Here is a 111,173-nt window from a genome sequence, read left to right as displayed (position 1 = left end):
GCCCGGATGAGGACTTCGGCATCAAGTACAACATCGCCAATGGCGGTCCTGCACCGGAGGGCGTGACGGACGCGATCCTGGCGCGGACCAAGGAAATCAGCCTCTGGCTGACCGTCGACACGCCGGACATCGATCTCGACACGCCGGGCGAAGTCACGATTGGCGATATGGTGGTGCAGGTGATCGACCCGGTCGCCGACTATGCCGACCTGATGGAAGAGCTGTTCGACTTCGACGCGATCCGAAAGGCGGTCGCCAGCGGCTTCACGATGCGCTTCGACGCCATGAGCGCGGTCACCGGTCCTTACGCGGTCGAGATCCTCGAAAACCGGCTGGGCTTCGCTGCGGGCACCGTGGTCAACGGCACGCCGCTGGAAGATTTCGGCGGCCATCATCCCGACCCCAACCTGATCCACGCCAAGGAACTCTACGACCTCATGATGGGGCCGGATGCGCCGGACTTGGGCGCCGCGTCGGACGGGGACGGGGATCGCAACCTGATCATCGGGCGCGGGCGCTTCGTTACGCCTTCCGATTCGCTCGCCATGCTGGCCGCCAATATCGAAATCGCACCGGCCTATCGCGGCCGTCTCTCGGGCATTGCCCGTTCGATGCCGACCAGTGGCGCCGCGGATCGCGTGGCGGAAGCTCTCGGCATCCCGTGCTTCGAAACGCCAACGGGCTGGAAATTCTTCGGCAACCTGCTCGATGCCGGAATGGTCACGATCTGCGGCGAGGAAAGCGCGGGCACGGGATCGGACCACGTGCGCGAGAAGGACGGGCTCTGGGCCGTGCTGCTCTGGCTGAACATCCTGGCCGTTCGCGACATCAGCGTGGACCAACTCGCCCGCACCCATTGGGCGCGCTTCGGCCGCAACTACTACGCCCGCCACGATTACGAGGCCGTCGATAGCCAGGCTGCCGCTGGCCTGATGTCCGAGCTGAAGGGCGCGCTTGCGGACTTGCCGGGCAAGAGGTTCGGATCGCTCACCGTGTCCCATGCGGACAGCTTTGCCTATACCGACCCCGTGGATCAGTCGGTCAGCGAGAACCAGGGCGTGCGCGTGCTGTTCGAGGACGGCAGCCGCGTGGTCTTCCGCCTCTCAGGCACCGGCACACAAGGCGCCACCTTGCGGGTCTATCTGGAGCGTTACGAGCCGGCGTCCGGCCAGATCGATGCGGATACCGGCGTCATGCTGGAAGCCCAGATCGCCGCCGCGCAGGAAATCGCCGGTATCGCCCGCCACACCGGGCGGATGGCGCCCGACGTGGTGACCTGAGCGTCAGAAGTCGATCCGCGCAATCACGTCTTCGCCGAACTTCAGGGCCTGGTCACAATACTCGGCCCGGGTTTCGGCGTAGACGGAGGCGCCCGCACCGTGGATGCCGAGTGATTTCAGGTGCGCGAAATGGTCCAGCGCTTCCTGCGCGTTCCACCCCGGCTTGATCGAATACGTCGATGAGGCGATGACTTTAGGCGGCTCGGCGCGGCCGATCTTTTCCGCATGGGCGTTCATGTAGGCGATCGCTTCGCTGATGTCCTCGTCGCCCTCCAGATTGGCCGTGCGCGCCGTGTCGGTGACCGACTTGGGCACGAAGAAGGGGTGCCAGGCGTCGCCCATCTCGGCAGCACGGCGCAAGGCGCGCTTTGAATTGCCGCCGACCAGCAGCGGCGGATTGGGCTTTTGCGCCGGGGTAGGCAGGACGCGGTTGCCCAGCGCCGTGTAGCCCGTGCCTTCGAACGTGAATTCGTCGCCGGTCCAGGCCAGCTTCATGGCGGTGATGTACTCATCCATGAGATCGTTGCGCGCATCGAAATCGACGCCGAGCGCCTTGTACTCGGCTTTCATGTAACCTGCGCCGAGGCCCAGGATCACGCGGCCTTGCGTGAAGTGATCCAGCGTCGAGACCCCCCGCGCCACCACGAAAGGGTTGCGATAGGGCAGGACGAGGATGTTGGTCTGCAGGCGCAGCCTGGTCGTCACAGCGCCCAGCATCGAAAGCATGACGAACGGGTCCTGCGCATAGTGTCCGCCGGCATCCAGCCAGCGCGCGGAAGGCACCGGATGGTCAGTGACCGTTCCGGCGTAGAAGCCGGCCCGTTCCACCGTGCGCGCGATTTCCTGCAGGGCTTCGAGCGTGCCGTATTCCTCGGGCCTGTCGATGCGATCGAAGGGCAGGCTGGTGCTGAGCGTGAAGGTCATGGCTGGCTTTCTCTCGTTCGCGATGCGGCTTCGGGGGGCAGGACCCAGTCGTCCTGATCGTTGCGGACCCAGCCTCCGGAGGCCCATGTGCCGCCATCGACGGGGATGATCGTGCCCGTGACGTAGCTTGCGAGTTCGGAGGCGAGAAACACCGCGACGCGGCCGCATTCCTCGTCGATTCCGGCTCGGCCCAGCGGGATGCGGCGGCGGATCGCTTCCTCCTGCTGCGGCGTCGGCCGGTGCCAGAGCGCCGGATCGACCGGCCCCGCGAACTGGCCTCGCGTGCCCGGCGTCTCGGTGAAGTCCGGCGCGATGGCATTCACGCGGATGCCGTGATGGGCAAGTTCCACGGCCAGGGTGCGGGTCAGGTTGTTCAGCCCGGCCTTGCAGGCGGCATAGACCGCATATCCCGGCGCGGCGCGCGAGCCTTCGATACTGGTGACATTGATGATCGAGCCGCCGTTGCCGCCTTCGATCATGATCGACACGGCAGCCTGCGTCGCGGCGAGGTTGGACACCAGGTTGAGATCGATGTGCCGGCGCCAGTTCTTCTCGGCGAGGTCTACGAAAGGCCGCCGCGAGACGCCGCCGACATTGTTCGCCAGCACGTCGAGCCGGCCGAACACGCGTGCGGCCTCTGCCACGGCGTTCTGGACGACATCCGCGTCCATGGCATTGCCTGCGATGCAGAGCGCCCGCCGCCCGCGCGCTTCCACCAGTTCGGCCACCTGGTCGCAGCGTTCGGGAATGGCTTCCAGAATGGCGACGTCCGCGCCCATGTCTGCCATGCAGAGCGCAATCGAGCGCCCTATGCCGCCGCCGCCGCCGGTGACGAACACGACTTTACCTGTCAGGTCGATGACCGTGCCATCCACACCGCTTCTCCCATCATGCCGGCCGTTTTCGGCGCTCCATGCGTGGTCGGCGGCCTGGTCCGGCGTTGAACACGCGTCTTAGCAGGCGGACAGCATCCGCGAGATCGAGGGGGTGGTCTATATCTTTCTCCAACCCGCACGAGACGATCGTCTCCACGGTAAGTCCGCGATTTATGGCGTGATTGCAGTGGGTTGGAAAACTGTTCTGGCCGAAGGAAAAGGGAAACCAGATACCGTCAGGCAACGGCAGGGACAGGCCGTTGGTGCCGGTGTGATGGCGGTCGGGGGCGATGCCGACGGTGCCTGCGGGAAGGCGCGCCAGTCGCTCCACGTCGGCGAGGCTCAGGCAGGGTAGGTCGGCCGGGAGGATGACGATGCGTTCCGGCCCGGCGGCGGTGATGGCGGCCATGGTGCTTTCCAGCGCGCCATTGAGATCGGGGCCGGGATCGTCGAAGCGCAGGATGCCGGTGCCGAGATTGGGCCGGGCCGGGCCCAACACGCAGACGCGCTGGATCGCAGGGCAGGCACTCACCGTGTCGAGGACGTGGCGCAGCATCCCGGAAACCAGCGCCTCGCGCGCCTCTGGGTCCAAGGCAGAGGCCAATCGGGTCTTGCCCAGACGCGGCGCCTTGACCGGGATGAGTGCCCAGCAGCTCACGGCACTTGCGGCGCTGCGGTGAGGTTGGTGAAGCGTATCCCGGCGCCGTCGGCCTTGTAGGTCTTGTTCATGTAGATGAGGATCGAGGTCAACGCTTCCGCCGCCGCGGAATTGGCCAGAGCACCGCCGGAAAGCCCGCGCAGGCCCATGCCGGGGCAGAGGTCCACCACTGTCTGGCGCGCCTCCACGTCGTCCGAGAAGACCAGCACGTCGCAGTCGATCGCATGGTCGCTGTCGAGGTGGTGGGCGGAGACGTTATGGAAGGCGGTGACGAGCCGTGCGTCCGGTCCCAGATGCGCGCGCGCCTGCATGGCGGCGCTGCCCTCGGCCGGTAGCTGCACGCGCATGACCTTGGGCGGCACCAGCGGCACGGTGGTATCGACGACCACGGCATTGCCCACCACGCCCGCGATCTGCTGCAGCGTTTCACCTTGCGAGGCGTGGGGCACGGCGACGATCACCACATCCTTGCCCTTTGCGGCATCCCCGTTCTCGGCATGGCCGGCCGCGCCCAGTTCCTCGGCCACCGCACGGGCCTTGTCCGCTGTGCGTGAGCCGATGGTCACCTGATGCCCCGCCTTGACGAGCCTTCGCGCGATACCCTTGCCGAGCGCTCCGGTTCCGCCGATCACCGCGATTGCTGCCATCAGATTATCTCTCCCGCGAATTCTTGGTTGTTGTCATTGTCGTTCCCGGCATTTTCGTTTCCGATAGGGCGGTTTTTAGAAAGGCGTTCGGGAAGACCGATGAAGCGAAATCCAGAACTGACCGTGCGACCGCTCGCCGGATTGCCCATGTTCGCTACCGGAATGTCGATTGCGCAAGCGATATGCGCGAGCCTTGCGGCCGAAGGTGACCGGTTCCGCGATGGCGATATCTTGGTGGTCGCGCAGAAGATCGTCTCCAAGGTGGAGGGCCGCGCCCGCGATCTCGCGGATTTCTCCGCTTCTGAGGAAGCACTTGAACTTGCAGGCGCAACCGGACGGGAGCCGGAGATGATGCAGGCGATACTGGAGGAAAGCTCTCGGATCCTGCGCCGCACGCCCGCTGCCGTGATCGCAGCGCACCGGACGGGCCACGTACTGGCCAACGCGGGGATCGATGCGTCCAATGTCGAGGGCGGGGAGAGTGGCCGTGTGCTGCTCTGGCCGCTCGACCCGGACGCCTCTGCCCGTGCCTTACGGGCCGAAGTTCAAAACGCGTGTGAAGTCAGGGTTGGCGTCGTGATCGCGGATTCGATGGGTCGGGCCTGGCGGATCGGGACGCTCGGTACTGCGATCGGGTGCGCGGGGCTGATCGTACTGGAAGACCGTCGGGGCCGTGCGCAGGACTTATATGGCCGCACCTTGCAGGCAACCGTGATCGGTGTTGCCGACTCCATTGCGGTCATGGCGGCGCTGGCCATGGGAGAGGGAGCGGAAGGAACCCCGGCTGCTCTTGTGCGCGGCTGCGAACGCTGGGTAACCGAGGAAGACGGGCCGGGCGCGGTCAGCGGGCTACGGCCCATTGAGCAGGATATGTTTCGATGAGCGGCAAGCACATTCTCGCGCTGTCCGGCGGGGTCGGAGGCGCGAAACTGGCGGCGGGACTGGCTGCCGTCATGGCGCCCGACGATCTCACCTTGGTCGTCAACACCGGAGACGATTTCGAGCATCTTGGTCTAACTATCTGCCCTGACCTGGATTCCGTAACTTATGCGTTGGCCGGGCTTAACGATGCCGTGCGCGGTTGGGGCGTGAAGGACGAAACATGGCAGACCATGGCCATGCTGCGTGCATTGGGTGAAGAGGGCTGGTTCAACCTTGGCGACCGCGACATGGGCATGCACATCGCGCGGTCCTGGCGGCTGCGCGCAGGTGAGACGCTTTCCGAGGTGACGGCGCGGCTGACGCGGGAACTCGGCATTGCCCATGCAGTGGTGCCGATGAGCGACGATCCGGTGCGTACGCAAGTTCTCACCGATGCAGGATGGACCGATTTCCAGAGATGGTTCGTGGAAAATCAATGTGTTGATCCGGTACTTGATGTGCGGTTCGAGGGAGTGCCGGGTGCGAGGCCGTCGCCCTGTCTGGCGAAGACATTGGCGCGGGACGACCTCGCCGCCGTCATCATCTGCCCTTCCAACCCCTTTCTCAGCGTCGATCCGATTCTTGCGCTCGATGGCGTGCGGGACGCGCTGGCGGCGCTGCGGGTGCCGGTGATCGCGGTCTCGCCGCTGGTGGGAGGGGCTGCAATCAAAGGGCCGCTGGCCAAGATGCTCGCCGAGCGCGGGCACGGCGTCAGCAACGAGGCCATTGCCTGTCACTACCAAGATCATTGGGGCGATCTTCTCGACCACCTCTTGATCGACGAGGCCGATGAGGCCGATGTCTCATGCTTGCAGGCACGGGGCCTTCGGGTCACCGTGACGAAGACAATGATGCGCGAAGCCGCCGATCGGGAAAGGCTCGCGAAGGAGGTGCTTGCCATCGCAGGCATCTGAAGGGTGAGCAGATGCAGGATGAGACCCGCCAGTTGAAGGCATGGTTGCTGGCCGCTCCGCTGGAGGAGGTCACCGCCCGGGCAAGAGCCCGCCGCGATGCGAAGGGCCCGGCGCGGATGACTTATTCGCCCAAGGTCTTCATTCCGCTGACGCGCCTTTGCGCCGACGTTTGCCACTACTGCACTTTCGCGACCACGCCCTCGCGGCTCGAGGCGCCCTACCTGACGCTTGAAGAGGTGCTGGAAATCGCCAGCGCCGGCGCCGGTGCGGGGTGCCGCGAGGCGCTGTTCACGCTGGGGGATGCGCCGGAGCGCCGCTATGCCGTCGCGCGCGAATGGTTGGCGGAGCGTGGTTTCACGCGCACCATCGATTACGTCCGCCACTGCGCCGATCGGGTGCTGAAGGAGACCGGCCTGCTGCCGCACGTCAATGCCGGCGTGCTGGAGGAGGACGACTACCGGATGCTCCGCCCGGTTTCGGCGTCGGCGGGGCTGATGCTGGAAAGCACCTCGGAGCGGCTGCTGGAAAAGGGCATGTGCCACCACGGCTCGCCCGACAAGGAGCCGGCCCTGCGTCTTGCCTCGCTGGCCGCTGCGGGCAGAGCGAAGGTGCCGATGACGAGCGGGGTGCTGATCGGCATCGGCGAGACGGCGGACGAGCGGATCGATGCCCTGCTGGCCCTGCGCGACCTGCATCTTGAGCACGGCCACTTGCAGGAAGTGATCGTCCAGAACTTCTGCCCCAAGCCGGGCACGAAGATGGCGAAAGCGCCCGAGGCGAGCGAGGCCGATTTCCTGCGCATTGTCGCGGCCGCGCGCATCCTGCTGCCGGACGGGGTTTCCGTGCAGGCTCCGCCCAATCTCAATGACGAGCGCCTGGTTGAGCTGATCGACGCGGGCATCGATGATTGGGGCGGCATTTCGCCGGTCACGCTCGATCATGTGAACCCGGAAGCGCCGTGGCCTGAAGTGGAACGGCTGCGCGCCATCTGCGCCGCGAAGGGCCTGCCACTGGTCGAGCGCCTGACCGTCTATCCGCGCTTCGTCATGAGCGAGGACCGATCATGGCTCGATCCGGCGATCCGTCCGGCGGTGCTACGCCACGCCGATGCCGAAGGGCTGGCGCGTGACAGTGCCTGGAGCCCGGGGCTGGCCGATCAGCATGCGCCGGGCAGTGTGCGGGCGCCGCTGGGGCGGTATCACGAAGGCCCGGTTGCGGCCTCGCTCCACCGTATCCTCGACCGCGCGGCGAGCGGGGCGACATTGAGCGAGGACGAGATCGTCGCGCTGTTCGCGACGCGCGGTGCTGCGGCGCAAGCGGTGGTTGCGGCGGCGGACGCGCTGCGGGCGGAAGTCAGCGGCGATACCGTGACTTACGTGGTCAACCGCAATATCAACTATACCAATATCTGCACGCACACCTGCTCGTTCTGCGCGTTTTCCAAGACGAGCAGCAAGGCGGGCTTCCGCGACAAGCCGTATAATCTGGACCTGTCCGAGGTCGCCGGCCGCGCCCGCGAGGCGGTGGAGCGTGGGGCGACCGAGGTCTGCCTGCAGGGCGGCATTCACCCGAGCTATACCGGCGAAACCTATCTTGCGATCCTACGCGAGGTGAAGGAGGCTTGTCCCAGCCTGCACGTCCATGCCTTCTCGCCGCTCGAAGTCAGTCAGGGCGCGCGGACGCTGGGCATGCCGGTGCGGGACTATCTGGCGATGCTGAAGGACGCGGGGCTGGGCTCGCTGCCCGGCACGGCGGCCGAGATCCTCTGCGACGACATTCGCGAACAGATATGTCCCGGCAAGCTGACGACGCAGGAATGGCTCGACGTGGTCGGCACCGCTCACCGGGTCGGCCTGCCGACGACTTCGACAGTGATGTTCGGCCATCTCGAAGGTACCGAGCACTGGGCGCGGCATTTGCTGGCCTTGCGCCATCTCCAACTCGACACCGGCGGCATCACGGAGTTCGTGCCGCTGCCGCTGGTCCACATGGAAGCGCCGTTCTACCGGCGCGGACAGTGCCGCAAGGGGCCGACCTGGCGTGAGGCGGTGATGATGCACGCGGTGGCGCGCCTGGCGCTGAACGGGGCGATCAACTCGATCCAGTGCTCGTGGGTGAAGCTGGGCATGGACGGCGCGGCCGCCGTGCTGGCAGCGGGGGCCAACGACCTCGGCGGCGTGCTGATGGACGAAAGCATCAGCCGCGCGGCGGGCGCAGCGCACGGACAAGGCGTGACCATCGCTGAACTGCGCGCGGCGGCGGAGAGTGTGGGGCGCACACTGAAACAGCGGACCACGCTTTATGGGGAAGTGGTGCTGGAAACGGCTTAAAGCTGCGCCGCAGACTTTTCCTGGTCCCTAACTCGACATGAGCGCGGGACGTAGACTGCAAGCCCAAGGCGTGCGGTTCTGGGGTGCAGGGGCGATGGCCCCTGCTTTTCCGTTGTCTTACATGGCCTTGATCTGCTGCCACATGGCGTCAGGCATCCAGGTATATTCGATGTAGTGCCCAAGGATTTTGCGCGCATCGAGGTAGAGGAACTTCAGCGCGTTCGGATCGTCGCCTTCCGGCCGCTCCATGGCGAGCGGGAATTCCTGAGCGTCCACGCGCTTGCGGAAATCGGCCCAGTCGTCGACGCCGAAGCAGATGTGGTGGAAGCGCAGCGGGCCGCCGTTGGACTGGCAGCCTGCATAGATGCCCGCTTCATCGATCTCGTTTTCGATCAGTTCGATCTGGAGTTCGCCGATCCAGATGAAGCAGATCCGGCCCTTCTGGCGCTTCAGCCCCTGCGGGGTGAGCACTTGCTGATCCACCGGAATGATCATCGGTTCGCGGGTCAGCCCGCGCCCGCGGAACAAGTCGATCCCGGCTTCCAGATTGTCGCAGACATAGGCGTTCTGGTAGTGACGGCCTTCGAGCATCAGTCTCTCCTAAAGTTTCTAGCGCCCGGCCTTAATTGCCATCGCCCGCGAAAGCGGGGGCGATGGGCTCAGGTAGGCGGATGGGCGATCAGCCTTCGCGGGCCACGTCGTAGCGCGACAGATAGCGTTCGAAGAGCGGATCAAGCTCGGCCTTCTCGATGCCGTACTGGGCCAGCTTGTATTCGTGCTTGCCGAACTTGTCCTGCGGGTTGTCGTCCACCCATTGCTGGATGCCGGCCTCGGCCTCGGCGGTCCATTCGTCGCCGAGCTGCCGGTAGACCTTCTTCATCGTGCCGATGGGATCGGCGGTCATGTCCGCATAGTGGACGTCGATCACCTTGTCCTCGCCGTGCTTGTCGCGGAAATCCATGATCCGGTTGGCGTGTTCGGCTGCCTGCCAGGTGTAGTTCTCCTTGAGCCACGCGGTGTCCGGCTTGCCCATGTGCGCCATGTGGCTGAGCGAGATGACGGAGCACAGCGAGCCGGTGGCGGCGAAGGGATCGCGGTGGGCCCAGAGCACGCGGGCATCGGGATAGACCTTGAAGATCGTCTCCAGCCAGAGCGCGTGGCTCGGCTTCTTCACGTTCCAGACGCCGCCGGCATTCTGCTGCAGCAGCTGAAGGAACTTCTTGTGGTACTCATAGGCGCTGGTCATGTCGCAGGAGAAGATGAACTCCTTGTATTCCGGCAGCTTGCCCTTGGAATCGATCATCAGCGTCTTGAAGTCATGCGCCATGAAGAACACGCATTCGTTCGGGTAGACAGCCGATCCGCGATAGTACTTGCCCATGGCCGGATTGGCTTCCAGCATGGCCTTTTCCTGCGCCAGACGAGCCTGCGCGCGCGGATCGGTGGTGAGCAGGTCCTTCGAGGCGACCGGCGGCACCGGATCGTCGATTTCCCAGGTCAGCGGCGAACGGCGCGCCGGATCGGCGGCGAGCAGGTTGGACAGCAGCGTGGTGCCGGTGCGCGGCACGCCCATCACGAAGACGGGACGCTCGACCGGGCGGGTGAGCAGTTCCGGGTTCTGGCGCAGGTAGTCCGAGATTTTCAGGCGGCCGCGAAGGTAGTGGAGGGTATCGGCGGTGGCGCGGGCGATGCCGCCTTCGGTGTACTGGCCGCGCGCGATTCCGGCGTTGAAGTCGTTCACGAAGACGTCGAAGCCCTCGCGCCAGGTGTCGTTGTCGAAGGCATCGATGCCGGTGTCCTTCATTGCCTGTTCGACGAGGGCGTCGCCGACGATCTGGTCCGCCGTAAGTTGCTCGGCCATTGCGTGATCCTCTTTCCCGTGTCTCTGTGCGGGCCGCTGCGGCGGCCTCATGGATACGAGATAGCCTGCGCGCGGGGCCGATTGGCAATGCGGCAGGCGCGTCAGATCGGGCCGTTATGTCGAATCCGGGTCAAGACCGGCAGCAGCCTCACGCCGCGACCGACGTCGAGGCCAGGGCGCGTCCCTGCCGCTGGCGGAAGGTGCTGGGGCTGGCGCCGACCGCGCGGCGGAAGGCGAAAGTGAAGCTGGATGGCGAGGCGAAGCCCATCGAAAAGGCGATCGTCTTCACGCTCTCCCCCTCCATCAGCAGGCGCTTGGCGGCTTCCATGCGGCGCTGCTCGATATAGTCGCCGATCGAGCAGGCGCGGCTGACGCGGAACCCGCGCGTGAGCTGGCGCACCGAAAGGCCGCACAAGTCTGCCAGTTCCTTGAGTGGCGGCGCACTCAGGTCCCCGGCAAGGCGTTCCTCGATCACGCGCAGGCGCCAGCCGGACAGGCCGCCGGTCATCGGCCTTTCGGAGACCTCCAGGCCATAGCGCCCCAGTTCGATGGCCAGTTCGCCGCCCAGCAGTTCCAGCATTCGGCGTGACGCAAGGCCGGGGTGGCGCACTTCGGCGGTGATGCGGAACAGCAGCGCGCGCACTTGCGCGCTGCCGATATCCAGCGCGGCGGCCAGGTGTGCGTCGTCCCACGGCAGTTCGCGGCCGAGCAGTTCATGCACCAGCGATGCGTCGATCGTGCAGACCAGCGATGCCTGCCGCCCGCTCCCGCCCCGGATGTAGAGCGACTCGCCCGGCGGGATCACGAAGACGTCGCCCAGCCGCTCGAACCGGTGCGGCCCCCAACGCTCGCGATAGCCGCCGCGCGATTGCAGCGGGCGGGGCGTAAGACACAAGTTCACATGGTATCCGGCGCCCACCGCGTGGCGGGTGTCGGTGGGTTCGGGAATGTCGAAACGGACGATTTCGGCATGGATTCCCGGCGCGGAAAGCGCGGCGTCGACAGTCATGGTCGGCAGCGGGGCGGCCGTGCTGGCGGGCATCTCTCATTCTCCCGGACGCTTCAGGTCTCTATCGGGTCTCCGGCCCGAATTCGTGTCCCTGACGCTTGGATAAGGCCTGATTTCTATTCCCCCCACGCTTGCGGGACAAGGCCGCTGTCGGGAAACATCGCGCCAACGAAAGTGCCGGCAGGAAGGCCGGTAACGGGATCGAGGAGAGAATGATGGCCAAGGGCCTTTTCGACTGCACGGGCAAGGTGACGGTGGTGACCGGCGGCAACGGCGGCATCGGCTTCGGCTTTGCCATGGGCGTCGCCAAGATGGGGGGCGACGTGGCGATCTGGGCCCGCAATGCCGAGAAGAGCGCCAAGGCCAAGGCCGAACTGGAAGCGGCCGGTGCGGGCAAGGTGATCGCCTATCAGGTGGACGTTTCGCAGGAAGCGAACATCGTCGAAGGCTACAAGCAGGTCATGGCGGATTTCGGCCGGGTGGACTGCGTTTTCGCCAATTCAGGCGCTTCGCCGCGCTATAACTCGGTGTTCGAAATGCCGACCGAGCACTGGCACGAATTCCAGAACACCGCGCTCCACGGCGCTTTCTTCACCCTGCGCGAAGGTGCGCGGCTGATGAAGGAGCGGGTCGAGGCGGGTGACGAAAGCGGTGGCAGCCTGGTCGCTTGCGGTTCGCTCTCGTTGTTCCAGGGCCTGCCGGGCAAGATGGAATATGCCTCTTCGAAGGCCGCGATTGCGGCGGCGGTGCGCTGCCTTGCCATCGAACTGGCACCGTTGGGCATTCGCGCCAACGTCGTCGCGCCGGGCCTGATCATGACGCCGATGATGGGCGATGGCCCGCGTGCCGACGCAGTTGCCGCGCACTTCGCCCCGACGATCCCGATGAAGCGCACCGGCTATCCGGCGGACTTCGAAGGCATCGGCGCCTATCTGTGTTCGGACGCCAGCTCGTTCATGACGGGTGAGACCGTGACCATCGACGGCGGCTACATGGTCCGCCCCTGAGCGGCCGGATGAGGAGAGAAGCTATGGAACTGCTCAAGATCCACGGCGTCGGCGATGTCCGCGTCGATGCTTACGAACGTCCGGCGGCGGGGCCGAAGGATGTGGTCGTCAAGATGAAGTCGGTCGGCATCTGCGGATCGGACCTGTCCTACATCAAGATGGGCGGCATTCCGCCGGGTGTGGAGACCGCGCTGGGCCATGAAGGCGCCGGCGAAGTGATGGAAGTGGGCGCGGAAGTCTCCGGCATTGCCGTCGGCGATGCGGTGATCGTCAATCCGATGATGACGCCCAGCAACATCGGTTCGGGCGGACCGGAGGGCGCGTTCACGCAGGAATTGCTGGTGCGGGAGGCGCGCCTGGGCGATTCGATCCTGCCGATCCCCGAAGGCATCTCCTACGACGTTGCCGCCATGTGCGAGCCGCTGGCCGTCGCCATGCACGGCGTCAACCGGGCGGACGTGAAGCCCGGCGACAAGGTCGTGGTGTTCGGTTGCGGGCCGATCGGCCTTGGCATGCTGCTCTGGCTGATCGATCGCGGCGTGACCGACGTGGTTGCGCTCGACCTTTCGGAAGAGCGGCTGGAGCGGGCGCGCGCGCTGGGCGTGCAGGCCGCCCTCGATCCCAGCAAGATCGATCTGCGCGCGGAACTGGCGAAGCTTCACGGCGAAGTGCCGAGCTATGGCCGCGTGGGCGTGGGCACCGATGCCTTCATCGACGCGGCGGGCGCGCCGAATATCCTGACCGAAGTGATCATGATGGCCAAGTTCCATGCGAAACTGGTCATCACGGCGGCCTATATGCGGCCCATCGAGTTTCCGGTCGGGCGCATGCTCACCAGCGAGATGACCATCACCACGGCGGTCGGCTATCCCACCGAGATGCCCGAAGTGATCGCCGCCATGCCACGCCTGAAGGACAAGATCGCGGCGATGATCAGCCACAAGCTGCCGTTCAGCGAGATCATGAAGGGCCTGGAAATCGCCGCAACGCCGCAGTCCGCCAAAGTCATGATCGGCATCGAGGAGGCTTGAGATGAGCGAAGTGAAAGACGCCGGACCGAAGCTGGCCGGTCTCGTCCGCTCGGGCGACGAACAGGCGGAAGCCATCGCGATCACCGATTTCGTGTTCCAGGCGAATGATATCTCGAACGCCTACCTCGTGACGACGTCGGAGGGCGACGTCATGGTCAACACCGGCTTCATGGACAATGCGGAGCGCACCAAGCGCCTGCTGACGCCGCCGCGCACCGGGCCGCTGGCCTTCATCATCCTCACCCAGAGCCATGCCGATCACTACGGCGGCGTGCCGGAATTCCTGGAAGACGGCACGCAAGTCGTCGGTGGGCCGGGCTTCAACGAGGCGCTGGGCGACATGATGGGCCTCCAGTCCTTCTTCGGGCCGAGGAGCGGCAAGCTCTGGGGATCGACCCTGAAGCGCGGCGGCACACCCAAGCCGGCGCCGAACGTGGTTCCTGACATTTTGGTCGACCGCAAGCTGACCATCGAACTGGGCGGCCGAACCTTCGAGTTGATCTCCACGCCAGAGGGTGAGACGGTCGACTCGCTGACGGTATGGATGCCCAAGGAGAGGATCGCCTTCACCGGCAATGTCTTCGGCCCGGTCTGGCTGTCGATGCCGTTCCTCAACACCTTGCGCGGTGACAAGCCGCGTCTGGTGCGGAACTACCTGAAGTCGCTGGAGACGATCCGCGACCTTGGGGCCGAAATCATCGTCACCGGTCACGGTGAGGCCATTCGCGGTGCGGAGCGCATTCGTGCGGATCTCGACAAGATGCACGCGGCCGTGAGCTTCGTGCGCGACTACACGCTTGACGGCATGAAAGCGGGCAAGGACGTCCACACGCTGATGCGCGAATTCGCCTGGCCGGAAGGGCTGGAGATCGGTGAGTTCCACGGCAAGGCGTCCTGGGCGGTCAAGTCGATCTGGCGCGAGTATTCGGGCTGGCTTCACTACGAGGATGGCACCACCGCGCTCTACGGCGTGCCGCGTTCGAGCGTGGATGCCGATCTTGTCGAATTGGCGGGCGGCGCGGCGAAACTGGCGGAGCGGGCGCAGGCCAAGCTGGATGCGGGGGCTCCGCTGGAGGCCGTGCATCTGACCGATATTGCGCTCAGTGCCGAGCCGGACAATGCGGCGGTGCTCACCGTGCGCAAGGCGGCACACGAGGCGCTGCTGGCGGCGTCCGGCGGCAAGAACCTGTCCGAGACGATGTGGCTGCGGTCCGAGATTGCGGCGATGGAGGCCAAGCTCAGCGATTGATGGTTTGGGTAAGGGCCATCGGCCCATCACCTCCGACCAGACAATCTAAAACCCCGTCGTCCCCACGAAGGCGGGGACGACGGAGGGTGGTTGCGATAGCTTGTGACGTACTATTCAGGTGGTAGTCGCCTTAGGTGTAGTCAGGGCGTGAATGATATTGCGGCACTACCCCATCACCGCACTGCTCTCGTAAACCAGCCGCACCAATTCCGCCTGTCCGCGCACGCCCAGCTTAGCATAGAGCCGTTTGGAGTAGTTTCGCGCCGTTTCCAAAGTCAGCCCCATGCGCTCGGCGGCTTCGGTGATGGAGTGGCCGTCCGCCAGCGCCATCGCCAGTTCCGCCTCGCGCCGGGGCAAGTCGAATACTTCGGCCAATCGGTCCGCGCCATCACCGGAAAGTGCGCGAGGAAGGGTGCAGAGCGCGAGCAGGGCCGGCGCGGCGAGGGCCTGTTCCGCTGCATCCTCGGCCGGCATCAAAAGTGCCTCGACATGCGGCTTCTCCCGCAGCAACAGCGGCCGTGCCGTCAACGAGCGATCCTGCGCCATTTCCGCCGCCACGCCCGCTAGCTTGCGCTCTGCCATGAGATCGAGCCCCAGCACGCGCTCGCCGGGGCGCAGGGCGGCGCCGCAGTGCTCCTGCCAGAACTGCGATAGCGCCGGATCGGCCGCCACCACGCGCGCCTCGGCGTCGAGCAGCATCCAGCCTTTGCCCGTGCGTTCCAGTCCCATGGCGTTGATCCGCGCCGCCATCCGCTCGCGGTCCATCGAAACGAGGTTTTCGACCGCGATGGCGACATAGGGTGTCAGGCTGGAGAGCAGGGCGCTGTCGGACGCCGTGCACTCGCGCGTGCGGGCCATCATCAGCCACGCGCTGTAACGCTCGCCCCCCGCGATCCGCACCACACGCTCATCGCCGATGCCGAGCTTCGCCATGCGCCGGTTGCGATCCGCGCGCGCCACGGGGTCGTGATCGATCATCTCCCCGATCGAATAGACGCGGCCCGGTCGCAGCCCATCGTAGAGGTAACGGTCGAGGTCGAACGGGCCTTGCGTTTCCGACTCGCGGGCGCGTTTTCTGAGGTCGATTCCGGCGTAGCTTTCCACGATTACGGCATGTGGCCCATCGCCCATGCGAAGGATCAGGCTGACGTAATCGGCTTGGGTGCGACGGCGCAATCTTTCCAGAAATGTCGAAAAGCGCGGATTTTCGGCACTTCCCTGAAAGAGCGGGATCAGGAGATCAGTCTCGTCGTTGCTGGTGAGAGCCATACCCTCCCATATGGGAGGTTCGCGCAAATGTCATCCCTGCGATTCGGTTTGAGACAGAGCCAGAGGAAACAGCCAACGGGCACGCGCCCCGGCAGAGGAAACCTGATGAAGACACTCACGCACCTGGAGCGCCTCGAAGCCGAGAGCATCCACATTATCCGCGAAGTCGTCGCCGAGGCCGAGAAGCCGGTGATGCTCTATTCGGTCGGCAAGGACAGCGCCGTGATGCTGCACCTTGCCCGCAAGGCCTTCTATCCCTCGCCGCCGCCGTTCCCGCTGCTCCACGTCGACACGACCTGGAAGTTCAAGGCGATGTACGAGTTGCGCGACAAGATGGCGCGTGAGAGCGGCATGGAACTGCTGGTCTATCAAAACCCGGAAGCCATCGAGAAGGGCATCAATCCCTTCGACCACGGCGCGCTCCACACCGACATGTGGAAGACCGAAGGCCTGAAGCAGGCGCTCGACAAGTACGGCTTCGACGCGGCCTTCGGCGGCGCCCGCCGCGACGAGGAGAAGAGCCGCGCCAAGGAACGCATCTTCTCGTTCCGCACCTCCTCGCACGGCTGGGACCCGAAGAACCAGCGCCCGGAACTGTGGAACCTCTACAATGCCCGCAAGGCGCGCGGAGAATCGATCCGCGTCTTCCCGATCTCCAACTGGACCGAGCTGGATATCTGGCAGTACATCCACCTGAACGACATCCCGATCGTGCCGCTCTACTTCGCCGAAAAGCGCCCCACCGTGGAGCGTGACGGCATGCTGCTGATGGTCGACGATGAACGCTTCCCGCTCCAGCCGGGCGAGGTTCCCGTGGAGCGCTCGATCCGCTTCCGCACGCTCGGCTGCTACCCGCTGACCGGCGCGGTGGAGAGCGAGGCGAAGACGCTTCCCGAAGTGATCCAGGAAACGCTCCTCACCACTACATCGGAGCGGCAGGGCCGCGCCATCGACAAGGACGCCGGCGGTGCCGGCATGGAAGTCAAGAAGCAGCAGGGGTACTTCTGATGGCCGATATCGAAACCAAGGAAGCGGTCTACGTCACCGACCAGCTGATCGCCGACGACATCGACGCTTATCTCGTCCAGCACGAGCACAAGACGATGCTGCGCTTCATCACCTGTGGCAGCGTCGATGACGGCAAGTCCACCCTGATCGGGCGCCTGCTCTACGATTCGAAGATGATCTTCGAGGACCAGCTGGACGCGCTCCAGTCGGATTCCAAGAAGGTCGGCACGCAGGGCCAGGAAATCGACTTCGCACTGCTGGTCGACGGTCTCGCCGCCGAGCGTGAGCAGGGCATCACCATCGACGTGGCCTACCGCTTCTTCAACACCGAGAAGCGCAAGTTCATCGTCGCCGACTGCCCGGGCCACGAACAGTACACCCGCAACATGGTGACCGGCGCCTCCACCGCCGACCTGGCGGTGATCCTGATCGATGCGCGCAAGGGCGTGCTGGTGCAGACGCGCCGCCACTCGTACTTGTGCCATCTCATCGGCATCAAGAACATCGTCCTGGCCGTCAACAAGATGGACCTTGTGGATTACAGCCAGGAAGTCTTCGACAAGATCGTCGAGGAATATGGCGAGTTCGCGCGGGAAATCGGGATCGAGAGCTTCACCGCTCTGCCGATCTCGGGCTTCAAGGGCGACAACATCACCACGCTTTCGGACAAGACCCCGTGGTATAAGGCGCCGCAGTACGCGGGCATCACGCTGGTCGAGCATCTGGAAACGGTGGAGGTCCTGTCCTCGGTCGATGCCGACAAGCCGCTGCGCCTGCCGGTGCAGTGGGTGAACCGTCCGAACCTCGATTTCCGCGGTTTCTCAGGGCTCATTGCCACCGGTTCGGTGAAGGCGGGCGACAAGATCCGCGTCCTGCCCTCGGGCAAGACCAGCACGATCACCCGCGTCGTCACTTATGACGGCGATCTGGAAGAAGCGGTTGCGGGCCAGTCGGTCACCGTCTGCTTCGCCGACGAGATCGATTGTTCGCGCGGTTCGGTGATCTCGGTCGCGGACAATCCGCCGCAGACTGCCGACCAGTTCGAAGCGACTTTCGTGTGGATGGCCGATGAGGCCATGGTGCCCGGCCGCGCCTACTGGCTGAAGGTCGGCACGCAGATGGTTTCGGCGACGGTTCAGGAGCCGAAGTACGAAGTCAACGTCAACACGATGGAGAAGCTGGCGGCCAAGACGCTGGAGCTGAACTCGATCGGCGTGGCGGAACTGACCACCGACAAGCAGATCGTGTTCGAGGCTTATGCCGACAACCGGACGCTGGGCGGCTTCATCCTGATCGACAAGATGACCAATGCCACGGTGGCGGCGGGCATGATCCACTTCTCGCTGCGCCGTTCGCAGAACGTGCACTGGCAGGCCGTGGACATCGACCGCAAGCAGCACGCTGGCCTCAAGAACCAGCGCCCGGCGGTGCTGTGGTTCACCGGCCTGTCGGGTTCCGGCAAGTCGACCATCGCCAACCTTGTCGAGAAGAAGCTGCACCGGATGAACCGGCACACCTTCCTGCTCGATGGCGACAACGTGCGTCATGGCCTCAACAAGGACCTGGGCTTCACCGAGGCCGACCGCATCGAGAACATCCGCCGCGTGGGCGAAGTCTCGAAGCTGATGACCGACGCGGGCCTCATCGTCATCACCGCCTTCATCTCGCCCTTCCAGGCAGACCGCGAGATGGTGCGCTCGATGCTGCCTGAGGGCGAGTTCTTCGAAGTGTTCATCGACACGCCGCTGAAGGTGGCCGAGGCGCGCGACGTCAAGGGCCTCTACAAGAAGGCGCGTGCGGGTGAGCTGAAGAACTTCACGGGTATCGACAGCCCGTACGAAGCGCCGCGCAATCCGGAAATCCGCGTGGATACCACGCTGATCTCGCCGGAAGACGCTGCGAACCTGATCGTCGATACGCTGCTGGGAGACGCCTGATGAGCCTGAACGGTAGCCTGACCGATGGGGATCTCGCGGCCCATCTGGCCGAAGTGGCGGGGAAGATCCTGCTCGACGTGCGGGCCTCCGGCCTGTTCTCGGGCAAGTCGCTGGGCAAGGCGGGGGACCAGACCGCCAACCAGTTCCTCTGCCATGCCCTTCGCGAGCAGCGGCCCGAAGACGGGCTGCTCTCCGAAGAGGAGAAGGACAATGCCGAGCGTCTGGCCAAGGAGCGGGTATGGATCGTCGATCCGGTCGACGGCACCCGCGAATATGGCGAGGAGCGCGCGGACTGGGCCGTCCATGTCGGCATGGCGGTGGACGGCGCGCCGGTGCTGGGGGCGGTCGCGCTTCCCGGTGCGGGTGTGGTCCTGCGCTCCGACCAGCCGGGCGAAGTGCCGCCCGCACCTGAGCGGCTGCGCATGGTCGTCAGCCGCACGCGTCCCGCCAAGGAAGCGACCGGCGTGGCCGAAGCCATCGGCGCCGAACTCGTTCCGATGGGATCGGCCGGGGCCAAGGCCATGGCGATCCTGCGCGGGGAGGCGGATATCTACCTCCATTCCGGCGGCCAGTACGAGTGGGACAGCTGCGCGCCTGCCGCCGTCGCCCAGGGCTGGGGCCTCCACGTCTCACGCATCGACGGCAGCCCGCTGGTCTACAATCGGGAAGACGTCTATATGCCGGACTTGCTGATCTGCCGGCAGGAGCACGCAGAACTGGTGCTGGAAAAGGTCAAAGCCTTCCTCTGAGGTCAAGCTGATCAACATTGTCGATTAGTAAGCCTGCCGCTATGCTCGCCCTTTGATAATGAGAGGGGCGAGCATGGAGGCGAAAATCAGGCGCAGGACGCGCGACCCGGTCGCGACGCGCGCGGTGATCCTCGATGCCGCTGCCAACCTGCTGGCCAAGGACGGGCCTGAGGGCGTCAGCCTCTCCGCCGTCGCCCATCTCGCCGCCGTCAATCGCGGCACCGCCTACCAGCATTTCGAAACGCGTGAAAAGCTTATCGAGGCGACCATGCAGTGGGTCTCCGACAAGCTGTTCCACGCCGTTTTCGGTGATCCCGAAACTGTCGGAGAGCGCCGCGTCGAGGACGTCGACGTGGTCGCGCTGACCGAGCGGCTATGCGATTTCGCGATGGAAAATCCGGACATCTGCCGCGTCTGGCTCCAGCAGGTGCTGGCCTCGCCCAACCCGGCGCAGGATCCGTTCTGGCGGGAGTATTGCGGCTCGCTCGGCCGCTTTGCGGGCACCGATCTGGCGGAGCCGGGTATCGATTTCGAGGTCTATTCGGTGATGAACCTGGCCGGGGTGTTCTTCTGGCCGATCCTCGCCCGCGCGCATGCCGCTGACGAGAGCGAGCGCCAGGAACTGTCGCGCCGCTACTCGCGCGAGATTCTGCGGCTTTCGATGTACGGTACGATGCGGGCCAAGGCGTTCCCCAAGGTGGCGGATTTGCTCGCCGCGCACGGGGTTTCGCCGGGCGGCTGAGGCGACGTCGCTCTCATGCGGCCCGTCTTTTCTTCTCCTCGTCATTGCGAGCGCAGCGAAGCAATCCAGGGCGGTTTAAGCGACTCTGGATTGCTTCGCTGCGCTCGCAATGACGAATGAACAGGTTCGAGCAAAATCGCGAAAAGACGGCTTTCCTGTCAGCTTCGGATACCCTGCCCATGATGCCGCTTCGCCTAGGCGATGCCGTGGCGCGCCGGCATTGACGCAGCGGCGCATATTCCCTTTCAGCTAGGGCCTGCATCGTCGGGCCGGAAAGGGCCCCTGAGGGAGTATGCCATGTTTTCCGCTATCGTGATCGACAAGACCGATGAGGGCCAGACGGTCGCTCTCCAGCAGCTCGACGAAAGCGCGCTGCCCGAAGGTGATGTCGCCATCGACGTCGCGTTCTCGACGCTCAACTTCAAGGACGGCCTGGCCGTTACCGGCGCTTCGCCGGTCGTGCGCAAGTTCCCGATGGTGCCCGGCATCGACCTCGTCGGCACCGTTACCGAAAGCAGCCATGGCGACTGGAAGGCCGGCGATACCGTCGTGCTCAACGGCTGGGGCGTGGGTGAGGGGCACTGGGGCGGCCTGTCGCAGAAAGCCAGGCTCAAGGGCGAGTGGCTGGTGCCGCTGCCCTCCGCCTTCACGCCGAAGCAGGCCATGGCGATCGGCACGGCCGGCTATACCGCCGCACTCTGCGTCGATGCGCTGGTGGACTGGGGCGTGACCCCCGATCAGGGCGAAATCCTCGTCACCGGTGCCACTGGCGGCGTCGGCTCGGTCGCCATCGCGATCCTCAAGAAGCTGGGCTACTCGGTCGCCGCGCTCACCGGCAAGCCGGGCGAGGCGGACTACCTGAAGTCGCTGGGCGCAGAGACGATCATCGACCGCGCCGAACTTTCCGAGAAGGGCAAGCCGCTCCAGAAGGAGCGCTGGGCCGGTGTCGTCGATACGGCCGGCAGCCACACGCTGGCCAATGCCATCGCCCAGACCAAGTACGGCGGCGCGGTTGCCGCTTGCGGTCTGGCGCAGGGCTTCGATCTGCCTTCGACCGTCATGCCCTTCATCCTGCGCGGCGTTTCGCTGCTGGGGATCGACAGCGTCATGGCCCCCAAGGCGAAGCGCCTGAAGGCCTGGGACCGTCTCGCCAAGGATCTGGACCCTGCCGCACTCGAAACCATCGGCCAGACCATTGGGCTGGGCGATGCCATCGAGGCTGCTCGCAAGTTCATGTCCGGTGAGGTCACCGGCCGTTACATCGTTGACGTGAACGCCTGATGCAGCCGGCGCGGCAGGCGGCTTGAGGGAGCCGCCCGCCGCGCCTGTACTTTGATGCGACAAGCGGGCCGCAGGCGCGCAAGGACGATGAGGAACGCATGGTCGAGGTAACCGCAGGCTTGTCCATCGCAAACGGCATTCCGCTGGCGGAAGAGCAAGGCATCGGCCCGCTTACGCTGGGCGGCTTCGTCCGCGAGGTATCGCGTCGTTATGGCCCGTCCGAAGCGGCGGTGATCCACCTTGGCGACAAGATCGAGCGCTGGACGTACGACGAGCTTTGGGCCCGCTCAATGGAAGTTGCCCGCGCGCTCACGGCCTGCGGCGTCGGCAAGGGCACGCGTGTCGGCGTGCTGGCGACGAACCGGCTCGAATTCCTCTCCGGCGTCTTCGGCACCGCACTCGCGGGCGGCGTCGCCATGACGGTGAGCACCTTCTTCACGCCGGCGGAACTCGAAACCGTCTTGCAGATGGGCGGCTGCTCGGTGCTGCTGCTCGAACGCCGCGTCCTCAAGAAGGATTTCGCGCAGACCCTCGTCGATCTCGAACCGCAGATCGGCACGGCCAAGCCGGGCGAGGTCGCTTCCACCAAGTTCCCGTTCCTGCGCCATCTCGCGGTGATCGACAGCGACGAAGGCCTCGGCGCGATCGAAGGCTGGAGCACGTTCCTCGCGCGCGGCAACAGTGTCGATCCGGCGCTCGTCGATGCCGCCGCAGCCTCGGTGCAGCCCAGCGATCCCGGCGTGCTGTTCTTCTCCTCCGGCTCGACCGGCAAGGCCAAGGGCATTCTGTCGGCGCATCGCGGTGTTTGCCTGCAACTCTGGCGCTGGCCGCAGTGGTATGACGTCAAAGTGCCACCGCGCACCTGGTCGGCCAACGGCTTCTTCTGGTCGGGCAATTTCTCGATGGCGCTGGGCGGTACGCTTGGATGTGGCGGGTCGCTGGTGCTCCAGCGCTGGTTCGATGCCGAGGAAGCGCTGGCGCTGATGGAGGCCGAGAAGGCGTCGATGATGCTCGCCTGGCCACACCAATGGGCGCAGCTCATGGCAGCGTCGAATTACGACAGCGTCGACCTTTCGGCGATGCACTATATCGACGCGCTGACGCCCTGCGCACAGCACCAGACGATCGATACCGACTGGCGCGAGCCAGCACAGGCCTTCGGCAATACCGAGACGTTCACGCTGATCTCTGTCTTCGCCTCAGGCACGGCGGAAGCGATCGCCGGCAAGTCGCACGGGGTGCCGACCGCCGGCTCCACGATCAAGATCGTCGATCCGATGACCGGCGCGACGATGCCCTTGGGCGAGCGCGGCGAGATCGCCGTCAAGGGCCCGACGCTGATGCTCGGCTATCTCGGCGTGCCGCTGGACGAATCGCTCGACGGCGAAGGTTTCCTGCGCACCGCGGACGGCGGCTACATCGACGAGCAGGGCCGCCTGTTCTGGGAAGGCCGCCTGAACGACATCATAAAGACCGGCGGTGCCAACGTCTCTCCGATCGAGATCGACGAAGTGATCCGTGCCCATCCCGAAGTGAAGATGGTGCAGACCGTCGGCGTGCCGGACGATCTTCTGGGGGAACTGGTGGTTTCCTGCGTCGTCGCAGTCGATGGGTCGCGCCCGGATGCCGGTGCGATCCGCGATTTCGCGAAGGAAAAGCTGGCGAGCTACAAAGTGCCGCGCCGCGTGCTCTTCGTGGCCGAGGGCGACCTCAAGACCACGGGCAGCGCCAAGATCAAGACCGCGGACTTGCGCAAGCTGGCCGCCGAACGATTGGAAGCGGAAGTGAGTCCAGGCTGACCGGGCCTGGATAACAGGGCCAAGCTGACGCCAGAGGGGAGAAGCGCATGACACAGGCACTCGATTTCGGGGACTGGCTGGATATCTGCAATCTCAAGGCCCGTTACTGCCGCCTGCTCGACACCAAGGACTGGGACGGCTGGGCAGCGCTCTTTACCGAGGATTGCGAGATCGACACGCGCCCGGCCGGCGGCACATTGGAAAAGGGGCGGGACAGGTTCGTCTCCATGGTCCGCCAGTCGCTGGCGGACGCGAAGACCGCGCATCAGATCCATTCGCCGGAAATGAAGCTGGACGACGGGAAGGTCGAAGTGATCTGGGCCATGCAGGACCGCGTCATCAAGGACAGTTTCGCGCTCACCGGCTACGGGCACTATCACGAGACCTGCGTGCGGACGGCCGAAGGCTGGAAGATCGCCAGGCAGACGTTGTCCCGGCTGATCGTGGACATGTCCCGGCCCTCCTGACCACTGCTGTTTCGAAGAGCGGCGCCCGGCGGGCGCGCCGGGTGTGGGAAGGCTCCTCAAGACCGGGAAGCGATGCCGGTTTGAAGCCCGCCGATCCGGGCGGTGAGGGGGCGGTATCGGCGCGTTTCTTCGCGGCCAAGGTATCGCGGGGACGCTCCCGTCGAACCATCGTCGCCGCGATAGGCGGCGGCTTGCGGAGAGGCTAGTGTGTGCGAAATCGTGTCGGCAAGCACCGGCACTCGATAGCCGTAAAAGCGGGAGGATGCGTGGGTAAGACGATCGTGATCACTGGCGCCGGGGCCGGCCTCGGACGTGCGCTGGCAAGGCGCTTCGCCGGTGAGGGGGAAACCGTGATCCTGCTGGGGCGCACGCTGTCCAAGGTGCAGGAACTCGCGAGCGAAATCGGCGGCGCGGCCATGGCCGTGGAATGCGATGTCGCCTCTGCCGAATCCGTGCGCAAGGCCTTCGCGGCGATCGCTGAAAAGCACCCGAAGATCGACGTGCTGATCAACAATGCCGCAATCTACGAGCCGTTCACGGTGGCCGAGGCTACCGACGCGCAGATCAACGACATCATCGCCACCAACCTCAACGGACCGATCTACTGCTGCCGTGCGGCCATTCCGATGATGGAGACGGGGGCTCAGATCATCAACGTGGGCAGCGAATCCATCGCCGTGCCTTTCGTGATGCTCTCGCTCTATCAGGCCACCAAGGCAGGCCTCGAGCGGTTTACGGAGGCCCTGGTGGAGGAACTGGAGCCCGCGGGCATCCGCGTCACCACCGTGCGCGCCGGGCCGATGTACGAACCGGGCAAGACCGCGCCGGGCTGGGATCAGGACGCGGCCATGCGCTTCCACGGCGGTTGCGCCGCAAAGGGCATCGACCTGCGCACGCGGCCGATCTCGCAGACCGAAAACGTCACCGGCGTGTTCCGCTCAGTGCTCGACCTGCCGCCAGACGTGCGCGTGCTGCACGTCTCGGTCGGGGCGCGCCGCCCATGAACGCTCCCGATCTCGTGCAAGAACCCGTTTCCGCCAAGGACCCGAACATGACCACTCTTCCCGAAGCCAAGCTCTATATCGACGGCCAACTGCGCGGCGCCAGCAACGGCGCCACGTTCGATGTGATCAGTCCCTGGACGGGCGAGCCGGTGGGCAAGGCCGCGGATGCCACTGCCGATGACGTGAACGCCGCGATTGCCGCGGCCCGCCGCGCCTTCGACGAAACCGACTGGGCCACCAATGTCGAAAAGCGCGTGGCGCTGGTCAAGAAATACCGCGAGCTCTTCGAAGCCGCGCGCCCGCGTCTTGGCGAACTGGCGATGTACGAGGCCGGCGCGGCGCAAGGCGCGGTGAACCGCGCGCATGTCGACATGGCGCTTGACGGTTGGGACGATTACATGCGCGTCTTCGACCAGCTGGAGTGGGAAAAGGACTACGGCGAGAAGCCGGCCTTCGGCATGATCCACAAGCGCGTCGGCGTACGCGAGGCGGTGGGTGTGGTCGGTGCGATCACGCCTTGGAACGTGCCGCTCTATGTGAACATCGGCAAGATGGTCGCCGCGCTGCTGGCCGGCTGCACCGTGATCCTGAAGCCCGCGCCGGATACCCCGGGCATGGGCGCGATCTTCGGCGAACTGGCCAAGGAAGCCGGTTTCCCGGATGGCGTCATCAATGTTGTCTTCGGCGCCGATCCGGCTCTGGCGGGCGAAATGCTGGTCACCGATCCGCGCGTGGACCTGATCTCCTTCACCGGCTCCACCGGCGTCGGCAAGCGCATCATGGAGCAGGGCGCGCCCACGCTGAAGCGCGTGTTCCTCGAACTCGGCGGAAAGTCGGCCAAGATCGTGCTCGACGACGCGCCGAATTTCGCGATGGAAGTGGGCATGGCGATGCTGGTGTTCCACGCCGGGCAGGGCTGCGCCGTGCAGTCGCGTCTGCTGGTGCCTAGGAGCCGCTACGACGAAGCCAAGGCCATCCTCAAGGGCGCCTATGGCAACTTCGGCGACAACTGGGGCGATATCGCCAATCCGGCGCATATCATGGGCCCGGTGATCTCCAGGCGTCAGATGGAGCGTGTGAAGAGCTACATCGACCTTGGCCAGGAAGAAGGCGCAACCCTGCTGGCGGGCGGCAATATCCGTTCCGACAAGGGAGGCGGTTATTTCGTGGAGCCTACCTGCTTCGTGGACGTTACCAATGACATGCGGATCGCCCAGGAAGAGATTTTCGGCCCGGTGCTTGTCGTCATTCCCTACCAGGACGACGAGGACGCCGTGCGGATTGCCAACCAGAGTTCCTATGGCCTATCGGGCGGTGTCAGCTCGGGCGACCTGAACCGGGCCATCAATATCGCCAAGCGCGTGCGCACGGGTTCGATGAGCGTCAACAACGGCATGTGCATTGCCGGCGACATTCCGTTCGGCGGATACAAGGCGAGCGGCATGGGCCGCGAATGGGGCGTTGAAGGCATTGAAGAGTTCACCGACGTCAAGATCCTCGCCTGGCCGGTCGGCCAGGTCCAGGCAGCCTGACGGCGAACGGCCCGGCCCGGTGGAATCCACGTCGCAGGATGCCGGGCCAGAAGCTGCCGGGAATCAGAAGATAGCGTCCGAAGAGACTGGCAAGAACGAGACTGGCAGGGACGAGGCGGCGATCGGGCTTTCCGCTTTGCCGCCCTTGCTGGCTGCGGCCGTCACGGACGCCAGTGCGGGGATCAGCCACAACCTTCACGGACAGCGGCTGGGCAAGAAAGGTCGGATCACGCGCGAGCGCATTCTCGCGGCTGCGATCGAACTGGTCGAGAAGACCGACGAACCCGTCACGCTGGGCGCGGTTGCGCGTGCAGCGGGGCTGGGGATGACCTCGCTCTACAACTACTTCACCGATTTCACGGAATTGCTGCTGGCGATCCTCGAGCCGGTCATGGGCACCGCTCAGGAGGAATATTTCGCGCAAGTCCGCGACTATTGGCCTGACGACGACTTGTCCTCGCGCGCCATGTCCTTCGTGCGATCGTACCACCAGTTCTGGGCCCGCCACACCGGACTGCTCCACTTGCGCAATGCCATGGCGGACCAGTTCGACGTTCGCATCATGCATCAGCGCGTCAACTCCACCCGGCCGTTGATCGGTCTGTTCGTGGCGCAGATGGACCAGCGCGGAATCCTGGGCGATACTGCCGTGCTCATGGCCACGACGCTGATGACCGGGATCGAGCGTTCGATCACGCTGGCGACCGACCGCAGGCTGCGGCGCATCCTGGGCACGCTGCCCGGGCGGCGGGACGAAAGCCTGCTCGAGATCAACGCCCGGCTGATGGAGCTGGCCATCCGCGACACGCGTGAGCGCGCGGCCGCAGAAGAGGCGCAGTCCCGTTAAGGGACTGGCCAGGCTTCAGCCGCGGTAGGCTTGAGCCGCGAACTTGCCTGAATTCTGCCTCACTGGCCCGATGCAGGCGTGGCCTGATCGCCGCCGAGCACGCGGTAAAGCGTGATGCGATTGCTCGCCGCAGCAAGACGTACCGCGATTTCCTGCTGCCTGGCGCTGTAGAGGCTGCGCTGCGCGTCCAGGTTTTCAAGCGAACTGGTGATGCCCTGCCGGTAGCTGGCCTCGGTCAGCCGGGCGGTATCGGAGGCGGCCTCGGTGAAACGGGAGGCAGCGCGCATCCGCTCGTTCAGCGTGCCCTGGTCCGCCAAAGCGTCGGCCACTTCGCGGAAGGCGGTCTGGATGGCCTTTTCGTAAGTTGCCAGTGCGGCGTCGCGCTGGGCCTTGGCGACGTCGACATTGGCCACTCGGCCACCGGCGTTGAAGATCGACCAGCTGGCATTGGCGCCCAGGCTTGCCGTGAAGGCGCCCTTGTCGAACAGGGCGGACAGTGCATTGCTGGCGAAGCCGAGCAGGCCGGTCAGCGAGATCGAGGGGAACAGCTCAGCCCGCGCCGTGCCGATATCGGCATTGGCCGCGCGCAGCGAATATTCGGCTTCCACCACGTCGGGGCGGCGAAGCAGGACTTGCGAACTGGTGCCCGCTGGCAGGACGGCGAGCGACTGGTTCACTTCGTCGACGCTGGCGGGAAGCAGGCTCTGGTCGAAATCCGCGCCGACCAGGAGGCGGATCGCGTTCACATCCTGCGCCAGTGCCGTTCTCTGCGACGCGACATCGCCGCGCGCGGTTTCCAGCACTTGTTCAGCCTGCCGCAGATCGGTGCGCGGGGCAACGCCGCCCTTGAGGCGGGCGCTGGTGAGCGTAACGCTACGCTCGGCATTGGCGGCCGTGGCCTGGGCAATGCGGAGCAGGTCGTTGTCGGCGGCGTAATTGGCCCATGCCTGCGCGAGGTCTGCGACGAGGCCGAGGCGAACCGTGCGCGCTGCCGCCTCGGTGGAGAGGGCGGTGTCGCGCTGGGCCTGGGTGGCGCTGGCATATTTGCCGAAGAAGTCGAGTTCGAAGCTCGAGATACCGCCCTGCACGGAATAGGAGGTGCGGTCTCCCGTCCCGTTGGTGCCTGATCCGTTCGTCGTGCTGCCGCTGCCCGCTTCGGTGCGCGTGACCGATCCGGTGACACCCACGGCCGGGAACTGGTTCGCGCGGACCACCCTGACTTGCGCGCGGGCGGCGGCCAGGTTGGCCGCGGCGACCCGCAAGTCACGGTTGTTGGTGAGCGCCTGTTCTACCAGCGACTGCAAGCGGCGGTCGCGGAAGATCTCGGCGTAGGACACCAGTGGCAGCGCCGCCTCGCTCTGCGCGAGATAGGCGTCTCCGACCGGCCAGGAGACCGGGACGGGCGGGGCCGGCGCGACATATTTCGGGGCCATAGAGCAGGCGCCGAGCGCGAGGGTAAGCGCGGAAAGACCCGTGAAACGAGAGCGGATCATGCGGCGCCTCCCTTGCGCGCGCGGCGCTCCTGCATGCGGCGGCGGACCGAGGCGATGCCATCGCGTACGCCGCGGCGAACGAGCACGAAGAAGAGCGGGATGAAGAAGATCGCCAGCAGGGTTGCGGTCAGCATGCCGCCGACCACGGCGGTGCCGATGGCGATGCGGCTGTTGGCGCCGGCACCGCTGGCGATGGCCAGAGGAACCACGCCGAAGATGAAGGCGAAGCTGGTCATCAGGATCGGCCGCAGGCGGATGCGGGCGGCTTCGAGGGCAGCGTCGATCACGCGCTTGCCCTGTCGCTCGGCCTGTTCGGCGAACTCGATCATGAGGATCGCGTTCTTGGCGGCCAGACCCATCGTCGTAAGCAGGCCGATCTGCAGGTAGACGTCGTTTTCCAGCCCGCGCAAGGTGACGGCGAGGATGGCGCCGAGCAGACCCAGCGGAATGACCAGGATCACCGCGATCGGGATCGACCAGCTCTCGTAGAGCGCGGCGAGGCAGAGGAACACGACCAGGAGCGAGAGTGCATAGAGCAGCGGCGCTTGGCCCGAGGAGAGCCGCTCCTGATAGGACGATCCGGCCCAGGCGACGGCGGTGCCGGGGATCTGGCTGGCCAGTTCCTCCATCACGTCCATGGCCGTGCCGGAGCTGACGCCGTCCCCGGGGCTGCCTGAGAATTCGTAGGCCTGAAGGCCATTGAAGCGCGAGGACGTGCTGGGCGCCGTGGACCAGCTGATCGTCGAGAAGGCCGAGAAGGGCACCATCTGGCCGCTCGTGCCGCGCACGAACCAGTTGGCGAGATCCTCCGGCCGGGACCGGAACTGGGCGTCACCCTGGACGTAGACACGCTTGACGCGGCCCTTGTCGATGAAATCGTTGACGTAAGTGCCGCCCCAGGCCGTTTGCAGCGTGGAATTGGCATTCGCCGCCGTCACGCCGTAAGTCGTCAGCGCGCGGGTGTTGGAATTGACCTTCAGGGTCGACACGTCGGGAAGGTCGCTCAGGCGCACGTTGGTGAGGCGGTCGTCGGCGCCGGCCTTGGCCAGCAGTTCGTCACGCGCCTTCTGGAAATCGGCGCGGGCCATGCCGTTGCGGTTCTGCAGTTCCATCGTGAAGCCCGAAGACGAGCCGAGACCCCGGATCGCGCCCGGAACCAGTGTGAATACTTGCGCATCGCGAATGCCGCGGAACGCGCCATTGGCCCGCTGGACGATGGCATCGGCGGTGTTCTTGCTGCCCGGGCGTTGCTCCCAGTCCACCAGCGTGACGAAGGCCTGACCGGTGTTCTGGCCTGCCGCACCCTGGCCGCCGCCCGAAAGCGTGAACATGCTGGCGATGTTCGCCTTTTCGTATTTGGTGAAATATTGCTCGACCTGGCGCTGCACGTCTTCGGTGCGGGTGCGCGGGGATCCGGCCGGCAGGCGCCACTGAACGATGATCGTGCCCTGGTCCTCGTTCGGCAGGAAGCCGGTGGGCAGGCGCTGGAACAGGCCGTACGTGGCGACGCAGGCAATGGCGAAGAGCAGCAGCCAGCGCCACTTGTGCTCGACCACGCGGCCGACGCGGTGGGCATAGGCCTCGGTCAGATTCTCGAAGCTGCGGTTGAACCAGGTGTGGAAGCGCTCCCAGGGCCTCACGACCCAGGGCATCCGGCGCTGGACCCAGCTGGGGACTTCCTCGCCCTCGATGTCCTTGGGCTTGAGCAGGGTGGCCGTCAGCGCCGGGCTGAGGATCAGCGCGACCAGCACGGACAGCACCATGGCGACCACGATGGTCAGCGAGAACTGGCGGTAGATCACGCCCGTCGAACCGCCGAAGAAGGCCATCGGCAGGAACACCGCCGAGAGCACCAGCGCGATCGCCACGAGCGCCGTCTGGATTTCCTCCATCGACTTGATCGTGGCCTCGCGCGCGGACATGCCCGGGTTTTCCTCAAGCAGCCGCTCGACGTTCTCCACCACGACGATCGCATCGTCCACCAGCAGGCCGATGGCGAGGACGAGGCCGAACAGGGTCAGCGTGTTGATCGAGAACCCGGCCACGTAGAACACCGCGAACGTGCCCAGCAGCACGACCGGCACCGCGATCGCCGGGATCAGCGTGGCGCGCCAGCTTTGCAGGAACACGAACATGACGATGACGACCAGCACGATCGCCTCGAACAGCGCCTTTTCCACTTCCGCGACGGAGAGCTTGATGAAAGCGGTGGAATCGTTGCCGTACGTATAGGCGAGGCCGTCGGGCATGCCCTTGGCCAGCTCGGTCATTTCCGTCTTCACCAGCTCCGCCGTGGCCAGCGCGTCGGCGCCCGGCGAGAGCGAGATCGAGATACCGGCGCCGGGGTGGCCGTTGATGCGGCTGATCGAGCTGTAGTTCTCGGCGCCGATCTCGACGCGGGCGACATCGGCAATGGTGACGACGGAGCCGTCGCTGTTGGTCTTGAGCACGATGTTGCGGAACTGCTCGGCCGTCTGGAGGCGCGAGCCGGCCGTGACGATCGCGTCGATCGCCTGGTCCTTGGGCGAGGGCAGGCCGCCGATCTCGCCGGCGGCGACTTCGGTATTCTGGGCGGTGATCGCCGAGGTGACGTCGCTGGGCATCAGCGCGACGGCGGCAAGGCGCGTCGGATCGAGCCAGATGCGCATCGCGTGGGGCGCGCCGAAGACGTTGACGTCGCCCACTCCGGAAATACGCGAAAGCGGGTCCTGGATGTTCGAAGCCAGATAGTCCGACACGTCCTGGTTGGAGCGGGTGTCGGTCTCGTCATAGACGGCCACGAGGAGGAGCTGGTCGGGGTTGGACTTGGTGACCGTGACGCCCTGGTTCTGCACCGCCTGCGGCAGGCGGGAGAGCGCGGACTGGACCTTGTTCTGGACCTGGACCTGCGCGATGTCCGGGTCCGTGCCCTTGGTGAACACGGCGCTGATCGAGGCCTGCCCGCGGTTGGAGGACTGCGAGCTGAAATAGAGCAGGCCGTCGATGCCGGTGAGCTGCTGCTCGATCACCTGGGTGACGCTGTTCTCGATCGTTTCGGCCGAGGCGCCATTGTAGGTGGCGCGGATGTTCACCTGCGTCGGCGCGATGTCCGGGTATTGCTCGTTCGGCAGGTAGGCCAGCGCGCCGAGGCCCGCCAGCATGACGATGATGGCCAGAACCCAGGCAAAGATCGGTCGGTCGATGAAGATGCGCGACATGGGGTGGCTCAGTTCCCCTTGGCGGCGGGCCGGCCGCCGGCATTCGCCCCGCCGGATTTGCCTTCACCGGGCTTGCCGGAAGGCGGGGCGATAGTCTGCGCGCTCGACGCCGCGACCGTCGTGATATCCGCGCCCTGCTTGAGGCCGTTGAGGCCCTGAACGATGACCTTGTCGCCCTTCTTCAGGCCGGCTGTGACCACGGCGTTCACGCCCTGCGTGCGATCGGCGGTGACCTTGCGGCGCGCGGCCTTGTTGTCGGCGCCGACGACCATGACATAGGCCGAACCGTCGAAATCGCGCTGGACCGAATTCTGGGGGATGAGGAATGCGTTGGGATCGGTGGCCTGATCGAACACCGAGGAAACGAACATGCCGGGCAGCAGCAGGCCGTCCGGATTGGGGAAGCTGGCGCGCAGGGTGACGGTGCCGGTGTCGGGATCGACGGTCACTTCCGAGAACTGGACGGTGCCCGGCAGGGCATATTGCGATCCGTCGTCGAACTTGAGGTGGACTTGCGTGCTGCCGGGATTGACGCCGCCGGCCGCCAGCTTCCGCCGCAGTGCGGTGAGATCGGAGGCGGACTGCTGCATGTCGACGTAGATCGGGTCCATGCGCTGGATGACGGCCAGGGGGTCGGTCTGGCTGGCGCTGGCAAGCGCGCCGACGGTCGAGAGCGAGCGGCCGATGCGGCCACTGATCGGCGCGGGCACCGTGGTGAAGCGCAAGTTGATCTTGGCCGTATCCAGCGTGGCCGCGTTCTGGGCGATCGAGGCCTTGGCCGAGCGCGCGGTGGCCAGCGCGTCGATATAATCCTGGCGGGCGACGGCTTCCATGTCGGCCAGCGGCTTGTAGCGCTGGGCCTTGGCGGATGCCGCTTCGGCGGTGGCGCGGGCGCTGGTCAGGTCGGCCTCGGCCTGGTTGACGGCGGCGCGGTAGAGGCTGGGGTCGATCTGATAGAGCGGTTGCCCGGCCCGGACCATCGACCCTTCGGTGAAGAGGCGCTTGACGACGACACCGGTGACCTGCGGGCGGACTTCGCTGGTCTCGAAAGCGACGGTGCGGCCACTCAGCGTGACGGCCAGGGCGACCGAGGACGGCTCCACGACGACGAAGCCCACTTGCGGGGCTGCGCGCTTGTCATCCTTCTTCTCCCCCCCGGAACAGGCCGCGAGCAGCGCGGCGGAAAGCATGGCAAATGCCACCCGGCTCGCAGAGAGACGCAGGGAAAGGCGCGGCAGCGAAGCCGCCACAGGGGAAGAAGACGTGATTTTCAAGTCGCGCACCGTCAAAAGTCGTGTCGGCGCAGCTATTCAGCCTATTGTTGCCGCCCGCAAGCGGGCTTTTCGCAAGTGCGACAATTTGCGACCAAATACGAAGATTCTGGTGCGTTTTCGGCTCACCTATACGTCAAACACCCCCGTTTCCGGGGGTGTCCGAGATGTCCAGCCGATCGGGACGTCCTATTGGCGCGAAACGCCCTACTGGTACCGCGCGAGCATCTGGAGCGAGGCGGCGTAATAGTCGTTGGTCAGCTGCGAAGGCTGGGCGCTGCCAAGCAGTTTGCCCACGACAGCGGCGCCGCCTGCCGAAAGGGCGTAGTTCGCCTCCTCGCCGGTGACCACGTCCACCCAGGCCGGGATCGGCTTGTTGGCGGCAAGGCAGGAGCGCCAGTAGCCGGCAATGTCCGGAACCAGCGACTGCCGGCCGCTGAGCGCGGCATAGAGGGGCACGCGGATGGCGTCGTAGCCGAAGCGGGGGGGCTTGTCCCGCGCCGGGGCGACCTGGTTGGGCGCGCTGATGACCACCCAGTCGCTGGGCAGATGGTGGGTTCCGAAGCGGGAAAGGCGAGTGATGGCCTCGCAATCGCTGATGATCGGACCCCAGACCTGCTGGCCGTCGAGCTTGGTAAAGGCGTCCATCGCGGGCCAGGCGAAATAGGACAGGTTCAGCGTGACTTCCTCGCCCTTCACGAAGCCCTGGACACCGGGCAGCAGCAGGCGGCGGCCGTGGCGTTCGACGACGCAGTGGCTGCGGATCGAGGAGCGGATCTGCGCGGCTCGGGCGGTGTAGTCGCCCCGGTTCCAGCGCTGCCCGGCCATGCCGAGGGCCCAGGCGATGACGAGATCGCCATCGGTGGCGTTGTTCTGGTCGGCCACCGGGTTGGGCGAGGCGGGATCGTAGCGCCAGGCATGGAGCGCCATGTCGGTGCGCGAGAGGTGGCTCTGCGTCCAGCCGGCGATCCGTTCGAATGCCTCGGTATCGCCTGCCTTGTAGGCGAAAAGCAGGCCGTAGCTCTGGCCTTCGCTATGGCTGATGCCGTTGTTGCCGGTATCGACGATACGGCCTTCGGGATTGACGTAGAGGTCGCGCCAGGTGCGCCAGCTGGCGTCGCGCACGGGTGCGCGGCTTTGCGCGTCGGTGTTGCAGGCAGCCGTCATCGCCAGCATCAGCCCCAGTGAGAAGTTGCGGCGGTTGATGCCGGTGTCGAGAAGGAAATTCATGCCGATGCTCTTTCGTTGATCGACGGAAAGGCTCAGCGGCCGTGGCGCAGTTCGATCACGTCGCCCTGCCATTGGGCGACCGTGTGCAGCGCCGGGCCGCTTCCGAGCACGCGGAACCACGCATCGTAGGCGCCTTGCAGCAAGCCCAGCAGCATCGTGTTCCAACTGCCCTGCTGGTCGGAGGCAAGGGCCTTGGGCAGGTTGCGGTGGTGGACGACGATGGCATCGTCACCCACGGCCAGTTCGATCTCGCCCCAGCCCAGGTCCTGCCAGAAGCCGTTGATGCGGGCGCAGAGCACGGCTGCATCGCTGACGCCTTCCAGCGGCTCCAGCGTGGCCATGCGCCGGCCTATGGCCGCGAAGAAACCCTGCGCCTGCGCGGAAGGTGCGCCTTCGCAGACTTCGGCTGCGGCCATCATCGCGAAGAGCGCAAGGCCCCCTGCGCCGCTCTGTTCGCCCTCGGAACGAGGGGAGGGAAATGCGTGAAGTTTCATCGGCCGGTGCTCCCGAAATTCTGTCTCACGCCCAATAAGCTCCGGAACTCGTCATAAGATCCGAAGGTGTTGTAGCTGGCCTCGCCGCCGATGCGGGTGGTGGGGCTCAGCTTGTAGTAGATCGACAGGTCGCTCGACACGGCGAAGCCGGTCTTGCTGATGCTGTCGTAGTAGGAACGCACGTCGTTGTTCGCCGCCTTCAGCACGTCGAGCGCAGCCTGCAACTCGTCGTTGATCGGATAGAGGTTGGTCTGATCCTGCTTGTAGCTTTGGAAACCGGGCGTGAACGAGGCGCGGATATCGAAGAGTTCGTCTTCCATGGTGTAATTCACCGGGAAGCCGACGCTGATGAAGTTCTGCGGGCTGAAGTAGCCGCCGTTGCCCCAGGTGAAGTAGTTCTGGCTCTTGTCGTAGCCCTGGTAGTTCACGTTGAGGCCCACGGTGAGGTTGGCATGCGTGCCGTGGTAGGCGCGCAGGTAGCCGCCGACATTGGCCTCGAAACCGTCGTTGCGGGCGACGTTGGTGCCGCGGAAGCGGTAGTAGCGGCCTTCCGCGTAGACGCCGCTGCCATCCTCGTCATAGGAAAGCCCGGCGCCGCCTGCCGAGCGCATGACCTGGCCCCAGCGCATGCCCGTCACCGGATCGCGGGTGCCGGCGTAGGACAACACGCTGTCGGTCACGGGCTGGCGCTCCGCGAAGACCTTGGCGCGCACGGTTTCGGACAGCTTGGGCGAGGCTTCTGCGTGGAAGGTGGCCTTGGTCTTGCCCATGCCGACCGGGGTGGTGCCGCCTTCGAGCTTGACGGTGTCGCTCTCGTAACCCGCCGTGAAGGCGACGCCCGAGGCGTTCTGGGTCTGGGCCGAGGGGAAGACCGAGGGCTGTTCCAGGACGATGGCCGCCGCCTCGATCAGGCCGTTGAGGCCGAACCGTGCCTGACCGGACTGGTTGGCCCGTCCGGCATCGATCACCGAGGCTTCCGCCTTGGCATAGACCCGGCCGCCCGGCGCATCGGTGGAGAAGCGGGCCGAACCCTTGATCTCGTCCAGCTGGCTGAGGCCCGCTTCGCCCGAGCGGCGGCGGTATCCGGTGACGATGTCGGCGCGGGGGCCGCTGTCCTGGGAAAGGTCGGCGATCTGCGACTGGATCTGCGCCATGACCGGATCGGCCGAGTAAGCGGTGGCCGAGCCTGCATCCATGCCCGCGTCGGCCAGTCCGCTTCCGTAGCTGCCGCCACCATACGTGTTGCCGCCATAGCTGCCGTTGCCGGCCGCCGGGTAGGGTGCTGCGGTCATGGCGGGGGCGCCGTAGCCCGAGGGCGCGCCATAGGCGGGTGCCGCGCCATAGTTCGAAGGCGCGTCGTAGCTTGCGGCCGAGCCATAGCTGGCGGCGGGCGCGCTCGGGACGCGGGTGCCGCCGCCCAGAGCGAAGGGGTTGACCGGCTGAGGCGCGGCGACGGCGCGGCCCCGGAACGGGTTGGAGCCGCCGGCCGGGGTCATGGCCGCGAAAGGATTGCCGCCGGCAAGACCCTCGATCGAGGTGCCGCCCTGGCCGCGCGCATAAAGGTTCTGCGCATCCTTGAGCAGGTTCATGGCTGCCCGGTCATTGCCGCGCGCGCGCTCCACATTGGCGAGCGAGAGGCGGACCTGGTAGTCCTGCGGGAAGGCACGGAGCACGTCGTTCTGGGCGCGGCGGGACAGATCGTTGTCCCCGGCCGCCTGCGCGGTTTCGGCCAGGCCGAGCAGGGCGTCCTTGTCGCCGGGCTTGCGCGCCAGCACGAGCTGCCAGGTCTGGGCCGCGCGCGCGGGCATCTGGCCGCCCTGGTAGAGGCGGGCGAGACCGGCAAGGATGTCCATGTTCTGCGGAGAGGCGCTCCAGGCGCTCTGCAGGATGTCGAAGGCCTCGGCGAAGCGGCCTGCCTGGCGCGAACGGTCGGCCTGGCTGACGAGCAGGGCGGCGTTCATGCGGGCATAGGCCTGTTGGCCCTCGGCCGAAGTGCCGGCCATGGCGCTGGCGCGCTGGAGTGCCTGCTGCGCGAGATCGTCGCGGCCGACGCGGGCGAGGACGCTGATCAGGCCCTCGTAGTCGGCAATGCCCGTGACCTGGCCCTGCATGGCGTTTTCCGCCACCGCGGCGGCGCCCTGGGCATCGCCAAGGTCGTAAAGGGCATTGGCGACGGCGGCCTGCTTGCCGACCGGAATGGCCGACATGGCGCCCAGCTGGCGGAGCGAGGCGAGGGCCTGGGCCTGTTGGCCGCTGGCGGCCATGGCCTTGGCGCGGGCGATCGCGGCGTCGCTCTTCACGCCGATGGCGAAAGTGCGCATCGGTGCGGTGCGCTGTGCCTCTGGGATCATGTCGATCAGGCGAGCGGCTTCGGGCGCGCGGCCGAGATCGTTGTTGAGCAGGGCGGCGGCGTAGAGCGCGTCGGGCTGGCCCATCGAGGTCAGCGAGCGCAGCAGCGATTCCGCTTCGGGAATGCGGCCGCGGCGGATCTGGAACTCGGCGAATTCGTAGCGGATCCACGGGTCGGTCGGATCGAGCACGAGGCCGTTCTGGAACTCGCGCATGGCGCCCATGTCATCGCCATTGGCGGCCGCGGCCAGGGCCCGGCCGCGGGCGGCGCGCATCTGCAGGCGCTTGTCGTCGGAACCGCCGCCCTGGCCAGCCTGGCGGTAGAGATCGGCGGCGTCGGCGTAGCGGCCCTGCTTCTCGTAGATGTCGGCCAGGATTTCGAGCGCGGGCGCCGGTTCCTTGTAGCCCGAGCGGATCAGGCCCTCGGTCACCGACTGTGCATCGGCAAGGCGGCCCTGGGCCACGAAATTGCGGGCATCGGCCAGCCCGGCAAAGAAGCGCGCGGAGGCGAGGCCTTCGGCCCATTGGCTGGCCTTGCCGTAACGCGAGGCCTGTTCGAGGTAATTGGCCGCCTCGGCGAAATTGCTCTCGCGCAGGCGCACGAGGCCCAGGCCGCCCAGGGCGTCGGGGTCGCGGGAATTGACCGAAAGCGCGCGCTGGAACTGGCTGGAAGCCGAAGCGAGATTGCCGTCCTCCAACGCGTCGAAGCCCGCGACGCGGGCCTGACCGGCGCGATTGGCCGAAGAGGTCGGTGCAGGCGTGCTGCGCGTCGGCACCGCGGCAACGCGCGCGGGCTGTTGCTGCACCGGCTGCGGGGCCGGCGTGCGCGCCGGCGCAGGCTTCGGGGCGGCTGCCTGCCTCGGTGCGGGCGCGGCCTTGGGAGCGGGCTGCGGCGCCGGCTTCGGCGCTGCGGGCCGGGCATTGAGGGCCTGGTTCACCGCGGCACTGTTTGGATCGAGCGCCTTGGCGCGTCGCAGCGCCTGCTGGGCCAGATCCTCACGCCCCTTGGAGCGCCAGTACTTCGCCTGCTGCAACAGGGCGTCTACCCCGGCCGCCTGGGCATGAACCGATACCGGGCTTACGCCGGCGGCCGCGGTGGAGAGCAGCAGGGCCAGGCCGACGAGGCGCAGGCGGGTCTTCGCGGAACTCATGCGTTGTCGTCCTGGTGGCCGAGGCGGCGCTGCGCCTGGCGACGGAAGTAGAGGTAGGTCGGGCCGGCAAGGATCGCGGCCAGGAACAGCGAGAACAGGCCCATCAGCATCGGACGCTGGCTGAACCAGTAAGCCAGCTTCATCCAGACCGGCAGCGAGCCGACCCAGTAGCGGTCTCCGATGGCGAAGCTGGTCATGCCGTCGCCCTTGGTCACCGCGAGGTCGCCCTGGATGGCGGCGTTGATCTTCACGTCGGACATGCCGTCGACCAGGGTGGGCAGCGCGCCGGCGTTGTCGGCCAGCATCGCGACCACGGTGCGGTCGGACGAGTAGGGCGAGCGGAAGCTGACGATCCCGGAGAAGCCCCGCGCATTGTAGACGAGCGGTGCAGCGGCCATCGGGTCGTTGCGCTCGGTGCCGCCGAAGAACGAGGTGGCATATTGCAGAGGCGAGCGTTCGGTCACTTCCAGGTGGCCGCCGACGTAGCGCACCGGCGCCTTGTCGAACAGCGAGCCGGCCGAGGCCAGTTCCACGCCGCCCACGACCAGCACGTCCTGGTCCTGCAGCTCGCTGGCGCTGGCCGAGGAGCTGACGGTGATCCCGGTCACCGGAACGCCGGTGGAGTCACCGAAGCGGCCCATCAGCGCGAGGAAGGCCTCGACCGAGGAGGGCGAGGGATTGGCAGCCATCACCACCGTGGTTTCGGCAAGGTCGGGCGCCGCGGTGAAGGGGAAGCCGGCGCCGGCGAACGTCGCCAGGTCGGGCATGAGGATCGCGTGGTAGGCCGAAGTGAGGTCGATCGTGCTGGTGGGGTCGATCGACGTGCGCACGTTTTCTGGAAGAGTGCCGGTGCACTTCTTCTTGTCGGCGATGATGAGGTTGTAGTCGAGCGCCAGCTCGTTCTGTCCGAACAGGTTGTAGCGCGGCAGCACGACCGTGGCCGAGGAGTCCTCGCTCTTGGCGCCGCGCGCGCCGAACAGGTTGGTCCACCAGGTGGAGCTGAGCGGCAGCGTCTTGAGGTACTGGCCATTGAGCGAGGCATCGAGGCGCGAGGCGCGCTGGTCGAGCCAGTCGGCCGTGGGATAGCGGTAGGTCAGGTTCAGGCGGCCGCCTTCGCGGGGCCAGAAGAACAAGTCCGGCGCGACGCGGAAGCTGGCGGTGAGCGGACCGGGACGGAAGCCCATGCCCTGCAGTGCGTAAGCGGGCATGATCTTGCCCAGCTGCACCGGCTTGTCGGTCGAGATCCAGCGCAAGGCGCCGTAACGCGGCCAGGCGGGGATGCGCACACCGTCGAAGGACATGCGCTGTCCGCCGAACACGCCGCGGCCCAGGGCCACGGCACCGGCAGCGATGCGAAGGTCGGCGTCGCCCCGGCCCATCAGCACCAGCAGGGTGCCGGTGGGATCGACCGGGTTGCGCACGGCCGCGGCGCTGGGACCGGTCGCGGGTGCGATGTCCAGGCCGGGGATCGACTGGCCTGCCTTGAGGAAGACCACGGCATTGCCCTTGGGCAGCGAGCCGTAGACCGGCTTGAACGAGAAGCCGCGATAGGAGGCCAGCGAGCCGAGCCAGGATGCCGTGGCGGCTGCGGCCTCAAGCTCGCCCTTGTGCGGCTGTCCGGCAAAGACGAAGGGCATGCGCAGCGGCACGTTCTGGCCCTTGTCGAAGAACGGCAGCGGCAGGCGCGAGAGGTCGGGCTGGAAGGTCAGCGCCTGGTATTCGACCTCGAGGAACGAGCGAGTATTGCTGATGTTCGCCCAGAGCGAGCTGTGGAACGGATCCTCGCAATCTCGCGCGTAGTGCCCCAGGAAGCGGATGTTGAGCTGGTTGTCGCCCGGCAGGAGCAGGGCGGCGTTGATCGGGATGCGCAGGACGTGGCCGGCGGCCTCGCCGCGGGTCAGCGGCACGGCCTGGACCACTTCGCCGTTCACGATCACCACAAGCTGGCTGATGTCGTCCAGCATCTGGGCGGACCACGAGAGCTGCAGCGTGAGCACGGCTGAGGTCACGACGCGGTCCTGGCGCATGCCGAAGGGAATGCCGATTTCGCCCTGGGTGCCCTGGAGGCGGATCGGACTCGTGACGCGCATGTCCTTGAAGGTCAGGCGCTCGCCAAGCCCGCTGCGCGGCGGGGCGGCGGCGTCGGCCGGTCCGTTCGCGGCGGTTTCCTGGGCAGGCGTCGCTGCGGACCGGGCCGGCGCGGCGTGGACTTCCTGGCTGCCGAACAGCACGGTGGCCACGCCCAGCGCAAGCGCGGCGGCCACGCCGGCCGCCTTGGCCAGCGGCAGCAGCGAACGCATGCCCTTGGCTTCCTTCGTCACCTCGGGGGCGGGCAGGGCCGGCATACGGGCAGCGATCTCGGCCATTTGCCGACGTTCGGAGAAATTGAGACGCAGCATGCGCTTGATCGTTACCATGTCGACAAGAATGATATCTGCCAGCGAGCGAAGCGCGCTGACTTGCGGGTTGGGGCCGGTGGGCTGCCAGGCGTCGGCACGGCCCATGACGGCGCGCACGAGATGGCGGTTCGCCAGCATGTCCAGCTGTTCGAAGCGGACGTAGGCATTGCTGGAGCGGGTGCGCATGGTCTTGACCGGGATCGAGAGCACTTCGTCGCCCATGGCCATGGTGATGTGCGTCACCTCGACATCGCGCAGCGGCAGTTCCGGCGGCAGCGAGAGCGCGGCGCCGCCCATCGAGATGTCGATGGTGGTCGCGCTGACGACATGGCCGGAAGCGAGGTAGGCCGTGACCGGCAGCGAGACCGGAATACGAATGTCCTGCCGCGCCTGCCGGGTCTCACGCGCCACCGAGACGGCGGCGAGCAGGATGATGAGGCTGAAGGTCGCCCAGGCGCAGTTCAGCACCAGCGTATCGGTCTGGATGTTGAACATGTAGGGGAAGAAGGCCCATTTCACGACGGCGAGCAGGATGCCGCCCACCAGCAGGCCGATGCAGACGAGATGCGGCCGCACGATCGCCCAGTCGAAATAGGTCTTGTCGAGCAGCGAGCCCTTGTCGGTCACGTTGAACTTGCCCTTGCGGGGCTGCAGCCAGGTCATGACCGTGGGCTTCACGAGGTGGAAGGCCAGGATCGTTTCGTAGACTTCGCCCCAGTAGGGGCGGCGGTCTCCGCCCTGCGTGCGCTCGTTGGCGATCGAGGAGCAGAACAGGTGCGGCATGGCATAGGCGAAGATCAGCGAGGCCGAAGCCTGGATGATGTTCTGGCCGAAGATCAGGTAGGCGAGCGGGCTGGTCAGGAAGGCGATGCGGGGCAGCGGATACTGGAAGTGCAGCATCGCGTTGAGGTAGCAAAGCCGCTGCTGCCAGGTGAGGCCCTTGCCGGTCAGCGGGAAGTCGATACGCAGGATCTGCGTCATGCCGCGGGCCCAGCGGATGCGCTGGCCGACGTGGAGCACGAGGCGCTCCGTGGCCAGGCCGGCCGAAAGGCGGGCGCTGATATAGGCGGTGTTCCAGCCGGTGCGCTGCAGCTTGAGCGCTGTATGGGCGTCCTCGGTCACGGTCTCGCCCGCGAAGCCGTTGGTTTCCATCAGCGCCTCGCGGCGGATGATCGCGCAGGAGCCGCAGAAGAAGGTGGCGTTCCACAAGTCGTTGCCGCCCTGGACCGCGCCGTAGAACAGATCGCCCTCGCCGGGCATGTCGCCCATGGTCGAGGCCAGGTTGCGCTGCACGGGGTCGGGCGAATACATGTGGTGCGGCGTCTGCAGCAGCGCGAGCCGCGGGTCGGTCTGGAACCAGCCCACGGTCAGCTGCAGGAAGGCGCGGGTGGGAACGTGGTCGCAGTCGAAGATGGCGATCAGTTCGCCGTCGGTCTTCTTCATCGCCGCGTTGAGATTGCCCGCCTTGGCGTGAAGGTTATTGTCGCGCGTCAGGTAGCCGCAGCCGGCTTCCTTGGCGAAAGCGCGGAATTCGGGACGCTTGCCATCATCGAGGATGAAGATGCGGTAGCGGTCGACCGGATAGTCGAGGTCCATCGCCGCGAAGACCGTGTTGCGCACGATCTCCAGGCTTTCGTTGTAGGTGGGGATGTAGATGTCGACGGTGGGCCAGGTCTCGGGATCGCCCTTGGGCTCGATCACCGGGCGGTCCAGCGGCCAGCTCGTCTGGATGAAGCCCAGGATGAGGATTACCCAGGCGTAGAGTTCGGCCAGGTAGAGCCCGGTGCCGAACAGGAATTCGGGCAGGGTGCCGAAAGCCAGCGTCTGCGTCGTGCGCCAGAACATGTAGCGCGTGGACATGAGCACGGCCAGCAGCCCGAGCGCGAGCGCGCCCTTGCGGCCGGGCCAGCGCTTCATCACCAGCGTTCCCAGGATCGTCACGCCCGCGAACATCCACTGGGCATTGGTGTCGAGAGGGACCCCGATCACCATGGCCGCGATCAGGGCGATCGGAACGATCGCCAGAAGTCTGACGGCGCGGTGCGAAACGAGATTTCGGATCATGCGGCGAGGCTCACCGGCGCGACCCAGCTGTTGGTGGTGGAATCGAGGGTGGGCGCGATGGCCTCCGCGATCTGCTTCACGTCCGCCAGGGCCACGCTGGCCGGCGCGTAGCGGCCGAGCATCTGCAAGGTGGCGATGGCTTCGGGCACGGCTTCGTCCATGCGGATGCGGCCGATCAGGCGCTGTCCGGCCAGTTCGCGGATGAAGGCGGCACCGTGGCGGCCAAGGCGGCGCGTTTCGTCGAGCGCATTGATCACGAAAGCGGTGCGCGCCAGGCCCTCGGGGCCGGCTTCGCCGAAGACCTGCGGCAGCAGGGCCAGGGTGTCGGGCTGGGCATTGATGGTGCAGACGTGCGCGCAGGCGTGCTCGATCAGGCGGCGCGCCAGGCGGGTGTCGCCGGAGGGCACGTCGACGACCAGGACGCGTTCCTTGCCGGGCTGGAAGTAACCCAGCTCGTTCAGCATCGGCACGAAGTCGAGATCTTCGGCCGCGCGGCGCCAGCTACGCAAGTTGATGCCGCCCACCAGCACCGCCTCGTCGGCCGGCGCGGTGATCGCGGGAAGCGACGTGGCGGGAGAAAGGCCGAAGTGAAGCGGCAGGGAATCGCGCGCGGCGACGCTCACCACGGTCACGTCCGCGCCCTGCGCCGACAGACCCATCGCCAGATGAGCGGCAACGAAAGTGTTCCCGGTCCCCCCCTTGGGACCGTGACAGACGATCATCGGCATCAGATTTCCCCCCGGGCGCCAAGGTCCGACAAATGGCGCAACATCGCTCGTACATCGCGAACGGGCTCTTCAACAACTGATTTTGCAATCGATGGTGAAACAGAATGTTGCTCATAGCGGCTGAAGAGGTTCTTCAGCGGCTCCGCAGCGAGTTCCGGGTCGGAATTTTCCGTCTCGACAGGCGGCGCTTCGGCAGCCGTCTGGTCGAGCGTCTGAAGGCGTGGATCGCGCAGCAGGGCTTCGAGGATCGGCCAGAGTTCGAGGTCGGAAAAGCGATCCTCGAATTCTTTGTACGCGAATTCGTTGCGGCCCAAGCGGTCCAGCAAATTCCTGGCATCAATGCGCATGACAATCCCCGTTGTTGCCCGAACAGGACTGACAACTAATGGTTAACATCGTATTTATACGTGAAATCCCGGTCCGAAAATCCTGCAATCGCAGTTTATTTTTCGATTCGGCCCGCAATTCTGTCACCGCGAGGATACATATGTTCACTTTGGAACACGCGCGCGGGTACGCCCCTCACTAATGCGAGAAAGCTAACGGAGATGTCCAGAGGCTATGTGAGGGGAGGCCCAAAAGGAAAAAGCACCACCCTCCGAAGAGAGTGGTGCCCGGGGACGGGATCGAACCGCCGACACCATGATTTTCAGTCATGTGCTCTACCAACTGAGCTACCCGGGCTTACCAAACCGAGTTTGGTCATCGTGCGAGACCAAGCTTTTCAGCGAATTTTTCGGCTGCCGAGGCGGCCGTTCGCTGCTGGTGGCGGGCCTATGAAGAACATGAACCGGCTTGGCAACCCTAAAATGACACGATCATTTCAATCGTCCTGTGGATAAAGGTCCGAGTCCGGATTTTGAGGCGCGGGCGGGCCGGGAAGGGCATAGCCGTCTTCCAGCCACTGCAGCAGATCGCGGTCGCGGCAGCGCTTGGAGCAGAAGGGCGTATGTTCGACCGCGCGCGGCTTTCCGCAGATCGGGCACTTGCGATTGGGCCTGCCGCCAGCGCCTTGGCCCGCGGTTTTGGCCGTGCTTGGATTTGTATCGTCGCTCATGAGGTGATCGCCTGCGCGAAACCGCCCGCCAGTGCAAGGCCCGGCTCTTCGCGCCAGGCCAGCACGCGTCCGGTGCGCCGTGCCAGTTCGGTTTCCCATTCCGGCCGCACTTTGGCGCGGATGCGGGGATGGGCGGTCAGCAGAAGCGTTCCGGGCTCCTGGACGCCTTCGGCCTGCCGCAGGAGCAGCCGCGCACAGGCGCCGGCCGGCTCGTGGCGCAGGCGGTGAAGCAGCGAGGGCCGTTCCAGCCGCGCCACCAGCTGGACGAAACCGAACCCGTTCATCGCCGTGTGCTGGTGCGGCCAGTGGTCCAGCGCCGCGGCCAGCGCCTCGTCCACCGCACGCCGGTCTTCCTTGCGCTCCAGCGAGGGGAAATCGATGCCGATCGAGCCGCCAAGGTCCAGCAGGCCCACGGCGCGCGCAATCGCGGGGATCGCCGCCAGCGCCAGGGCCCGCGGGGGGAGGGTGCCGTCGATGTCGATCAGGGTCATCGCCGGAGTAGGGATCACCAGGATCGCGCCGCCGTCGAAGGCCAGTTCGCCGTCCAGCGCTTCGGCGAAAAGCTCCGGCCAGGGGTCTTGCGGAAAGGCGCGGAGCGTGCGGACCGGGAGGCCACCGCCGCGCAGCGATTCCGCGAGTGTCGGCGCGGGACGGATCGGCGCGGCGCTGGGCCGCGCCTGCGCGCGCTTCAATCGGCCGGTTTCCGCCATGGCCGCGCGTGTCACTTCGACACGCAGCGTGGCGCCTTCGCTGGCTTCCGGCGGCAGGCCGTCGACCAGCGCTTCTTCGCCGGAAGCGAAGCGGAGCGTGCCGCGACGCGCGCCCTTCGTGCGGGAGAGCAGCACCGCGTCGGCCACTTCACCGGGGGTGAGGCGGCCGTGCCATTGCAGCCGGGCAGCCAGGACCTCGCCATTCTCGACCAGGATCGCGCGGCTCTCGCCGATCCCGTCCTCGACGAGCCACTCAGCCAATCGGGAAGCCCGCTGCCTGCAGCAGTGCACGGGTTTCGAACAAGGGCAGGCCGACGACCCCGGAATGGCTGCCGGTGATCGCGGCGATCAGGCCTTCGGCGCTGCCCTGGATGGCATAGCCGCCCGCCTTGCCGTCCCACTCGCCGCCGGCGATGTAGGCGTCGATTTCCTGCTTCGTGAGCGGTTTGAAGCGCACGATCGTTTCCGACAGCCTTTCGCGAAGCGTGCCGTCGGGCGATTTGAGGGCGATGGCGGAGAGCACGCGGTGGCGGCGGCCGGAGAGGAGGGCCAGGCAGGCGCGCGCGGTCGCCTCGTCCTCTGCCTTGGGCAGGATACGGCGGCCGCAGGCGACGACGGTGTCGCCCGCCAGGACATGAACATCGCCGGCTTCGGCCGGAAGCACCACGGCGAGTGCCTTCTCCCGCGCCATGCGGCGTGCATATTCGCGGGGAACCTCGCGGTCTCCGTGCGCTTCGTCGATATCGGCAGCGATGATGGCGTGAGGAACGATGCCCAGCCGCGCGATCAACTCGCGGCGGCGCGGGCTGGCCGAGGCGAGGACCAGTTGCGGGTCGTGCCGGGCTGCGGAGGCGTTTTCGGCAGGGGTCACGATCAGTACTGACCGGGGCCAGCGCGACCCGGCATAAAGCGGTAGGTGATACGGCCCTTGGTAAGGTCGTAAGGGGTCAGCTCGACGAGCACCTCGTCGCCGACCAGCACGCGGATGCGGTTCTTGCGCATCTTGCCGGCGGTATGCCCGAGGATCTCGTGGCCGTTTTCCAGCTCAACGCGGAACATCGCATTCGGCAGGAGTTCGATGACCCGGCCACGCATTTCAAGGAGTTCTTCTTTCGCCATTGGCGATCAATACCCGTAAGCCTGCTGCATGATTGGGGCGCGCCATAACCACGACTCGTCGAAAATGGAAGCCTTGCTTGGCGAACTCTTGAACGGGGCCAGCAGATAGCCCGTTTTCGCCGGTTGTCGTTTCAAAAATGCCGCACACGACATGTCGCTTGGGCGGATGCGCCTGCGAATAGTTGGCCGAACGCTTCCGGAACTGTCCTGCGACAAATGCATATTCTGTTGCGACAAAAAGTTACCCGCCCCGACCTTGCGGCATGTTCGCAGTCGCGGCATCAGCGCAGCGGGCCGAGAACAAGGCTCATTGGCGGGAAATATCTTTTTCAATCGGAGGTTTGATTTGCGGTGCGTGCATCTGGTCCCATGGGTTGGGCCACTGTTTGCCGGCGTGTGCCTGCCGGCGCTGGCCCAGGCGCAGGTCGTCCCGGCTTCGCCGGTAGGTGCAGAGGCCGCGATGATGACCAGCGCCGCCACCAGCACGGCCGTTGCCGGCGCCGGGATCGCCGCGGCTGTGAACCCCAGTGACGCATCGGTGCCGCCGGACGAGGACAACGACGACGATCCGCTGGAAGTGACCGGGGGGGATATCGTTGTCGTCGCCCCGCGCATCCTGGGCCAGCTGGACGTTCCCAACCAGCCGATCGCCACGTTCGACGAGGACGACATCGCCGCCTACGGCGTGGATTCGATCGGAGACCTGATCGATGCGATCTCGCCGCAGACGGGCAGCGGGCGAGGGCGCGGCAGCGGTACGCCGGTCATTCTCGTCAACGGCCAGCGCATCACCAGCTTCCGCGAGATGCGCAACATCCCGCCGGAGGCGATCCGCAAGCTGGAAGTGCTGCCCGAGGAAGTGGCGCTGCGCTTCGGCTATCCGGCGAACCAGCGCGTCGTCAATCTCATCCTCAAGGACAAGTTCTCGGCCACGACCGTCGCCGGAGAGTTCAACAATCCCACGCGCGGCGGCTACGACAATTACGAGCTGGAAAGCGGCATCGTGAAGATCGCCGGGCCGCGGCGGTACAACTTCAACGCGAAGTATACCGACACGTCGATGCTCACCGAGGACGAGCGCAATGTGCGGCAGGAGGACGGATCGCAGCCCACGGTGGCCGGCGATCCCGAGCCGGCGCGCTATCGCAGTCTTGCAGCCGCCGATTCCGAGTTCACGGTGGGCGGCAACATGACGCAGAACCTTGGCGACAAGGGCATGGCCGGATCGATCACCGCGAACGGCGCCTTCACGCACGAAGTATCGACCTCGCTTTCGGGGCTCGACACGGTGACGCTGACGTCGCCTGCCGGCAGCCAGGAAGTGCGCACGCTGCCCGATCCGCTGACCTCGCGCGTCGTTACCGACACGTTCGAGGCCGGGCTGGGCTACAACACCATGGTCGGCCGCTGGATGTTCAACGTCACCGGTGACGGCAGCTATACCGATGCCGGCACGCGCACCGATCGCAAGCGCGACCTTACGGGGCTTCAGGATGCGGCCGCGGCCGGTACGCTCGACATTGCCGGCGCGCTGCCCGTGGTTGCCGGGGCGGGCGTGGACACCGCGCGGAGCCGCACGCTCTCGCTCAGTTCCCTGGCCACTCTCTCCGGCACGCCCTTCATCATGCCGGCAGGCGATGCCAACCTGACCTTCAAGGGCGGCTACGATTTCAGCCGGGTGCAGAGCGAGACCCATTCGGATACCTCCGCCGCCAGCACGTTGGCGCGCGGCGATGTCTCGGGCGGCGTCAACCTGGCGATCCCGCTGACCAGCCGCGGCGATTTCCTGGGCGGCATCGGCGATCTCGCGCTCAACGTCAGTGCTGGGCTGAACCACTTGTCGGACTTCGGCACGCTGACCGACTGGAGCGCCGGACTCACCTGGTCTCCCACCGAGAAGCTGACTTTCCAGGCAAGCTACCTGGTGGACCAGGAAGCGCCGACCCTGGCGCAGCTGGGCGCACCGAGCGTGCTGACCTACAATGTCTCGGTCTACGATTTCACCACGAATTCCACCGCGCTCGTGACCGTGCTGACCGGCGGCAACCAAGATCTGCGCAAGGAAACCCAGCGCGACATCAAGCTCTCGGCGACCTGGGAACTGCCCTTCATGGAGCGCTCCAACCTCATCCTGGAATACTTCCACAACCGCTCCTCGAACGTCAGCGAATCCTTCCCGATGCTGACTTCGGCGGTGGAGGCGGCGTTCCCGGATCGGGTGCAGCGCGATGCTTCCGGAAACCTCGTCTACGTCGACCGGCGCGCGGTGACCTTCGACGAGGAGACGAGTTCGCGTATCCGCTGGGGGCTCAATCTCTCGGGCAATCTCGGCAAGAAGGAGACCGGCGGCGGGCAGGGTGCATTCGGCGGTCCTCCGCCTCCGGGCGCAGCGCGCGGTGGTGACGGCGGCGCTCGTCCCTCGGGCGCTTCCGGTAGCGGCGCTTCCGGTGGTGGCCACCAGGCAGGCGGCGGCGGGCCCGGTCCCGGCGGTGGCGGTCCACCGCCGGGCGGTCCCGGCGGCCCTGGCGGCAAGGGCGGCCGCTGGAATCTGTCGGTCTATCATACCTGGCGCTTCACCGACCGCGTCAAGATCGCCGACGGCGTGCCGGAACTGGACCAGCTCAACGGCGAGGCCCTGACGGCGGGCGGCGTCCCGCGCCATGCGATCGAGGCCGAAGGTGGCATGTTCAAGAACGGCTACGGCTTCCGCCTCAAGGCCGAATGGGACGCGCCGACGCGGGTGGACGGCACCGGCCTGCCGGGCAGCTCGGACTTGCGCTTCGGCAGCACGTTCGACGTCAAGCTCCGCATTTTCGCGGATCTGGGAAAGAATGCCGATCTCGTGGCCAGAGTGCCGTTCCTCAAGGGCACGCGCTTGTCGCTCGTGGCGGACAACCTGCTGGATTCGCGGCAGAAGGTTACAGACCAGAACGGCGAAGTGCCGATCGCCTACCAGGCGGCCTATCGTGAGCCGCAGGGCAGGGTGCTGGGCATCGATTTCCGCAAGATGTTCTGATCACGCCGTCGTCCCGGACTGGCCTGCCGGCCATTGGCCAGCGGCGAACGCCGCCCATCGGCCCAGCGGCGGGAGATCCGGGACGACGGTGAAATCCCCTTCGCAGACCGCTTCCCCTTCGGCCGTTCAATCTCTATCTGGCCCTGATGGCGCGAACACCTGCCGGCACTCCCGAACACCCCCAAGGCACCGAACGCTTCAACGAGGAGCGGGCGACTTTCACCCTGCGCGGCTCCGAACAGCCCGATCTCCAGCAGGGGGTCGAGGCGATCCGGGAAACCTTGCGGACTCTGCCCGCCAAGCCCGGGGTCTACCGCATGCAGGATGCGCGCGGGGATGTGCTCTATGTCGGCAAGGCGCGGGTGCTGAGGAACCGCGTCGCCAACTATACCCAGTGGGAGCGGCTGCCCGGCCGCCTGCAGCGCATGGTCAGCCAGACGCGCAGCATGACCATCGTCACCACCAATTCCGAGGCCGAGGCGCTGCTGCTGGAAGCGCAGCTCATCAAGCGCTTTCGCCCCGCCTACAACGTGCTGCTGCGCGACGACAAGTCGTTCCCCTTCATCCTGCTGCGGTCCGAACATGAGTTCCCGCGCATCATGAAGCACCGCGGCGCGCGCAAGATGAAGGGCAATTATTACGGCCCCTTCGCCAGCGCCGGTTCGGTGAACACCACGATCAACGCCCTGCAGAAGCTGTTCCTGCTGCGCAGCTGCACCGACAGCTTCTTCTCCCGGCGCGACCGGCCCTGCCTGCTCTACCAGATCAAGCGCTGCTCCGCGCCTTGTGTCGGCCGGATCGACGAGGCGGGGTACGGAGAACTCGTGAAGGAAGCCAAGGACTTCCTTGGCGGCAAGTCCAACGCGGTACAGAGGAAGATCGAGAGCCAGATGGCCGAAGCCGCGGCCTCGCTGGACTTCGAGCGCGCGGCCATGCTGCGCGACCGCTTGCGCGCGGCCACATTCATCCAGGGTAGCCAGGCCATCAACGCCGAAGGCATGGACAGCGCCGACATCTTCGCCATGGCCTGCAAGAACGGCCAGATCGGCGTGCAGGCCTTCTTCATTCGCGGCGGCCAGAATTGGGGCCACCGCGCCTTCTTCCCGACGCATACCGAAGGCCTGTCCGAGGAAGAAGTGTTCCAGAGCTTCCTTGCCCAGTTCTACGAGGAAGTGCCGCCCTCGCGCACCATCCTGGTCGACCGCGAACTGCCCGAGGCCGAACTCATGGCCGAGGCCTTCCGCGAACTGGCGGGCGGCAAAGTCGAGATATCGGTGCCCCAGCGCGGCAGCCGCCGCCGCCTGATGGATCAGGCCGTGCGCAATGCCGTGGAGGCGCTGGACCGCCGCATGGCCGAGCGCGGCTCGCAGGCCAAGATCTGGCGCGAGATGACGGAATTCCTCGAACTGCCGGACCTGCCGCAGCGCGTGGAAGTCTACGACAACTCGCATATCCAGGGCAGCAAGGCGGTCGGCGCGATGGTGGTGGCCGGGCCGGAGGGTTTCCTCACCAGCCAGTACCGCAAGTTCAACATCCGCGAGGCGCAGAGCAACGACGATTTCGCGATGATGCGCGAAGTCATGACCCGTCGTTTCGGGCGCGTGCAGGAAGAGGACCCCGAACGCGAGAGCGGTATGTGGCCCGACCTCGTGCTGATCGACGGCGGCAAGGGCCAGATGAGCGCCGTGAAGGACGCGCTGGAGGAACTCGGCATCGAGGACGTGAACCTCATCGCCATCGCCAAGGGGCCGAACCACGGCCGCGAGGGGCGGGAGATATTCCACTTCCCCGACGGGCGCGAAAAGATGCTGCCGGTCAACTCGCCGCTGCTGTTCCATCTCCAGCGCCTGCGCGACGAGGTCCACCGCTTCGTCATCGGCGCGCATCGCGCCAAGCGCAGCCGCGCGATCACCGCCAGCCCGCTCGACGAAATTCCCGGCATCGGCCCGGCCCGCAAGCGCGCGCTGCTGCTGCACTTCGGCACGGCAGGCAAAGTGCGCGCCGCCAGCCTGGACGACCTTCAACGCGCGCCCGGCGTCAGTGCGGCGGTGGCACAGACGATCTACGATTTCTATCATCCGAACGGCTGACGGGGCGCGGCGAAGGAGGCCGATAGCCGCGGCTCCACCCTCCGCGCCGAAGGACCAACAGCCGACTCCCATCGACGAACGACATGAGCCTCGCGTGACACTGCGGCGAAGTTCGCGCTAGGACGCGCGCATCCGCTGGCGCGCGGGGGCAGCCCTGCGCATCCGCAACAAAGCCGATTTCCGGAGCTTCAGCCCCTCATGCGTTCTTCCTTGCGTAATCTCGCCACGGCCGGCGCCGTGATTGCCCTTGTCGTTTCCGCGCAGGCCTTCGCCGCAGCACCTGCCGCCGTTCCTCCCGCCGCCTCGGGCGAGGCCGTGCCGCTGGCCGAAACCGTCCCCAGCGACCTGCCGCGCAACGCCCGGCCCAGCCACTACCGCATCGAAGTGACCCCCGATGCCAAGGCACTGACCTTCAGCGGCATCGCCTCGATCGACCTCACCGTCTTCACCGCCACCGACGCACTCACGCTGCACGGCAATGGCCTGGCGGTCTCGTCCGCCAGCCTGGTCGCCGCCAACGGCGTCACCCTTCCGCTCCAGACGAGCGCCGACGAGAACGCGCAGACCTTGCGCTTCGCCGCCGGCAAGACGCTCGCGCCGGGCAAATACCGCCTCGATGTGACTTATGCCGGCAAGATCGGCACTCAGCCCTCCGGCTTCTTCGCGCTCGACTATCCCGACAAGCGGACCGGCGCGGGCAACCGCGGCGAAGTGCGCGGGCTGTTCACCCAGTTCGAAGCGCCTGACGCGCGCCGGTTCGTGCCCAGCTTCGACGAGCCGAGCTACAAGGCGACCTTCGACCTTTCCGCCGTCGTCCCCGCAGACCGCATGGCGATCAGCAACATGCCGGTGAAGGGGCAGGAAATGCTGGCGGGCGGGCTCAAGCGCGTCACGTTCGGCACGACTCCGAAAATGAGTTCCTACCTGCTGTTCTTCGGTGTCGGCGATTTCGAGCGGACCGCGAAAAAGGCGGCGGACGGCGTGGACGTGGGCATCATTTCGCCCGCGGGCAGCGGCGCTCAGGCCGACTACGCGCGTGACGGCCTCGCCCAGATCCTTCCCTGGTTCGACGACTATTTCGGCGTGAAGTTCCCGCTGCCCAAGCTGGACAACATTGCCGCGCCCGGCTCCTCGCAGTTCTTCGGCGCCATGGAGAACTGGGGCGCGATCATGACATTCGAGCGTATCCTGCTGCTCGATCCCGCCGTCACCAGCCCTTCCGGCAAGCAGAGCATCTACAGCGTGCAGGCGCACGAAACCGCGCATCAGTGGTTCGGCGATCTCGTGACGATGGCCTGGTGGGACGACATCTGGCTGAACGAAGGCTTCGCCAGCTGGATGGCCGACAAGGTCACCGATCACTTCAACCCGGAATGGAACTGGAAGCTGGGCGGCATCGACGGCCGCGAAGGCGCCATGGCGCTCGACGCGCTGCCAACCACGCACCCCGTCGTGCAGAAGGTCCGCACGGTTTCCGAGATGGAGCAGGCCTTCGATTCGATCACCTACCAGAAGGGGCAGGCGGTCATCTCGATGCTGGAGGACTATGTCGGCGCCGATACCTGGCGCACCGGCATGCAGACCTACATGCGCAGCCATGCCTATTCGAACACGGTCAGCAAGGACCTCTGGGCGGCCATGGAATCGGCGGGCGGCAAGGACGTGGACCTGATCGCCGAGGCGTTCACCCATACCCCGGGCGTACCGCTGCTGCGCGTCAAGGTATCCGCCTGCGCGGCCGGCAAGACGCGCCTCGACCTGACGCAGGACGCCTTCTCGCTCGATCCCTCGACCCGCGGCGGCAAGACGCCGACCTGGCCCATGCCGCTGCTGATCCGCGCCGGAAACGGGGAGCCCACGCGTCATCTCATGACCGGCAGGACCGACAGCGTCACGCTGGACAGCTGCGATGCCGTGCTCGTGAATGCGGGCCAGCTCGGCTATTACCGGACGCTCTACGATGGCAAGGCGCTCGATGCGCTGGTTTCCGGTTTCGCGTCGCTGGCGCCGATCGACCAGTACGGCCTCCTGCGCGACAACCTTTCGCTGTCGCTGGCGGGTTATCAGGACATGTCGGCGGGCCTGCGCCTGCTGTCGGCCGTACCCGCGACGGCCGATGCCACGCTTTCGGGCAAAGTCGTCGGCCAGTGGGAAGGCGTCTACGGTCTGCTCGACGATGCCAAGGTCAAGTCCAGGCTCGCCGCGCGGATTTCGAAGACCTGGGCGCCGCGTCTGGACAAGCTGGGCTTCGACCCGGTCGCAGGCGAGCCGCTGACCGACACCAAGCTGCGCTCGCAGCTGATAGACACGCTCGGCACGATCGGCGACGCCCGTGTCGTTGCCGAGGCGCGCCGCCGGCTCCAGGGGCTCGCCGCCGATCCCAAGTCGCTTGACGGTCCGATGAAGGCCACCTGGCTGAGCGTGGCTGCGGCCAATGCCAATCGTGCCGACTGGGATCTCCTGCGCCAGCAGGCCGCCAAGGCCACCGGCTTCGTGGAACGCCAGCTCTACTATACGGACCTCGGCATGGCCGGGGACGAAGCGATCGCCAAGGACGCTCTCGCGCTTGCCATTTCCGGCACGCCCGATGCGACCAGCGCCTCGCAGATCATCACCACGGTCGGCCGCGCCCATCCGGAGATGACGTTCGACTTCGTTCGCGCGCACCAGCAGGCGATCGACGGGCTGATCGAGCACTCCGGCCGCGCCCGCTTCTTCGCGCGCATCGTCGCGTCGAGCACGAACCCGGACATGGTCGGCAAGATCGAGGCCTATGCCGCAACGCTTCCTGCGGATGAGGCCAAGCCGGTGGTGCAGGCTCTGACCGGACTCAAGGAGCGTCTGGCCAATCGTCCCCGCCAGCGCGTCGAGGTCGCGGCCTGGGTGAAGAAGACGAAGTAAGGGGGCGCAATTCCGGGGGGTGACCCCCGGGCCCTCGGAATGGCGACATCCCGCATTGCCGGGCAGGGCGGAGAACAGGAGAGGCAGGGGGGCCTGGATCCCCTGCCTCTTCCTTATTTGCCGAACCTGCGAAGCACGCGCCACCCGAAAGCCTTTATCCGGTTCCGCGCGGGCCAGCGCTTCGTTCGTCCCGGCGAGAGGCCGAACCCTCGCAGCCAGCCATTGAAGGCCCGCGCATCGGCCTCCGCAAAGCTCCATTCGGAACGCCAGGTGATCGACAGGGAAACCGATGGCGCGCCGCCGTTGCGCACGAAATGGGGCGCCATGACCGGGACATAGACCGCCTCGCCCGCGCTCAGGGCGAACTCCGTGCCTCCGGGCAGGAGGTCGTCGTGCCACTTGAGTTCGCGGCCGCCGCCCGTGTGGTAGGTCTCGTGGACCCGGTCCGGCGCGAAGCGGGGATCGCCGGCGGGGAACTGGGTCATGACCTTGGTGCCGCGCACTTGCAGCAGGATGTTGTGTTCGGGGTCGAAGTGATAGGGCGTGACGCCGCCCGCCGAAGTGACGAAGGCAAAGGCCTGAAGCTTCATCATGCGGCCGGTTTTCGCCTCGATGGCGGGGCGCAGCTCATCCAGCAGCTCGCCCAGAAGGCGGGCGTAGCCAGGGTCCTGTTCGATGTTCTTGATGACGGCCCACGAGTTGGTCGTCTCGATCTCGCGGATCGTGCGGCCGATGGGGATGCCGGTGGGCGCGGGCTTGCCGTCGATGCCAAGCGGCTGGTTGCCGAAATTGTACTCCGCCGACCCCGCCGGCAGCGATTCCGCAAGGGCGGCAAGCGCTTCCAGCGTCATCAGCGGATGCTCGCCAAGGGCATGGGTCAATTTGTGCGGCACTTCGGGGTAATTGGCGGAAAAGCGGGCGCGCGCCTCTTCGGAGAAGACGGCAGCGCCTCCGGTCTTGGAAAACAGGTTCACAGGTTTCCTCCTGCGGGACGGCGCGCGATTTCCGCGCGGACGAAGTGGCGGAACAGGCGGCGGCGGAGCGGACCGCCGATGGCGATCGAAATTCGCGCGACCGTGCGGCGCTGGCGCCAGAGATGGTCGATCATCGGGTGGTCGGCCGCGGCGCAGCTGTCGGTCCAGGCGATGTCGTCGCGCTCCAGCACGCGCAGGTTCTCCCGCTGGAGCAGGACCCCCGGCGAGTATCGGGAGTAGCCTTCGTCGAAAGCGGTCTTGAAGGAATAGGCGCCCGGCGGGGTCAGGAAGCTGGCCAGCATGGCGATGGGCCGGCCGTCGAGCATGAGCGAGAGACGTTCGAGACGGCCCCGCCGGGCCGCGCCTTCCAGGCTTTCACGCAGCAGGGCGGTCGTTTCCGGCTGGTTGGCCAGCGCCGATCCGGCCTTGCCCTTCCAGCCAGAAGCCTCCAGCGCGAGGAAGGCGTCGCACCATGCGGCCAGGCCGTCCTCACCGGAGTGTCGCTCGACATCCACGGTTCCCAGTTCCGCCAGGCGGCTGGCCTGTCGGCGCAGTTCCTTGCGTTTCTTGCCCGATAGCGAGGCCTCCAGATAGGCGTCGCCGGTCAGGTCCGAGGCGAGCAGGGCGCGCTCCTCGCGGTGCACCACTTCGGACTGGCGCGGTTCTGCGGCAAGCAGCGCCGAAAGGGCGGCGTGAACGGGGCCGTCGACGGGAATGCCGCGCAAGTGGAGGAACAGCGCCTGTCCCGCGTGACCATCCGCCCAGTCCAGCACCGCGCGCCAGAACGCGGCCTCCGCGCCCCGTGCCACCAGCGGGACGCCGCAGAAGCAGTTGTCGTGAAGCCAGCTTGTCAGGTTCGGCACCGGCCAGCGATAGTAGCGGGGTGTTCGCAGGATCGGCAGAAGCCCGGCCAGCTCTCCGGCCCGCTCGAACCGCAGGATCATCACGTCCTGTCCGCGCGCGAGGTGACGCAGCGAGGGCAGGAGATACCAGCTTTCGAAAAAGGGATTGGGCTCGCTCGCATCCAGCGCGAGCCGGTCCCAGGCGGCGATGTCGGCCTCCAGCGCACGCCACGGGACGCAGCGCAGCGAATCGGGCGCCGCCGCCGGAGCGGCGTCCCTGCGAACCGAATGGGCCTGGCGGTCGAACATGGTGCTTGCGAGCCTGCTTATCCTTCAGCAGCCTCTAGCGCCCCGGCATCAAGGAAGTGCTAACGCCGCCTTCCATGCCAAAGCCCCGGCGGATCGCTCCGCCGGGGCCGGCCATCATGGTCTTGTCGTTTCAGCCTGCTGCCAGCGCGGCAAGCAGGAGCAGGGCGACGATATTGGTGATCTTGATCATCGGGTTCACCGCCGGTCCGGCCGTGTCCTTGTAGGGATCGCCGACCGTATCGCCCGTCACCGCGGCTTTGTGAGCTTCGGAGCCCTTGCCGCCGTGATGGCCGTCCTCGATGTATTTCTTCGCATTGTCCCAGGCGCCGCCGCCCGAGGTCATCGAGAGCGCCACGAACAGGCCGCCCACGATCACGCCCAGCAGCAAGGCGCCGAGCGCGGCGAAGCCGTTTTCGGTGCCCGCGACCGCCGAGATCACGAAGTAGACCACGATCGGCGCCAGCACCGGCAGCAGCGAGGGCACGATCATCTCCTTGATCGCGGCCTTGGTCACGAGGTCCACGGTCCGGGCGTAATCGGGCTTGGACTCGTAAGTCATGATGCCGGGATTGGCCTTGAACTGTTCGCGCACGTCCACCACCACATCGCCGGCCGCGCGGCCCACGGCGGTCATGCCCATGGCCCCGAACAGATAGGGCAGCAGCGCGCCGAGCAGCAGCCCGACGATGACGTAGGGATTCTCCAGGCTGAAATCGACATTCAGGCCGGGGAAGAACTCCCTAAGATCGTTGGTATAGGCCGCGAAGAGCACCAACGCGGCAAGGCCCGCCGAGCCGATGGCATAGCCCTTGGTCACGGCCTTGGTGGTGTTGCCCACCGCATCCAGCGCGTCGGTCTTCTCGCGCACGGCGTCGTCCAGACCGGCCATTTCGGCGATGCCGCCGGCATTGTCGGTGACGGGGCCATAGGCGTCCAGGGCGACGACCATGCCTGCCAGCGCCAGCATGGCGGTAGCCGCATAGGCGATGCCGAGCAGTCCCGCGAGCTGGTAGGCCACGATGATGCCGGTGACGATCACCAGGGTGGGCAGTGCGGTGGCCTCAAGACTGATCGCAAGTCCCTGGATGACGTTGGTGCCGTGGCCGGTCTCCGAGGCCTTGGCGATGGAGCGGACCGGCCGGTAGCCGGTGCCGGTGTAATATTCGGTGATCCAGATGATGAGGCCGGTAATGACCAGCCCGACCAGCGAGCAGTAGAACAGCGTGCGGCCGGAGAAGTCCGTTTCGCCGATGAGGGCGTTCATATCTCCGAGCGAATAGCCGATCGCCCACCAGATGGCCGGCACCGAGAGCACGGCAGTGACAAGGAAGCCCTTGTACATGGCGCCCATGATGTTCTGCGATCCGCCGAGGCGGACGAAGTATGTGCCGATGATCGAGGTGACGATGCAGACGCCGCCGATCAGCAGGGGCAGGGCCATCAGGCCGGAAAAATTGTCGATGCCCTTCATGAGGAGGGCGGTCAGCACCATGGTAGCGCCGACAGTGACGACGTAAGTCTCGAACAGGTCGGCAGCCATGCCGGCGCAGTCGCCCACGTTGTCTCCCACGTTGTCGGCGATGACGGCGGGATTGCGGGGATCGTCTTCCGGGATGCCGGCTTCGACTTTGCCGACAAGGTCGGCGCCGACATCGGCCGCCTTGGTGAAGATGCCGCCGCCGAGGCGGGCGAATATCGAGATCAGGGAAGCGCCGAAGGCGAGGGCGGTGAGACCCTGGACCACGGTGCGGTCTTCTCCGCCCACGGTATGTCCGCCCGGCCCGGTGAGGTACCAGTAGAACACGGCGATGGCGAGCAGCGCGAGGCCGGCCACCAGCATGCCGGTGATCGCACCGGCACGGAAAGCCAGGGTCAGGCCCTGTTGCAGGCCGGTCTGCGCGGCGGCCGCGGTGCGCACGTTGGAGCGGACCGAGATGTTCATGCCGATGAAACCGGCAAAACCGGAAAGGATCGCGCCGATCACGAAGCCCACGGCCGAAACGGTCCCGAGCGTGACGACGATAATCAGTGCAACGACGATCCCGACAACCGCGATCGTCGAATACTGCCGTTTCAGGTAGGCTTGTGCGCCTTCCTGAATGGCGGCGGCGATTTCCTGCATCTTTTCGTTGCCGGCTGGAGAGCCGAGCACTTGGCGGCTGGTGACGAAGCCATAGAGAATGGCCAGAAGCCCCAGGACAATTGCGATCGTGACTGGATTCACAAAACGCCCCCTTTTCCCAATATGTAACGACGGGTTTTCCCGCTCGATACGACTAGGGCTATAGGGAAGCTCGACTAGTGGCAAGCGCCTTGATAAGCCGGGTTAGTAAGGTTTCCGTCGCAAGGTACGACGAGGCGCTCAATGCTGGTAACCCAAGCGCTCGGGCAGGGGTGCGGGCTGGCCCTGCCACTCCAGCGCAATATCCGCGCCTTCTGCCACGGCGCCGATCGGCCGGACATGCGAGCCCGCCGCTGCGGCCGCCGCACGCACATAGGCGCTGTTCACGGCAGGCGCGGTGAACAGCAGCACGTAGTCGTCGCCCGCCGTCATGGCCTGGAGCCTCTGTTCCAGACCATCGCCGACAGTGGCGACCAGCGCTCTGGACAGCGGCACGTCGTCGGCAGTGATGACGATCGAGACGTCGCTGGCCTTGGCCATGCGCCGCGCATCCACCAGCAGGCCGTCGGAAACGTCCATCATGGCGGTCGCCAGGGGGGCCAGCGCCACGCCCAGCGCCGGCTCGGGCATGGGGCGGTGGTACCGGTCGATCAGCCAGCCCGCTTCGGGCGTCTGGACCCGGCCTCCCGACGTCAGCAGCTCCAGGCCGAGCCCGGAATCGCCGATCGTGCCGCTGACCCACAGCAGATCGCCCGCCTGCGCCCCGCTGCGCGAGGGCACGGGGCAATCTTCCGGCCCGCGGCCGAGCGCAGTGAGCGAAAAACTGCGCGCCGAACCCTTGGGCATGCGTACGGTGTCGCCGCCGAGCAGCGGCAGCCGGAAATGCCGGCAGGCGAGTTCCAGCCCGGCCAGAAACGCGCGGTCCCAGTCCTCTTCGCCCAGAGCGTGCGACTTGAGGCAGCCGAGCGGTTCGGCGCCTTTCGCGGTCAGGTCCGAGGCGTTGACCGCCACCAGTTTCCACGCGACATCTTCGGGCGGATCGCCGGGCAGGAAATGCACGGCCTCCACCAGGGTGTCCATGGTCAGGACCAGCTTCTGTCCGCCGAGTTCGAGGACGGCGGCATCGTCCGCCAGCCCGCGCGCGGCGGGGCTGACGGCAATGGCGCGCAAGGCGTCGATGAAGGCGAATTCGCGGCTCACGCTGAGACCATGGGCCGCGCCGGGCCCCTTGTCGAGATCAGGCCTTGAGGATCATGCCGCGCGAAACACGCAGCGCGGCGCGTCAGCGGACCGACTTCGCCACGGCATCGAGCACGCCGTTCACGAACTTCGCCTCGCGCGCGTCGAAGAAGGCATGGGCCACGTCGAGATATTCGCTGATCGCAGCCGCGGTGGGCACGTCCGGGCGGGCCATCAGTTCGTAGGCGCCGGCGCGCAGGATCTGCAGCATGGTCTTGTCGAGGCGGGGCAGCGCCCAGCCTTCGGCCAGCTTGCCGGTGATCAGTTCGTCGATCTCGTCGCGGCGGGCGATCACGCCCTTCACCACGTCGTCGAAGAACGCGACTTCGGCCTTGGCGTACTGGTCTTCGTCGATTTCCGCACCCAGGCGGTGACGGTGGAACTCGTCCAGCAGCGTGGGAAGCAGGGTCGCTTCCATCTCGAACTGGTAGAGCGCCTGAACGGCCGCGAGGCGGGCGGCCGCACGGGCCTGCTTGGAATAATTCGTCATTGGCCGAGCCTTATGGAAATGGAGCGCGCATGCGCAGGAAGCCCTTCCGCATCGGCAAGGGCGACGGCGGCGGGGCCAATGGCCTCAAGCGCCGCCTGATCGAGCTGGATGAAGCTGGTGCGCTTCATGAAATCGAGGACCGAGAGGCCCGAGGCGAAGCGCGCGCGCCGCCCGGTGGGCAGGACGTGGTTCGGGCCGGCCACATAGTCGCCCACGGCTTCGGGGGTCATGCGGCCGAGGAATACCGATCCGGCATGGCGGATCTTGCGGAACAGGCTTTCGGGATCGTCGGTCGCGATCTCGACATGCTCGGCGGCAAGCGCATCGGCCAGGATCGGCGCCTGTTCCAGGCTCTCGACGACGACGATGACGCCGTATTCGTTCCAGGACTGGCGGGCGGTCGCCTGGGTGGCGAGCGCGGAAAGTTCCAGCTCCACGGCCTCGGCCACGGCATCGGCAAAGGCCGCGTCGTCGGTGATGAGGATCGATTGCGAAGTCGGGTCGTGCTCGGCCTGGCTCAGCAGGTCGGCGGCAATGCGGCGCGGTTCGTTCTTCGCATCGGCAATCACCAGGATTTCGCTGGGGCCGGCTACCATGTCGATGCCGACTACGCCGTAGAGCTGGCGCTTGGCCTCGGCCACCCAGGCATTGCCGGGGCCGGTGATGACATCGACCGGGGCGATCCGCTCGGTACCATAGGCCAGTGCGCCGACGGCATGGGCACCGCCCACGCGCCAGACCTCGTCCACGCCCGCGAGATGCGCGGCGGCGAGCACCAGGGCATTGACCTCGCCCTTCGGCGTCGGGGTGACGACGACGAGACGCTCCACGCCGGCCACTTTCGCGGGGATCGCGTTCATCAGCATCGAGGAAGGATAGGCCGCGCGGCCGCCCGGCACATAGAGCCCGGCGGCATCGACCGCGCGCCAGATCGCGCCGAGGCGCACGCCGGCTTCGTCGGTATAGTCGCGGTTTTCCGGGAGCTGGGCGGCGTGATAGGTGCGGATGCGGTTGGCAGCCAGTTCGAGCGCATCGCGCAGGGTCGGCTCCAGGCCATCGAAAGCGGCGCGGCAGGTCTCGGCATCGATCTGCCAGCCGCTCTCGTCAAGGTCGTGGCCATCGAAACGTTCGGTATATTCGGCCAGGGCGGCATCGCCGTTCTCACGCACGGCGGAGAGGATCTCGGCCACATCGCGCGCGACATCGACAGCACTTTCGCGGCGGTCGGCGACGACACGCTGGAACGCCTCGGCAAAGCCTGCGTCCTTGCTGGAAAGCCGCAGCATCAGGCGGCCGCCTCGCGCGTCCGGGCATTTTCGGCCACCAGCGCGCGGAAACGCTCGACCAGTGCGGCCACGCGCTCGTCAGTCTTGAGCGCTGCGCGATTGACGATCAGGCGGGCCGAAATGTCGAGGATGCGGCTGGTCTCGACAAGGCCGTTTTCCTTCAGGGTGCGCCCGGTGGAAACGAGATCGACGATGCGGCTCGATAGTCCCAGCGTCGGCGCCAGTTCCATGGCGCCGTTCAGCTTCACGACTTCGGCCTGCACGCCCAGCTTTTCGTAATGGCGGCGCGTGAGGTTCGGGTACTTGCTGGCGACGCGCAAGTGCGACGGCAGGGCGCCCCCGACTTCGCCTTCGCGCTCCGCCACGGAGAGGCGGCAGTGTCCGACATCGAGGTCAACCGGCGCGTAGAGGTCCGGGTAGGCGAATTCCTCGACCACGTCGGAGCCGACGATCCCGACTTGCGCCGCGCCATGGGCCACGAACGTCGCCACGTCGAAAGCGCGCACGCGGATCAGGCGCGTGTCGCTGTTCTCGCAGGCGAAAGAGAGCGCGCGAGACTTCTTGTCGTGGAATTCCGCCTCGGGCACCACGCCGGCGCGCGCCATCAGCGGCAGCGCCTCGTCGAGGATTCGGCCCTTGGGCACGGCGAATGTCAGGGTTGTCGGCATGGTGCGCGCATTTAGGCTGCCATTGCGCAAAGGGCAACCGGGGATAACGGGCGTCTGACGACCCGGCCTGTTATTCGCCTGGGGCGCGGGCCTTGATGGCAAGGGCATGGACGCGCGTTCCGGGAATGTCGCCGAGCGCGGCATTGACGAGACGCTGGCGTTGGAGGCGGGAAACGCCGGTGAAAGCAGGGGTCTCGATCTCGATGGTGAAATGCGATTCGCCGGTGCCATCGTCGCCCATATGGCCGGCGTGGCTGGCGGAATCATTGATTACCGCGAGGTGGGTGGGGGCGAAGGCGGCTTCGAGAAGCTGCCGCATTTCCTGTGCGATCGGTCCGGTCATGTCTTCCATTTAGACGCAGCTTATCCCATCTGGAAGCCGGTGAGACATTCTAGATTTCATGGCAGGGTCGAATCCGGCGGACGCGAATGCAACTGGCCGGGATGTGAGGAAGCGGGCGAGTTTCGCGCGCCGGGCGTTCGTTTGCCGGGTTTCGACGGGCCGGGCGACTATCGCTGGTTCTGCCTCGACCACGTTCGCGAGTTCAATTCGGGATACGACTATTTCGACGGCATGAGCGCGGAGGAAATCTTCCGTGCCCAGTCGCCGCTTCATGGCTGGGAAGCGCAGAGCCGTGCCTTCCGGCCGGACGCCGGCGTGGACGGAACGCCGCGGTGGGCCGATTTCGCGGACCCGCTGGAGGCGATCAGCGGGCGGGCGAGGGCCCATGTCCGGCAGCGCCAGGCCGACATGAAGCCGCAGAACATCCGCTTCACGCCGGAAGAGCGCCGCGCCCTGGAATTCCTGGGCCTGGACGGTGACATCGACAGCAAGACCCTGCGCCTGCGCTATACCCGGTTGCTCCGGCAGTATCACCCCGATCACAACGGCGGAGACCACAGCCACGCCGAGCGGCTTCAGGGCGTGGTGGAGGCCTACCAACTGCTGCGAAAGTCTTCGGCAATGGCTTCGGCCGGATAGGCGTTCAGCCGGGGGATCGAGAACTTGCGGCGGATGTGAGCCTGCTCAGGCCCCCTCCGCCTCGCAGATTTCGGCGAGTTGATCGGCGCAGGCAGACCAGCCGTCCACGAAGCCCATCTCTTCGTGCTGCTTCTTCGTTTCGCTGCTCCAGTGACGAGCCGAGGCGGTGTAGCGAGTGCCGTTGCCTTCGCTTGCCACTTCCCAGATGCCGATCATGAAGGGGCCGGAGGGCTGGAAATCGGCAGTGACGGCATCGGTTGTCACGAAGCGGCGGCCTTCCTCGTAGGCGATATAGATGCCGTTCTGCGGCGCTTCCTCACCGTCGGGGCCATACATCGTCATCCGGCAGGCGCCGCCGGCGCGCTTGTCCTGCTCATCAATCTCGACCCGCCAGGGGCGAGGGCACCACCATTCCTCCTGGCGATTGGCCATGACGTCCCAGACTTTCTCCACGGGGGCGTCGATGAAGCGCGTGATCGAGAGTTCGTTGCTGGCATCGTTCACGGACAATCTCCTCAATCGCGAATCATTCAGTCGCGGTCCGGCGCGCCGAGCGGGAAGTAGGCGCGGAAGGGTCGGGCATCCTCGACGCAGCGCGCGACAGAGGGCAGGGACAGCAGATGCGCGCGCCATTGTCGCAGGCGCGGCCTGTCTTCCGGGATGGGGTGGACCCAGTCGGCATAGAACAGCGATGGCGCCGCCGCGCATTCGATCAAGGTGACCTGATCCATCGGCGGATAGAACTGCAGCCAGCCTTCCAGCCAGGCATAGACCCTGTCGAGTTGGGCGCGCGCTTCCGCGCAGCGGGCAAGGTCGGGGTTCTTGCTGTCGCGGATATATTCGTTCACGACGATCTGCATCACGTTCATGACGTAGTTGTCGAACACGCGGTCAAGCATCCGGATCGCCGTGGCCGCATCGGGATCCTCGGGAACCAGCGTGCCGGGCGCGATGAGATGCCGGTCGATATATTCGACGATCGTCGTCGCTTCGAACAGAAGGTTCTCGCCATCGCGCAGCACCGGGAACTTGCCGAGCGGGCCGGCGGTCTGGACGACTTCGGCATGTTCGGGGTGCTCGGCATCGATAATGCGGAACGCGAAAGGCACGTCATAGGCGTAAAGCGGGATTAGCGCCTTCCAGGTGTAGGACGAGAACGGATGGCCGAAAAGTTCCAGGCTCGGTTCCGGATTCATGCGCCGGTTCCTTGCCCGTCATGACCGGCGACGGCGGCCTCGATCGCCGCGATGTCGATCTTGCGCATCGTCATCATCGCCTCCATCCCCCGCTTCGCTGCCGCGCGGTCCGGGTTGGTAAGGGAATCGCTGAGCGCCTTGGGGGTTATCTGCCAGGAAAGGCCCCACTTGTCCTTGCACCAGCCGCACATGCTTTCGGCCCCGCCATTGCCGACGATCGCATCCCAGTAACGGTCGGTTTCCTCCTGGTTCAGAGTTTCGACCTGGAAGGAGAAGGCTTCCGAATGCTGGAAAGTCGGGCCGCCGTTGAGGCCGATGCATTCGATACCCATGACCGTGAATTCCACGGTGATGACGTCGCCCTGTTTCCCGTCCGGATAGTCCGTGGGAGACTGGACGACGCGGGTGACGTGGGTGTCGGGGAAGACCGAGGCATAGAAATTCGCCGCTTCTTCCGCCGCGCCGTCGTACCAGAGGCAGACGCGGTTCTTTGCAGGGCGATCGGCGGTCATTTCTTCATCTCCCCGATCAGGGTGTTGTCCACGGCCTTGGCGGCCTTGTAGCCTTCCCGCGCCTGGAAACGCTCGGCGTAGGCGACGAAAGCGCGGCGCGGCGGCATCGTGCCGAACGTGAGCCCCCAGTCGACCGCGCTGCCGACGTAGACGTCCGCCATGGTGAAGCGTCCGCCGCAGACATAGTCGGCCTGGTCGAAATGGCTCTCCAGCGCGTTAATCGTGCGCTCGAAGTTCCCCCAGCCAGCCATCGGCTCCTGCTCGGGCGTGGGTTCGCACTTGAGGTGGCGGGAGGTGATCGCCTGTTCGACCGGGCCGGAGGCAAAGAAGGTCCAGCGGTAATAGTCCGCCATTTCGGCATCGTTCGGCAGCAGCCCGGCCTCGGGATGCATCTCCGCCAGGTAGAGGCAGATCGCCGCCGCTTCAGTGACGACCCGGTCTCCGTCTTCGGCATGGTGGACGATGGTGGGCACTTTGCCCATCGGATTGACCGCCAGGAAACTCTCCGGCTTGTCTTTCCAGTCGATCAGGATCTGCCGATAATCGGCCCCGACTTCGTGCAGCGCCCAGCGCGCGATCTGCCCGCGCGACATGGGATTGGTATAGAAGGTGTAGTCGGCCATGATCCTACTCCATCGTCCTGCTTGAAGGCGGAACAATCATGGAACATCGTTCCGCCGTCAATGGCCTTTCGTTCCTGTCGCGCCCCGGTCTTTTTTCGGGGGCCGATCGTTCGGAGACCAGAGGTTTCGGGGATCAGTCGCCTTTCGGCCCGACCAGTCCGAAGCCGGCGCCCTGAGGATCGAGCGCGACGATGATCCACTCACCGCCCGGCACTTCGTGCGGTCCCATCAGGACCTTGCCGCCATTTGCCTCCACCGCCGATTTTGCCTGTGCGATGGAGGGCACGCCGAAGTAGAACATCCAGACCGACGGCTGGCTTTCTTCCTGCCGCTGCATGATCGCGCCCAGCGTCTGGCCGTGGTGCCCGATGAAGCAATAGTCGCCCATCTCGCCCATCGACATCTTCTCGTCGAACGTGAAGCCGAAGTGCTTGCCGTAGAAGGCCATGGACCCGGCCTGGTCGGGGCTGGCGAGTTCGTTCCAGCGCACCCGCTGGTTCTCCGTGACGGAGAAGACGTCACTGGCAGCATCCGGCTTGTCGGCAGGTGGGACCGGCTTCATCAGATAGATCGGCACGCCCTGCGGATCGGCGACCATGGCGATGCGGCCGACGGGCAGGTCCGTGGCCGGCATCTGCACTTTTCCGCCCTCGGAAGTGATCGCCTCCACCGCGGCATCCACGTTCTCCACGTAGAAATAGGGGAGCCAGATCGGCCTTGCGCCGCCTTGCGCCATGTCCTCGGTAATGGCCATCGCGCCCCCGGCCATGCCGCCGTCGTCGCGAACGATCATGCGGTAGTCGAGGCCTCCTGCCTCGGGATCGGCATGAGTGGCGATCGTCCAGCCAACGACCTCGCGATAGAAGGCGGCGGCGCCCTCGATGTCGCTGGTGAGCAGTTCGTACCAGATGAAGCTTCCGACGGGATTGGCCACGGTCATTCTCCCTGTTCGGTCTGGGGCAGCACGACGACGGACTGGAAGCCGCCGAAGATCATGCGGGCGCCGTCGAACGGCATGGGGTTCTTCTCGGGGTCGAAGCGCGGGTCGGTCTTCATCAGTTCCATGAGCAGGCCCATCTGGCGATCGCGGGTGCCCTTGTCAGGCCATTCGATCCAGCTGAAGCAGACCACTTCGTCCTCCTTCGCCGCGACGGCGCGGAAGAAGTCGGTCTGCTTGCCGTGCTCGACATCGTCTCCCCAGCATTCGACGATGCGCGTGGCGCCGTACTCCATGAAGTAAGTGTCGAATTCCCGGGCGTGGGCGATGAATTTATCCTTGTTGGCGGCAGGGACGGCAATCACGAAACCATCTACGTAAGGCATGGCTATTCTCCTAAGTGGCGGGAGAGGCGTAGCTTTCGAGTTGTTCGGCAAGGGCCCGGCGGAAGGCCGGACGGTTTTCGCCGCGCGCCTTGTAGGCGGCGAGCGCGGGAAACTCTGCGAGGATCGCGGTATGGTCCAGGCTGCGCAGCACGGTGACCAGCAGGATATCGGCGATGGAGAAATCTCCGGCGATCCAGTCCTTGTCGCCGAGCGCGGTCTGGGTGGCGGCGAGGCGCGACTGCGCCAGCTTCACCGCGCTTGGCCGCGCTTCGGCTGCCCAGGGTTTGCCTGCGTGGAAGATATCGAGCGCGCCGATCTGCGCGACGAAGGGCTCCACGCTGTTGAGGGCGGCGAACAGCCAGGTGATCGCCAGCCAGCGTGCGCCGGGGTCGGCGGGCAGCAGGCGTTCGTCCTGCTCGCCCAGGTAGAGCAGGATGGCGCCGCTTTCGAACAGCTTGCGCGTGCCGTCGTCGAAGGCGGGGACCTGGCCGAAGGGTTGCCATTCCCGGTAGGCATCGGGGCGCGGGTGATAGACGTCGAGTTCCTCTACCCGGTAGTCCCGGCCCAGCTCTTCGTGCGCCCAGCGCAGGCGAAGATCGCGGACCTGCCCGCGAACCGGCGGCGGAACGTCGGCATAGGCCGTGAAGACGGTGGAAGCGGTCTCGCTTCGAGGCATCGACACTCTCCTGTTCGCATGACCACGGCCTGTGCGGCACGGCCATGAACGGCGCCCGTTGCGGGCTCCGATCGGTGTCGCCCTGGACCGGGCGATTCGTTATTGCAGGAGCCTGGGCAATCAGGTTACAAAAAGCAACTATGAAGTTGAAAAAGGAAACCGGCTCCGGGTCGAAGCGGCCGGGCGGCGCGGTGAACGAACCGGAAGATACCAGCACGCAGGCCGCATTGCACGGACGCTGGTATCGCGACGCCTGCGGCGCGGCTTTCGCCATGGAACTCGTGGGCGAGCGCTGGACCCTGCCGATCGTGCGCGAGATGATGCTCGGGCCGCGGCGCTTCAACGGGTTGCGCGCCTCGCTGCCCGGAATCAGCGCCAAAATATTGACCGAGCGACTGGGCAGTCTGGAGGCTTCGGGCATCGTGCGGCGCGCGGAACTTCCGCCGCCGGCTTCGATCAAGGTCTATGCGCTGACGGAGTGGGGACTGGCGCTGGAGCCGGTCATGCAGGAGCTGGGCCGCTGGGCGGTGCGCTCGCCGGGACACGACCCCTTCCTGCCGCTGACGCCGGTGGCCTTCATGCTTTCCCTGCGCACGATGATCGAGCCGGCGCGGATCGGTGCACTTGCCTTGCGGGTGGTGTTCGATGTGGCCGGCCAGGCTTTCGTCGGCACTTTGGGGCAGGGTGAACTGGGCATCGCCCCGGCCGGGGAAGAGGTCGGGGCTGTCGATCTGCGCTTCGCTGCGGAAACCGCGACCGATTTTCTCCCGGTGTTCTACGGCAAGCGCTCGGCCGAAGAGGCGGGGGGGCGATTGTCGATAGAGGGCGACCCGGCACTCGCTGCGCGTTTCATCGATCTGTTCGCGCTGCCGCGGAAACTCGGGCGCGCCGACGATGCAGGGGATTGAGGCCCGTCGCCCATCACAAGCGTGACCAATGCTCTTGGCGGCGGACGACCCCGACCTTTCACGGAAGCAGCGCCTGTCGGCATCGCGCCCTGGTTTTACCCATAAGCCGCAAAGCCTGTTGCGGTGCAGCGCTCGCTTGTCTACGCGAGTGCAACGATGACTGAGACCGAGACCATGAAAGCCGAGAACCGAGACGCCACTGTGCTGGCTGCTCCCGACATCGAACTCGACGTGCGCGAGACTTTCGGAATCGATATCGACTGGAAGGTGCCCGCCTTCTCCGTCGCCGACGAGCGCGTTCCGGATCTGGACGAAACTTACGTCTTCGACCCGGACACCACGCTCGCGATCCTGGCCGGCTTCGCCTACAATCGCCGCGTCATGGTGCAGGGCTATCACGGCACCGGCAAGTCGACTCACATCGAACAGGTTGCCGCGCGCCTCAAGTGGCCGTGCATCCGCATCAACCTCGACGCGCACATCAGCCGCATCGACCTGATCGGCCGCGACGCCATCGTCCTGCGCGACGGTCTGCAGGTCACCGAATTCCGCGAAGGCCTGCTGCCCTGGGCGCTCCAGCACCCGGTGGCGCTGGTGTTCGACGAATACGACGCGGGCCGCCCGGACGTGATGTTCGTCATTCAGCGCATCCTCGAAACCGAGGGCAAGCTGACCTTGCTCGACCAGAACCGCGTGATCCGCCCGGACCGCAATTTCCGCCTGTTCGCCACCGCCAACACGGTCGGCCTCGGCGATACTTCGGGGCTCTATCACGGCACCCAGCAGATCAACCAGGGCCAGATGGACCGTTGGAACCTGGTGGTCGGCCTCAATTACCTGCCCGAGCCGGTAGAAACCGACATCGTCACCAAGAAGGTGCCGCAGGTGGATGCCAAGGTCGTCGCCAACATGGTCAAGGTTGCGGACTTCACGCGCCAGGGCTTCATGAACGGCGATATCTCGACGGTGATGAGCCCGCGTACGGTGATCACCTGGGCGCAGAACTCGGCCATCTTCAACGACGTGGGCTTCGCCTTCCGCCTCTCGTTCCTCAACAAGTGCGACGAGACCGAGCGCGTGATGGTGGCCGAATACTACCAGCGCGTCTTCGGCAAGGACTTGCCCGAGAGCGTGGTCGGCAAAGTCTGACCTTCGAATTGCGAAACAGGAAAAAGGGAGGCTGCGGCCTCCCTTTTTTATGCTCGCCTAGGATCGCGACGCCTCAAGGCTTCGTCAGCTGTCCGGGTAGATGGCCTTGACGAAATAGAGCCCGTCCGGCGGCGAATTCAGGCCCAGCGCCTGCCGGTCGCGCGCTTCCAGCGCCTCGGCAACGCGCGCTTCCGTCCAGCGGCCCATGCCCACCAGCGCCAGGCAGCCGACCATCGAGCGGACCTGGTGATGCAGGAAACTGCGCGCCTCGGCCTCGATCAGCACCATCTCGCCTTCGCGCCGCACATCGAGCCGGTCGAGCGTCTTGAGCGGGCTTTGTGCCTGGCAATGGGCCGAGCGGAAGGTCGTGAAGTCATGCAGCCCGACCAGCGTCTGCGCCGCGCGGTGCATGGCGGCCGCGTCGAGCGGCTTGGGCACCTGCCAGGCCTTGCCGCGCTCCAGCGTGAGCGGCGCCCGGCGGTTGGCGATACGATAGACATAGGCGCGGCCGATGCAGGCGAATCGCGCATGCCAGTCGTCCGGCACGATCTGGCAGGCGACCACCGCGATCGGATGAGGCCGCAGCCGCGCATTCATGCCCTCCATGAACTGGAAGGGCGTGAAGGGTTTGGCGATGTCGATATGGGCTCTCATGCCCAGGGCATGAACCCCCGCGTCAGTGCGCCCGGCGGCATGCATGCTCGTGGTCTCGCCGGTAAGGGCGAAAGCCGCTTCCTCGACGCTCTGCTGCACCGAAGGACCGTGCGCCTGGCGCTGAAGGCCCATGTAGGGGGCGCCGTCGAATTCGAGAGTGAGGGCAAAGCGGGTCATCGCGCCGCCGATACAGGACTGTGCGCGGACTGCAAACGCCTTGGCTCACGGCCGCAAGCGGCGCATCCTCACGGGCGCTTCATGGGAGAAGGCAGGATGAGCGACGAAAGGACTATCGCCGAGCGGCCCCGCTTCGAGACGTTTCGCGGCGGCGCGGCGCTTTCGCTGGACGAATGCGGCTGCATGACCCTGGCAGGTGAGGCGCCGAACATGCTCGCGGCGCTGCCGCTCTTCGCGAGCGCCGGGCCGGAAACCGGGGAACGGGTGGACGTGCCCTATCGCCGGCCGGGCATGAGCCTGGCGCGGCTCCAGTTGAAGAGCGGCTTCGCCTTGCCGCTGCACAGCCATGACTGCGATTGCCTGTACTATATCGTCGCGGGCAGCGTCGAACTCGGCACCGAAACGCTGTCGGCAGGCGACGGCTTCTTCGTGGGCAGCGAGGTGCCCTATGCCTATGTGGCCGGACCGGAGGGCGCGGAAGTCCTGGAGTTTCGCGCTACCGACAGTTTCGACATCCGGGTGCGCGACAAGTCGCCGGCAGGCTGGGCCCGCGCCGCCGAACGGGTCCGCGACGCGCAAGCCAGATGGGCGAACGAGCCGCCGCCCGCTCCCCGTCTCTCTGGCGGCCAGTTGCCCGAGCGCCAGGCGCCCGAGCCGTCGTGACGATCAGCCGAGGCGCGTGCCTGCCGGTATCGGCCGGCCGCGCAGCAGGTCGGCCGTGTCCATAGCAGGCTTCCCGGCGCGCTGGATGCGGGTCACGCGGATGGCGCTGTCGGCACCGCACGCCACGGTGAGCGCTTCGTCGAGCGTCAGGCCAGGCTCGCCCGAACCTTCGGCGACGTCGGCCGCCAGCACTTTGTAGCGCTCACCCTCCAGTTCGAAGAACGCGCCGGGCGCGGGCATGAAGGCGCGAACCTGACGCTCGACCTGCTCGGCGGTCTGCGTGAAGTCGAGCCGGGCATCGGCCTTGTCGATCTTTTTTGCGTAAGTGACGCCGTCTTCCGGCTGGGAAACGTGGCGATGGACGGCCAGGTCGCGCAGCGTGCCGACCATCAATTGCGCCCCTTTTTCCGCCAGTTCGCTTGTCAGCTCGCCCGCCGTCTTGCGCTCGATCGTGGTGCGCAGGGTGGACAGCATCGGCCCGGTGTCCAGCCCGGCCTCCATCTGCATGATGGTGACGCCGGTGGTGGGATCGCCGGCGAGGATCGCCCGCTGGATCGGCGCCGCCCCGCGCCAGCGCGGCAGGATCGAGGCGTGGATGTTCAGGCACCCCAGGCGCGGCGCGTCCAGCACCGCCTGCGGCAGTAACAATCCGTAAGCGGCGACCACGGCAATGTCCGCCTCCAGCGCGGCGAATCGGTCCTGTTCCTCTGCGCTGCGCAGCGAGACGGGGTGCCGCACTTCGATCCCGCGCATCTCCGCTTCCTTGTGCACGGGCGAGGGCGTCAGCTCCTTGCCGCGCCGGCCACCGGGGCGGGGGGGCTGGCTGTAGGCCGCGACGATCTCGTGCCCGGCCTCCACCAGCGCGACCAGCGCGGGCACTGCGAAGTCGGGCGTTCCCATGAAGACGATACGCATGGTGTGGGGAAATCTCCGAAACACTTCCTCTAAGGCTCCGGAGGCCCTATCCCCGGCGCCATGGCATCGCAAGAGATCGAGACGCTTACGGCCGCGCTGTCGCGCCTTCCCGGACTTGGCCCCCGTTCCGCGCGGCGGGCCGTGCTCTGGCTCATCAAGCGGCGCGAGACCTCGCTGGTGCAACTGGTGGAGGCACTCGGCGCCGTGAAGGAAGCGCTGGTAGAGTGCGCGACCTGCGGCAATATCGACACGACCAACCCTTGCGGCATCTGCGCCGATCCGCGCCGCGACGCCGGCTCGCTCTGCGTGGTGGAGGAAGTGGCGGACCTCTGGGCGCTCGACCGGGCGCGGCTCTTCACCGGGCGTTATCACGTCCTCGGCGGTCGTCTTTCCGCGCTTGACGGCGTGCGCCCGGAAGATTTGACGATCGACCGGCTGCTCGTGCGGGTGGAGGCCGGCGGCATCGACGAAGTGGTGCTGGCCATGAATGCGACGCTCGAAGGGCAGACCACGGCGCATTACATTGCCGAGCGTCTTGAAGGGCTTCCGGTGCGCATTACCCAGCTTGCCCACGGCCTGCCGGTGGGCGGTGAACTCGACTATCTGGACGAGGGTACGCTGGCCCAGGCGATCCGTGCACGGCGGCCTGTGAGCTAGCCGATCACTGTCATCGAAGCGTCCATCTTGCGAAAAACCGCCATCGCGACTATCTGCGCCCCATGGCTATCCGTGAAATCCTCGAAGTTCCCGATCCGCGTCTCAAGCAGGTTTCGGTCCCCGTCGAAAAGTTCGACGACGAGCTCAATACGCTCGTCGAGGACATGTTCGAGACCATGTATGACGCACCGGGCATCGGCCTGGCCGCCATCCAGGTGGGCGTTCCCCTGCGCGTTCTGGTGATCGACCTTCAGCCGGACGACGAGGATGCCGAGCCGGAAGTGTGCACCGCTCACGGTGATCATCACCACACGCACCAGCCGACCAGGAACGAGCCCCGGATCTTCATCAATCCGGAAATCCTCGATCCTTCGGAAGAGCATACCGTCTACCAGGAAGGCTGTCTCTCGGTCCCAGAGATCTATGCCGACGTGGAGCGCCCCTCGCGCATCCGTGCCCGCTGGCAGGACCTCGACGGCACCGTGCACGAGGAAGACATGGAAGGCCTGATGGCCACCTGCCTTCAGCACGAGATGGACCATCTCGAAGGCATCCTCTTCATCGACCACCTCTCGCGCCTGAAGCGCCAGATGGCGCTCAAGAAGCTGGACAAGCTGCGCAAGGCGGCGTGATTTCCGCTTCGGTGGAAAATCCCCGATAAGGGCTGGCGTTCCTGAAACGTTCCGGATAGGCTTCCGGAATGGAAATCGCTGTCGCCGCACTTTTCGCGCTCGTTGTCGGTCTTGGTGCCGGCTGGTTCTTCGGGTCCCGACCTGCCGCCGAATGGCGGCAGCGGCATGAGACGCGCGACCGTGAGGCGCGCGATCTCGACGAGCGCTTCCGGGCAGCGATTCGCGACCTGGCAGGCGCCACGGAGCGCGCCAGCCGGGCCGATGACCTTGCGGCATCGCTGGAACGCACCCGGGCCGAACATGGCCTGGCGGTGGACCAGCTGCGCAAGGACCATGGGGAGACGGTTGAGCGCCTGCGCTTCGAGCATGTCGAGATTCTGGACCGCACGCGCGGCGAATTGACCCAGGTTCTGGAACGCACGCGGTCCGAGCATGCCGGTCTGGTCGATGGCTTGCGCCGCGAGCAGCGCGAACTGGCTTCCGAACTCGCGACGCTGCGCGAAAAATCCGCCAATTTCGACGAACAGAAGCGGCTTCTGCTGCAAGCGCAGGAAGCGCTGCGCAAGGAATTCGAGAATGCGGGTGCGAAGGTGCTCGCAGGGGCGCAGGATGCTTTCCTGCGCCGCGCCGGGGCGCGGTTCGAGGAGAGCGAGAAAGCCAATGCCGAGCGCATCGCCACGCTGCTGGCGCCGGTCGGCGAGCGCCTCAAGTCCTACGAACTGCAGGTATCCGCGCTCGAGGCCAAGCGGGTCGATTCGTTCGGCCAGCTCACCGGCCTGATCCAGTCGATGCGCGAAGGGCAGGAAAAGGTGCGCGAGGAGGCGCAGCGGCTCGGCAATTCTCTGCGCAATGCCCCCAAGGCGCGAGGGCGCTGGGGCGAGCAGCAGCTTCGCAATGTGCTGGAGCAATGCGGTCTTGCCGAGCACACGGACTTCGTCACCGAGCATTCGATCGACACCGAGGAAGGCCGACTGCGGCCGGACGCGATCGTCAACATCCCGGGTCAGAAGCGCCTGGTGATCGATGCCAAGGTCTCGCTCAATGCCTATCAGGAGGCCTTCGAGGCGCAGGACGAAACGACTCGTGACGCCGCGCTGCGCCAGCATGTCGCCTCGATGCGCAATCACGTCCAGACCCTGGGCGCCAAGAGCTATCAGAGCCAGTTCGAGGACGCGCCGGATTACGTGGTCATGTTCGTGCCGGGCGAGCACTTCGTGGCCGCTGCACTGGAGCAGGATCCCGAACTCTGGGACTTCGCCTTCCGCAACCGCGTGCTGCTGGCCACGCCGACCAATCTCGTCGCCATCGCCCGCACCGTGGCACAAGTCTGGCGACAGGACGGCCTGGCGCGCGAGGCGCGCGAGATCGGCCGGATGGGCGGCGAACTCTACGACCGGTTGGCCACGGCCAGCGAGCACATGAAGCGCGTGGGCGCGGGTCTCGAATCGGCGGTGAACAATTACAACAAGTTCGTAGGCAGCTTCGAACGCAACGTACTCAGTTCGGGCCGGCGCCTGCGCGACAAGCACATCGAGATCGGCAAGCGTGAGATCGACGACGTGCCGCAGATCGAATCAATGCCGCGCTATGGTGCCGAAGCCGTGGCCGAGGAGATCGAGGCCATTGCCGAGACCAGGCCCGCCGTAGAGGATAATCCCCTGTCGGAAGCGGCCGAATAGGCCTCAGCTGCCGTCAGCGGTGCGTGTCGGTCGTTCGATGGGGCCGCCTTCGCGAACCAGTTCGGCCGTGTGCCCGCTCGATTGCAGGATCATGTGATTGCCCTCGACGGCGAAGCGGGGCGTTGCGACGAGCAGGGCGTTCACGGCCTTTTCCTGGTCCCAGGCGGGAACGGTGCAGGTCATTTCGGTAAGGGCGAGGGGCCCGGCGATCAGGCGCTCCTCGTCGATGCGCCAAGGGCCGTCCATGCGGTTGCAACCGACCTGAACGCCCACCTTGCGTCCTTCGAAGGTCAGGCGCGCATCCGTGGACTCGGGGCGTTGCCCGTCGATCAGGGCAAAGCGCCAGGTCGTGCGGGCCAGGGGCGAATCGTCGCCCTGTATGGAACAGGCAGCGAGGGGCGACAGGAGGCAGAGAGATAGCAGAGCGGCACGCATGATGCGGCGCACTCTACACGTCCCAGATGATGCCCGGATGAACGCCCTTTTCAGTTACCGTCCTGACGATGGGGTCCGTTAAGGTGTGCCAGGGCTTCGTAGGCCAGCACGGCACCCGCCACGGCGGCGTTCAGGCTGTCCGCCCGCCCGCGCATGGGAATGGTGACGCGCAAGTCACAGGCTTCCTCATAAGCTTGCGGCAGGCCCTGCGATTCGTTGCCGACCATCAGGAAGCACGGCGCGGCGTAAGGCGCCTGGCGATAATCCGTGGGATCCCGCAGCGAGGCCGCGACGAGCTGGCCATCGCCGGCCCGCAACCAGTCCTGGAATTCGTCCCACCGGGCGATCGCGATCTTTTGCGTGAAGATCGCCCCCATGCTGGCGCGCACCGCTTCGACCGAAAAAGGATCGGCGCAGTCGTCAAGCAGGATCAGCCCGCCGGCACCGACGGCATCGCCCGTTCGCAGCATCGTTCCGAGGTTGCCCGGGTCGCGCAGGGCCTGTGCCACCAGCCAGATCGGGGCCGAAGCGCGGTCTAGATTGGCAATGCGCGTGTCGAACTCGGCGAAGACGCCAGCGACGGCCTGCGGATTGTCCTTGCCGGTGACCTTGGCGAGAATTTCCTCGTCCATTTCGACGATATCGCCGCCAGCCTCCGCGACAGCCTGTTCGAGCGCATCGAGAAGAGGGTGTGGTTCGCGGCCGATAGCCATGACGAGCATCTCCGGCACGATGCCGCATTCGCGGGCATCGGTCAGAAGGCGCAGGCCCTCGGCCAGGAAGCGCTGCTCCCGCTTGCGGTGCTTCTTCTCGCGCAGAGAGCGCAGGAATTTGACCAGCGGGTTGGAGAATCCGGTAATGGTGCGGCGGTAGACCGCGCGGTCGGAAGGCGTCATTCTTCGCCGAAACCGTCACGCACGAGCGTGGCGAGGACCGCAAGCGCATCCTGCGCGCCTTCGCCCTGGCAGGCGATCTCGATGCTGTCGCCCTTGGCGGCACCGAGCATCATCAGCCCGAGAATGGAATTGCCGGCCGCTTCGGTCCCGTCCTTGCCGACGGTGACCAGCACGGATTCCGGCAGTTCGGCGACGTGGTTGACGAACTTGGCACTGGCGCGGGCATGAAGGCCGCGCTTGTTGACGATCAGCACCGTCTCACGCGCAGCGCTCATGCGGCGTCCTGCCCGAGGTATTCGCTGGCGATCGTGATGTAGTTACGCCCGGCATCGCGCGCGGCTGCGGCAGCGTCGCGCACGGACATGCAGGCACGCGCCTTGGCGAGGCGAATCAGCATGGGCAGGTTGATTCCGGCGATCACTTCGACTTTGCCGGCCTGCATCAGCGAGATCGCGAGATTCGAGGGCGTGCCGCCGAACAGGTCGGTGAGGATGATGACGCCTTCGCCGCTGTCGACGGCTGTGATCGCTTCGGCAATCTCGCTGCGACGGCGCTCCATGTCGTCGTTGGGACCGATGCAGACGGTGGCGACCGCGGACTGGTCACCGACGACGTGCTCCATCGCGTGTACGAATTCCTCGGCAAGATTGCCGTGAGTGACCAGGATCATGCCGATCATGCTGGGGTTAGGCTCCGAATTTCCTGCGAATGCGACCGGGTTATATAATCTTCTTTCACGCCACCGGACCCCTTCGAGAATTTCCCCCCTCGAGCAGATCAGCAGCCCGCGAGCCCAGGTTGCGATGCAACAATGTGGGCGAAAAACCCGCTTCGCGCAAGGCCGCTGCCATCTGCTCGGCGGTAAAAACGGAGCGGTGTCGCCCTCCGGTACACCCGAAGGCAATGTGGAGATAGGCCTTGCCCTGGGCGCGATACCGCGGAAGCAGGAGCAGCAGAAGGTCGCGAATCCGCGCAAATGCTTCGTCGAAAGCAGGGTCTTTGCGGATATAGTCGCCCACCGGGGCGTCCTGTCCGGTCATCGGGCGTAACTCCGAATCCCAGTGCGGGTTCTCCACGAAGCGCATGTCGAAGACGAAGTCGGCCAGCGGGGGCATTCCGCGTGAGAAGCCGAAGCTGGACACCGTGATCGTCAGGTCTTCCGGCTCGTCAGTGGCGAACCGCTCGCGAATCGCGCGTTGCAGGTCGTTAGACGTGAACTCCGTGGTTTCTATCAGGATGTCGGCCCAGCGGCGCAGCGGCGCCAGCAGTTCGCGCTCGGCCCGAATGCCGCTGTCCACCGGTGCGTCGGCCGCCAGGACATGGCGCCGGCGGGTCTCGTTGAAGCGGCGCTCCAGCTCCTTGCTCGAACAGTCGAGGAACAGCGTGGTGACTTCCAGATCCGCGCGTTCGCCCAGCGCTTTGACCTGTGCGATGACCCGCTCCGGATTGAAACCGCGGGTACGGCAATCGAAGCCGATCGCGAGCGGCGATGGGTCGTCCGAGGGTTTGCCCTCGATCATGCGCTCCAGCAGACGGACCGGGAAATTGTCGATGATTTCCCAGCCGAGATCCTCCAGCACCCGCAGGACCGTGGTCTTGCCGGCACCGAGCATGCCGGTCACCAGCAACACTTTCTGTCGGCGGGCGGGCTGAGTCGGGTCGAGAGGGGCCGGGGAAGCCGCTCCGGGGGGGAGATCGTCCTGCATCCGGGGCTGTTTGCGCCCCGGCGCGGGGAAAGAAAAGGGGCGATCTTACAGGTTTGTCACCCGGTGAGACCATAATGCAACAACGCCAGCTCAACCTTCAGCGCCAGGGGCCCGGCATCGGGCCAAAGGCGCAGCGCAGGTATGGCGATGCCGCCGAGGTCGATGGTATCCGCTGCTTCGATGAAACGCGGCGCGGCGGGGTCGAGCGTGACCAGCAGGGCCACCGGCGCCTCGTCGGCGCAGGGGAAGGGCAGAATGCCGAGATTGCGCACTTCCACCAGGCCCCGCGTGTGGGGGTGCGGCCGCGCCCAGAGGCGGCCGCTTGCCGCTTGCAGCAGAATGCCGTCGTCCCCCACCAGACGGGCGCCGCGGTCGATGAGCGCGAGGGCCAGGCCAGACTTGCCCGTGCCCGATGGCCCTTCGATCAGCACTGCGCGGTCCCCGATGGCGACGCAGGTGGACTGCCGGGCGAAAGGCGCGGTCATCTTCATTCCCCCTGCCACGCGGGCAGCGAAAGGAGCAGCCGTGCGCCATGCGTGCCGTCCGTGCGGTCCGTGGCGCGCAGCTTGCCGTAATGCGCCTCCACGATGGTGCGGGCGATGGCCAGGCCCAGGCCCGAATGCTTGCCGAACTCCTCGCTGTTCGGCCGCAGCGAATGGAAGCGTTCGAAGATGCGCTCGCGGGCGGCTTCCGGGATGCCGGGGCCGTGGTCGGACACGGAGAGAGTGACGCGGCCCTCGCTGCGGCCCACCGCGACTTCGATCGGCGTGCCGCCCGGCGAAAAGGAGATGGCGTTGTCGAGCAGGTTCTGGAGCACGCGTTCCAGCCGCGACGCGTCGCCGGGAACCAGGAGGTCGCCGTCGGCCTCGCGGATGATGCGGACCGGGCAGGCGCCGTTGACGCCGCGCTGCTCACGCTCCGCGACGAGCGCGCGGACGAGGCGGAGCATGTCGACCGGCTCGAACGTCGTGCGGCTGAGCTCCGCATCGATGCGGCTGGCATCGGCGATTTCGGTGACGAGGAAATCGATCCGCCGCACGTCGTCCTTGGCGATGCCGATCAACTGGCGCCGCAAGGAAGGCTCATCGACGCGGTCGAGATTCTCGAGCGCGCTGCGCAGGCTGGTGAGGGGGTTTTTCAGTTCGTGGGCGACATCGGCCGCGAAGCTCTCCACCGCGTCGATGCGCTGGCGCAGGGCGCCGCTCATGTCCGAGATCGCGCGGGCCAGCAGGCCGATCTCGTCGCGGCGGTCGGGCAGGCGCGGCACGATCACGCTGCGGTCGCGGCCGAGCCGCACGCGCACGGCGGAGCGGACCAGCTTGCGGAGCGGCTCGACGATGGTGCGCGCCAGGAACAGCGAGAGCAGGATCGAAACGGTGAGCGCAGCGCCGACGATGATGGCGAGCGTCTGGCGGGCCATGCGCACGTTTTCGGTAATGTCGCGCGCGTTGCGGGTGACGAGCAGCGCCTCTCCGCGGTGCCCGACCGGGGTTGCGGCGATGATCACCGGTGTACGGTCTGGCGCGGCCTTGTGGCTGACTTCGGTGCGTCCGCTGGCAAGAGCAGCAGCCACTTCCGGCCAGGCGGAGGCGCCGGCGCCGGGCGCATCGTGGTAATCGGCGACCGGCGGTGAGCCGAGGACCCAGTCCATGCCCTTGTCCAGCGCGCGGGCGGCATCCTGGAACCAGGGCTCCGTGGCGGGATCGATGAGGGTGTAGGAGGGCCTGGCCAGCGTGAAGCTGTCTGCCGCGAGCTTGCCGTTGCGGTCGAACAGGCGCAGGCGCAAGGCCTGGCCGGAGCCGATGCGGGCGATCAGGTCGCGGCGGCGTTCGGCCTGTTCGCCGTTCAGCGTGATGGCGACGACTTCGGCTTCCGCGCGGGCCAGGCGGAAGCGTTCGTCCAGCAATTCGCGGCGGTAGCTGTCGATGTAGAACAGGCTGCCCGCCAGCAGGGCCAGGGCGATCACGTTCACGGCGAGGATGCGCGCCGTCAGGGAGACGCGCCAGGACAGGCCGAGCCTGACCGGCAGAGGGGCCTTGCGCCGCTTGCGGGTGGGGCTGGACATCACGGCCGGGCGGAGGGGTGCAGAGGCGCGGGCGGGTTGGCGAGGGGCCGGAGGCGGCGGTGCGGTTCAGCCATCGGTGAACGAATAGCCGGCGCCGTAGAGCGTATCGATGGCCGAGAATTCGGGGTCGACCCCGCGGAACTTGCGGCGCAGGCGCTTGATATGGCTGTCGATCGTGCGGTCGTCGACGTAGACGTCCTCGCTATAGGCGGCATCCATCAGCTGGTTGCGGCTTTTCACGACGCCGGGCCGCAAGGCGAGCGCTTCCAGGATCAGGAACTCGGTAACGGTCAGCGAGACCGGTTCGCCATTCCAGGTCACCTGATGGCGCGCGGGGTCGAGGCTGAGGCGGCCGCGTGTCACCGGGTCGGGCAGGTTTTCCTGCACGGTCTCCTCGCTGGACGTCTTCGCCAGTTCGCTGCGGCGAAGGATCGCGCGAATGCGGGCGATCAGCAGGCGCTGGCTGAACGGCTTGGTGATGTAGTCGTCCGCGCCCATCGCCAGGCCGAGCGCCTCGTCGGGTTCCTCGTCCTTGGAGGTCAGGAAGATCACCGGCAGGCTGGACTGTTCGCGCAGCGCCTGGAGCAAGTGCAGCCCGTCCATGCGCGGCATCTTGATGTCGAAGATGGCCAGGTCCGGCGGATTCTCCAGCAGTGCCTTCAGCGCCGTTTCGCCATCGGTATAGAGGCGCGTGGCGAAGCCTTCGGCCTGGAGACCTATCGACACGGTGGTCAGGATGTTGCGGTCGTCGTCCACCAGCGCGATCGATTGCTGGCGGACGGGCGCCGGCAGGGTCTCTTCGGGGGAAGGGCTGCCCGTGGCGGGGGAGCCGGCCGGGCCTGGCGTGGAAGATGCCGTGGATTCAACCATGGATTGCGCTGCGTTCCTTCCGTGCAATCGAACGCCGTGACTAGCGGCTGCCGGCCTGGCCGTCCACGCCTTTGCGATTCGTCCCGAATTTGCCCCGGAATGGTCGAGGTGCATTCGTCCTACCTCCCCCGCTCCATTTATTTTTGCAAAAATTTGACGGAAAAGGGGCTGGGCGAATAATCGCCAGCCGATTCTTGCGCAAAAATGTCGGGGCGTGCCCGGTTCCCGCCGGTCCCGCCTTAAATGGAGGAGATGACATTGGCCGCTTCCCTTAACTATCCGCTCGCCAGTCAAGGCATAGAAACAGGCGCGAAAGTGCTCGCGAACCTCGGCACCGCGCCGTTGATCGAGCAAGCCGTCAAGAATGGCGAGGGCATGCTCGCTGCGGACGGTCCGTTCGTCGTGGCGACAGGCAAGCACACCGGGCGCTCGGCCAAGGACAAGTTCATCGTCAAGGACGCCGAGACCGAAAATACGGTCTGGTGGGGCAAGACCAATGTGCCGATGACGCCGGAACATTTCGCCGCGCTCAAGGCCGATTTTCTGGCCGCCGTGTCCGAGAAGGATCAGCTCTACGTGGCCGACCTGTTCGGCGGCTCGCAGCCGGAACACCGCGTGAAAGTGCGGGTGATCAATGAGTTCGCCTGGCACAACCTGTTCATCCGCACGCTGCTGGTGCGCCCGTCCGAGACGGAGCTGGAAAGCTTCGTGCCCGAATACACCATTATCGACCTGCCGAGCTTCCGCGCCGATCCCGAGCGCCATGGTTCGCGCAGCGAGACGGTGATCGCGGTCAATTTCAGCGAGAAGCTGATCCTCATCGGCGGCACGTCCTATGCAGGCGAAATGAAGAAGTCGGTCTTCGGCATCCTCAACTACCTGCTGCCGACCAAGGGCGTGATGCCGATGCACTGCTCGGCGAATATCGGTCCCGAGGGCGATACCGCCGTGTTCTTCGGTCTTTCCGGCACCGGCAAGACCACGCTTTCGGCCGATGCCTCGCGCACCCTGATCGGTGACGACGAGCATGGCTGGTCCGATACCGCCGTGTTCAACTTCGAAGGCGGCTGCTACGCCAAGATGATCCGTCTCTCGGCCGAAGCCGAGCCGGAAATCTTCGCCACCACTAAGCGCTTCGGCACGGTGCTGGAAAACGTGGTGATCGATCCGGAGACGCGCCAGATCGACCTCGACGACAACAGCCTGGCCGAAAACAGCCGCGGATCCTACCCGATCGACTTCATTCCGAACTGCTCGGAGAAGAACCTCGGCCCGGTTCCGAAGAACATCATCTTCCTGACCGCCGATGCCTACGGCGTGCTGCCGCCGATCGCGCGGCTCACCCCGGACCAGGCGATGTACCACTTCCTCTCGGGATATACCGCGCGCGTTGCCGGCACCGAGATCGGCGTGACCGAACCGGAAGCGACGTTCTCCACCTGCTTCGGCGCACCGTTCATGCCGCGCCATCCCTCGGTCTACGGCAATCTCCTCAAGGAGCGCATCGCCAAGGGCGGCGTGAAGTGCTGGCTGGTGAACACCGGCTGGTCGGGCGGCATGGCGACGATGGAAGGCATCAAGCGCATGCCGATCAAGGCCACCCGCGCCCTGCTCAATGCCGCGCTCGACGGCAGCCTCAACAATGCCGAGTTCAAGGAAGATCCGAACTTCGGCTTCGAGGTTCCGGTGGCGGTTCCGGGAGTCGACAGCAAGCTGCTCGACCCGCGCGGCGCCTGGGCCGACGGCGATGCCTATGACAAGACGGCGCAGACGCTGGTGCGCCAGTTCATCGAAAACTTCGCCCAGTTCGAAGAGCATGTCGATGAAGGCGTGCGCAAGGCGGCGCCGGTCGCGGCCTGATCTTGGACAATCCTGCTTCGAAAGCGCTTGGTTCTACGTGAATCAGGCATTCCGGCTTGAAATAAACAGGGGGCCTCGGAACTTCGGTTTCGAGGCCCTTGTTTTGTCATCAAGACAGTGCATCCTCCTCTTCCCCCTCTCTCCAGGAGAAAGACCATGGGACTTTTCGACGGCATCCTTGGACAAGTCAGCGACCACCCCGACATCGCGAACCTCGCCTCCAAGCTCGGCATCGAGCCGGCGCAGGCTGAAAAGGCGATTGCCGCGCTCGGACTGGCGCATCAGGAAGAGGGCGACACGGCGCAGCTGGCCGCGCAGAAGACCGGTCTCGGCGTCGGCACGATCCAGCAGGTGATCGCGGCCATCGGCGGCGAAGGCTCGCTGGGTCAGTTCGCCAGCCTGGTCGGCAGCGACCCTTCGAAGTTCACCGCGTTCCTCGACAAGGACGGGGACGGCAGCGTGATCGACGACCTGACCGACATGGCCAAGGGCTTCTTCGGCAAGAAGTAAGCGAACGGCCCAACTCGTGAATTATCGTCGTCCCGGATCCGATCCGGGACGACGTTACCATCAACCGGCCTTGCCGGTGGCGATATAGCTGTCGATATTCTTCGCCAGCACGTCCAGCGGCACATTGCCGCCGTCGACCACGGCCTGGTCGAAATCGCGCAAGTCGTAGCGGGTGCCGAGCGCCGCCTGGGCGCGGCTGCGCTGCCGATTGATCTCGGAGTGACCCATCTTGTAACCGCAGGCCTGGCCCGGCCAGGAGCAGTAGCGGTCCACTTCGTTGGCCACTTCCTCGCGCTTGTTGCCGTTCTTCTCCATGAAGAAGCGCACGGCCTCTTCCCGGCTCCAGCCCTTGGAATGGAGGCCGGTGTCGACGACCATGCGGCAGGCACGAAACGCGATCGACTGGAGATAGCCCAGCTGGCCGACCGGATCGTCGGCATAGGCGCCAAGCTCGTCGGCCAATTGCTCGCCGTAGAGCGCCCAGCCTTCCGAATAGGCGTTGAAGGCCAGGATCGAGCGGATCAGCGGCAGGCGGTTGGCATATTCGCCCTGCCAGACGTGGCCCGGGATCGCTTCATGGTGGACCAGAGTGGGCAGGTCGTACTTGCGGTGCAGGTCCGTGGTGCGCAAGTTGATCCACATCTTGCCCGGCACCGAGCCGTCGATCGAGCCGGCGCCGCCGTAAGCGGTCGGCGCGCCGGGTTCCTCGGCCAGCGGCAGGCGCCGCACTTCGACATTGCCCTTCACCGGATCGCGGAAGGCGCGCGGCATCTGGGCGCGGATCCAGTCGATGCGGTGGCGGATGAAGGCCATGATCTCGGTGCGGCCGGGATCGCCCTCGGGGAACATGAAGCGCTTGTCGGTGCCGAGCGCGGTCATCCGCTCGCCCACGGTGCCGGTGGTATAGCCCAGCTTCTGAAGGATCGGGTCCATGCGGGCATGGAGCGCGGCCAGTTCCTCAAGCCCGCGCTGGTGGATCTCCGCGGCGGGCACCGTGGTGGTCGTGCTGGCGCGCAGGGCCCAGGCGTAGAATTCCGCGCCATGAGGACGCTCGCGCATGCCCGGGTCGCCCTTGGCTACACCGCGCTGGCGCTTCAGTTCGGCGAGCTGGCGCTCCAGCGCGGGCACGACTTCGGCGGAAACGATGGGCTTCGCACGGCCCTCCCAGTTGCCGGGGATGGTCTTGGTGCGATCGACCAGCGAACTGACGAGGCCGCCGCCGTTGTTGCGGGCATCTTCGAGAGTGCTGGTCATCTGCGCGATGGCGCGGTCCAGCAGGAAGTCCGGCGGGACGAGGCCCTGGTCGGTGGCCTTGCGCATGCGCTCCAGCTCTCCGTCGAGCTGGTTGTCGAACTGCGACAGGCGCGAGATGTAGGCTTCCGCATCGGCGGCGGACTTCACGGGATGGTCGGCATCGAGGAACTTGGGCGTGTCGAGATAGGCGCCCACGTTCTGGATCACGACATAGGGCGTGTTGCGCCAGCCGCCCACGGCGACATCGCCATAGGGCTGCGCAAAACCGTCGAGCGAGGTCTTGTAAGCGCTGCGCACCACGGCAAGGCTGGTCTGCGTCGCATGGTCCAGGCCGGACACCGGGAATGCCTCCACGCGGGCGAGGTCTTCGCGCAAGGTCCTGGCGAGCGCGGCCTTGCCCGCGAAGGAGCGGTCCTCGGCCTTGGAGCGCAAGGCGGCATGGGCGCCCACGTCGATGCCCAGGCCGGTTGCGCCTTCCGGATTGTGCTCCAGCAGTCTCCAGGCGATCGAATCGAGCAGGGCGGCTGCGTCCTGCGGCTTGGCCGCCGCGGCGCGGGCGACGCCGGGCAGGGCGATGCCGGCAGTTCCGGCGGCGAGGAGTTGGAGCGTGGTGCGCCGCGAGAGTGCTGCGGCCGTCATGTCAGGGTTCTTCATGGCCGCGAAATCTGGCGGCGACGTTCCCGCCTGTCAAACCCGCTCGCGCCGGCCAGGCGAGTGCGTTAGGGGATAAGCCATGGACTTCGCCCTATCTCTCATGATCCTGACCATCGTTCTGCTCGTGTTGGGAGCCGTCGCGCTCTTTCGGCGCGGGGGCTACCGCAAGCAAGCCGCTTTGATGCTGGTGCTGGCGGGCGTGTTGACCGTGAACGTCGCGATCTGGACCTTGCCGAACTCGCAGGGCGACACGCTGGCCAAGGCTGGGGATACGAAAAAGGCGTCGGAGTGACTCCAACGCCTTTTTCACCCTGAAGGGCCTGGTTCCTCGGCCCTAGGAACCCGTCACTTGATCGGGCAATCCGGTGCCAGACGCATGTCGAGGTAATTGTCGACCGACCGCATCAGGTCGTCCATCTCGTTCTCGAAGAAATGGTTCGCGCGCGGGATCTCGTCGTGGTGGATCGTGATGTGCTTCTGGGTGCGAAGCTTGTCGACCAGCTTCTGTACGGCGTTCGGCGTCACCACCGTATCTGCCGCGCCCTGAATCAGGATGCCCGATGCGGGGCAGGGGGCGAGGAACGAGAAGTCGTACATGTTGGCCGGCGGGGCAACCGAGATGAAGCCGCGGATTTCCGGACGGCGCATCAAGAGCTGCATGCCGATCAGCGCGCCGAACGAGTAGCCGGCGATCCAGGTGGTCGAGGCTTCGGGGTGGATTGACTGCACCCAGTCAAGCGCGGCGGCGGCGTCGGAAAGCTCGCCCACGCCGTTGTCGAAGCTGCCCTGGCTGCGGCCGACGCCGCGGAAGTTGAAGCGCAGCGTCGCGAAGCCGCGATTCACGAAAGTCTTGTAGAGGTGCTGCGTGATGCGGTCGTTCATCGTGCCGCCGGCCTGGGGGTGCGGGTGAAGGATCATCGCCACGGGCGCGCGCGGACGCGGCGCCGGCTGGAAGCGGCCTTCGAGGCGGCCTTCGGGTCCGGGGAAGATGACTGCGGGCATAAGTTTCGCGAACCTGACCTGTTGAAACTCCCGCGAAAACGGCGGCGAATTTCTCGCCAGCCATCGCGGGAGTGGAAAAAGGGAAGATCGCTATATAGAAACCTTCGCTCCAAAAACAACTTTTCAAGCGATGTCAGCCCAACAGATCTATCTCGACCATGCGGCGACCACGCCGCTCCTGCCTCAGGCCCGCGAGGCGTGGCTGGAAGGGGCGGCGCTCTGGGCCAACCCGTCCAGCCCGCACAAACAGGGCCGCGCCGCTCGCGCCAGCCTGGAGGACGCGCGCGAGCGGGTGAAGAAAGCGCTCGGCTGGCAGGGCGAAGTGATCTTCACGTCCGGGGCGAGCGAAGCGCTGGCGATCGGTCTCGGCCGGGCCAGGGCGGAGCGGCGGCTGGTCTCGGCCGTGGAGCACGATGCGGTGTTCCGCGCCGCGCCGGACGCGCAGGAACTGCCCATGCGGGAGGGTGAAATCGATAGCGATGCCCTGGCAAGGGCTCTGGCCATGCCTGGCCGGGCGGTCGTGGCGGTGCAGTCGATCAATTCGGAGACCGGCACCGTTCTCCTGCCTTACGCTCGCAATCCGCTGGTGGAGCAAGTGCGCGCCGCGGGAGGGCTGGTCCTGGCGGACTGTTCACAGTCGGCCGGCAAGGCGGCGCTGCCCGATGCGGACATGATCGTGCTTTCGGCGCACAAGCTGGGCGGCCCCATCGGCATAGGCGCCTTGCTCGTCAAGGATTTCGCCATGCTCGCACCGAGCGGCGGGCAGGAGCGCGGCTACCGCGCGGGGACCGAGAACCTGCCGGGGGCTCTCGGCTTCGCGGCGGCCCTGGAAGCGATGGGGCTGGAGGGTTGGGCGACCACGGCGGAGCAGCGCCTCGATTTCAGGGCGGCGTTGTCCCGGTATGGCGAAGTGCTCCAGCCGGGCATGCAGTGCTCGCACATCTTTGCCGTGGCCGCGCCGCGTCTGGCGGCGACGGCCATGCTGATCCGCATGGACGCGGCCGGTTTCGCGATCTCGGCCGGAAGCGCGTGCTCGTCCGGTACGCTCAAGCAGAGCAGGGTGCTCAAGGGTTTCGGCATCGACGAGGATCTGGCCCGGCGCACCGTGCGCGTCAGCCTTGGCTGGAACACCACGCCCGCCGATCTGGACGCCTTTGCCGAGGCCTGGTCGAAGGTGAATGCGTGATCTACCTCGACTATCAGGCCACCACTCCGCTCGCCCCCGAAGCGCGGGAGGCGATGCTGCCCTGGCTCGGCGGGCCGGAGGGCATGGGTTTCGCCAACCCGCATAGCCCGCACCGTCCAGGCCGAGCCGCTGCCGCCATAGTCGAATTGGCGCGCGAGCAGGTGGCTGCGCTGCTGCCGCCCGGTGGGCGGGTGATCTTCACTTCGGGAGCCACGGAAGCTCTCAATCTCGCCCTGGCGGGAAGCCGCAGCACGCGACTGGCCGTTTCGGCCATCGAACATGCCGCCGTTCTCGATAGCGCGCGGGCGATCGATGCGGCGGTCTCGATCCTGCCGGTGAGCGCGCAAGGGCTGGTCGATCCTGCGCGGCCGATCCCGACGGGGACCGGCCTTGTCGCGGTGATGCAGGTCAACAACGAGATCGGCACGGTCCAGCCGGTGGAGGCGCTTGCCGAGGCCGCCCATGCGGCCGGGGCGCTGTTCCTTTGCGATGCCGTACAGGGTGCCGGAAAGCTGGCCCCGCCGGTCGGCGCCGACATGATCGCGATCTCGGCGCACAAGCTCTACGGCCCCAAGGGAATCGGCGCGCTCTGGGTGCGGGACGGCGTGGCGCTTGCTCCGCTGATCCATGGCGGCGGACAGGAGCAGGGCCTGCGTTCCGGTACCCTCAGCCCGGCCCTCTGTGCCGGTTTCGGGGCTGCGGCGACCATCGCGGCCGCGCGGATGGAGGAGGATGCCCGGACCGTCGATGCCCTGTGGAACGCCGCGCGCGATATCCTCTCGCGCTGGACGCTCAACGGGTCGCCCGAACATCGCTGGCGCGGAAACCTCAACCTGCGGCTGCCGGGGCTGGATGTCGCCCGGCTGATGTCGGACGTTCGGAACGTGGCCTTTTCCGCCGGTTCCGCCTGCGCCAGCGGTTCGGGACGGCCGAGCCACGTCCTCAAGGCGATCGGACTGTCCGATTCAGAAGCCAAAGCCTCTATCCGTCTGGGATTCGGGCGATATAGTGACCTTGGGGAGCTTGTGGATGCCTGCGAACGAATAGAAGCCGCAGCGGCGGTGCAGGGAGTCTGAATTGCTGAACGTGAGGTTCTTGACCGCGGAAGGAAAACTCGTCCTGGCGGAAGCCGAGACGGGAGACGTGCTTCTGCGCGTGGCGCAAGGCGCCGGCATGCCGCTGGAAGGAACCTGCGAGGGGCAGATGGCCTGCTCTACCTGCCATGTGATCGTGGCGCCCGACTGGTTCGACAAGCTCGAACCCGCCTCCATGGACGAGGAGGATATGCTGGACCTTGCTGCCGGTGTGGCGCGAACCAGCCGGTTGTCCTGCCAGATCGAGCTCACCGACGCGATGGACGGCCTGGAAGTGCGTATTCCGGGCCTTGCGCGGGATATGCAGATAGACTGAGAGGTCTGGCTTGTCGTCCCGGATCAGATCCGGGACGACGATCCGGGACGACAAAGGGTCAAGCGTCCGCTGCCGCTTCCTGCACGGCCTCGATCACCGCCTTGGAAAATGCGGGAATGTCGTCCGGCTTGCGGCTGGTGATGAGCAGGCCATCCACGGCGACCTCCTGGTCCACCACGTTCGCGCCGGCATTGCGCAAGTCCGTGCGGATGGAAGGCCAGCCGGTCACCGTCTTGCCGCGCACGGCGTCGGCTTCCACCAGGAGCCACGGGCCGTGGCAGATCGCCGCGACCGGCTTGCCCGCGGCCAGGAAGTCCCGCACGAGCTGGACCGCTTCCGGCTTGGTGCGCAGGACGTCCGGGTTCATCTGACCGCCCGGCAGCACGAGGGCGTCGAAGTCCCCCGCGCTGACGGAGTCGAGCGCGGCGTCGACCTTGACGCTGTCGCCCCAGTCGGTGTGCTGCCAGCCCTTGATCTCGCCGCTTTCGGGGCTGGCGATCACGGTTTCGATGCCGGCCTGGTTCAGCGCATCGCGCGGGCCGGTGAGTTCGGATTGCTCGAAACCGTTGGTGGCGACGATGAGCACGCGCTTGGTCATGGAAAATTCTCCAGTGTCTAGGGTTTGCAAAAGGAATGAACGGCGGAAAACTTCCGTTCCGGTGGTTCCGCTCGGCTCGCCGCGTTGCTAGGCCTGCTGGTCATGGTGACCACGACCGACGAAGACTCCGATCCCTTCGACGCCATCGTCGATGCGCCCTTCGATGCTGCGCTTTCCGAGCGCTACCTCGTCTACGCATTGTCCACGATTACAGCGCGTTCGCTGCCGGACTTGCGGGACGGGCTGAAGCCGGTCCACCGCCGCCTGCTCTGGGCGATGCGGCAGCTGAAGCTCGACCCGGCCAGTGCCTACAAGAAATCCGCCCGCGTGGTCGGCGACGTCATCGGTAAGTATCACCCGCATGGCGATGCCTCGGTCTACGATGCCATGGTCCGCCTCGCGCAGGACTTCTCGCTGCGCTATCCGCTGGTGCAGGGGCAGGGCAACTTCGGCAATATCGACGGCGATAACGCGGCAGCCTATCGCTACACCGAAGCGCGCCTGACGCGCACGGCAATCCACCTCATGTCCGGCCTGGACGAGGGCACTGTCGATTTCGTCCCCACCTACAATGGTGAGGAAAGCGAGCCGGAAATCTTCCCCGGCATGTTCCCGAACCTCCTGGCGAACGGTTCCACCGGCATTGCCGTGGGCATGGCGACCTCCATCCCCAGCCATAACGTCGCCGAAATCATCGATGCCACGATGATGCTGATCGACAATCCCCATGCCGAGCACGACCAGCTCATGCAGGTCTTCCACGGACCGGACTTCGCGACCGGCGGCATGGTGGTCGACAGCCCGGAGGCGATCAGCCACGCCTACGCGACCGGCAAGGGCGCCTTTCGCGTGCGCGGGCGTTTCTCCTGCGGCAAGGACGAGGCGGGCAACTGGGAGGAAACCGGGGTCGAGAAACTCGGCAGCGGCCAGTGGCAGCTGGTCATTTCCGAAATCCCCTACATGCTGGCCAAGGGCAAGCTGATCGAGCAGGTCGCCCAGCTCATCGCCGACCGCAAGCTGCCGATCCTCGAAGACATTCGCGACGAGAGCGACGAGCAGATCCGCATCGTCTTCGTGCCCAAGAGCCGCAATGTCGATCCGGAACTGCTGAAGGAAAGCCTCTACCGGCTGACCGATCTGGAGAGCCGCTTCTCGCTCAACCTCAACGTGCTGGATTCGCACCGCACGCCGGGGGTACTGGGGCTGAAGCTGCTCCTGTCGGAATGGGTCTACAGCCAGATCGACATCCTGCTGCGCCGCACCCGGCACCGGCTGGAAAAGATCGCCTCGCGGCTGGAGCTGGTGGCGGGCTACATCATCGCCTACCTCAATCTCGACCGGATCATCGAGATCATCCGTACCGAGGATGAGCCCAAGCCGGTGATGATGGCCGAGTTCGAGCTGACCGACCGTCAGGCCGAAGCCATCCTCAACATGCGCCTGCGTTCCTTGCGCAAGCTGGAGGAAATGGAGCTGCGCAAGGAGCACGCGGACCTGCTCAAGGAGCAGGACGACCTCAACAAGCTGCTCGAAAGCCCGGCCCGCCAGCGCACCCGCCTGAAGCGCGACCTGATGAACTTGCGCAAGGACTACGCCGAGGACACCGCTCTCGGCCGCCGTCGCACCACGATCGCGCAGGCCACGCCGACGGTGGAATTCTCGATGGACGCCATGATCGAGAAGGAGCCGGTGACGGTGATCCTCTCGGCCAAGGGATGGATCCGCGCGGCCAGGGGGCATGTGCCCCTCGGTCAGGATGCGAAGGGCGGCGACTTCAAGTTCAAGGAAGGCGACGGCCCGGCTTTCGCCTTCCATGCGCAGACCACCGACAAGATCCTGATCGCGGCGGACAACGGGCGCTTCTACACGCTGGGCGCGGACAAGCTGCCCGGCGCGCGCGGCTTTGGCGAGCCGATCCGCACCATGGTCGACATCGATGCCGATGCGCATCTGGTGGCGGCACTGCCTTACAAGCCCAAGGCGCAGCTGCTGCTGGCCTCCAACGTCGGGCGCGGCTTTGCCGCCGAGGCGGACGAATTGCTGGCGGAGACCCGCAAGGGCCGCGCCGTCATGTCCACCAAGCCGGGTGTGCAACTGGCCTTCGTTCGCGAGATCCCGGCGGAGCACGATCACGTTGCGGTCGTCGGTGACAATCGCAAGCTGGTGATCTTCAGCCTCGAGGAGCTGCCGGTCATGGCCAAGGGGCAGGGGGTCACGCTGCAGCGCTACCGCGATGGCGGACTTTCCGACATCATCACGCTCAAGCTGGAGGATGGCCTTTCCTGGACCATGGGCGGCGAAACCGGCCGCACCCGGACCGAGAAGGACATGGTCATGTGGAAGGTCGCACGCGGCGCCGCAGGCCGCCTGCCGCCGGTCGGCTTCCCGCGCGACAACAAGTTCCAGGGGTGATTCGAACCGCGTCGCCCGGACTCGATCCGGGGCGACGTGGTTTCTTAGCTTGCGGGCTGCGGGTGATGGGGGACGAGGATGAGCGTCCGGCCTTCTACGCGCCAGCTTGCCAGCCGCGAGAGCAGGTTCATGCCGATGACGTTCTGGTCCTCCAGACCCGGCGCCACGACCACGTCCAGCTGCCGCGCGACGACGCTGCCAAAGCGCAGTTCGTCCGCCGTGCCCAGCTCCGCCGCGACCGTGCCGTTGGCCGTGCGCATGGCGATGTTCTGACGCAGCGGCTGCGCGCGGACTTCGGCGCTGTTGGCCAGGCGCGGGGAGATCGCGGTCAGCGTCGCGCCGGTGTCGACCAGGAAATCGCCTTCGACCCCGTTGATCGTGGCATGGACCCAGAAGTGACCGTCCCGCGCCATCGGCACGCGGGTTTCGCCGCCGCTCACGCTCTGGCGGGACAGGCCCAGCTCCGGCAGTTCTATTCCAGGTAGGGCGAAGTCCGTACCGCTGGTAAGGCGCGTCGCTTGCGCCACGGTCAGCAGCAGGGCGGCCACCAGTCCCAGGTTGCCGAGCCCGCGTACAAAGCCGCCCAGCAACGGCAAGGGGCCGCGCAGCAGTCCGCCCAGCACGGTGACGAAGATCGCCGCCAATGCCAGGGCCAGCAGCGGCTGACCGGCGAGGAAAGACAGGAGCTGAGGAAAGTCCATCAGCAGGTCATAACAGGAACATCCTGTCGGAATGCTGACAGGATCACGATTTGGGCGAGGAGGAGGCCGAGGGTGTGTGCGGGGCCGCCGCGCGAGGCACCAGGATCAGGCGGCCGTTTTCCACCCGCCAGGCGGCAAGCTGGGAGAGCAGGTTCATGCCGATGACGTTGGTTTCCACCTCGTTGTCCGGCCCGATGGCGACGGGCAAGGCATGCGCCTCGATCGAACCGAACGCCAGCGAGGCGGCACTGGCCATGCGGGCGACGATGGTGCCGTTGGCGGTTTCCAGCATGACGCCCTGGTCGTCGCCATCGGGCTGGATCCCCGCGCGTTCGGCCACCGATTTCGAGATGCCGGTGTAGGTTGCGCCGGTGTCGATCAGGAAATCCACGGGCTCGCCATTGAGCCTGGCCTGGATCCAGTAATGCCCGTCAGCACGAAGCGGGATCACCGTCTCGCCGCCCTCGACCGAAGGCGGGCGCGTCTCGTCCAGCCAGAGCGCGGCTTCGGAGCGGGTGTTGTGAAGCGCGACTTGCGTCACGGTCAGCAGCAGCGCGGCGACCAGTCCGAGGTGCGAAAGGTTGCGTAGCGACTGGCCCAGCCGCGGTCGGCGGCCGGCGAGCATCCCGGCCAGCACCGCGACGAGAATGGCCAGGATGGTCAGCGCCAGCAGCGGCTTGGCATAGAACAGATCGGTCAGCTGCCCGAGGTTCACGAGCTTTGGCCGGCAAGTTCGGCATCGAGCAAAGCGGAAACCCGTGCTTCGTCCGGGAAGCCTTCCGCGATCCAGCGATCCTCGACCCGGCGCAGCAGGCGCGCCACTTCGGGGCCGGCGCCGACACCGCGCGCGACGATCTGGCCGCCCTTCAGAGGAAAGGCCGGTATGTCCCAGTCCCGCAGCGCAGCCGTGTCCGCGCCTGCGATCAGGAAGCGATCGAGCGCGCCTTCGATGCCCAGGCGATAGGCGAGCGCGCGGGGCTCGCCCAGGGCTTCGTCCCGCCCGGCAGCCACGGCGAGACGCTTCTTCTGCGCACCCGAAAGGCGGAAGCGCGAGGCGACCTGTTCTGCCAGCGACACTTGCGGCGGCAGCAACGCGGCAAGGCGGCGGATCGCGTCGGGGGCGATCCCCTGCGCCTGTTCCACGGACACGAGGGCAGCGAGCGCTTCGGGCCGTGCCTCGGGCAGGATCACCGCCAGCACACCAAGCTGCGCCATGCGCGCCACGGTCGGCGCCGGATCGGGCAGGCCGAGCAGGTTCATCGTTTCCATGCCCACGCGTTCGCGCGAAAGGCCCTTCAGCGTGGAGGCGAGTTCGGCGCAGGCACCTTCCGCTTCCTGATCGGCGGGCATCGTGCCGAAGCGGGCCTGGAAGCGAAAGTAGCGCAAGATGCGCAAGTGGTCTTCGCGAATGCGCTGACGGGCATCGCCGATGAAGCGGACGCGGCGCGCGACAAGGTCGTCGAGCCCGCCGAACCAGTCGAATATCTCGCCGCTCGCCGGGTCGGCGTAGAGCGCGTTGATGGTGAAGTCCCGCCGGGCCGCGTCCTCGCGCCAGTCGGTGGCGAAAGCCACGGTGGCGCGGCGGCCGTCCGTGGCGACATCGTGGCGCAAGGTGGTGATCTCGACCGGGCCGCCCGGCAGCACCGCGGTGACGGTGCCGTGCTCGATCCCGGTGGGGACGTGGCGGATCCCGGCGTCCCAGAGGCGCTGCATGACGTCCTCGGGCGTGAGGAGCGTGGCCATGTCGATGTCCTTCACCGGCTGGCCGAGCAGGCTATCCCGAACCGCCCCGCCGACGTAGCGCGCGTTTCCGTGGCCCAGTGCGGCGACGAGCGCGGCAAGGTCTTCGCGCTCCATCCACGGGGCGGTCAGTCTTTCAGTCATTCCAGTTCAGCCTGCGGGCAAGATTGTGAAGGATCGCACCGGTAACGCCCCAGATGCGGTGGTCATGCCAGGTGATCTCGACAAAGGCATGGCGGCTGCCTTCGGCCTCGATCCACCTGGTCTTCTGGTTGGCCGGGTCGAGCACGAATTCGGCCGGCGCCTCGAACCACTGCGCCACTTCGGCGGGGTTCGGGATGATCGGCAGGTCGGGCGGGATGATGCCGATCACGGGGGTGATCTCATAGCCGCTGCCGGTGCGATAGAGATCGCTGGTGCCGATCACCTTCACGTCGCCGGGCCTGATGCCGAGTTCCTCGTGCGCCTCGCGCAGGGCGCCCTCCACGGCGGTCTCGCCGGGATCGAGGCGGCCGCCCGGGAACGCGATCTGGCCGGGGTGGGCGCGCATGGTAGAGGGGCGGTGCAGCATCAGCATGCCGGGGCGCGGGCGCTCGGTCAGGGTGATGAGCACGGCGGCCGGCTTGAACGTTTCGATCTGGTCGATGCGCGGGTCGATCCACAGCGCGTCCGGCGCGCCGTGACGTCCGGCCTCGAAGCGGCGCGATACGTCGTCGAACAGCCCGTTCATGCGGGAACGAGCGAGAATGTCGCGCCCTGGCTGGATACGGAAAGGTCGCCGCTCGCAAGGGCGATCTCGGCGATCTGGCCATAAGTGCTGCGATTGAGACGTGCCTCGGTGCCATGGCGCACACCGAGGTAGAGTGCGGGCGTCTCCGGATCGCCCACGCTGCGGATAGGGTGGTCCGGCCCGGCCACCACGAGATCGTCGCTATTGAGCCGGAACACCAGCGTATCCCCGTCCTGCCGCACGTCGACGGCGATGAAGGCCGCATCCTCGACCTCGATCGAGAGCTTCTCGGCGGGTGTCACCAGCCAGTGCCGACCCTCGGCGTCGCGCAGCAGCAACGAGGCGAATGCACGGACCATGGCGGGACGGCGAATTTCGCCGCCCTGATGGAACCAGCGGCCATCGGCGCGAATGACCATCTCGCTGTCGCCGCTGCTGGCGGGCGTCCACTCTGCGACCGGCGGCAGCTTGCGCGCGGCGACCAGCTCGGCGACCTGGGCGAGCGAAAGGGCGTTCAATTCGGGCGGCGGTTCATAAGGCATGGGCTTGCGATGCCAGATAGGGCTTCGCGCGCCAAGGTCCAGTGCGCAGCGTCATGGACGAAGAGCAACGAGGCCCGGCGCGCGGGTTCACCGCGCAGGCTTGTCGCCCAGGCTCGTGACTTCGGCCGGCGGTCTAGCGGAGCCAGGGGCCCAGCATGCCTTCGCGCGGCAGGACGGCGGGATTCTCGCAGCGGACCAGCAGGCGGTGACGCTCGAACGGGCCGGGGAGGTTCCAGCCCTGCGTCCATTCGTTGGAATAGCCCCAGAACCGGCCGTAATACTCGGGATCGCCGACCATGACCTGCGGCAGGGGTGCCCGCGAGTCGATGCCTGCCATCGCCGCCGACATCAGCGCCTGGCCATAACCCTGGCCCTGGTGGCCGGGCATGACGGCGACCGGGCCGACCATGATCATGGGATGGGCGCGGCCCTCGGCATCGTTGAGCGCGACCGGCCAGCACTGGATCGTGCCGACCAGCATCTCCTCGCCATCGAGCGCTGCGAAGCTGAGGCCGGGAAGCCAGTCCACCCCTTCGCGCACCTTGTAGGCGGTGCGGCGGTGACGCTCCGGTTCGAACGCGCTGTCGAGCAGGGACTCGACGAGAACGGGATCGACATTGTCGAGCGGGATGAGCGTGGCAGCATCGGACATGGCGCGCGCCACTAGGTGCGGCGCGCGCATTTGTCGATTCAATTCGGCGGCGGTCGGATGGCTGCCAGACCCTTTGCCAAGCCGTTTGCCCGTCTGCTGCAAGGTTCCTGGTGAGTCAGGACTTCGGCGTCAGCTTCAGCAGATGGCCCGAAGCGCCGGCCGGTCCGTCTTCCAGCAGCCAGATCGTGCCGTCTCCGCCCTGTTCGATTTCGCGGATGCGGTTTTCCATGGGGTAGCGGGCTTCCTCGGTCGCCTTCTCGCCCTTGATGCTGACACGCACCAGGCCGGGCAGGGTGAACGAGGTGATCAGCACCTGGCCTTTCCACTGCGGGAACAGCGGGCCCTTGTAGAAGATGAAGTCGCCGGGCGCGATGACCGGGTTCCAGCTGATGGCCGGAGCGGCGAGGTCCGGCCGGGTGGAATGGCGCGGGATCGGCTTGCCGTCGTAATGGTCGCCGTCCGAAACGAGTGGCCAGCCGTAGTTCTGTCCGGGCTTCACGAGGTTCAGCTCGTCGCCGCCGGCCGGGCCGTGCTCCAGATCCCAGAGCCGGCCCTGGTCGTCGAAGGCGAGGCCCAGCACGTTGCGGTGGCCATAGGACCAGATCTGGTTGGTCGGCGCGGGCTTGTCGGCCCACGGGTTGCCCGGCGCGGGCGTGCCGTCGGGCAGGAGGCGGACGATCTTGCCGAGATTGGTGCCGAGGTCCTGCGCGGGCGTGAATTTCTGCCGCTCGCCCGAGCTGACGAACAGATACTTGCCATCGGGCGAGAAGGCCAGGCGGTGCGAATAATGCCCGCGCCCGGTCACTTTGGGCACCTGCCGCCAGATCACCGAGAGACCCTCGATCGAACAGGTGGCCGGCGCTGGGCAGGAGAGGGTGCCGCGGCCCACCGCGGCGCCGCGCGTATCGCCTTCGCCCGCTTCGGCCCAGCTCAGATAGATCACGCGGCCGTCGAGCGAGGCGCCCTTCTGGTCCGGCGCGAAGATCACGTCGCCAAGGCCGCCCTGGCCGCCGTAATCGACTTTCGGGGCGCCCGAGACGGCGCCGAGCGTGCCGTCCGCGAGGCGCAGCTTGATCGTGCCCTTCTTCTCGGTGACGATCATCGCGCCGGTTGCCTTGTCGATCGCCATGGCCCAGGGTTCGTCGAAGCTGGCGACCTGTTCGGTCTTGAAGGAGATTTCTTCGGAAGCGCTGGCCGAGGCCTTATCCCCCGTGGCCGCCGCTCCGCAGCTTGCGAGCGCGAAAGCGACGGGCGATACCGCCGCAAGGAAGGATCTGGAGTTCACCGGCTTGGTCATGTCGACTGCATCCCTGTCTGTCATCGTGCCCGGCACGGGTGCCAACCGCCTCGTCATCGGGGTCGATGAAGCGGGGCGAGGGCCTCTGGCCGGCCCGGTTGTGGCGGGCGCGGTGGTGCTGTGCAAGCCCCGACCCTCGGGGCTGGACGATTCCAAGAAGCTCTCCGGCAAACGCCGGGGCGAGCTGGAAGCCACGATCAAGCGCCGCTGCCGCTGGGCCGTGGGCGTGGTGGACGTCGAAGAGATCGACCGTCTCAACATCTTCGGCGCGACGATGCTGGCCATGACCCGGGCCGTATCCGCACTCTGCGCCGCGCTGGACGAAGAGCCGCACGAGGTGCTGATCGACGGCAATCTCACCCCGGCGGGCCGCACGGCGGACTGGCGCTGGCAGGCGCGCGCCATCGTTGGCGGTGACGCGATCGAACCCTGCATTTCGGCCGCCTCGATCATCGCCAAGGAGCACCGCGACCGCATGATGCGCACCCTGGCCGAAGCACATCCGCACTATGGGTGGGAACGCAATGCCGGCTACGGCACCGCGCAGCACCTGGAAGCCCTGCGCAAGCACGGCCCGACCCCGCACCACCGGCGCAGCTTCTCTCCCGTCGCCCAGCTGGAGATGGCGCTTTGAAGGGTTTCACCGCCGCCTCGGTCGCCGGGCAGGCGGGCAAGTGCTTCCTTGTCACCGGGGCCAATACCGGGCTTGGCTTCCACGCCACCCGAGTGCTCGCAGCTCATGGCGCGCGGGTGCTGATGGCCTGTCGCAACGAGGAAAAGGCGCGGCTGGCCATGGAACACATCCGCATGGACGTGCCGGGCGCCAATCTCGCCTTCGTGCCGCTCGATCAGGCGGACCTGTTCAGCGTGCGCGAATGTGCGGAGCAGGTCGCCCGCGACGAACCGCGGCTCGACGTGCTGGTGAACAATGCCGGCGTCATGGTCCCGCCGCTCGAAAGGACGGTGCAGGGCCACGAACTGCAATTCGGCGTGAACCATCTGGCGCCTTTCGCGCTGACCGGGCTGCTCCTGCCGAAGCTGGCCGAGACGCCCGGCGGGCGGGTGGTCATCACGGCCAGCCTGGCGCATGGACGCGGCCGGATCGACTGGGACGATCTCGACGCGCGGCACAGCTACAAGGCGCGGCAGCGGTATGGAGACAGCAAGCTCGCCAACCTGCTGCACATGTTCGAGCTGGACCGCCGCCTGCGCGCCGCAGGATCGCCGGTGAGCGCCTATGCCTGCCATCCGGGCATCGCCTCGACCGATCTAGGCCGGCACTCGCTGGCATTCCGGGCGCTGTTCCCGATCGCGGGCGCCGTCCTCAACACGGCCGAAGAGGGGGCGTGGCCGACGCTCCAGGCGGCAACCGATCCCGCCGCCGAACCGGGGCAATATTACGGACCGCAGCGCTTCGGCGGCATGTCCGGGCCTTCCGGCATCGCCCGCCGCAATGCTGCCGCACGCGATCCGCAGGCAGCGCGCCGGCTTTGGGAAGTGAGCGTGCAGATGACCGGGATCGACTGCGGCCTGGCGGGGCTCTGACTCTTCCGGCGCAATAAAAATTGCCCTGAGTCCGTCGAGTCACAACCCCCATATCTAGAGTCTGCCGAGTCGATCATGACTCGACATCTTGTGTCGGATTCGTTTTGTTCCATTTGCTGAACATCTGAATCGCAAGGGATTCCGCCGAGTCGCGGCTTGACGGCGAGTCCCGGAAGACTCACTAGGGAGTCAATCCACAGTTCAAATTTCCCGGAGCATACATGGGCCAGCTACTCGTCAAGCAGAAGATCCGCGCGCGCGCACCGGCGCCGACGCCGAAGGAACTTCTGCCCCTTGGCCAGATCATCCCGGGTGACTGCATCGAGGCGATGCGCTCCATTCCCGACGCCAGCGTCGACATGGTCTTCGCCGATCCCCCGTACAATCTCCAGCTCGGCGGCGACCTTTCACGTCCGGACGGCAGCCATGTGGATGCCGTCACCAACGACTGGGACAAGTTCTCCAGCTTCGCCGTCTACGACCAGTTCACGCGTGACTGGCTGACCGAGGCCCGCCGCGTGCTCAAGCCCGAGGGCTCGCTGTGGGTGATCGGTTCGTACCACAACATCTTCCGCCTCGGCGCGATCATGCAGGACATGGGGTTCTGGATCCTCAACGACATCGTCTGGCGCAAGGCCAACCCGATGCCGAACTTCAAGGGCACCCGCTTCACCAATGCGCACGAGACGCTGATCTGGGCCTCGATGGGCGAGAAGTCGAAGTACACCTTCAACTACCGCGCGATGAAGACGCTCAACGACGAATTGCAGATGCGTTCGGACTGGGTCCTGCCGATCTGCAACGGCGCCGAGCGCCTGAAGAAGGGCGGCCGCAAGGTTCACCCGACGCAGAAGCCGGAAGCACTGCTTTACCGCGTGATGCTGGCCACCACCAATGCGGGCGATGTCGTGCTCGATCCGTTCTTCGGCACCGGCACCACGGGGGCCGTCGCCAAGCGTCTCGGCCGCGAGTGGATCGGCTGCGAGCGCGAAGGCGACTACCGCGAGGCCGCTCTGGAACGCATCGAGATGGCGCTGCCGCTCGACGAATCGACGCTCAAGACCATGCAGTCCAAGCGCAGCGCGCCGAAGGTGGCGTTCGGCACGCTGATCGAAACCGGCTGGATCGCTCCCGGCACCCGGCTTACCGACAAGAAGGGCCGTTTCGAAGCCCTGGTCCGTGCCGACGGTTCGCTGGTGAGCGGCGCGCTGAACGGTTCGATCCACGGCGTGGGCAAGGAACTGCAAGGCGCGCCCTCCTGCAATGGCTGGACGTACTGGCACCTCGAGCACGAAGGCCAGATCAAGCCGATCGACGCGATCCGCCAGCTCTATCTGCTCGCCACCGAACCATGAGGACTTCGGCCGCGCAACTGGCCGAGACCTATCGCCCGATTAGCCAGAGGTAATCGGGCAACCTGTAAATCCTGTTCTGCGCCGGGCGCCACCGGGCTAAGGGGCGGTCATGACCCGAACCGTTTACATTCGCCCGATCGCCCTTGCCGACAGCCCCCAGAGCGAGGAGGGCGATGCGATCCGTCTCGGCGGGTCGATGGCATGGGCCAGCCGTTTCGCGCTGATCGTGCGGGAAAACGGCCAGGTGCTCTCGCGCAGGCGCTTCGGCGCGGCAGAGGCGGGTGAGGCGCTGGCGGCGCTTCCGGCCGATCTTGGCGCCGCAGCCGAACTCCAGTGGTCGAACTTGCGCAAGGTCCATGCAACGCTGATCTGCGGGGCCCGCTCGATTCGGCTGGAGCAGCCCCAGATCGCGGGCATCCTCAACATCACTCCCGACAGCTTTTCCGATGGCGGTGCCTTCCTCGACGATGCGCAGATCGCCGCCGACCATGCTGCCGCCATGCTGGAATCCGGCGCGGCGATGATCGACATCGGCGGCGAATCGACGCGGCCGGGTGCGGCTGCGGTCTGGGAAGGCGATGAGCTGAAGCGCGTCGTGCCGATGGTGGAGCGGCTGGCGGCGATGGGCGCGGCGATCAGCGTCGATACGCGCCGCCCGGCAGTGATGGAAGCGACGCTGCAGGCCGGCGCTCACATCATCAACGACGTCTCCGCCTTGCGCCACGATCCGCGCAGCCTCGAATTCGCGGCCGCCTCGGGCGCGCCGGTGGTGCTCATGCATGCGCCGGGCGATGGGGACGATCTTCACGCGGACGGCCGCTACGACGATGTCGTGCTCGACGTGTTCGACTGGCTGGGCGCCTGCCGCGACAAGGCCGTGGCGGCCGGGATCGCCCCTGAGAAGATCCTGCTCGATCCCGGCATCGGCTTCGGCAAGACGCTTACCGAGAACCTTCAGCTCATGAACGGCCTGGCCCTGTTCCATGGGCTTGGCCATCCGCTGTTCGTGGGGGCCAGCCGCAAGCGCATGATCGGTGCGCTCTCGAACGAGGCGCCCGCGCACCAGCGGCTCGGTGGTTCGGTCACGCTGGCGCTGAAGGCGATGGACGCGGGTTCGCACATTGTCCGCGTCCATGACGTGGCGGAAACCGTCCAGGCCGCCCGCGTCTGGCGGGGGCTGCGCGATGCCGCTCTCACCGACTTCGCGCAGATGGCGTGACGGTTCAGATCGCCAGGTAGCCGCCGTCGACCGGATAGTACGTGCCGGTCACGAAGGAGGCCCGCTCGGACAGCAGGAAACTGGTGACCATGGCGATCTCCTCCGGCCGTGCCAGGCGGTTGAGCGCGTGCTTGCCGGCCAGACCGGCCATTTCCTGTTCGGTCATGGTCTTTTCCAGCGCCGGCGTGGAGACGAACCCCGGCCCCACCGCGTTGATGCGCAGCCCGGCATCGGCATAGTCGAGCGCCGCCACCTTGGTCATGCCCAGCAAGGCATGCTTGGAGGTGACATAGGCCGCGGAGCCAGCCCAGCCCACCGCGCCCAGGATGGAGGCCATATTGACGATGGAGCCGCCGCCGCGCGCGACCATGGCCGGGATCTGGTATTTCATGGCGTAGAACACGCTGTTGAGGTCCACATCGATCACCCGCGACCAGGAATCGAGCGGAATATCCGCCAGCTTCGTGGAGGGCGCGCCGATCCCGGCGTTGTTCACGGCGAAGTCCAGCCGGTCGAACGTCCCGAGAGCGAAGGCGACCAGCGCCTCGTTGGCAGCGGGATCGGCCACATCGAGCCGGAAGACGGCCGTGCTTTCCGGCCCCAGTTCCTGCGAGAGCGCGCGCGCCGCTTCCTCATCGAAATCGGCGATCACCACGCGGCCGCCCTGGTTCACCAGTTCGCGCGCAACGGCGGCACCGATGCCGGAAGCTGCACCCGTCACGATTCCGGCCTTGTCCTTGAAATCCATCATCTTCGTCTCCTCGGTCACCGGCTCAACGCGGCAGCGGCGGCCGGGTTCTCGCTATGCCGGATGACCTTTTTGCAAAGCGCGGCGCGTGAACCGGCAGCCGGAGATGCCTGAAAACGGCGACAAATCTGGCGGCCAGATGAACGGCGCCTTGCTCCGCGATGAACCGGCCTGCGGCGGAGTGTGAACCCGTGAACGCAAGCACCAATGCGTCCCGGCAGCGGCCCGTTTCGTCCCAAGGGCGGGAGGAAAACGGCGGGTACGCTCGTTGCACTTCCAAACGCAGGCAATGGAGCCCGCGTCGTCAAGCGAAAGGGAACCTTCCCATGAAGCAGACCAACAACACCCGCACCATCCGCCCCACCAAGGCTCTCGTTGCGCTCGTCGCCGTTCCGGCTCTTGTCGTTCCGGCCGTGGCCATGGCCGTGCAGCCGATGATGTACGAGAAGCAGGTCGCCCGCCACGAAGAGTCGCTGGTGATCCAGAATCCGATCGGCGGCGTCCAGAACAGCAAGTGGTACGACTACCGCATCAATGTGAACGAGAGCCAGAAGGAGCTCACCAGCGACTTGCGCCGTGCCACCGACATCGAGGACCAGCGCGATGCCTGGGAGGAATACGGCACCGAGCTGCACAAGGAACGCGGCAAGTACGTGAGCTATATGAGCAAGCGCGGGTATCGCGTGCCGCAGGTCTACTTCGAGAACCTGTAACTTCGCTCCATCGAAACCGGAATGCCGGCGCGCCCGAGGCTCGCCGGCATTTTCGCGTGGGCATCAGCCCGGCATCGGCGTCGGTTTCCCCGCAGCCTCAGGCCGCGTTGTCGATCCCGAGTTCGCCCAGCTTGCGATAGAGCGTCGAGCGCCCGATGCCCAGCCGCCGCGCCACTTCGGTCATGCGTCCGCGATAGAGGCCGATGGCGAGGCGGATGACGTCGGCCTCGATCTCGTCCAGCGGGCGCAAGTTGCCGTCAGGCGTGTAGAGCATGACGCCCGAGCTTTCCTGCATCGGGTTGCCGGACGCCGTGGCCGGACCGGAGCCGAGGATGTTCAGGAGCTGGGGGAAATCCTCGGAAGTCAGCGCGTCGCCGTCGCAGAAGACCGCGGCGCGGAACAGCACGGCCTGGAGCTGGCGGACATTGCCCGGCCAATCGTAGGCGGCCAGCAGGGAAAGCGCGCCGTCCGTTATGCCGAGTTCGCGCAGACCCGGTTGCTCGCCGATGCGGGCCAGGAAGAAGCGGGCGAGGGCGGGGATATCGCCCGTCCTTTCGCGCAGCGGCGGCAGGCTGACCTTGGTGGGCGAAAGCGCTTCCAGCAGTTCGGGCAGGAAGTGGCCTTCAGTCACCAGGTCTTGAAGCGGGAGGTTGCTGGCGGCGATCAGGCGCGCATCGATGCGGAAGGAATGGCGCGCGCCGATGGGGCGCACGTCGCTCTTGCGGATCGATTCGAGCAGGCGCTCCTGCACCGAGAGCGGCAGGCGGTCCACTTCGTCGAGCGCCAGGGTGGCGCCGTCGCAGTGCTGCAGGGCGCCGATCTGGCGATCGAAAGCGCCGGGGAAAGCGCCCTTTTCGTGCCCGAACAGGGCGGATTCGATGGAGTTTGCAGGCAGGCCGCCAACGTTGACGATCCGCAGCGGAGACTTGGCGCGCGGGCTGGCCGCATGCATCGCGCGGATCAGCATTTCCTTGCCGGAACCGGTCTCGCCCTCGATCAGTACCGGGCCGTGCCCGCGTGCGGCCTTGGCAGCGACGGCCAGGGCCTTGCGGAAGTTCGGTGCGGCCCCGATCATCGATTCGAAATCGGGGTTGGAGGGCATTTTCTCGGTCAGCGGGGCAAGTTCGTCACGCGGCGCTTCGCGGGTCGTGGCGGAGCGGAGCGCATGCATGAGACGGTCCGGCGCGACCGGCTTGACGAGATAGTCTGCCGCTCCGGCGCGCATCGCTTCCACGGCGAGGAGCGGCGAGGTGCTGGCCGTCAGCATCAGGATCGGCAGGGCGGGGCGGCGGGACTTTAGCTCGGCGATCAGGGCGCAGGCATCGTCGCCGGGCACCCATTGGTCCAGGATGATCGCGGAAAGCTGCATGCCCTGGCGGGTGCCGAGTGTCGCGATGGCGGTCTCGGAATCGCGGGCGATCACCGTGCGCCAGCCCTCCCGCGCCGCGAGCGCCGAGATCAGACGGCTCTGCGCCGGCTCATCGTCGATGAGCATGAGGAGGCGTTGTTCCTGTTCCGCCATGATAATGCCCGCGCGTGTCGCCTCCCTGGTGTTACGATCCGGATCTAGAAGATACCGGTAAAGACGAAATTAAGGCTCCGCTCGTTTCATCGAAAAGACGGTCCGTGCAAAGTTTGCCGTGCCGCGCTTCGAAAGCGCAGGTTCGGCATCGAACTTGAGCATGCCCGGCGCTTCTTGATCAATGCAAGACATCGCCGCTTCGCACTTGAGCGCAAGGGCCGTCAACGCTAAATATCCCGGATCAAACAGCAATAATCACAGAGGATTCCGTTTCATGGCTTCAGGCAAGGACATCAAGGCGGCGACCGAAACCTACAACGGCTTCGTCAAGGTCACGGCCTGGAGCACGGGCATCATCGTCGTTATCGTGGCTTTCGTCGTCAGCCTGATCGCTCGGTAATCCGTGGCGCAAGGCACGCGGATCGCCGTCCTACGGGAGCGCGCATCCGGCGAGACGCGGGTTTCGGCCACGCCGGAAACGGTTCGCAAGCTTGTCGGGCTGGGCGCGGCGCTGGCCGTCGAGAGCGGGGCCGGGCTCGGGGCAAGCATCGCCGATGCGGATTATAAGGCTGCCGGCGCCGAACTGGGATCGGCCGAGCAGGTTCTGGCGGGCGCAGACATCGTTCTGGGGGTTCAGGGACCGGATCCCGCCCTGCTGGGGCCGGTTGCGCCCGGCGCCTGGGTGGTGGCGGCGCTCGATCCCTTCGTGCAGCGCCAGCGCGTGACGGACTACGGCGCGGCCGGGCTGGAGGCTCTGGCGATGGAGTTCATGCCCCGCATCACGCGGGCGCAATCGATGGACATCCTGTCCTCGCAGTCCAATCTCGCCGGATACAAAGCCGTTCTGGTGGCCGCCAACCTCTATGGCCGCGCTTTCCCGATGATGATGACCGCGGCCGGCACCGTGAGCGCCGCCAAGGCTTTCGTCATGGGCGTGGGCGTGGCCGGTCTCCAGGCGATCGCCACCGCGCGGCGCCTGGGCGCGCAAGTCTCCGCGACGGACGTGCGGGCGGCAACACGGGAGCAGATCCTCTCGCTGGGCGCCAAGCCGATCTTCGTGGAGACCGTCGGCGGCATCGAAGGCGAAGGCTCGGGCGGCTATGCCACGGAGATGAGCGCGGAATACCAGCAGGCGCAGGCCGCGCTGGTATCCAGCCATCTGGCCAAGCAGGATATCGTCGTGACCACGGCGCTGATTCCCGGCCGCGCCGCACCCCGCCTGATCTCCGACGCGCAGATCGCCACGATGAAACCGGGAAGCGTGATCTTCGATCTCGCGGCTCCGCAGGGCGGCAATGTCGAGGGCTGCGTTCCCGATCAGGTGGTGGAGCGGCACGGCGTCAGGATCGTCGGCTATTCCAACACGCCCGCGCAGCTTCCCGCCGACGCTTCGGCGCTCTTCGCGCGCAACCTGTTCAATTTCCTCTCGGCATTCTGGGACAAGGATCTGGGCAAGCCCGTGCTGGACGAGGAAATCGGCAATGCGATCCGCCTGACGCAGGGTGGCAAAGTGGTCCACGAGCGGCTGCTCGGATGAGAAGCGCGCCGGAAGGGCGCTGAAAAGGGGCTAGCGAGTTCATGGACTTCGTCTCGATCCTGTCGATCTTCGTGCTGGCCTGCTTCGTGGGCTACTACGTCGTCTGGTCGGTAACGCCGGCCCTGCATACGCCGCTCATGGCGGTGACCAATGCGATTTCCTCGGTGATTATCGTCGGCGCGCTGGTGGCGAGCGCGGCACAGGGATCGCCCCTGGCGAAATGGCTCGGGCTGGGGGCCGTGGTGCTGGCCAGCGTCAACATCTTCGGGGGCTTTGCCGTCACCGAGCGGATGCTGGCAATGTACCGCAAGAAGGACAAGCCGGCCGCCAAGGCGAAGCAGGCTCCCCCGTCCCCGCAGGCGGGAGGCGAGCGCTAATGGAGGCCCATGCCTTGAACCCCTGGGTCGCCGGCGCCTACCTCGTTGCGGGCATCTGCTTCATCCTCGCCTTGCGCGGGCTATCGTCTCCCTCCACCAGCCGCGCGGGCAATCGCTACGGCATGCTGGGCATGGCCATCGCCGTGGCCACCACGCTGCTGACGCACGAGATCGCCAGCCTGCCGGAGATCCTGGGCGCGATTGCCATCGGCGGCGGCATCGGCTTCGTGATCGCGCGCAGGATCCAGATGACGGCGATGCCGCAGCTTGTCGCGGCGTTTCACTCGCTGGTCGGCCTGGCTGCCGTGCTTGTCGGCATCGCGGCCTATTACAATCCCGCCGCTTTCGGCATTCTCGCAGCGGGCGGCCTGGACATCCTGAAGGGAAGCCGGATCGAGATGGGGCTGGGCGTCGCCATCGGTGCGGTGACGTTCTCGGGCTCGGTGATCGCCTTCGCCAAGCTCAACGGCAACATGAGCGGCGCGCCGATCCTGATACCGGGCCGGCACGTCATCAACCTTGCGGCGCTGGTGGCCATCGTCGTGCTCGTCGGTCTGTTCCACTGGAACACGCCCGCGCTGTTCTGGGCGATCGTGCTCCTCAGCTTTGCCATCGGCTTCCTGCTCATCATCCCGATCGGCGGAGCGGACATGCCGGTGGTGGTGTCCATGCTCAATTCCTATTCGGGCTGGGCCGCCGCGGCGATGGGCTTCACGCTGCACAACACCGCCATGATCATCACCGGTGCGCTCGTGGGTTCCTCGGGTGCGATCCTGAGCTACATCATGTGCAAGGCGATGAACCGCAGCTTCATCTCGGTGATCGCCGGAGGCTTCGGCGCCGAGGCCGGCGCAGGCGGCGGCGCTGCCGTATCGGACCGGCCGTGGAAGCGCGGCTCGGCCGAAGATGCCGCCTTCCTGATGAAGGAAGCCGAGAACGTCATCATCATCCCGGGCTACGGCATGGCGGTGGCCCAGGCCCAGCATGTCCTTCGCGAGATGGCGGACCGGCTCAAGGCGCACGGCGTCGGCGTGAAATACGCGATCCATCCGGTCGCGGGCCGCATGCCCGGCCACATGAACGTGCTGCTGGCGGAAGCCAACGTTCCTTATGACGAAGTCTTCGAACTGGAGGACATCAACGGCGAATTCGCCCAGTGCGACGTCGCCTTAATCATCGGCGCGAACGACGTGGTGAACCCCGCCGCCAAGACCGACAAAAGCTCGCCGATCTATGGCATGCCGGTCTTCGATGTAGAGAAGGCCAAGACCATCTTCTTCATCAAGAGATCGATGGGCGGGCAGGGCTATGCCGGGGTGGACAACGAGGTGTTCTACATGGACCAGACCATGATGCTCCTGGCGGATGCCAAGAAGATGGTCGAGGACATCGTGAAAGCGCTGGCGGACTGATCGCGGCGCCCTATAGGGCGCTGCCATGTTGCGCTTCCTCAAGTCTGCCCTTCTGCTCGTCGGCCTGGTCGCCGTGCTCTCTTTCGGCGTCCACCTCTATGCCGGCTGGCGCCTGCGCACGGCCCTTGTGGAGGCCGGGATGTCGGACCGCGTGGCCACCTGCATGTCGAAGCGCATGGTGAAGCGGCTGGGCATCCTGCAGCTGATCAAGCTGCAGAAACTGGAAGGCGACAAGAAAACGCCGGGAGCCTGGGTTCGCGGCGTGAAAGCCGTGAACGACAGCCAGGCCATTCTCGTGACCACTTCCTCGGCGGCCTTGTGCAAGACGGGTCTTGCTCGCTAGTAGGGCGCCGAGAGCAAGCCTGCTTTCGGGAAAGACTTCAGCTTGACCCTTGCACCTTACGCCTCCGATCCGGCTCGCTCGCGCGGCCGCGAGTTCCCCGTGGACACCGGTCTGCCGCGCGGACAGCGCAGCCCCTACCAGCGTGACCGCGACCGGATCGTGCATTCGATCGCTTTCCGCCGCTTGCGCTACAAGACCCAGGTGTTCATCGCGCCCGATGGCGACCACTACCGCGTGCGCCTGACGCACAGCCTGGAAGTGGCGCAAGTCGCCCGCGTGATCGCCCGGATCCTCGGCCTCGACGAAGACCTTACCGAAGCCCTCGCCCTCGCGCATGATATCGGCCACCCGCCTTTCGGCCACGCCGGAGAGGAAGCGCTCGACGCCGCGCTCCACAAGGCGGGCGGCTTCGATCACAATGCCAATTGCCTGCGCACCCTGATGCGGATCGAGAGCCCTTATTGCGAGCATGACGGGCTGAACCTGACCTGGGAAACGCTGGAGGGCCTCGCCAAGCATAATGGACCGGTGTCCGAGCCGAACTGGGCGCTGGCGGAACTGGACGCGGCCTATGGCCTGGAACTGGGCACTTATGCCTCGCTCGAAGCTCAGGTCGCGGCGCTGTCCGACGACATCGCCTACGACAACCACGACATCGACGACGGCCTGCGCGCGGGTTTTCTCGATCTCGACGAACTGCTCGCCCATCCTTTCATCGTGCCGCGCTGGGCCGACGTGGAACGCCGCTATCCCGGTGTTCCGCGCGATCGCCAGCTCGCCGAACTGATCCGAAGCCAGATCGGCTTCATGGTCAACGACCTGCTGGACGAGACGCAGAAGCGGCTGGTCGGCATCGATAGCATCGATCAGGTGCGCTCTGCCGGTCGCCAACTGGTGGCCTTCTCGCCCGAGGTCGAGGAGGGGGAGCGGCAGTTCAAGCGCTTCATGTACGAGAAGCTCTACTACCATCCCGAGCAACTCGAAACGGCGCGTCGTGCGCGGGCGCTGCTGGCGGAGCTTTACTCGGCCTATTCGCAGGAGCCGGTGCTGATGGAGGAAAGCTGGATCGACGGCTTGCCCCGCCACGAACCGGCCCGCAGCCGCCACATCGCCGATTACATCGCCGGCATGACGGACCGCTACGCCATCTCCTGCCACGCCCAGATCTATGGCAGCACCCCGGAAGGGCTGCGCAATGTCTGATACGATCGTGGCCGCGCGGCGTCTCTGCCTCGTCGGCGCGAGTGGTCTGGTCGGGGCTGCGGTGATCGAGGAAAGCATCCGGCGTCCGGATGTCCGCATCATCGGCGTCGCGCGGCGCGAAGTGCCTTTGCCGGCGGGCGCGCGGCTGGAAATCCTGGTCGGCGGCACCGGCGAGTGGCCGACGCTGATCGAGGCCGCGCATGGCGACGTTCTCGTCTGCGCTCTGGGCACCACGCGCAAGGCGGCCGGCAGCGACGAGGCGTTTCGGGCGGTCGACCATGACCTCGTGCTGGAGACGGCTCGAGCAGCCCGCGCGGCCGGGATCGACAGGATGATCCTGGTCTCCTCCGTGGGTGCCGACGCCGAAAGCACCAACCTCTACTTGCGCACGAAAGGCGAAGTGGAAAAGGCCCTGGGCGAATTGGGCTTCGCGCGGCTCGATATCCTGCGGCCCGGCCTGTTGCGCGGGCGGCGGATCGAGGATCGTCCGCTGGAAATGGCGGGGCAGGTGATCGCTCCCCTGGCAGATCTGCTGGTTTTCCATGCCAGGCTGCGCCGGTTCCGCTCCATCGCGGCCGTGCGCCTCGCGCAGGTCATCCTCGCGCTGAGCGGCGAGGAGGCACCTGGAATTTTCGTTCATGAGCACGATTCCATGGCGGCGGTCCTGCGCTGAAGGCCCCACCGTCGGCCTCGCGGCTATCGGTGGAAATTATGATGCGCCGCAGCGCGATTGCGTTGACTTGGACGCGGCGCTCAATCAAGTGACGAGGTATCGCTGACAGCGCGGGAGAGACCTGCTGATTCGCACATGCGGAAACATGCAGGCGCCGAAGGAGCAACCGCCCCGGAATCTCTCAGGCAAAAGGACCGCGCAGCGTCGATAGCGAGACTCTGGAAAGTGTCTCATCCCTTGGGATGAGGCCGCCGACGGTGTAACTTTGGTCAAGCCTGTTGGTTGGCCAAGGGAAGCTCTCAGGTTTCCGTGACAGAGGGGGCACCTGGAATGGTGTACCGAACTGTGCGGAGTCATGTCTTGAGCGAATATCCGATTACCGATTCCGATCAGGAAGAAGCCCCCCTCGAACCGATGCTGCTGCCGCTCAATGGCTGGCACCGCGATCAGGGCGGCCGCATGGTCGAGTTCGCCGGCTACATGATGCCTGTGCAGTACGACGTCGCAGGGGGAGGCATCATGGCCGAACACCTCTGGACGCGTGAAAACGCCGGCCTGTTCGACGTCAGCCACATGGGCCAGCTGCTGGTCACCGGCGAGGAAGACGCGCAGACCGATATCGAGCCTGCGCTGGAAGCTGCGCTGCCGATCGACCTCTCGACCCTGAAGCTGGGCGCGGTGCGCTACTCGCTGCTGCTGGACGAGAACGGCGGCATCCTC

The 111,173-nt window shown here is 66.2% G+C and carries 107 protein-coding genes, 1 tRNA gene and 2 riboswitches (2 of these 110 only partly in view); of the genes, 48 read left to right on the top strand and 60 right to left on the bottom strand.

The window, feature by feature from the left end:
• Positions 1-1,280 carry the 3' portion of an alpha-D-glucose phosphate-specific phosphoglucomutase gene (locus tag ACZ1J6_RS12650; RefSeq protein ID WP_431566850.1) on the top strand. The gene continues 370 nt to the left of window position 1, outside the view, so only the last 1,280 of its 1,650 coding nucleotides appear in the window; the start codon falls outside the window, past its left edge; its stop codon occupies positions 1,278-1,280.
• 3 nt (positions 1,281-1,283) lie between these two features.
• On the opposite strand, the gene ACZ1J6_RS12645 is transcribed toward ACZ1J6_RS12650, so the two are convergent.
• The 4 genes from ACZ1J6_RS12645 to npdG are packed head-to-tail and all read right to left on the bottom strand — an operon-like array spanning position 1,284 to position 4,384.
• Positions 1,284-2,204, bottom strand: coding sequence for an LLM class F420-dependent oxidoreductase (locus ACZ1J6_RS12645; protein WP_431566849.1), 921 nt, complete (start codon positions 2,202-2,204; stop codon positions 1,284-1,286).
• On the bottom strand, positions 2,201-3,079 hold the full coding sequence (locus tag ACZ1J6_RS12640; protein WP_431566848.1) for an SDR family NAD(P)-dependent oxidoreductase: 879 nt from the start codon (positions 3,077-3,079) through the stop codon (positions 2,201-2,203). The genes ACZ1J6_RS12645 and ACZ1J6_RS12640 overlap by 4 nt, the downstream gene beginning before the upstream one ends.
• A 13-nt stretch (positions 3,080-3,092) precedes the next feature.
• On the bottom strand, positions 3,093-3,737 hold the full coding sequence (gene cofC, locus ACZ1J6_RS12635) for a 2-phospho-L-lactate guanylyltransferase (RefSeq protein WP_132263201.1): 645 nt from the start codon (positions 3,735-3,737) through the stop codon (positions 3,093-3,095).
• The gene (gene npdG, locus ACZ1J6_RS12630) at positions 3,734-4,384 is read right to left on the bottom strand and encodes an NADPH-dependent F420 reductase (RefSeq protein WP_431566847.1); all 651 of its coding nucleotides are present in this window, start codon (positions 4,382-4,384) and stop codon (positions 3,734-3,736) included. Before npdG ends, cofC begins: the two co-directional genes overlap by 4 nt.
• A gap of 99 nt (positions 4,385-4,483) precedes the next feature.
• On the opposite strand from npdG, the gene cofE reads away from it, so the two are divergent.
• Genes cofE through cofH form a run of 3 tightly spaced genes read left to right on the top strand, consistent with a single transcriptional unit; the run spans position 4,484 to position 8,549 of the window.
• Positions 4,484-5,266: a coenzyme F420-0:L-glutamate ligase gene (gene cofE, locus ACZ1J6_RS12625; protein ID WP_465128109.1), complete on the top strand. Its 783-nt coding sequence runs from the start codon at positions 4,484-4,486 to the stop codon at positions 5,264-5,266.
• Positions 5,263-6,219 (top strand): 2-phospho-L-lactate transferase, encoded by a 957-nt coding sequence (gene cofD, locus ACZ1J6_RS12620; RefSeq protein ID WP_431566845.1) that lies wholly within the window; start codon positions 5,263-5,265, stop codon positions 6,217-6,219. The genes cofE and cofD overlap by 4 nt, the downstream gene beginning before the upstream one ends.
• An 11-nt stretch (positions 6,220-6,230) precedes the next feature.
• A complete protein-coding gene (gene cofH, locus ACZ1J6_RS12615) occupies positions 6,231-8,549 on the top strand; it encodes a 5-amino-6-(D-ribitylamino)uracil--L-tyrosine 4-hydroxyphenyl transferase CofH (protein ID WP_431566844.1) in 2,319 nt (772 codons plus the stop codon).
• A 117-nt stretch (positions 8,550-8,666) separates the two neighbouring features.
• Here cofH and ACZ1J6_RS12610 read toward each other — a convergent pair whose 3' ends face one another.
• The 3 genes from ACZ1J6_RS12610 to ACZ1J6_RS12600 all read right to left on the bottom strand — a co-directional run bounded on the left by ACZ1J6_RS12610 (position 8,667) and on the right by ACZ1J6_RS12600 (position 11,452).
• Positions 8,667-9,140, bottom strand: coding sequence for a VOC family protein (locus ACZ1J6_RS12610; RefSeq protein ID WP_431566843.1), 474 nt, complete (start codon positions 9,138-9,140; stop codon positions 8,667-8,669).
• 88 nt (positions 9,141-9,228) lie between these two features.
• The gene (locus ACZ1J6_RS12605) at positions 9,229-10,410 is read right to left on the bottom strand and encodes a sulfotransferase family protein (RefSeq protein WP_431566842.1); all 1,182 of its coding nucleotides are present in this window, start codon (positions 10,408-10,410) and stop codon (positions 9,229-9,231) included.
• Positions 10,411-10,558: 148 nt separating this feature from the next.
• Positions 10,559-11,452 (bottom strand): helix-turn-helix transcriptional regulator, encoded by an 894-nt coding sequence (locus tag ACZ1J6_RS12600; protein WP_431566841.1) that lies wholly within the window; start codon positions 11,450-11,452, stop codon positions 10,559-10,561.
• 182 nt (positions 11,453-11,634) lie between these two features.
• Here ACZ1J6_RS12600 and ACZ1J6_RS12595 point away from each other — a divergent pair, with 182 nt between their 5' ends.
• The 3 genes from ACZ1J6_RS12595 to ACZ1J6_RS12585 are packed head-to-tail and all read left to right on the top strand — an operon-like array spanning position 11,635 to position 14,706.
• Positions 11,635-12,426 carry an SDR family NAD(P)-dependent oxidoreductase gene (locus ACZ1J6_RS12595; RefSeq protein WP_134093057.1) on the top strand — a complete coding sequence of 264 codons (792 nt, stop codon included), beginning with the start codon at positions 11,635-11,637 and terminating at the stop codon, positions 12,424-12,426.
• Positions 12,427-12,449: 23 nt separating this feature from the next.
• Complete coding sequence (locus tag ACZ1J6_RS12590) at positions 12,450-13,457, top strand: zinc-dependent alcohol dehydrogenase (RefSeq protein WP_132263187.1); 1,008 nt, start codon at positions 12,450-12,452, stop codon at positions 13,455-13,457.
• Between the two features lies 1 nt (position 13,458).
• On the top strand, positions 13,459-14,706 hold the full coding sequence (locus ACZ1J6_RS12585) for an MBL fold metallo-hydrolase (protein WP_431566840.1): 1,248 nt from the start codon (positions 13,459-13,461) through the stop codon (positions 14,704-14,706).
• Between the two features lie 165 nt (positions 14,707-14,871).
• On the opposite strand, the gene ACZ1J6_RS12580 is transcribed toward ACZ1J6_RS12585, so the two are convergent.
• The gene (locus ACZ1J6_RS12580) at positions 14,872-15,882 is read right to left on the bottom strand and encodes a helix-turn-helix transcriptional regulator (protein WP_465128108.1); all 1,011 of its coding nucleotides are present in this window, start codon (positions 15,880-15,882) and stop codon (positions 14,872-14,874) included.
• Positions 15,883-16,080: 198 nt separating this feature from the next.
• Between ACZ1J6_RS12580 and cysD the strand changes: the two genes are divergently transcribed.
• The 10 genes from cysD (at position 16,081) to ACZ1J6_RS12530 (ending at position 27,341) form a co-directional block, all read left to right on the top strand.
• Positions 16,081-16,983, top strand: a complete 903-nt coding sequence (gene cysD / locus ACZ1J6_RS12575; protein ID WP_314465638.1) for a sulfate adenylyltransferase subunit CysD — start codon at positions 16,081-16,083, stop codon at positions 16,981-16,983.
• Positions 16,983-18,920, top strand: coding sequence for a sulfate adenylyltransferase subunit CysN (cysN, locus tag ACZ1J6_RS12570; protein WP_395394530.1), 1,938 nt, complete (start codon positions 16,983-16,985; stop codon positions 18,918-18,920). Before cysD ends, cysN begins: the two co-directional genes overlap by 1 nt.
• Positions 18,920-19,669 carry a 3'(2'),5'-bisphosphate nucleotidase CysQ gene (locus ACZ1J6_RS12565; protein ID WP_431566838.1) on the top strand — a complete coding sequence of 250 codons (750 nt, stop codon included), beginning with the start codon at positions 18,920-18,922 and terminating at the stop codon, positions 19,667-19,669. The genes cysN and ACZ1J6_RS12565 overlap by 1 nt, the downstream gene beginning before the upstream one ends.
• 73 nt (positions 19,670-19,742) lie before the next feature.
• Entirely contained in the window at positions 19,743-20,411 is a 669-nt protein-coding gene (locus ACZ1J6_RS12560; RefSeq protein ID WP_431566837.1) for a TetR/AcrR family transcriptional regulator, read from the top strand.
• A 297-nt stretch (positions 20,412-20,708) separates the two neighbouring features.
• Positions 20,709-21,692 carry an acrylyl-CoA reductase (NADPH) gene (gene acuI, locus ACZ1J6_RS12555; protein WP_132263173.1) on the top strand — a complete coding sequence of 328 codons (984 nt, stop codon included), beginning with the start codon at positions 20,709-20,711 and terminating at the stop codon, positions 21,690-21,692.
• Between the two features lie 98 nt (positions 21,693-21,790).
• On the top strand, positions 21,791-23,491 hold the full coding sequence (locus ACZ1J6_RS12550; RefSeq protein ID WP_431567060.1) for a class I adenylate-forming enzyme family protein: 1,701 nt from the start codon (positions 21,791-21,793) through the stop codon (positions 23,489-23,491).
• Positions 23,492-23,538: 47 nt separating this feature from the next.
• Positions 23,539-23,958, top strand: a complete 420-nt coding sequence (locus ACZ1J6_RS12545; protein ID WP_132263170.1) for a nuclear transport factor 2 family protein — start codon at positions 23,539-23,541, stop codon at positions 23,956-23,958.
• Positions 23,959-24,224: 266 nt separating this feature from the next.
• Complete coding sequence (locus ACZ1J6_RS12540) at positions 24,225-24,962, top strand: SDR family oxidoreductase (RefSeq protein WP_314465627.1); 738 nt, start codon at positions 24,225-24,227, stop codon at positions 24,960-24,962.
• A gap of 47 nt (positions 24,963-25,009) precedes the next feature.
• A complete protein-coding gene (locus tag ACZ1J6_RS12535) occupies positions 25,010-26,494 on the top strand; it encodes an aldehyde dehydrogenase family protein (protein ID WP_465128107.1) in 1,485 nt (494 codons plus the stop codon).
• A gap of 19 nt (positions 26,495-26,513) precedes the next feature.
• Entirely contained in the window at positions 26,514-27,341 is an 828-nt protein-coding gene (locus ACZ1J6_RS12530) for a TetR/AcrR family transcriptional regulator (protein WP_465128106.1), read from the top strand.
• Positions 27,342-27,400: 59 nt separating this feature from the next.
• Here the strand turns inward: ACZ1J6_RS12530 and ACZ1J6_RS12525 are convergent, their stop codons facing one another.
• From ACZ1J6_RS12525 to ACZ1J6_RS12515, 3 genes are read right to left on the bottom strand one after another with little or no spacing between them, the layout of a single operon-like run.
• Positions 27,401-28,834, bottom strand: coding sequence for an efflux transporter outer membrane subunit (locus ACZ1J6_RS12525; protein WP_431567058.1), 1,434 nt, complete (start codon positions 28,832-28,834; stop codon positions 27,401-27,403).
• Positions 28,831-32,031 (bottom strand): efflux RND transporter permease subunit, encoded by a 3,201-nt coding sequence (locus ACZ1J6_RS12520; protein WP_431567057.1) that lies wholly within the window; start codon positions 32,029-32,031, stop codon positions 28,831-28,833. Before ACZ1J6_RS12520 ends, ACZ1J6_RS12525 begins: the two co-directional genes overlap by 4 nt.
• A gap of 8 nt (positions 32,032-32,039) precedes the next feature.
• Complete coding sequence (locus ACZ1J6_RS12515) at positions 32,040-33,221, bottom strand: efflux RND transporter periplasmic adaptor subunit (protein WP_465128105.1); 1,182 nt, start codon at positions 33,219-33,221, stop codon at positions 32,040-32,042.
• On the opposite strand from ACZ1J6_RS12515, the gene ACZ1J6_RS12510 reads away from it, so the two are divergent.
• Positions 33,220-33,549, top strand: a complete 330-nt coding sequence (locus ACZ1J6_RS12510) for a hypothetical protein (protein WP_134093045.1) — start codon at positions 33,220-33,222, stop codon at positions 33,547-33,549. The two genes, ACZ1J6_RS12515 and ACZ1J6_RS12510, sit on opposite strands and share 2 nt — an antisense overlap.
• Here the strand turns inward: ACZ1J6_RS12510 and ACZ1J6_RS12505 are convergent.
• The 11 genes from ACZ1J6_RS12505 to infA form a co-directional block, all read right to left on the bottom strand.
• Entirely contained in the window at positions 33,510-34,532 is a 1,023-nt protein-coding gene (locus ACZ1J6_RS12505; protein ID WP_132263161.1) for a glycosyl hydrolase family 8, read from the bottom strand. The genes ACZ1J6_RS12510 and ACZ1J6_RS12505 overlap by 40 nt on opposite strands.
• Positions 34,533-34,564: 32 nt before the next feature.
• Positions 34,565-35,026 carry a cellulose biosynthesis protein BcsD gene (gene bcsD, locus ACZ1J6_RS12500; RefSeq protein WP_132263159.1) on the bottom strand — a complete coding sequence of 154 codons (462 nt, stop codon included), beginning with the start codon at positions 35,024-35,026 and terminating at the stop codon, positions 34,565-34,567.
• Positions 35,023-38,526, bottom strand: coding sequence for a cellulose synthase subunit BcsC-related outer membrane protein (locus ACZ1J6_RS12495; protein WP_431567056.1), 3,504 nt, complete (start codon positions 38,524-38,526; stop codon positions 35,023-35,025). The genes bcsD and ACZ1J6_RS12495 overlap by 4 nt, the downstream gene beginning before the upstream one ends.
• Positions 38,523-42,989, bottom strand: coding sequence for a UDP-forming cellulose synthase catalytic subunit (gene bcsA, locus ACZ1J6_RS12490; RefSeq protein ID WP_431567055.1), 4,467 nt, complete (start codon positions 42,987-42,989; stop codon positions 38,523-38,525). The genes ACZ1J6_RS12495 and bcsA overlap by 4 nt, the downstream gene beginning before the upstream one ends.
• A complete protein-coding gene (locus tag ACZ1J6_RS12485; protein WP_132263155.1) occupies positions 42,986-43,717 on the bottom strand; it encodes a cellulose synthase operon protein YhjQ/BcsQ in 732 nt (243 codons plus the stop codon). The genes bcsA and ACZ1J6_RS12485 overlap by 4 nt, the downstream gene beginning before the upstream one ends.
• The gene (locus tag ACZ1J6_RS12480; protein WP_132263153.1) at positions 43,717-44,064 is read right to left on the bottom strand and encodes a hypothetical protein; all 348 of its coding nucleotides are present in this window, start codon (positions 44,062-44,064) and stop codon (positions 43,717-43,719) included. Before ACZ1J6_RS12480 ends, ACZ1J6_RS12485 begins: the two co-directional genes overlap by 1 nt.
• A gap of 261 nt (positions 44,065-44,325) precedes the next feature.
• Positions 44,326-44,401 (bottom strand) — tRNA-Phe (locus ACZ1J6_RS12475).
• 139 nt (positions 44,402-44,540) lie between these two features.
• A complete protein-coding gene (gene yacG / locus ACZ1J6_RS12470) occupies positions 44,541-44,696 on the bottom strand; it encodes a DNA gyrase inhibitor YacG (protein ID WP_132264136.1) in 156 nt (51 codons plus the stop codon).
• 74 nt (positions 44,697-44,770) lie between these two features.
• Positions 44,771-45,745 carry a ribonuclease E/G gene (locus tag ACZ1J6_RS12465; RefSeq protein ID WP_431567054.1) on the bottom strand — a complete coding sequence of 325 codons (975 nt, stop codon included), beginning with the start codon at positions 45,743-45,745 and terminating at the stop codon, positions 44,771-44,773.
• Entirely contained in the window at positions 45,738-46,355 is a 618-nt protein-coding gene (locus tag ACZ1J6_RS12460; RefSeq protein ID WP_431567053.1) for a Maf family protein, read from the bottom strand. Before ACZ1J6_RS12460 ends, ACZ1J6_RS12465 begins: the two co-directional genes overlap by 8 nt.
• Before the next feature lie 2 nt (positions 46,356-46,357).
• Positions 46,358-46,603 carry a translation initiation factor IF-1 gene (infA, locus tag ACZ1J6_RS12455; protein WP_132263148.1) on the bottom strand — a complete coding sequence of 82 codons (246 nt, stop codon included), beginning with the start codon at positions 46,601-46,603 and terminating at the stop codon, positions 46,358-46,360.
• A gap of 394 nt (positions 46,604-46,997) precedes the next feature.
• On the opposite strand from infA, the gene ACZ1J6_RS12450 reads away from it, so the two are divergent.
• The 3 genes from ACZ1J6_RS12450 (at position 46,998) to ACZ1J6_RS12440 (ending at position 54,610) form a co-directional block, all read left to right on the top strand.
• Positions 46,998-49,619: a TonB-dependent receptor gene (locus tag ACZ1J6_RS12450; RefSeq protein WP_465128104.1), complete on the top strand. Its 2,622-nt coding sequence runs from the start codon at positions 46,998-47,000 to the stop codon at positions 49,617-49,619.
• Between the two features lie 146 nt (positions 49,620-49,765).
• Positions 49,766-51,709, top strand: coding sequence for an excinuclease ABC subunit UvrC (gene uvrC, locus ACZ1J6_RS12445; protein ID WP_431567051.1), 1,944 nt, complete (start codon positions 49,766-49,768; stop codon positions 51,707-51,709).
• Between the two features lie 198 nt (positions 51,710-51,907).
• Positions 51,908-54,610: a M1 family metallopeptidase gene (locus ACZ1J6_RS12440; RefSeq protein ID WP_465128103.1), complete on the top strand. Its 2,703-nt coding sequence runs from the start codon at positions 51,908-51,910 to the stop codon at positions 54,608-54,610.
• A 113-nt stretch (positions 54,611-54,723) separates the two neighbouring features.
• Here ACZ1J6_RS12440 and ACZ1J6_RS12435 read toward each other — a convergent pair whose 3' ends face one another.
• The 8 genes from ACZ1J6_RS12435 to ACZ1J6_RS12400 form a co-directional block, all read right to left on the bottom strand.
• Positions 54,724-55,584: a transcriptional regulator gene (locus ACZ1J6_RS12435; protein ID WP_431567049.1), complete on the bottom strand. Its 861-nt coding sequence runs from the start codon at positions 55,582-55,584 to the stop codon at positions 54,724-54,726.
• On the bottom strand, positions 55,581-56,735 hold the full coding sequence (locus ACZ1J6_RS12430) for a GNAT family N-acetyltransferase (protein WP_431567048.1): 1,155 nt from the start codon (positions 56,733-56,735) through the stop codon (positions 55,581-55,583). Before ACZ1J6_RS12430 ends, ACZ1J6_RS12435 begins: the two co-directional genes overlap by 4 nt.
• A 130-nt stretch (positions 56,736-56,865) precedes the next feature.
• A complete protein-coding gene (locus tag ACZ1J6_RS12425) occupies positions 56,866-58,959 on the bottom strand; it encodes a sodium-translocating pyrophosphatase (RefSeq protein ID WP_314465596.1) in 2,094 nt (697 codons plus the stop codon).
• A gap of 138 nt (positions 58,960-59,097) precedes the next feature.
• On the bottom strand, positions 59,098-60,057 hold the full coding sequence (thiL, locus tag ACZ1J6_RS12420) for a thiamine-phosphate kinase (protein WP_431567047.1): 960 nt from the start codon (positions 60,055-60,057) through the stop codon (positions 59,098-59,100).
• A gap of 82 nt (positions 60,058-60,139) precedes the next feature.
• Positions 60,140-60,586 carry a transcription antitermination factor NusB gene (nusB, locus tag ACZ1J6_RS12415; RefSeq protein WP_134093033.1) on the bottom strand — a complete coding sequence of 149 codons (447 nt, stop codon included), beginning with the start codon at positions 60,584-60,586 and terminating at the stop codon, positions 60,140-60,142.
• Positions 60,583-61,872: a histidinol dehydrogenase gene (gene hisD, locus ACZ1J6_RS12410; protein WP_431567046.1), complete on the bottom strand. Its 1,290-nt coding sequence runs from the start codon at positions 61,870-61,872 to the stop codon at positions 60,583-60,585. The genes nusB and hisD overlap by 4 nt, the downstream gene beginning before the upstream one ends.
• Complete coding sequence (gene hisG / locus ACZ1J6_RS12405; RefSeq protein WP_132263134.1) at positions 61,872-62,540, bottom strand: ATP phosphoribosyltransferase; 669 nt, start codon at positions 62,538-62,540, stop codon at positions 61,872-61,874. Before hisG ends, hisD begins: the two co-directional genes overlap by 1 nt.
• A gap of 70 nt (positions 62,541-62,610) precedes the next feature.
• Positions 62,611-62,883 (bottom strand): BolA family protein, encoded by a 273-nt coding sequence (locus ACZ1J6_RS12400; protein ID WP_207912811.1) that lies wholly within the window; start codon positions 62,881-62,883, stop codon positions 62,611-62,613.
• A gap of 39 nt (positions 62,884-62,922) precedes the next feature.
• Between ACZ1J6_RS12400 and ACZ1J6_RS12395 the strand changes: the two genes are divergently transcribed.
• Positions 62,923-63,522: a J domain-containing protein gene (locus tag ACZ1J6_RS12395; protein WP_132263131.1), complete on the top strand. Its 600-nt coding sequence runs from the start codon at positions 62,923-62,925 to the stop codon at positions 63,520-63,522.
• Between the two features lie 45 nt (positions 63,523-63,567).
• Here ACZ1J6_RS12395 and ACZ1J6_RS12390 read toward each other — a convergent pair whose 3' ends face one another.
• From ACZ1J6_RS12390 to ACZ1J6_RS12360, 7 genes are all read right to left on the bottom strand, one after another.
• Positions 63,568-64,026, bottom strand: coding sequence for an SRPBCC family protein (locus ACZ1J6_RS12390; protein ID WP_431567045.1), 459 nt, complete (start codon positions 64,024-64,026; stop codon positions 63,568-63,570).
• Between the two features lie 26 nt (positions 64,027-64,052).
• Positions 64,053-64,718, bottom strand: a complete 666-nt coding sequence (locus ACZ1J6_RS12385) for a glutathione S-transferase family protein (RefSeq protein WP_431567044.1) — start codon at positions 64,716-64,718, stop codon at positions 64,053-64,055.
• Positions 64,715-65,230 carry a VOC family protein gene (locus ACZ1J6_RS12380; protein ID WP_431567043.1) on the bottom strand — a complete coding sequence of 172 codons (516 nt, stop codon included), beginning with the start codon at positions 65,228-65,230 and terminating at the stop codon, positions 64,715-64,717. The genes ACZ1J6_RS12385 and ACZ1J6_RS12380 overlap by 4 nt, the downstream gene beginning before the upstream one ends.
• Entirely contained in the window at positions 65,227-65,853 is a 627-nt protein-coding gene (locus tag ACZ1J6_RS12375) for a glutathione S-transferase family protein (protein WP_431567042.1), read from the bottom strand. Before ACZ1J6_RS12375 ends, ACZ1J6_RS12380 begins: the two co-directional genes overlap by 4 nt.
• Before the next feature lie 133 nt (positions 65,854-65,986).
• Entirely contained in the window at positions 65,987-66,793 is an 807-nt protein-coding gene (locus ACZ1J6_RS12370; RefSeq protein ID WP_431567041.1) for a VOC family protein, read from the bottom strand.
• Positions 66,790-67,176: a DUF1428 domain-containing protein gene (locus ACZ1J6_RS12365; protein WP_134093027.1), complete on the bottom strand. Its 387-nt coding sequence runs from the start codon at positions 67,174-67,176 to the stop codon at positions 66,790-66,792. Before ACZ1J6_RS12365 ends, ACZ1J6_RS12370 begins: the two co-directional genes overlap by 4 nt.
• 10 nt (positions 67,177-67,186) lie before the next feature.
• On the bottom strand, positions 67,187-67,852 hold the full coding sequence (locus tag ACZ1J6_RS12360) for a glutathione S-transferase family protein (protein ID WP_431567040.1): 666 nt from the start codon (positions 67,850-67,852) through the stop codon (positions 67,187-67,189).
• A gap of 140 nt (positions 67,853-67,992) precedes the next feature.
• Between ACZ1J6_RS12360 and ACZ1J6_RS12355 the strand changes: the two genes are divergently transcribed.
• On the top strand, positions 67,993-68,760 hold the full coding sequence (locus ACZ1J6_RS12355; RefSeq protein ID WP_465128102.1) for a winged helix-turn-helix transcriptional regulator: 768 nt from the start codon (positions 67,993-67,995) through the stop codon (positions 68,758-68,760).
• Between the two features lie 156 nt (positions 68,761-68,916).
• A complete protein-coding gene (cobS, locus tag ACZ1J6_RS12350) occupies positions 68,917-69,909 on the top strand; it encodes a cobaltochelatase subunit CobS (RefSeq protein ID WP_132263117.1) in 993 nt (330 codons plus the stop codon).
• An 84-nt stretch (positions 69,910-69,993) separates the two neighbouring features.
• Here the strand turns inward: cobS and truA are convergent, their stop codons facing one another.
• Positions 69,994-70,740 carry a tRNA pseudouridine(38-40) synthase TruA gene (gene truA, locus ACZ1J6_RS12345; RefSeq protein ID WP_431567038.1) on the bottom strand — a complete coding sequence of 249 codons (747 nt, stop codon included), beginning with the start codon at positions 70,738-70,740 and terminating at the stop codon, positions 69,994-69,996.
• Positions 70,741-70,836: 96 nt separating this feature from the next.
• Between truA and ACZ1J6_RS12340 the strand changes: the two genes are divergently transcribed.
• Positions 70,837-71,403, top strand: coding sequence for a cupin domain-containing protein (locus tag ACZ1J6_RS12340; RefSeq protein WP_243654073.1), 567 nt, complete (start codon positions 70,837-70,839; stop codon positions 71,401-71,403).
• 3 nt (positions 71,404-71,406) lie between these two features.
• Here ACZ1J6_RS12340 and fmt read toward each other — a convergent pair whose 3' ends face one another.
• Positions 71,407-72,318 (bottom strand): methionyl-tRNA formyltransferase, encoded by a 912-nt coding sequence (gene fmt / locus ACZ1J6_RS12335; protein WP_431567037.1) that lies wholly within the window; start codon positions 72,316-72,318, stop codon positions 71,407-71,409.
• 60 nt (positions 72,319-72,378) lie between these two features.
• On the opposite strand from fmt, the gene recR reads away from it, so the two are divergent.
• From recR to ACZ1J6_RS12320, 3 genes are all read left to right on the top strand, one after another.
• Positions 72,379-72,975: a recombination mediator RecR gene (gene recR, locus ACZ1J6_RS12330; RefSeq protein ID WP_132263112.1), complete on the top strand. Its 597-nt coding sequence runs from the start codon at positions 72,379-72,381 to the stop codon at positions 72,973-72,975.
• Positions 72,976-73,037: 62 nt separating this feature from the next.
• Complete coding sequence (def, locus tag ACZ1J6_RS12325; RefSeq protein WP_431567036.1) at positions 73,038-73,607, top strand: peptide deformylase; 570 nt, start codon at positions 73,038-73,040, stop codon at positions 73,605-73,607.
• Between the two features lie 68 nt (positions 73,608-73,675).
• A complete protein-coding gene (locus ACZ1J6_RS12320) occupies positions 73,676-75,286 on the top strand; it encodes a DNA recombination protein RmuC (protein WP_431567035.1) in 1,611 nt (536 codons plus the stop codon).
• A 3-nt stretch (positions 75,287-75,289) separates the two neighbouring features.
• Here ACZ1J6_RS12320 and ACZ1J6_RS12315 read toward each other — a convergent pair whose 3' ends face one another.
• From ACZ1J6_RS12315 to ACZ1J6_RS12280, 8 genes are all read right to left on the bottom strand, one after another.
• Complete coding sequence (locus tag ACZ1J6_RS12315) at positions 75,290-75,733, bottom strand: META domain-containing protein (RefSeq protein ID WP_465128101.1); 444 nt, start codon at positions 75,731-75,733, stop codon at positions 75,290-75,292.
• 38 nt (positions 75,734-75,771) lie between these two features.
• On the bottom strand, positions 75,772-76,617 hold the full coding sequence (locus tag ACZ1J6_RS12310; protein ID WP_431567033.1) for a TrmH family RNA methyltransferase: 846 nt from the start codon (positions 76,615-76,617) through the stop codon (positions 75,772-75,774).
• Positions 76,614-76,892, bottom strand: a complete 279-nt coding sequence (locus ACZ1J6_RS12305; RefSeq protein ID WP_132263103.1) for an HPr family phosphocarrier protein — start codon at positions 76,890-76,892, stop codon at positions 76,614-76,616. The genes ACZ1J6_RS12310 and ACZ1J6_RS12305 overlap by 4 nt, the downstream gene beginning before the upstream one ends.
• Positions 76,889-77,296 carry a PTS sugar transporter subunit IIA gene (locus tag ACZ1J6_RS12300; RefSeq protein WP_132263101.1) on the bottom strand — a complete coding sequence of 136 codons (408 nt, stop codon included), beginning with the start codon at positions 77,294-77,296 and terminating at the stop codon, positions 76,889-76,891. The genes ACZ1J6_RS12305 and ACZ1J6_RS12300 overlap by 4 nt, the downstream gene beginning before the upstream one ends.
• Before the next feature lie 55 nt (positions 77,297-77,351).
• Positions 77,352-78,230 carry an RNase adapter RapZ gene (gene rapZ, locus ACZ1J6_RS12295; protein ID WP_243840873.1) on the bottom strand — a complete coding sequence of 293 codons (879 nt, stop codon included), beginning with the start codon at positions 78,228-78,230 and terminating at the stop codon, positions 77,352-77,354.
• 149 nt (positions 78,231-78,379) lie between these two features.
• Positions 78,380-78,808 carry an HPr kinase/phosphorylase gene (locus ACZ1J6_RS12290; protein WP_431567032.1) on the bottom strand — a complete coding sequence of 143 codons (429 nt, stop codon included), beginning with the start codon at positions 78,806-78,808 and terminating at the stop codon, positions 78,380-78,382.
• A 2-nt stretch (positions 78,809-78,810) separates the two neighbouring features.
• The gene (locus ACZ1J6_RS12285) at positions 78,811-80,388 is read right to left on the bottom strand and encodes a sensor histidine kinase (protein WP_132263097.1); all 1,578 of its coding nucleotides are present in this window, start codon (positions 80,386-80,388) and stop codon (positions 78,811-78,813) included.
• 66 nt (positions 80,389-80,454) lie between these two features.
• Positions 80,455-81,258 carry a response regulator transcription factor gene (locus ACZ1J6_RS12280; protein WP_132263095.1) on the bottom strand — a complete coding sequence of 268 codons (804 nt, stop codon included), beginning with the start codon at positions 81,256-81,258 and terminating at the stop codon, positions 80,455-80,457.
• Between the two features lie 258 nt (positions 81,259-81,516).
• Between ACZ1J6_RS12280 and ACZ1J6_RS12275 the strand changes: the two genes are divergently transcribed.
• Both ACZ1J6_RS12275 and ACZ1J6_RS12270 read left to right on the top strand, forming a co-directional pair.
• A complete protein-coding gene (locus tag ACZ1J6_RS12275) occupies positions 81,517-83,118 on the top strand; it encodes a phosphoenolpyruvate carboxykinase (protein WP_431567031.1) in 1,602 nt (533 codons plus the stop codon).
• Positions 83,119-83,274: 156 nt separating this feature from the next.
• A complete protein-coding gene (locus ACZ1J6_RS12270; protein WP_132263092.1) occupies positions 83,275-83,628 on the top strand; it encodes a hypothetical protein in 354 nt (117 codons plus the stop codon).
• Between the two features lie 60 nt (positions 83,629-83,688).
• On the opposite strand, the gene ACZ1J6_RS12265 is transcribed toward ACZ1J6_RS12270, so the two are convergent.
• The gene (locus ACZ1J6_RS12265; RefSeq protein ID WP_431567030.1) at positions 83,689-85,536 is read right to left on the bottom strand and encodes a DUF885 domain-containing protein; all 1,848 of its coding nucleotides are present in this window, start codon (positions 85,534-85,536) and stop codon (positions 83,689-83,691) included.
• A gap of 100 nt (positions 85,537-85,636) precedes the next feature.
• Here ACZ1J6_RS12265 and ACZ1J6_RS12260 point away from each other — a divergent pair, with 100 nt between their 5' ends.
• A complete protein-coding gene (locus tag ACZ1J6_RS12260) occupies positions 85,637-85,828 on the top strand; it encodes a hypothetical protein (protein ID WP_465128100.1) in 192 nt (63 codons plus the stop codon).
• A gap of 53 nt (positions 85,829-85,881) precedes the next feature.
• On the opposite strand, the gene ACZ1J6_RS12255 is transcribed toward ACZ1J6_RS12260, so the two are convergent.
• The gene (locus ACZ1J6_RS12255; RefSeq protein WP_132263087.1) at positions 85,882-86,538 is read right to left on the bottom strand and encodes an alpha/beta hydrolase; all 657 of its coding nucleotides are present in this window, start codon (positions 86,536-86,538) and stop codon (positions 85,882-85,884) included.
• Positions 86,539-86,668: 130 nt separating this feature from the next.
• On the opposite strand from ACZ1J6_RS12255, the gene ACZ1J6_RS12250 reads away from it, so the two are divergent.
• The 3 genes from ACZ1J6_RS12250 to ACZ1J6_RS12240 are packed head-to-tail and all read left to right on the top strand — an operon-like array spanning position 86,669 to position 89,134.
• Entirely contained in the window at positions 86,669-87,724 is a 1,056-nt protein-coding gene (locus tag ACZ1J6_RS12250) for a cysteine desulfurase family protein (RefSeq protein ID WP_431567029.1), read from the top strand.
• On the top strand, positions 87,721-88,800 hold the full coding sequence (locus ACZ1J6_RS12245; RefSeq protein ID WP_431567028.1) for a cysteine desulfurase family protein: 1,080 nt from the start codon (positions 87,721-87,723) through the stop codon (positions 88,798-88,800). Before ACZ1J6_RS12250 ends, ACZ1J6_RS12245 begins: the two co-directional genes overlap by 4 nt.
• A 1-nt stretch (position 88,801) precedes the next feature.
• On the top strand, positions 88,802-89,134 hold the full coding sequence (locus ACZ1J6_RS12240; protein ID WP_132263082.1) for a 2Fe-2S iron-sulfur cluster-binding protein: 333 nt from the start codon (positions 88,802-88,804) through the stop codon (positions 89,132-89,134).
• Positions 89,135-89,192: 58 nt separating this feature from the next.
• On the opposite strand, the gene ACZ1J6_RS12235 is transcribed toward ACZ1J6_RS12240, so the two are convergent.
• Positions 89,193-89,732 carry a type 1 glutamine amidotransferase domain-containing protein gene (locus ACZ1J6_RS12235; RefSeq protein WP_431567027.1) on the bottom strand — a complete coding sequence of 180 codons (540 nt, stop codon included), beginning with the start codon at positions 89,730-89,732 and terminating at the stop codon, positions 89,193-89,195.
• Between the two features lie 102 nt (positions 89,733-89,834).
• Here ACZ1J6_RS12235 and parC point away from each other — a divergent pair, with 102 nt between their 5' ends.
• Positions 89,835-92,144: a DNA topoisomerase IV subunit A gene (parC, locus tag ACZ1J6_RS12230; RefSeq protein WP_132263079.1), complete on the top strand. Its 2,310-nt coding sequence runs from the start codon at positions 89,835-89,837 to the stop codon at positions 92,142-92,144.
• Between the two features lie 44 nt (positions 92,145-92,188).
• Here the strand turns inward: parC and ACZ1J6_RS12225 are convergent, their stop codons facing one another.
• The 7 genes from ACZ1J6_RS12225 to ACZ1J6_RS12195 form a co-directional block, all read right to left on the bottom strand.
• Complete coding sequence (locus ACZ1J6_RS12225; protein WP_314465541.1) at positions 92,189-92,845, bottom strand: retropepsin-like aspartic protease family protein; 657 nt, start codon at positions 92,843-92,845, stop codon at positions 92,189-92,191.
• A 43-nt stretch (positions 92,846-92,888) separates the two neighbouring features.
• Positions 92,889-93,560 carry a retropepsin-like aspartic protease family protein gene (locus ACZ1J6_RS12220; protein WP_431567026.1) on the bottom strand — a complete coding sequence of 224 codons (672 nt, stop codon included), beginning with the start codon at positions 93,558-93,560 and terminating at the stop codon, positions 92,889-92,891.
• Complete coding sequence (locus tag ACZ1J6_RS12215) at positions 93,557-94,729, bottom strand: CCA tRNA nucleotidyltransferase (RefSeq protein WP_431567025.1); 1,173 nt, start codon at positions 94,727-94,729, stop codon at positions 93,557-93,559. Before ACZ1J6_RS12215 ends, ACZ1J6_RS12220 begins: the two co-directional genes overlap by 4 nt.
• Positions 94,722-95,315 (bottom strand): CoA pyrophosphatase, encoded by a 594-nt coding sequence (locus ACZ1J6_RS12210; protein WP_431567024.1) that lies wholly within the window; start codon positions 95,313-95,315, stop codon positions 94,722-94,724. Before ACZ1J6_RS12210 ends, ACZ1J6_RS12215 begins: the two co-directional genes overlap by 8 nt.
• Positions 95,312-95,857 (bottom strand): DUF1285 domain-containing protein, encoded by a 546-nt coding sequence (locus tag ACZ1J6_RS12205; protein WP_431567023.1) that lies wholly within the window; start codon positions 95,855-95,857, stop codon positions 95,312-95,314. Before ACZ1J6_RS12205 ends, ACZ1J6_RS12210 begins: the two co-directional genes overlap by 4 nt.
• A gap of 133 nt (positions 95,858-95,990) precedes the next feature.
• Positions 95,991-96,509, bottom strand: a complete 519-nt coding sequence (locus tag ACZ1J6_RS12200; protein WP_132263069.1) for a GNAT family N-acetyltransferase — start codon at positions 96,507-96,509, stop codon at positions 95,991-95,993.
• A gap of 115 nt (positions 96,510-96,624) precedes the next feature.
• The gene (locus ACZ1J6_RS12195) at positions 96,625-97,806 is read right to left on the bottom strand and encodes a PQQ-dependent sugar dehydrogenase (protein ID WP_431567022.1); all 1,182 of its coding nucleotides are present in this window, start codon (positions 97,804-97,806) and stop codon (positions 96,625-96,627) included.
• Between ACZ1J6_RS12195 and ACZ1J6_RS12190 the strand changes: the two genes are divergently transcribed.
• The 4 genes from ACZ1J6_RS12190 to folP all read left to right on the top strand — a co-directional run bounded on the left by ACZ1J6_RS12190 (position 97,805) and on the right by folP (position 101,925).
• Positions 97,805-98,440 (top strand): ribonuclease HII, encoded by a 636-nt coding sequence (locus ACZ1J6_RS12190; RefSeq protein WP_431567021.1) that lies wholly within the window; start codon positions 97,805-97,807, stop codon positions 98,438-98,440. The genes ACZ1J6_RS12195 and ACZ1J6_RS12190 overlap by 2 nt on opposite strands.
• Positions 98,437-99,351 (top strand): oxidoreductase, encoded by a 915-nt coding sequence (locus tag ACZ1J6_RS12185; RefSeq protein ID WP_431567020.1) that lies wholly within the window; start codon positions 98,437-98,439, stop codon positions 99,349-99,351. The genes ACZ1J6_RS12190 and ACZ1J6_RS12185 overlap by 4 nt, the downstream gene beginning before the upstream one ends.
• 221 nt (positions 99,352-99,572) lie before the next feature.
• Complete coding sequence (locus ACZ1J6_RS12180) at positions 99,573-100,706, top strand: site-specific DNA-methyltransferase (RefSeq protein WP_132263061.1); 1,134 nt, start codon at positions 99,573-99,575, stop codon at positions 100,704-100,706.
• A gap of 109 nt (positions 100,707-100,815) precedes the next feature.
• On the top strand, positions 100,816-101,925 hold the full coding sequence (gene folP, locus ACZ1J6_RS12175; RefSeq protein ID WP_431567019.1) for a dihydropteroate synthase: 1,110 nt from the start codon (positions 100,816-100,818) through the stop codon (positions 101,923-101,925).
• 4 nt (positions 101,926-101,929) lie between these two features.
• On the opposite strand, the gene ACZ1J6_RS12170 is transcribed toward folP, so the two are convergent.
• Positions 101,930-102,676: an SDR family NAD(P)-dependent oxidoreductase gene (locus ACZ1J6_RS12170; protein ID WP_132264131.1), complete on the bottom strand. Its 747-nt coding sequence runs from the start codon at positions 102,674-102,676 to the stop codon at positions 101,930-101,932.
• 323 nt (positions 102,677-102,999) lie between these two features.
• Here ACZ1J6_RS12170 and ACZ1J6_RS12165 point away from each other — a divergent pair, with 323 nt between their 5' ends.
• On the top strand, positions 103,000-103,386 hold the full coding sequence (locus ACZ1J6_RS12165; protein WP_243654071.1) for a hypothetical protein: 387 nt from the start codon (positions 103,000-103,002) through the stop codon (positions 103,384-103,386).
• A gap of 97 nt (positions 103,387-103,483) precedes the next feature.
• On the opposite strand, the gene ACZ1J6_RS12160 is transcribed toward ACZ1J6_RS12165, so the two are convergent.
• Together ACZ1J6_RS12160 and ACZ1J6_RS12155 are read right to left on the bottom strand one after the other, a co-directional pair.
• Positions 103,484-104,908, bottom strand: a complete 1,425-nt coding sequence (locus ACZ1J6_RS12160; protein ID WP_314465516.1) for a sigma-54-dependent transcriptional regulator — start codon at positions 104,906-104,908, stop codon at positions 103,484-103,486.
• A 69-nt stretch (positions 104,909-104,977) separates the two neighbouring features.
• Complete coding sequence (locus tag ACZ1J6_RS12155; protein WP_132263055.1) at positions 104,978-105,160, bottom strand: hypothetical protein; 183 nt, start codon at positions 105,158-105,160, stop codon at positions 104,978-104,980.
• A gap of 22 nt (positions 105,161-105,182) precedes the next feature.
• Here ACZ1J6_RS12155 and ACZ1J6_RS12150 point away from each other — a divergent pair, with 22 nt between their 5' ends.
• The 8 genes from ACZ1J6_RS12150 to gcvT all read left to right on the top strand — a co-directional run.
• Positions 105,183-105,308 carry an aa3-type cytochrome c oxidase subunit IV gene (locus tag ACZ1J6_RS12150; protein ID WP_132263053.1) on the top strand — a complete coding sequence of 42 codons (126 nt, stop codon included), beginning with the start codon at positions 105,183-105,185 and terminating at the stop codon, positions 105,306-105,308.
• A gap of 3 nt (positions 105,309-105,311) precedes the next feature.
• The gene (locus tag ACZ1J6_RS12145; protein WP_431567018.1) at positions 105,312-106,445 is read left to right on the top strand and encodes an NAD(P) transhydrogenase subunit alpha; all 1,134 of its coding nucleotides are present in this window, start codon (positions 105,312-105,314) and stop codon (positions 106,443-106,445) included.
• Positions 106,446-106,486: 41 nt separating this feature from the next.
• Entirely contained in the window at positions 106,487-106,822 is a 336-nt protein-coding gene (locus tag ACZ1J6_RS12140) for a proton-translocating transhydrogenase family protein (RefSeq protein ID WP_314465512.1), read from the top strand.
• Complete coding sequence (locus ACZ1J6_RS12135; RefSeq protein ID WP_431567017.1) at positions 106,822-108,234, top strand: NAD(P)(+) transhydrogenase (Re/Si-specific) subunit beta; 1,413 nt, start codon at positions 106,822-106,824, stop codon at positions 108,232-108,234. The genes ACZ1J6_RS12140 and ACZ1J6_RS12135 overlap by 1 nt, the downstream gene beginning before the upstream one ends.
• A gap of 25 nt (positions 108,235-108,259) precedes the next feature.
• A complete protein-coding gene (locus ACZ1J6_RS12130) occupies positions 108,260-108,577 on the top strand; it encodes a hypothetical protein (protein ID WP_132263045.1) in 318 nt (105 codons plus the stop codon).
• Positions 108,578-108,619: 42 nt separating this feature from the next.
• On the top strand, positions 108,620-109,780 hold the full coding sequence (locus tag ACZ1J6_RS12125) for a deoxyguanosinetriphosphate triphosphohydrolase (protein ID WP_132263043.1): 1,161 nt from the start codon (positions 108,620-108,622) through the stop codon (positions 109,778-109,780).
• Entirely contained in the window at positions 109,773-110,453 is a 681-nt protein-coding gene (locus ACZ1J6_RS12120) for an NAD(P)H-binding protein (RefSeq protein WP_314465503.1), read from the top strand. Before ACZ1J6_RS12125 ends, ACZ1J6_RS12120 begins: the two co-directional genes overlap by 8 nt.
• 101 nt (positions 110,454-110,554) lie before the next feature.
• Positions 110,555-110,660, top strand: a riboswitch (glycine riboswitch).
• A 1-nt stretch (position 110,661) separates the two neighbouring features.
• Positions 110,662-110,779, top strand: a riboswitch (glycine riboswitch).
• Between the two features lie 34 nt (positions 110,780-110,813).
• On the top strand, positions 110,814-111,173 hold the 5' portion of the coding sequence (gcvT, locus tag ACZ1J6_RS12115; RefSeq protein WP_431567016.1) for a glycine cleavage system aminomethyltransferase GcvT. 810 nt of this gene lie beyond the right edge of the window; only the first 360 of its 1,170 coding nucleotides appear in the window; it begins with the start codon at positions 110,814-110,816; its stop codon lies beyond the right edge, outside the window.

The organism is Novosphingobium sp. BL-S-21 (assembly GCF_055521655.1).
The sequence above is the reverse complement of the archived record's forward strand: the minus strand, read 5'-3'. Positions and strand labels throughout refer to the sequence as shown.

Excerpts from the sequence above, each read along its gene's own strand:
- ACZ1J6_RS12610 (WP_431566843.1), bottom strand. The coding sequence starts at position 9,140 with ATGCTCGAAGGCCGTCACTACCAGAACGCCTATGTCTGCGACAATCTG.
- ACZ1J6_RS12310 (WP_431567033.1), bottom strand. The coding sequence starts at position 76,617 with ATGACGCCTTCCGACCGCGCGGTCTACCGCCGCACCATTACCGGATTC.
- ACZ1J6_RS12485 (WP_132263155.1), bottom strand. The coding sequence starts at position 43,717 with ATGCCGATGATCGTCTGTCACGGTCCCAAGGGGGGGACCGGGAACACT.
- ACZ1J6_RS12385 (WP_431567044.1), bottom strand. The coding sequence starts at position 64,718 with ATGAATCCGGAACCGAGCCTGGAACTTTTCGGCCATCCGTTCTCGTCC.
- cysD (WP_314465638.1), top strand. The coding sequence starts at position 16,081 with ATGAAGACACTCACGCACCTGGAGCGCCTCGAAGCCGAGAGCATCCAC.
- ACZ1J6_RS12130 (WP_132263045.1), top strand. The coding sequence starts at position 108,260 with ATGTTGCGCTTCCTCAAGTCTGCCCTTCTGCTCGTCGGCCTGGTCGCC.
- ACZ1J6_RS12305 (WP_132263103.1), bottom strand. The coding sequence starts at position 76,892 with ATGAGCGCTGCGCGTGAGACGGTGCTGATCGTCAACAAGCGCGGCCTT.
- bcsD (WP_132263159.1), bottom strand. The coding sequence starts at position 35,026 with ATGAAACTTCACGCATTTCCCTCCCCTCGTTCCGAGGGCGAACAGAGC.
- ACZ1J6_RS12560 (WP_431566837.1), top strand. The coding sequence starts at position 19,743 with ATGGAGGCGAAAATCAGGCGCAGGACGCGCGACCCGGTCGCGACGCGC.
- fmt (WP_431567037.1), bottom strand. The coding sequence starts at position 72,318 with ATGCGTATCGTCTTCATGGGAACGCCCGACTTCGCAGTGCCCGCGCTG.
- ACZ1J6_RS12290 (WP_431567032.1), bottom strand. The coding sequence starts at position 78,808 with ATGACCGCGCCTTTCGCCCGGCAGTCCACCTGCGTCGCCATCGGGGAC.
- ACZ1J6_RS12180 (WP_132263061.1), top strand. The coding sequence starts at position 99,573 with ATGGGCCAGCTACTCGTCAAGCAGAAGATCCGCGCGCGCGCACCGGCG.
- ACZ1J6_RS12375 (WP_431567042.1), bottom strand. The coding sequence starts at position 65,853 with ATGGCCGACTACACCTTCTATACCAATCCCATGTCGCGCGGGCAGATC.
- ACZ1J6_RS12565 (WP_431566838.1), top strand. The coding sequence starts at position 18,920 with ATGAGCCTGAACGGTAGCCTGACCGATGGGGATCTCGCGGCCCATCTG.
- cobS (WP_132263117.1), top strand. The coding sequence starts at position 68,917 with ATGACTGAGACCGAGACCATGAAAGCCGAGAACCGAGACGCCACTGTG.
- ACZ1J6_RS12260 (WP_465128100.1), top strand. The coding sequence starts at position 85,637 with ATGATCCTGACCATCGTTCTGCTCGTGTTGGGAGCCGTCGCGCTCTTT.
- hisG (WP_132263134.1), bottom strand. The coding sequence starts at position 62,540 with ATGCCGACAACCCTGACATTCGCCGTGCCCAAGGGCCGAATCCTCGAC.
- ACZ1J6_RS12150 (WP_132263053.1), top strand. The coding sequence starts at position 105,183 with ATGGCTTCAGGCAAGGACATCAAGGCGGCGACCGAAACCTACAACGGC.
- ACZ1J6_RS12140 (WP_314465512.1), top strand. The coding sequence starts at position 106,487 with ATGGACTTCGTCTCGATCCTGTCGATCTTCGTGCTGGCCTGCTTCGTG.
- ACZ1J6_RS12645 (WP_431566849.1), bottom strand. The coding sequence starts at position 2,204 with ATGACCTTCACGCTCAGCACCAGCCTGCCCTTCGATCGCATCGACAGG.
- parC (WP_132263079.1), top strand. The coding sequence starts at position 89,835 with ATGGTGACCACGACCGACGAAGACTCCGATCCCTTCGACGCCATCGTC.
- ACZ1J6_RS12190 (WP_431567021.1), top strand. The coding sequence starts at position 97,805 with ATGTCGACTGCATCCCTGTCTGTCATCGTGCCCGGCACGGGTGCCAAC.
- ACZ1J6_RS12430 (WP_431567048.1), bottom strand. The coding sequence starts at position 56,735 with ATGTTCGACCGCCAGGCCCATTCGGTTCGCAGGGACGCCGCTCCGGCG.
- npdG (WP_431566847.1), bottom strand. The coding sequence starts at position 4,384 with ATGGCAGCAATCGCGGTGATCGGCGGAACCGGAGCGCTCGGCAAGGGT.
- ACZ1J6_RS12515 (WP_465128105.1), bottom strand. The coding sequence starts at position 33,221 with ATGCTTTCCGCCGCGCTGCTCGCGGCCTGTTCCGGGGGGGAGAAGAAG.
- ACZ1J6_RS12215 (WP_431567025.1), bottom strand. The coding sequence starts at position 94,729 with ATGACTGAAAGACTGACCGCCCCGTGGATGGAGCGCGAAGACCTTGCC.
- ACZ1J6_RS12495 (WP_431567056.1), bottom strand. The coding sequence starts at position 38,526 with ATGAGTTCCGCGAAGACCCGCCTGCGCCTCGTCGGCCTGGCCCTGCTG.
- ACZ1J6_RS12265 (WP_431567030.1), bottom strand. The coding sequence starts at position 85,536 with ATGAAGAACCCTGACATGACGGCCGCAGCACTCTCGCGGCGCACCACG.
- ACZ1J6_RS12510 (WP_134093045.1), top strand. The coding sequence starts at position 33,220 with ATGGCAAATGCCACCCGGCTCGCAGAGAGACGCAGGGAAAGGCGCGGC.
- ACZ1J6_RS12550 (WP_431567060.1), top strand. The coding sequence starts at position 21,791 with ATGGTCGAGGTAACCGCAGGCTTGTCCATCGCAAACGGCATTCCGCTG.
- ACZ1J6_RS12440 (WP_465128103.1), top strand. The coding sequence starts at position 51,908 with ATGCGTTCTTCCTTGCGTAATCTCGCCACGGCCGGCGCCGTGATTGCC.
- ACZ1J6_RS12250 (WP_431567029.1), top strand. The coding sequence starts at position 86,669 with ATGTCAGCCCAACAGATCTATCTCGACCATGCGGCGACCACGCCGCTC.
- ACZ1J6_RS12355 (WP_465128102.1), top strand. The coding sequence starts at position 67,993 with ATGAAGTTGAAAAAGGAAACCGGCTCCGGGTCGAAGCGGCCGGGCGGC.
- hisD (WP_431567046.1), bottom strand. The coding sequence starts at position 61,872 with ATGCTGCGGCTTTCCAGCAAGGACGCAGGCTTTGCCGAGGCGTTCCAG.
- ACZ1J6_RS12585 (WP_431566840.1), top strand. The coding sequence starts at position 13,459 with ATGAGCGAAGTGAAAGACGCCGGACCGAAGCTGGCCGGTCTCGTCCGC.
- ACZ1J6_RS12200 (WP_132263069.1), bottom strand. The coding sequence starts at position 96,509 with ATGTCCGATGCTGCCACGCTCATCCCGCTCGACAATGTCGATCCCGTT.
- ACZ1J6_RS12320 (WP_431567035.1), top strand. The coding sequence starts at position 73,676 with ATGGAAATCGCTGTCGCCGCACTTTTCGCGCTCGTTGTCGGTCTTGGT.
- ACZ1J6_RS12380 (WP_431567043.1), bottom strand. The coding sequence starts at position 65,230 with ATGACCGCCGATCGCCCTGCAAAGAACCGCGTCTGCCTCTGGTACGAC.
- ACZ1J6_RS12370 (WP_431567041.1), bottom strand. The coding sequence starts at position 66,793 with ATGACCGTGGCCAATCCCGTCGGAAGCTTCATCTGGTACGAACTGCTC.
- ACZ1J6_RS12135 (WP_431567017.1), top strand. The coding sequence starts at position 106,822 with ATGGAGGCCCATGCCTTGAACCCCTGGGTCGCCGGCGCCTACCTCGTT.
- cysN (WP_395394530.1), top strand. The coding sequence starts at position 16,983 with ATGGCCGATATCGAAACCAAGGAAGCGGTCTACGTCACCGACCAGCTG.
- ACZ1J6_RS12210 (WP_431567024.1), bottom strand. The coding sequence starts at position 95,315 with ATGAACGGGCTGTTCGACGACGTATCGCGCCGCTTCGAGGCCGGACGT.
- ACZ1J6_RS12205 (WP_431567023.1), bottom strand. The coding sequence starts at position 95,857 with ATGCCTTATGAACCGCCGCCCGAATTGAACGCCCTTTCGCTCGCCCAG.
- ACZ1J6_RS12360 (WP_431567040.1), bottom strand. The coding sequence starts at position 67,852 with ATGCCTCGAAGCGAGACCGCTTCCACCGTCTTCACGGCCTATGCCGAC.
- ACZ1J6_RS12525 (WP_431567058.1), bottom strand. The coding sequence starts at position 28,834 with ATGATCCGCTCTCGTTTCACGGGTCTTTCCGCGCTTACCCTCGCGCTC.
- ACZ1J6_RS12170 (WP_132264131.1), bottom strand. The coding sequence starts at position 102,676 with ATGATGGATTTCAAGGACAAGGCCGGAATCGTGACGGGTGCAGCTTCC.
- ACZ1J6_RS12255 (WP_132263087.1), bottom strand. The coding sequence starts at position 86,538 with ATGCCCGCAGTCATCTTCCCCGGACCCGAAGGCCGCCTCGAAGGCCGC.
- ACZ1J6_RS12280 (WP_132263095.1), bottom strand. The coding sequence starts at position 81,258 with ATGGTTGAATCCACGGCATCTTCCACGCCAGGCCCGGCCGGCTCCCCC.
- uvrC (WP_431567051.1), top strand. The coding sequence starts at position 49,766 with ATGGCGCGAACACCTGCCGGCACTCCCGAACACCCCCAAGGCACCGAA.
- truA (WP_431567038.1), bottom strand. The coding sequence starts at position 70,740 with ATGACCCGCTTTGCCCTCACTCTCGAATTCGACGGCGCCCCCTACATG.
- cofH (WP_431566844.1), top strand. The coding sequence starts at position 6,231 with ATGCAGGATGAGACCCGCCAGTTGAAGGCATGGTTGCTGGCCGCTCCG.
- ACZ1J6_RS12480 (WP_132263153.1), bottom strand. The coding sequence starts at position 44,064 with ATGCGCATTGATGCCAGGAATTTGCTGGACCGCTTGGGCCGCAACGAA.
- ACZ1J6_RS12595 (WP_134093057.1), top strand. The coding sequence starts at position 11,635 with ATGGCCAAGGGCCTTTTCGACTGCACGGGCAAGGTGACGGTGGTGACC.
- ACZ1J6_RS12165 (WP_243654071.1), top strand. The coding sequence starts at position 103,000 with ATGAAGCAGACCAACAACACCCGCACCATCCGCCCCACCAAGGCTCTC.
- ACZ1J6_RS12270 (WP_132263092.1), top strand. The coding sequence starts at position 83,275 with ATGGGACTTTTCGACGGCATCCTTGGACAAGTCAGCGACCACCCCGAC.
- ACZ1J6_RS12535 (WP_465128107.1), top strand. The coding sequence starts at position 25,010 with ATGACCACTCTTCCCGAAGCCAAGCTCTATATCGACGGCCAACTGCGC.
- ACZ1J6_RS12235 (WP_431567027.1), bottom strand. The coding sequence starts at position 89,732 with ATGACCAAGCGCGTGCTCATCGTCGCCACCAACGGTTTCGAGCAATCC.
- ACZ1J6_RS12160 (WP_314465516.1), bottom strand. The coding sequence starts at position 104,908 with ATGGCGGAACAGGAACAACGCCTCCTCATGCTCATCGACGATGAGCCG.
- ACZ1J6_RS12545 (WP_132263170.1), top strand. The coding sequence starts at position 23,539 with ATGACACAGGCACTCGATTTCGGGGACTGGCTGGATATCTGCAATCTC.
- nusB (WP_134093033.1), bottom strand. The coding sequence starts at position 60,586 with ATGACGAATTATTCCAAGCAGGCCCGTGCGGCCGCCCGCCTCGCGGCC.
- ACZ1J6_RS12225 (WP_314465541.1), bottom strand. The coding sequence starts at position 92,845 with ATGGACTTTCCTCAGCTCCTGTCTTTCCTCGCCGGTCAGCCGCTGCTG.
- def (WP_431567036.1), top strand. The coding sequence starts at position 73,038 with ATGGCTATCCGTGAAATCCTCGAAGTTCCCGATCCGCGTCTCAAGCAG.
- rapZ (WP_243840873.1), bottom strand. The coding sequence starts at position 78,230 with ATGCTCGGTGCCGGCAAGACCACGGTCCTGCGGGTGCTGGAGGATCTC.
- recR (WP_132263112.1), top strand. The coding sequence starts at position 72,379 with ATGGCATCGCAAGAGATCGAGACGCTTACGGCCGCGCTGTCGCGCCTT.
- acuI (WP_132263173.1), top strand. The coding sequence starts at position 20,709 with ATGTTTTCCGCTATCGTGATCGACAAGACCGATGAGGGCCAGACGGTC.
- ACZ1J6_RS12340 (WP_243654073.1), top strand. The coding sequence starts at position 70,837 with ATGAGCGACGAAAGGACTATCGCCGAGCGGCCCCGCTTCGAGACGTTT.
- ACZ1J6_RS12505 (WP_132263161.1), bottom strand. The coding sequence starts at position 34,532 with ATGAATTTCCTTCTCGACACCGGCATCAACCGCCGCAACTTCTCACTG.
- ACZ1J6_RS12400 (WP_207912811.1), bottom strand. The coding sequence starts at position 62,883 with ATGACCGGACCGATCGCACAGGAAATGCGGCAGCTTCTCGAAGCCGCC.
- infA (WP_132263148.1), bottom strand. The coding sequence starts at position 46,603 with ATGGCGAAAGAAGAACTCCTTGAAATGCGTGGCCGGGTCATCGAACTC.
- ACZ1J6_RS12285 (WP_132263097.1), bottom strand. The coding sequence starts at position 80,388 with ATGTCCAGCCCCACCCGCAAGCGGCGCAAGGCCCCTCTGCCGGTCAGG.
- ACZ1J6_RS12600 (WP_431566841.1), bottom strand. The coding sequence starts at position 11,452 with ATGCCCGCCAGCACGGCCGCCCCGCTGCCGACCATGACTGTCGACGCC.
- ACZ1J6_RS12195 (WP_431567022.1), bottom strand. The coding sequence starts at position 97,806 with ATGACCAAGCCGGTGAACTCCAGATCCTTCCTTGCGGCGGTATCGCCC.
- bcsA (WP_431567055.1), bottom strand. The coding sequence starts at position 42,989 with ATGATCCGAAATCTCGTTTCGCACCGCGCCGTCAGACTTCTGGCGATC.
- ACZ1J6_RS12300 (WP_132263101.1), bottom strand. The coding sequence starts at position 77,296 with ATGATCGGCATGATCCTGGTCACTCACGGCAATCTTGCCGAGGAATTC.
- folP (WP_431567019.1), top strand. The coding sequence starts at position 100,816 with ATGACCCGAACCGTTTACATTCGCCCGATCGCCCTTGCCGACAGCCCC.
- ACZ1J6_RS12590 (WP_132263187.1), top strand. The coding sequence starts at position 12,450 with ATGGAACTGCTCAAGATCCACGGCGTCGGCGATGTCCGCGTCGATGCT.
- ACZ1J6_RS12365 (WP_134093027.1), bottom strand. The coding sequence starts at position 67,176 with ATGCCTTACGTAGATGGTTTCGTGATTGCCGTCCCTGCCGCCAACAAG.
- ACZ1J6_RS12520 (WP_431567057.1), bottom strand. The coding sequence starts at position 32,031 with ATGTCGCGCATCTTCATCGACCGACCGATCTTTGCCTGGGTTCTGGCC.
- ACZ1J6_RS12605 (WP_431566842.1), bottom strand. The coding sequence starts at position 10,410 with ATGGCCGAGCAACTTACGGCGGACCAGATCGTCGGCGACGCCCTCGTC.
- cofD (WP_431566845.1), top strand. The coding sequence starts at position 5,263 with ATGAGCGGCAAGCACATTCTCGCGCTGTCCGGCGGGGTCGGAGGCGCG.
- ACZ1J6_RS12120 (WP_314465503.1), top strand. The coding sequence starts at position 109,773 with ATGTCTGATACGATCGTGGCCGCGCGGCGTCTCTGCCTCGTCGGCGCG.
- cofE (WP_465128109.1), top strand. The coding sequence starts at position 4,484 with ATGAAGCGAAATCCAGAACTGACCGTGCGACCGCTCGCCGGATTGCCC.